Origin of the sequence: Streptomyces sp. P9-2 (genome assembly GCF_051903975.1) — a bacterium.
Classification (GTDB): domain Bacteria; phylum Actinomycetota; class Actinomycetes; order Streptomycetales; family Streptomycetaceae; genus Streptomyces; species Streptomyces cellulosae.
The window spans coordinates 2,489,814-2,602,008 of record NZ_CP192633.1 but is presented as its reverse complement, the minus strand read 5'-3'; the positions used below and the strand labels follow the sequence as shown (position 1 = coordinate 2,602,008).

Here is a 112,195-nt window from a genome sequence, read left to right as displayed (position 1 = left end):
CTCGGGCTGCCGAGGCTTCCCGTGCTGGACTGGCCGGAGGCCGACGAGCCGGGACTTCGCGGGCTGCACTGGAAGACCCGGCCCCTCGTCGAGTGGGCCGACGGGCGGCCGTTCGTCTGGGTCGACGACGAGATCGGCCCCGTCGACCGTCAGTGGGTCTTCGCCGCCCACCCCGGGCCGGCGCTCCTCCACCGCGTCGACCCCGCCACAGGCCTCCAGGACTCCGACTTCCGCACCCTCACCGACTGGCTCGCCGCCCTCGGCCGCCCGTCGTGAGGCGCCGCGGGGCACAAGCCCCGCGTCCGTCCTCCGTCAGCCGTTGTCGCCGGAGGCGCCCTGCCGCTGGCGGGTGATGACCAGGCCCGCGCCGCCGAGGACGACCAGGGCGATGGCGGTCCCGGTGATCCACGGAGTGGCACTGGACGCGCCGGTCTCGGCCAGGTTGGTGTCCGTGTCCGGGGTGGCCACCGGGGTCGGCGTCGGCCCCGTGAGGGTCTGCGTCGTCGTCCCCACCTCGGCGGCCCGCGTACGGCAGTCGAGCATCCCGGTGAAGCGCTGCTGGAAGCCGTCCGGCCCCTCGACGGTGAAGTCGTACGGCTGGTCCTCGTTCAGCGGGACCGTCACCGTGTGGGAGCTGCCCGCCTCCACCGTGTACTCGGCGCCCGCCAGCTTGAAGGCGAAGGCGGCGTCACCCTCGTTGGCGACCGTGACGTCCACCGCGCCCGCGGCGCAGTTCTCGCGGGCCGAGACCGCCGGTATCGCACCCGCCGCCGCCCAGCCGGCGCTCGCCGTCGCGGAGACCGTCGACTCGCTGGACCCGGCCAGGATCTGCGTCTGGCTGCGGCTCTCGGAGACGAAGGCACGGCCGACCGGCACGCTCGTGGCCGCCTGCACGGTCAGCTGGGCGGTGCCCGCCTCCGCGTCCTCGGGGACCTCGACGTACAGCGTGCTGCCGTTGCGGGCCGTGGTGACGGGCTCGCCCTTGGCGTCCACGATCCGTATGCCGGAGGTGGCCGCGTCCGCCGGCGGGGAGACCGTGACGCTCCGCGCGTCGGTGCGGACGGTGACCGGGCCGAGCCGCTCGCCCGGGCGGCCGGCGACGACCGGCGGGTCCAGGGTCAGCGACGCCTGCGGCTCCGCCGCCTTCTTCGCCTTCTTCTCCAGGTAGTCGGCGAGCTGCTCGGCCTGCGGGTCGAGCGCGTCGACGTCCACGCCGTCGGAGTGGCGCCAGATCGCCACCTGGGTGCCGGCCGCCGCGTCCTGCTCGGTGAGCTGGCCCCGCACGCCCGCCTTCTTCGCGAGCGCAGCGAGGTCGTTCACCTGCGGGTAGGAGTGCTCGAGTATCCAGAGGATCCGGCCGGCGTCCTTGTTGGTGCCGAGCGAGGTGCCGCTCCAGGCGGTCTCGTGGTACTTGGCGTCCTGCTGGGTGGGGGTGTGGATGTCGACGCAGTAGGTGTGCAGCATGCCGCCGCCCTCGACGGACATCTCGAACAGCCCCGCCGACACCTGGGTGTCGCCGGAGGCCCCGTGGATGACGGCCGCGCCGTACGTCTTGAGCCCGTCGATCGTCGCGGCCGCTCCGTTGTGCTGCGGCATCGTCCCGGGGTCGCCCGCGGAAGCCGTTCCGGCACCGGCGAGCACGGTGGTGGCGACGATCCCCGTCACCAGCGTCCCCGCCGCGAGACGGGCCGACCCACGTCCGCGCAGGCGCCGCGCGGAGAACGAAACAGACACCGAATTCCCTTCCGAGCAGGACCCGTTACGTGGGGGGCGGTCCCACCAGCAGAATCTCCGGCCCCGAGGACCCCCGGAGCCATGCCCGGCATCCTAAGGAGCCGTCGGACAGCGCTTGCCGGTGATCGCGTCGGAGCGATGATCCGAATCGGAATCGTTATCGCGAGGACATCGCTGAACAGGGCTTATCGACAAATCCATGCTGGACGGTTCCACACGGACCCGCCGATAAGCCTTGGTTCGGACAGCAGTCGCGGCGTGACACCGTGACCCCTGATTTCACGTCACCATGGCTGCTTCCGGCCGCAGTTGGGTCGCGTCGCCGTCGTCGGCGGCCGTCGCCCCCTCCGCGGCCGTCCCGTCGACCGGCGGCGACGGTGCAGGATCCGTCTCCCAGGCGGGTTCCGAGCGGTCCGCGGCCGGGTTCGACTCCGGGCGCGGCGTGCGGCGGAAGGCGGTCGTGCCGCGGGCGAGGTCGTGCCCGACGGACACCGCGTCGATGTCCGCCGACATCCAGTCGGGCTGGCCCTCCCGTGTCTCCGTCCGCACCTTCAGCCGGCCCTGCACGATCACCGGTTCACCCACGGACAGGGACGCCGCCGCGTTGGTGGCCAGCTGCCGGTTGGCCCATACCGTGAAGAAGTTGGTGTGCCCGTCGGCCCAGCTGTTCTTCTCCCGGTCCCAGTAGCGCGCGGTGACCGCGATCCGGAACCTCGCCGAAGGCCCGGAGACCGTCTCCCGGTACACGGGCCGTGTCGCCACGTTGCCCACCACGCACACCATCGTCTCGTTCATCGCGTTTCCCTCCCTGGCCCGGACCCGCCGGCTCCCTCACCGGCGGCCGGGCGGATACGCGTACGGGTCCGTCCCGTACGGCTGCCGTCTGGCGCGGCGGCCCCGGAACGCCTCGCGCTCCGTGGTCACCGCGCAGTCAGACTGCCTCCGCCGGGCCGGACCCCGCCGAGCCCTGTGGACCGCCCCCGCCCTGTGGAAAACTCCGCCACCCGGACGAGTGACCCCCACCCACACGCCCAAAAGGCCAAGCGCGTCTCAGCGCCCCACGCTCCCCTCCCCCGAACCGATGCGCGTCTCAGCGCCCCACGCTCCCCTCCCCCGAACCGAAGCGCGTCTCAGCGCCCCACGCTCCCCGTCCCCACCCCCGCCACACGCCCGTACTGCTCCCGCACCTCCCGGTACCGCAGCAGCTCCGCCGCCACCGGATCCAGCACACGGGCGCGCCCGCACCCCGCCGCCGCCTCCCGCAGCCGTCTCTCCGCCTCCAGCCCGTACCGCCGTGCCGGCCCCCGCGCCGCCATCCGGCAGCTCCACTCGACGAGCGGCCCGCCCACGATCCCGATGACCATCAGCAGCACCGGCACGCCCAGGTTCGGCGCCATGACGCCGATGATCTGCCCGAGCAGCCACAGCCCGCCCACGAACTGCAGGATCGTCATGGACGCCTGGGCGAGCACGGCCACGGGCCACCATCCCGGCCGCGGAGGGCGTCCCGGCGGCAGTCCGGCCCGTACGGCCAGTTCGTCGAGCGCCTCCGGCAGCCCCTGCGACCCGCGCACCGCGGCCTCGCGCACCGCCTGCGCCCAGGGCGCGGGCAGTCCGGCGGAGGCGCGGTCGGCGACCGTGCGGACCGCCTGTTCCACGCGCTGCCGCGCGGTGACCTCCTCGTCGGGCCGGCCGCCCAGCGGGACCCTGCCGGTGGTGGGCTCGCGCCGCGCCTGGCACCAGCGCCACAACCGCAGCCAGGGGGTGCCGCAGGCGCGGTTGGCGTTGCGCAGCCAGGCGCGTTCGGCCGCCTCGCCCGCCGCGGTGGCGCCCACGGCGTCCGCGAGCCGGTCGGAGAACTCCTCCCGCGCCTCCTCGCTCAGCCCGGTGCGCCGACGCGTCGTGTACGCGGGCCACAGGCGGGCGGCGGTGATGTCGACGTCGGCGGAGATCCGGCGGGCGGGCGCGCCGCGCTCGGCCACGAACCGGGCGAGCGCCTCGCGCAGGTCGCCCACGCCGTCCCCGGTGAGCGCCGACAGGGCGAGCACGGTCGTGCCGGGTTCGCCGTACTCGCCGAGCACGATGCCGTCCTCGTCGAGGAGCCGTCGCAGGTCGTCGAGGACCTGTTCGGCGGCCTCGCCGGGCAGCCGGTCGATCTGGTTGAGGACGACGAACATGACCTCGGCGTGGGCCGCCATGGGCCGCAGGTAGCGCTCGTGCAGCATGGCGTCGGCGTACTTCTCCGGGTCGACGACCCAGATCACCGCGTCGACGAGCCCCAGCACGCGGTCCACCTGCTCGCGGTGCTCGACGGCCGCCGAGTCGTGGTCGGGCAGGTCGACGAGGACGAGTCCGCGCAGCCGTTCGTCGGCGTCCGTCATGGCCTGGAGGGGGCGGCGGCGCAGCCGGGGCGGGATGCCGAGGCGTTCGATGAGGCTCGCCGCGCCGTCGCTCCAGCTGCAGGCGATGGGGGCGGCGGTGGTGGGACGCCGTACGCCGGTCTCGGAGATGGGCACCCCGGCCAGTGTGTTGAACAGCTGCGACTTGCCGCTGCCGGTGGCGCCCGCGATGGCGACGACGGTGTGCTGCCCGGAGAGCCGGCGCCGCGCGGAGGCCTCGTCGAGGACGCGTCCCGCCTGGGAGAGGGTGCGGCTGTCGAGGCGCGCGCGGCTCAGCCCCACCAGTTCGCGCAGCGCGTCCAGACGGGCGGCGAGCTGCGGGTCGTACGACAGGGGGACCACCTTCTGCGGTGTGGAGGCGCGGGGCTCCGCCACGACGGGCCGCTCGTCCGAGGGAGTCCCGGAGACGGCCCTGGAGACGGCCCCGGACGCGGTGCCGGGGGTGGTGCCGGGGGTGCCGGTGGTGCCGCTCACCCGGCGTGCGATCAGCCCGTCGTCCCAGGCGCCGGCGCCGTCCGCGGAGGCGGGGCGCTCGGGCCTCCCGGTGCTGTCGGAGGACTCGGGTCGCTCGGTGTGCTCGGGGTGCTCGGTGTGGTCCTGGTCAGTGACGGCGGTCACCGGTCACCTCTCCTTCTGCAGTACGGACAACGCGGCGATGAGTTCCGGCTGGGGCTCCGCGTGCACCTCGAGCGTGTCGACCGGGGCGAGCCGGCGTTCGCGTTCGGCGCGCATGATCTTGTCCACGTGGGCGACGAGGAGCCGTCCGCCGCGGTCGCGCAGCCGCAGCGCGCCGTGGGCGCCGATCCGCTCGGCGAGGGTCTCCCCGGCGGTCCGGGCGCGGCGGCCGCCGAGGAGGACCGTGGCGACGAGGGCGGTGACCGTCTCGGGCTCGGGCGCGACACCGCGTTCCAGCTCGCGCACCTCCTCCTCGGCGAGTTCCTCCAGCTCGCGCCGCCAGCGCCGTACGGCGAGGCCGATGCGGTGCTCGACGCTCTCCGGGCCGCTGTCGCGGGCGGCCAGCTCGGGCGCGTCGGCGGCGGGCTCGCGCCGCCAGGCCTCGTCGACGCGTTCGTCGGCGGCGGCGACGGCGCACAGCAGGAGCGCGCTGAGGCTCTCCACGAGCGTGTCGAGCAGCTCGCCGGGGGTGCAGTCGAGGGGGAAGGCGCGCCACCGCTTGAGGGCGTCCCCGGCGAGCACGGCCCCGGCCTGCAGCCGCCCCCTTACCCGCGAGTGCTCGCTGTCGTACGCGGTCTCCACGGCGGAGGTGAGGCGCAGCGCGGCGGCGTACTGGGCGGCGGCGGCGCCGGCCAGCTCGGGCAGCCGGGAGTTGAGCGAGTCGAGGATGCCGTACGCGGTGCGGGCCATGACGTGCTGGCGGGCGGCCGGGTCGAGCGTCTGGTGGACGAGCCAGGTGCGCAGCGCGGCGACGGCGGTGCCGGGCAGCAGCCCGCCGCCCCAGGCGGACTCGGGCAGCTCGGGCACGGTGAACCGGGGCACGTCGCCGAGCCCGGCCTTGGTGAGGAGGGCGCCGTACTGCCGTGACACCTCGGAGACGACCTGGTGCGGCACCCGGTCGAGCACCGTGACCAGGCTCACGTCGTACTCCTTGGCGGTGCGCAGCATGTGCCAGGGGACGGCGTCGGCGTAGCGGGCGGCGGTGGTGACCATGATCCAGATGTCGGCGGCGTTGATGAGCTCGGCGGCGAGGATCCGGTTGTCGGAGACCAGGGAGTCGATGTCGGGCGCGTCGAGGAGGGCGAGGCCGGGCGGCAGGGTGTCGGCGGTCTCGACGCGCAGGACGCGCGCGGGGTCCTCGCCGGGCAACAGCAGGTCGTCGGCGGGGTCCTGGTGGTGGGGCACCCAGACGCGGGTGAGGTCGGGCAGTACGCGCATCCCGCTGAACCAGTGGTGGTCCTCCGGATGGCAGACGAGCACCGGCGTCCGGGTCGTCGGCCGCAGCACCCCCGCCTCGCTGACGCGCCGGCCGACGAGCGAGTTCACCAGCGTGGACTTGCCGGCTCCGGTGGATCCCCCGACGACGGCCAGCAACGGCGCGCCGGGGTCTCTCAGCCGCGGCACCAGGTAGTCGTCCAGCTGGGCGAGCAGTTCGTCGCGGTTGGCACGCGCGCGGGCGGCCCCGGCGAGGGGCAGCGGGAAGCGTGCGGCGGCGACACGGTCGCGCAGGGCGGAGAGTGCGTCGAGCAGCTGAGGCCGTACGTCCAAGGTCACCACATGCGAAGAATGCCCAATTTCAGGGTAATTCTGAAGCATATGAGCACGTTCGCGCGCCGACAGGACACAAGCGGATGGAAGGGGCGTCTGCGGCGCGGGCACAGCCGAGGCATAACGAGTGCACAACACCCGATGCGCCAGAGGCCAAAACGAGTGCACGATTCGTACCTGCCTGCGATTATCAGGACCGCTTCACCGAACCTCCACATCGAGCCACGGAGGCGAGGCGACAGGGACAAGGATGCGGGAGCCCTATCCTTGTCTGCGGCAACGTCGAGGACAGGCCCCCACCAGGGCACCACGACGACCGGCCACCACACCCGGCCCCCGTAGCTCAGTGGATAGAGCAGGCGCCTTCTAAGCGCTTGGCCGCAGGTTCGAGTCCTGCCGGGGGCGCAACCCAAGCCTCACCAGCGGAAACGCGGGGAGGCTTCTTCGTGGCCACTTCGTGCAGGGCTTGGAGAGCAAGCGCCTGCCCAGCATTGGGCACAGGTTCGGCTTCTGCCGGGGGCGCCAGTGTCCGCCCTCCCGTCGGGAGGGCTTCGCGCTGCTCGGCGCGGTGCATGGGACGCCGGCAGGGTCGCCACGCTCCCGTCACGGGGCTCGATGTCACCGTGGTGATCGCCGACCGCTCATGGCTGACGCGGGTCCCGCCGCGGGAGCGACTGCCGCGGCTGCGGAACGCCTGGTCCACCTGGTCCACCTGGTACGCCGACGCGCCGGCGGGCGACGAGGGGTCGGCGTGGCCACAGGGAGACCGAGCACATCGATACGGCGTTCTTCGGCGAGGACGGGAACGGCGTGCTGCTCGCACGGTCGCCGGAGAGCGTGCGGCGTCCTGGGATGGGGCGCGGTTCACCTCGCGCGGATGCGAGCGCCCTTCGCGGAGCATGCCGGTGTCCCCGACGGCTGGGTCCCGGACTTCGACGCGTTCGCGGGCCTGCTGACGCAGCGGGGAGACGCCGAGAGGGAGGCGGCCCGGCGTGGGTAGGTGCGTCGTGGAGTTGAGCGAGTAGCCCGTCCGTGCCTGCAGTTGGAGTCGTGCGCGGTGATCGAATCGTTGCCGCGCCGCCTGCAACCCCCTGCCGGGTTCCCCTGTCCCCTAATCAGCCGCCGAAGACGTGCGGCACACAGGGGAAAGGGAGAGGCACTTGAGGACGAGAAGGGCCATGTGGAGCGCGTTGGTGGCCGGCGGGGCCACGCTCGCGTTCACGGCGGTCTCCGCGGTGCCGGCGGGGGCTGCCGAGGGAGGGGTCTCCTTCAGCAACGTCAAGGTGAACGGCGGGAAGCCGATCGTGATCGGGGTCAAGGAGGAGGTCGTGGTGCGCGCGACCTTCCGGATGACGACCAAACTCAGGCACGACCCGGGGGTGGCCGTGTTTCCCTACCGAGGCAGCCTCGAGTCCGGCGACCAGCTGTGGAACACGATCGAGACCTCCGACTGCAAGGTGGTGAACCGGGCGAAGGGCATCTGCGACTACGAGGAGCGGCTGTACATCGACCCGCGCCACTACGACTTCGGCAACGAGGACGCGGGCGCGTGGAAGACCGCCGGCCGGGTCTGGCTCGCCGGTGACAAGCACGACATCGACGACGTGAAGGTCCCGCTCCAGGTCAAGCGGGCCACCCGCGTCACCGTCAACGCCTCGCCGGAGCCGCTCCGTAAGGGCAGGACGCTCACCGTGACCGGGAAGGTCGCCCGGGCCAACTGGGACACGCACAAGTACCAGGGGTACGCGGGCCGCACCGTGAGCCTGCAGTTCAAGGCGGCGGGCGCCACCTCGTACACCACGGTGCGGAAGGTGAAGTCGAGCAGCACGGGCTCACTTCGGGCGACCGTGAAGGCAACGCGCTCCGGCACCTGGCGCTGGGTGTACTACGGCAACACCACCTCTGGCGCGAGGGCGTCGGCCGGGGACTACGTGATCGTCCGCTAGGTGCCGCCAGGGGGGCGCTCGCGCGCGGATGCGCTCCCCCACGCGGGCACTTACCGGCCGGTCCCGGCGGGCGAATACCCCTAGCGAGCTGGCACTTCAGGCAGGATCGCCCACAATTGGGTGGTTACGCCTGAATAGTGGGTTCATTGGTAAGGATGGAGAGGTTCGCCCTCTTTTTCGTTCCGCCTTTCCCGGAGCCGCTCATGCGCACTGCCGCCATCGCCGCCCAGGCCTCACCCCGTGCGGAGGGGTCCCGGCCCGTTCCCTCAGAGCCCGAGCGAGCGGAGGAGCGCGAGCTGGTGTTCGAGGGGTTCCGGTACACCTGCCGGATCGTCCACCAGGGCGCGCCGCAGACGGAGCCGTTGCTGCTGCTGGGCGGGTCGTCGCAGAACCGGTACTCGTGGCAGAGCCACGAGAGGTGGCTGGCGCCGCTGTGCACGCTGATCACGGTGGATCTTCCCGGGTACGGCAGCTCGGACTTCCTTCCGGCTTCGTACGACATCAGCTTCCTCGGGGACGCGGTGCGGCACATGCTGACGGAGATCGGCGTGTCCGAGGTGAATCTGTTCGGCGGCTGCTTCGGTGAGGTCGTGGGGCTGCGTTTCGCGCAGTGCCATCCGGAGTCGGTCAGGCGCATGGTCTTCGCGGCCGCGGCGAACCGACTGCCCGCGCTCTACAGCGAGGCCGTGCCGCGGCTGACTGAGACGCTGGAGCGGGGTGACATCGCGGGGGCCGCGGACGGGCTGGTGCGGCTGTTCATGTCGAACCCGGAGGCGGGTAAAGTGCGCCGGCACGCGGCCGTGGCGCGACTGCTCCAGCGGCAGTTCCTGAACCAGACGCAGGACGAGATCAGGAAGGCCGTCGAGCACAACATCCGGTTGGTGACGCACGGGTGCTACGAGCCGCTGCCGGCGCCGAGGGTGCCGACGCTGGTGTTCACGGGGGAGCACGACACCCTGTGCACTCCGGACATGGGGCGGGAGTTGGCTGCCACCATGCCGGGGGCGCTGTTCACCACCGTGAGGGAGGCGGACCATCTCGTCACGGTGGAGCGCAGGGAGGAGTCGGCGGATCTGATCGCCCGCTTCTGCACGGACCGTTCCGTTGAAGGACTCCCCTACTGCGCCGAGGTCGAGGCGCCTTCCCCCCGTCGCCCTCTCACCCAGGTGTGACCCCCGAAGGCTCCAAGCACTCACGGGCACCAGGAAGGGCCGGGACCTACAAGGGGTCCCGGCCCTTCCTGGTGCCTGGCGACGAACGTCAGACCTTCCGCCCGTCGACGGTGAGGCCGGTCTCGCAGGAAACGTCAGCCCTCTCACCGGAACAGGTCTGCTGCACGTCGTTGACGATGCGCACCTTCCCGTACGTCCCGCTGGTGAGCTCGTGCTCACTCTTGTCCGTGCACCGGATGTTGCCCCGGCCGTCATCGGAACACTTGCCCGGGCTCTCGGCCGCGACGGCCTGCCCGCCTCCGAAACCGAGGAGGACGACACCTCCGAGCACCGTGACCACCGCTGACAACTTCTTGGACTTGAACATCTGCCTATTCCTCACGCTCGGCGCCGCCTTGACCGACGGCGACGCCGCTTGCCGACGTCTTGAGCGCCTGGCTCACTCAACGAACCGGGCAGGCTCCGGAGCCCGCGCCGCCCGACGGGCGACAGGACTCCGGAGCCTGCCCGGATCAGCCTGCAGTGATCACTCGCCGCCGACGGCGAAGCTGCTGGCGCACTCGATGGAGTTCGTCTCGCTGTTCTCGGCGACACCCAGGCCGAGGATGCCGACGGCCAGGTTGATGTCATCGATCACGATGAGCCCCTTGGCCGAGTTGTCCTGGGGGCAGGCGGTCGCCTGCTCGCTGTTCAGCTCCACAGCCGGGTCGTCGCCGGCGTGGCTGACGCCCGCACCGAGGAAGCCGACGCTGCCGAGCATGGCCACAACGACCGCAGCCTTCTGGAACTTGCGCATTGCCTCTCCATTCTTCGATTGACACGGCCCGGACGGACCGCACCGGTCACTGACGGCCGCCAAATGTAGGACGGCCCTTGCGGCAATTGATAGCGAAACGCCGAACAGCGTTAAGTTTGCGAAAAATTCCCTCTGCGTCGCTGCCACCCGCTCAGAAAATCCGACCGCGGAATTATCGAACCGAGTACGACGCCACCGCACGGCCTTCTACGCCAGAAAATCAGCCGACGACAAGGTTGCTGGCGCAGGTGAGCTCGCCCTCGCCTGAGCAGCTCTGCGACGTCTTGTTGTCGATACGGACGCCCTTGTCCGTATCAGTCACACGGTGTTCGTTCACCTGGACGCAACGAACGTTTCCCTTGTCGTCCTTCGTGCACGTCCCCGGGTTTTCGGCGCTCACGGCCTGCACCGCCCCGAATGCGAGCAGGGCAAGGCTTCCCAGAACGCTCGCAGACGTCGTCACCATGTTCTTCGACCTCACCATGCACCTTTTCTTCGACGGTCCCGGATCAACACCCGGCCGGCCGGGCAGGCCCGGGTCTCGAACCACGAGAGGCGAGACTCCGGACCTGCCCTCAGCCACCCGACGGTGGTCAGTGACCGCCCAGAGCCACGCTGGAGGCGCACGCGATCGAGTTGGTCTCCTCGTTCTTCGCGATACCGAGGCCGAGGAGGGCGCCGACGCCGGCGTTGACGTCGTCGACCGCAATCAGACCCAGGGCCGAGTTGTCCTGCGGGCAGGCCGTCGTCTGCTTGTTGTTGAGCTCGAACTCCGGGCCCTCGCCGGCGTAGCTGACGCCGGAACCGGCGAGACCGACGGTGCCGAGCATGGCCACGACGACCGCGGCCTTCTGGAACTTACGCATTACCTCTCCGTTTCTCGTGTGGACACGGTCCGTGGCGGACCGGTCACCGAACGCTGTTAACGTAAGCGACGTTTGCGACTTTTGACAGTCGAAACGCCCAGATGCGCACATTTACTACAAAGTCGCAGGTCACAGACGTGCATTCCGACACCGGACGGGCGAACGACACGGCGAGGCGGACTCGCGATCAGGAACAAACACTCATCAAAGAGTGATCTCTGGACATTCCCCGTGACCCGGGCCGCGGTCCCGCGTTGAGCGGTGCGTGCGGCGCTCCACGTGCTGCCGCGCTTAACCAGTAAGTAAGGAGAACGTGATGTCTCGCATCGCGAAGGCGGCCACCCTGGCTCTCGGCACGGGCGCCATGGTGTTCAGCGGCGCCGGTATGGCCTCGGCCGACTCCGGCGCAGAGGGTGCGGCCGTCCACTCGCCCGGCGTCGTGTCGGGCAATGTGATCCAGGTTCCGGTCAACATCCCCGTCAACCTGTGCGGCAACACCGTGAACATCATCGGGGCCCTGAACCCCGCTTTCGGCAACCACTGCGTGAACAAGTAGCAGCCCGGCATCTACGACCACGGACATCCGTCGTAGAACCCGAGAAGCCCCGGTGGTCTCACGCCACCGGGGCTTCTTTCGTGTGCCGGCTCTCGGCAGGCGGTAAAGCGTGTGGCCCCCGGTTCTGCACCGGGGGCCACACGCTTGGGGGTGGGAAAGGTCAGGCATGCAGTCCCACGTCGCCGCGCACCGGCTTGACCTCGTTCACGACGCCCACCGCCTCCTTCGCGGTGCCCATCACCGATTCCTGGTCGGTCTCGAGCGTCTTCGAGTCCTGCAGCGGCATCAGTTCGAAGGGAACCGCGGTGCGCAGGCCCGTGTCGAGGCCGGTGGACGCCAGGTCGGTGGTGTCGGCGTACGCGGGCGCGGCGACACCGGCGACGATCAGGGACCCGGCAAGGACGGCGGCAGCCTTCAGGGACTTCATCGTGTTCCTTTCTTCGGCAACGCAAGTCGCCGGAGTGGTTCTGTCGCCGTGCACAACGATCCCCGGGCGGAGCGGAAACCGGGACATCGAAGATTGCCGAGTCCTCATACGAATTCTATGAACTGATGGGGCGTCCGAAGCTCCGGTCGTATCTCAGGAATTCGGTGTCAGGAGTGAGGTGAGCGCGGGCAGCAGGCCCGGCGCCGCGGCGGGTTCGGCGGGGGTCGCCGAACCCGAGGAGGCCGCCGGGTCCGCGGGAGCCGGCAGCGTCGTGGCGGTCTGCGTGTCCGTGCCGGCCAGCGCGGCGAGGAGCTCGTCCACCCGGGCCACCAGCGCCTCGGTCGACGTCAGCGCCGCGTCGGCGGCCGCGTCGGCCGCCGTCTCGCTCGCGTTCGCGGCCGCCGTGGCCTCGTCGACGATGTCCATCCCGACCGTCGGCTCCGTGGTGTCCGTGGACGCCGAGGTGTCGGTACCCGTGCCGTCCGTCTCCGTCGTCGACGTGCCGCTGGGCTCGGTGGCCGCGGTCGACGCGGCGGCCGGGTCGGACTTCGGGAGCAGGACGTCCAACAGTTTCTCCAACGCCTCCCGTACGGCGCCGAGTGCGTTGTCCGTGGCGGCAGTCGGGGTGGTGTCCTCCTCGGCCGTGGGCAGCAGCAGGCTCGGTGCCCGGTTCGGGACGCGGACGCCGGGAAGGGCCGGTGCGGCGAGGGCCGAGCCGTTGCCGACCACCGTGACCGACGTGGTCGCCGGGTCGTCCGCCCCCGCCCGTTCCACCGCCGACCGTGCCGCCGTCGCCAGCCGTCGCGCCTCCGTCAGGGGGAGTTGGCCGCCCGGGGCGGACAGGATGGCGCGGGCCAGGTCGGCGACCGGGGTCAGGTCCGCCTGGGCCGTGTCGGGCTGCGGCAGCTGTACGACGGGGGCGGGGTGGGAGTCGGCCGCGAGGGCGGACGGGCCGGTGATGGTGACCAGGAGGGCGGCGCACAGGGCGCCGAGTGCGATGCGCCGGGCCGGCAGAGCGCGCATGGAGAGTCCTTTCGCGGGGCTTTCGGATCTTGGACCCACCGTCGAAGCGTCCACGAACCCCCGCAACCGGACGTACGCCTTTCGGGCCGGGCCGGCGTCACCCTGATGCGCGTTCCGGCAGATGAGCCGGGGTGCGGGGATGGTCCCGCACCAAACCGGGCTTCACGATTCCAACACACTTGTCTCACTTAGGCGAATTTCGCCTTGTTTGTCCGTTTGGTGACTAGAGTTGCGGTGCTCCGACGCACCTTCACCGGGCGGACGCACCGCACTCGTCCCCGCTGCCGTGCCGCCGCCACCCTTTCCGAAAGGCTCCGAACGGTCATGCGCCAAACCCTGGGTCAGCTGCTTCGCCGTGCGACGGTGGGCGTTCTCGCCCTGACCGCGCTCTGGGCGCCCTGCGGCGCCGCCGTCGCCGCGACCGCCGCGACCTCCGCGCCGGCTCCGGAGGCGGAGGCACTCCCCTTCGGCGAGCGCTACCGGGCCCTCCAGCACGGCAACATCGTGCGCGCGGCCAACTCCTCCGCGACCTGCCGGGCCTCGGCGTCCTCCTGCCGTTCGGTGCAGAACGGCACGCGGCAGGGGGTGAACGGCGACTTCGACATGCACTACGTCGACGTCGACGACGACGAGAACACGTACAACTCCTCCCAGGGGGAGGTGCGGTTGCCCAAGGGGTCGCGGGTGACGTACGCGCGGCTGTACTGGGGCGGCAACCTGCTCGTCGGCGAGCAGAAGCCTGCCGAGGACAACGGGCGCGTGCTCATCGCCGAGCCGGGCGGCAACTACAAGGAGTTGCTCGCCGACACCCTCGTCGGGCACCGCGTATCGGGCGGCATGGACGCCTTCCAGGCCTCCGCCGACGTGACGCGGCTGGTGCGGGACAGCGGGTCCGGGCTCTACACGGTCGCGCAGATCAACGTGGCCGGCGGACGGTCGACGGCCGGCGCGTGGGGCGGCTGGACGCTGGTGGTGGCGTACGAGAACGCCGCCGAGCCGCTGCGGCACCTGTCGGTGTGGGACGGCTTCGCCCGGCTGAGCGGTGACTCCGGCGCGGCCTTCGCGCTGCGGAACCTGCCGTTCCCGGAGGCCGCCGGGGGCCGGGTGGGCATGGTGGCCTACAACGGCGACCGCGGCACCGCCGGCGACTCCCTCGTCCTGACCGCGGGCGACACGGCCACCGCGCTCGGCAACGGCGCCAACCCCGCCGACGACGTGCTCAACAGCACCATCTCCAACCCGGCGTCCGCGCCCTCCTCGCGCGTGCCCGCGTACGCCAACACCCTCGGCTACGACTCCGACGTGTTCGACCTCGACGGGCTTCTCACGCGCGCCGGCGACCGGGCGTCCTTCCGCCTCACCTCCGAGCGCGACGCCGCGTGGGCCGGCGTGCTCTTCGCCGCCGTCGACGCCCGGCCGTGACTCCGCCGCCCCACCCGTCCGACACCTGCCTGAGCGAGGAAGCCGTGCCCATGGACCTGACACCGCCCGGCCGCCGGCCGCGGGTCCTGCACCTCACGCAGCCCGTGGACGGAGGCGTCGCCCGGGTCGTGACCGACCTGGTGCGGGCGCAGCTGGCGGACGGCATGGACGTCGCCGCCGTCTGCCCGGACAGCCCCCTCGCCGCCCGGCTGCGCTCCCTCGGCGCCCATGTCCGCACTTGGGAGGCGACCCGCTCACCCGGGCCGTCGCTGGTGCGGGAGGTGCGGCAACTCGCCGACACCATCGGCTACTTGCGGCCGGATCTCGTGCACGCGCACAGCGCGAAGGCGGGGCTGGCCGGGCGGCTCGCCGTGCGCGGGCGCATCCCGACGGTGTTCCAGCCGCACGCCTGGTCGTTCGAGGCGGTCGGCGGGAGCACGGCCGCGCTCGCCCTGCGCTGGGAGCGGTGGGCGGCGCGCTGGGCCTCCCGCGTGATCTGCGTGAGCGAGGCGGAGCGGGACACCGGGGTGGACGCCGGGATCCGCGGGCGGTGGACCGTCGTGCCCAACGGCATCGACCCCGAGCGTTTCCGGCCCGTGGACGACACGGGCCCGGTCAGGGCCCAACTGGCCGCCCGCCACGGCATGGACGCGGAAGCTCCGCTCGTCGTGTGCGTGGGGCGGCTGTGCCGGCAGAAGGGGCAGGACGTCCTGCTGCGCGCCTGGGACGCCGTTCGGCGGCGGGTGCCCGCGGCGCGGCTCGTGCTGGTCGGCGACGGTCCCGACGGGGAGCGGCTGCGGGCCGCCGCGCCGCGCTCCGTGGTGTTCGCCGGGGCCGTGGCGGACGCGGCGCCCTGGTACCAGGCCGCCGACCTGGTCGTCCTGCCGTCCCGCTGGGAGGGGATGGCACTGGCGCCGCTGGAGGCGATGGCCTGCGCGCGGCCCGTGGTGGTCACGGACGTCGACGGGGCCCACGAGAGCCTGCCGCCGTCGCTGGCCGGCCGCTGCCTGGTGCCGCCGGAGGACCCGCGGGCGCTCGCCCGGACCGTGGCCGCGCTGCTGCTCGACCCGCCGCTGCGCGCCTCCCTCGGCGACCGGGCCCGCCGCCATGTGCTGTCCCTTCACGACGTGCGGCACACCGCGAGGGCGGTCGCCGGCGTCTACCGCGATCTGCTCGGCGCCCGGCCGGCCGACTCCGGGGCGCACCCGCCCCTGACGGCGGGCGGCGCCGAGGACGACCGGACGACACAGCGCGTCGAGCACTCAGAGGACAGGGAGTCCATCCACTCGTGACCGCCGAACGTACCGTGACCTCCCCCGGTGTCGCACCGCGGGAGCACGGATCCTCCCCCGTATCCGTCATGCCCCCACGCGGTTCCGGCGTCGTTTCCCGGCCGCCTGCCGCCCGGCCCCCCGAACGGCCCGCCTCCCCCGTCCCCCTGCTCCTCGCGGACGGCGCGGCGGCCCTGCTCGCCTGGTGGGCGGCCGCCGGGCACTCCTCGCTGCTTCTCGCCCTGCTGGCCGGGGCGTCGCTGCTGCCGCGCCCGCGCGGCGGGCGGACTCCGGTGCCGGCGCTGCTGGAGGAACTGCCCGCCGTGTGCGGGCGGGTGGCGGTGGTCTGGCTGGCCGCCGCCGCGCTGTGGGCGGCGCTGCATCCGCGGGACGTGCTGTCCGTGGCCACCGTGCTGACCGGGTTCGCCGTGCAGGTGACGGCGGCCGGCGCTCTGCGCGCGCTGGTGCACGGGCGGCGGCGCGCCGCGCTGCTGCGCCGCCCGCGCGCGGCCCTGGTGATCGGGCCCGCTGCGGCCGCTCAGCGTGTGGCCGCCGCCGTGCTGCGCCACCCCCGCAGCGGGGTGCGGCCGGTGGGGGTCGTCGCCACGCAGGGGGACGGCTCCGAGGGAGGCGTTCCCGTGCTGCGGACCGACCAGGAGGTCGACCGGGCGGTCATCCAGAACGGGGTGCGTGCGGTGCTCGCCGTCGGCCCGTCGGTGCGGACCGAACAGGCCGCCCTGCTGCGGTCGTTGGCCGCCTCGGGGTGCGTGGTGTGGGAGGTCGACGCGGACGCGGCTCCGTACTCGGCGCGGGAGCGGGTGGCCGGGTTCGCGTGCCGGCGGCTGGACCTGGCGCCGGTGCGGGGCGGCGGGGCGGGCAAGCGGCTGCTGGACATCCTGGTGTCGGGGACGCTGCTGCTGCTGGTCAGCCCGCTGCTGCTGGTGTGCGCGGTGACGCTGCGGCTCACCGACGGGCCCGGGGTGGTGTTCCGTCAGGAGCGCATCGGGCGGGACGGCCGGCCGTTCACGCTGCTGAAGTTCCGCACCCACCGGCCGGTCGACGAGCACGAGTCGGCGACCCGGTGGAGCGTGGCCAACGAGAACGAGATGCGCCGTTTCTGCCGGATGCTGCGCCGCACCTCGCTGGACGAGCTGCTCCAGCTGTGGAACGTGCTGCGCGGCGACATGAGCCTGGTCGGGCCGCGCCCCGAACGTCCCTTCTTCGTCGCCCAGTTCAGCGAGACGTACCCGGGTTACGCGGCCCGGCACCGGATGCGCACCGGCATCACCGGGCTCGCGCAGATCCACGGACTGCGCGGCGACACCTCGATCGAGGACCGCGCCCGCTTCGACAACGCGTACATCGACGACTGGTCGCTGTGGCAGGACGTCTGCATCCTGCTGCGCACGGCGGTCACGCTGGTCCGTCCGACGGGGAGCTGACGCCAGGTGAGTCACGTCCCCGTACTGCCTCTGCCGCGCCGGGCCGCCCGGTCGGCGCCGGTGCTGCCCCTGGTGGCGGTCGTGGCGCTGCTGGGCCTCCCGGTCGCGGGCGACGGCGCGCAGCCCTCCGACGCGGTGTCCGCGCTGGTGGTCGGGTACTGCGTGATCCTGCTGCTGCGGGAGCGGCGGCGTCCGCTGTCGCCGCGCGCGGCGGTGGTGCTGGGACTGCCCGTGGCGGGGCTCGCGGTCGCCGCCATGGGCGCGGCCTCGCCGGCGGCGGGGATCGGCGGGATGGCCCGCTATCTGCAGGTGTTCGTGCTGGTCCCGGCGGCCGTGCTGGTGCTGCTGCGCGGGCGGGCCGACTTCCGGCTGCTGGCCTGGTCGTTCGTGGGGCTCGCGCTGTGGCAGGGGGCCGTCGGCGTGCACCAGTACGTCACCGGGACCGGCGCCTCCTACCAGGGCGAGACCGTCCGCGCGGTGGGCACCTTCGGGGCGCAGGACGTGATGGGCATGGCCACGGCGGTGGCGCTCGGCGTGGTCTGCGCGACCGGGCTCGCGCTGGGCCGCACCCCGTCCTGGCAGCGGGCCGTGGCGGCCGGGTGCGCGGCGGTGCTGCTGGTGCCGCTGGCGGTGTCCTTCAGCCGGGGCGCCTGGATCGCGACCGCCCTGACCTGCGTGGTGCAGCTCGCGCTGGCGGGGCTGCGGCGGGCGCTGAAGGCGGGGGCGGCCGTGGTCGCGGCGGGGGTGATCCTCGTGGGCGGCTTCGGGGTGGGCTCGGCGATGCTGCAGGAGCGGATCGACAGCATCACGCAGGTCGCGGACGCGCCCGACCAGTCCGTGGTCGACCGGTACACGCTGTGGGCGTCCGCCGTCGGCATGTGGCGCGAACAGCCGCTGACCGGGGTGGGGTTGAAGAACTTCCCGGAGTACCGCGACGGGCACGCCACGCTCGCGCTGTCCTCCGGCAGCGACATCGAGGGCGCCGGGGAGGCGTTCCACAAGCAGGCGCTGCTCTCCCCGCACAGCATGTATCTGCTGGTGCTCAGCGAGCAGGGGCTGCTCGGCTTCTGCGCGCTCGTGGGGAGCTGGCTGGCGCTGCTGGTGTGCGCGGTGCGGGGGCTCGCGCGGGCGCGGCGGGACGGGGCCGGTCTCGACTGTGCGCTGATCGCCTGCGGGCTGCTGCTGTGGCAGCTCGTCGACTACGTGTACGGCGACATCGGCGGCCCGTCGACCCTCCTGACCGGCGTCGCGCTGGGCCTGACGGCGTGGTGGGGGCTGGCGGAACGGGCCTCCGCGGACACGGCTCACCGGGACACCCTGCCCGGCCGCGTCGAGGAGGCGGTGGCCCGATGACGACACCCCGCACCGACTGCGCCCCGCCCCGGACCGCCGACGCGCCCCCTCCCCCGGTCGAGACGTCCGGAACCGGGTCCGAAGGCCAGGGCGACCCCAACCTCTCCCGCCGCTTCCTCGCCCGTGCCGCCCTGCTCACCGCCGCGCTGTCCATCGCCGGGTCGCTGCTCGGGCTGGTCCGGGACCAGTCGCTTGCGCGGCTGTTCGGGGCGGGGAGCGACACCGACGCGTTCCTCGTGGCGTGGACCGTGCCGGAGATGGCGGCGACGCTGCTGATCGAGGACGGGCTGGCGATCGCGCTGATCCCGGCGTTCAGCATGGCGCTGGCCCGGCGCGCGCGGGGCGTCCCGGGCGACCCGGTGCGGGAACTGGTGCGGGCCACGCTGCCCCGGCTGTGCCTGGCGTTCGCCGCGGTGGCCGCGCTGGCCGCCGTCGGGGCGCCGTACCTGGTGGCCGTGCTGGCGCCCGGGCTGCCGGACCCGCGGCTCGCAGTGGACTGCACCCGGCTGACCGCGCTCAGCCTGCTGGCGTTCGGGCTCGCCGGGTACTGCAGCGCCGCGCTGCGGGCGCACCGCCGCTTCCTCGCCCCGGCGGCGATCTACGTCGCGTACAACACGGGGATCATCGCGACGATGTTCGCCTTCGGCGGCGCGTGGGGGGTGCGCGCGGCGGCGGCCGGGGTCGCGGTGGGCGGCTGTCTGATGGTGGCCGTGCAACTGCCGTCGCTGTGGCGGCAGCTCACCTCCCGTACACCCGCGCGGGCCGCCTCCGTCGACGGTCCGGCGGACGAGGAGCGGCCGGTGCGGCTGGCGCTGATCGCGGCCGTGCTGCTGTTCGCGCTGTGCCGTCAGTCGCAGGTGCTGGTCGAGCGGTTCCTGGCGTCGTCGCTGCCCGCGGGCGCGATCTCGCACCTCAACTACGCGCAGAAGGTCGCGCAGATCCCGATGACGCTGTCGCTGATGGTGTGCACGGTGACGTTCCCGGTGGTGGCGCGGGCGCTGGCCGACGGGGACTCCGCGCGGGCCCGGGCGCGGGTGCAGCGGGACCTGGTGCTGGCGTCCTGCGTGGTGCTGCTGGGCCTGTGCGCGGTGGTCGCCTGCGCCCCGCAGATGATCGAACTGCTCTTCCAGCGGGGGGCGTTCACCGCGTCCGACACCGCCGCGACGGCCGATGTGATGCGGGTGTACGCGCTCGGCCTGCTGGGCCAGACCCTGGTGGGCGCTCTGGTCCGCTGCTACTTCTCGGCGGGCCACGCCCGCTGGTACCCGCTGGGCGTGATGGGCGTGGGCATCGTCGCCACGTCCCTGATCGGCGCGCTGGCCGTGGGCCGTTGGGGCGTGGCGGGGATCGCCGCGGCCAACGCCGCCGGGATCACCGTCACCGCCGTGCTGCTGCTCACCGGCCTGCGCGCGACCCGCTCCGGGGACGCGCCGAGTGTCACCGTCGGCGTCCGCCGGGTCCTCGGCGACCTGGGCCGGCCGGTCCTCGCCTCCGTCCTGGCCGTCGCCGCCGGGGTGTTCGCCGCCGGCCGGTTCGCCTCGCCCGTGGCGGCGCTCGCGGCCGGCTGCCTCGCCGTCACCGCCGTCTTCGTCCCGATCGCCCTGTCCGCCCTGGGCGTGGGCGCCGCCACCGTGCGGCGCTCCGTCCGTACCGTCACACGAAGGCTCACACATGGCCGCACCCGTTGAATCCCCGCTCGCCGACCGGACCCCCGCGGCGCGCCGTCCGGCGCCCGTGCCCTGGGTGGCGATGTACCACTCGGTGGGCGACTGCTCCGACGACCCGTACCGCATCACCGTCACCCCGGACCGGCTCGAGCACCAGCTGACCTGGCTGCGCCGGCGCGGGCTGCGGGGCGTGTCCGTGGCGGAGCTGCTGGACGCGCGCGCCCGCGGCGAGGGCCGTGACCTGGTCGGCCTGACCTTCGACGACGGTTACACCGACTTCCTGACCGGCGCGCTGCCGCTGCTGCGTCGGTTCCGGTTCGGCGCGACCCTGTTCGTGCTGCCGGGGCGGCTCGGCGGCGACAACGCCTGGGACCCGCTGGGCCCGCGCAAGCCGCTGCTGGACGCGGACGGCATCCGGCGCGCCATCGGGGAGGGCGTGGAGATCGGCTCGCACGGGCTGACCCACGTCGACCTGACCCGCGCCGACGACACGCTCCTGGCCGCCGAGGTGACGAGGAGCCGCGCCCAACTCGCCGAGCTGACCGGCGCCCCCGTGGACGGCTTCTGCTACCCGTACGGCACGGTCGACGCGCGCGCCGTCGAGGCCGTGCGGAAGGCCGGTTACCGGTACGCCTGCGCCATCGACCCGGGCCCGCTGACCGGCCCGCACGCCCTGCCGCGGGCGCACGTCGGGCAGAACGACACGGCGTGGCGGCTGCACCTGAAGCTGCGGCTGCACCGCTGGCGCCGCCGTCCGGTGGAGGGCGTCTGAGATGAGGGCGCTGCACATCATCACCGGCCTCGGCGTGGGCGGCGCCGAACAGCAGCTGCGGCTGCTCCTGCGGCATCTGCCCGTCGACTGCGACGTGGTGACGCTCACCAACCCGGGCCCGGTCGCCGAGGGCCTGCGCGCCGACGGGGTGCGGGTGCTGCACCTGGGCATGGCGGGCAACCGCGACGTGGGCGTGCTGCCGCGCCTGGTCCGCGTGATCCGCTCCGGCGGCTACGACCTGGTCCACACCCACCTCTACCGGGCCTGCGTGTACGGCAGGCCGGCCGCCCGGATGGCGGGGGTGCGGGCGGTCGTGGCGACCGAGCACTCGCTGGGCGACTCCCAGATGGAGGGCCGCGCGCTCACGCAGGGCGTACGGGCGCTGTACCTGGCGAGCGAACGGCTCGGCTCGGCGACGGTCGCCGTCTCCCCGACGGTGGCGGACCGGCTGAAGCGGTGGGGGGTGCCCGCTCCGCGGATCGAGGTGGTGCCGAACGGCATCGAGCTGGACCGCTTCCGCTTCGACCTCGAGCGGCGGGAGCGCACCCGCAGGCGGCTCGGGCTGCCGGACGGCGCGTTCGTCGTCGGCGGGGTGGGCCGGCTCGCCCCCGGCAAGCGGTTCGACGTGCTGGTGCGGGCGCTGGCCCTGCTGCCGGAGGACTGCTGGCTGCTGCTGGTGGGCGGCGGCCCCGAGGAGCACGTGCTGCGCCGCACCGCCCACGAGGCCGGGGTGTCGGGGCGAGTGCTGTTCACCGGGGAGCGGCCCGCCGTGCCCGACGGCTCCCCCGGCCCCGACCTGCCCTCGCTCACCTCGGCGATGGACCTGTTCGCCTCCCCGTCCACGGAGGAGGCGTTCGGCCTGGCGGCCGTGGAGGCCCTGGCCGCCGGGCTGCCCGTGCTGCACGGGTCGTGCCCGGCGATCGAGGACCTGCCGCCGGACGCCTCGGCCGGCGCGCGGCGGGTGCGCGGCGGCCCGGAGGAGTACGCCCGGGCGATCGCCGAGGTCCGCGCGGCGGGCCCGGCCCCGCGCACGGCCGCCGAGGCCGCCCGGCACTACAGCATCACCCGCAGCTCGGCCCGCCTCATGGACGTGTACGCGGCCGCCGTGGCCGGCCCCTCCCCCTCCCTCCACGTCAAGGAAGCACCGTCCTCATGACCGACACTCCGACCCGTCTGCGTCTGCCGTCCCTGGACCGCGTCAGAAGGCTGCCTGCCTGGTCCGCGCTGGTGGCGGGCACGCTGCTCGGCGGTCTGTCCGGCGGCGTGTACGGCCTTGTCAGCCCGGCCGAGTACACGGCCACCAGTTACGTCGTGGCCGTCCCCACCGACCAGGCCACCCCGGAGTCCGCGCGCGGCTTCGCGCAGGCCTACGGGCGGGTGGCCACCCAGCTCGCGGTGCTCGGCGACGCGCAGGTGTGGGCCGGGGTCCCGGTGCGCACCCTGCGGGACGGCGTGCGCACGGCGACCTCGCCGGACGCGCCGATGGTGTCCGTCACCGCCACGTCGGAGAAGCCCGGGACGGCGGTCGACATGGCGAACGCGGTGGCGCGGGCGCTGACCCGGCACGCGGAGGACACCAAGGACAGCACCCGGGTGCGCCTGGTGCAGTTCTCCCGCGCGGTGAAGCCGTCCGCGCCCGCCTCCGCGTCGCCCGCGGTGACCGCCCTGGTCGGGGCGAGCGCGGGCGGGCTGCTCGGCGGTCTGGCGCTGCTGGCCCGGCCCCGCCGCGGCCGCGACGGGCAGCCCGCGCCCAGCGCCTCCGTGCCCGGCCCGGCCTCCGCCGCCGACGTGCCGCGGTGACGGCGGTGGGCCGGACGGTCCCGGCGTCACCCGGTGCGCGACCACCAGTCGAGCCGCAGGCACAGCTTCCCGCCGAGCCAGTGCTCCACCCAGCGTCCGAGGTCCAGCGGCATGCAGTGGTCCGGCAGCTGCGGTCCCGTGGGCGGCTCGGTGGGCGCCGGGGTCTGCGGGTCCTCGGGCGTGCGGCCGTAGAGGGCGTTGCGGAAGACGCGGGAGGCGTCCGGGTTGTCGTCGCACTGCCAGACGCCGTGCGGGCAGTAGTCGGTGACCGTGTGGTAGAGCGGCCGGTGCTGCTGCATCCAGTTGAGCATGCGGCGCATGTACTCGGGATTGTCGCCGTTGCGGAAAAGCCCCCACTCCGGATAGGCGATGGGCTTCTTGTGCGCCTTGGCGAAATCGACGTGCGCCTGGAGTCCGTACGGTTCCTTCACCTGTTCGTCGAAGGACATTCCGCGCGGCTGGTCGTAGGAGTCCATTCCGATGATGTCGACGGTGTCGTCGCCGGGATAGCACTGCGTCCACGGCACGGCGTCGCGGCCGCGGTTGGGCGTGAACTCGAACCGGAATTCCTGGCCGGGGACGGAACGCATCGTGGTGACGATGCGGTTCCAGTACTTCTTCCAGTTCTCCGGGTCGGGTCCGCAGCGGTGGGTGTAGGTGACGCCGTTCATCTCCCAGCCGAGCACCAGGATGGTGTCGGGGATCTCCAGCTCGACGAGGCGTTCGGCGAGGACGCGGAAGTGGTGGTCGAACTCGCCGGCCGCGCCCCGCCGCAGCAGCTCGCGGACCTCCCCGTCGGGCACGCCCGCCTCGTTGCGCTCCTGGAGCGGGACGTTGAGGACGAGCATCCGCTTGTCGTCGGCGTTGCGCCAGCGCGCCCAGTCCTCGAGGAAGCCGACGTCGCCCTCGATGTCCCGCCAGTGGTTGCCGGGCAGATAGGTGTGGCCCACGCGCAGTTCGGCGCCGCCGAGCCAGCGGCTGAGCTGTTCCATCCGCTCCACGCCGCGCGCGTCGGAGGCGAGGAACGCGCCGAACGGGGGCACGCCCTTCGCGGCGGGCACGGACGGCGGCCGCAGCTCCGCGACGGAGGGCAGCTCGGGCACGGACACGGCGGGGATGTCGACGTCGGGTGTGGGGAACGCCGACGCGGCGGGCTCGGCGCCCGGCGCGGGCGGGGCTCCGGCGGCCGGCGTGGGCGGGGCTCCGGCGGCCGGCGTGGGGCGCCCGGTGGGGCCCGGCAGCGCGGCCCCGGCGTCGTGCATGGGCGCCGCGCCGGCCGCCGGGCCCGCCGCCAGGGCCGCCGACACGGCGACCGCCGCCGCGCCCACGGCCAGGGCGCGGGCCCGGACCCGCCTGTGCTGTGGGGCCATTGGCTGCTCCTCTTCTCGCTCGCGTCCGCCTGCTGCCTGATGCCTCGCTGTTGACGAACAGTCATATGAAGTCAGCCATACGAAATACGACAGTGCCACTGTCGATGCGGCTTTCGAGTGCCGTTCTCGCCCGTGTGGGTGAGACGGCGCCAGGAGAAAGTGAGAATGCGTGTCCTTGCTTGACACCCGGGTCCCCGCGGTTGTTCTGCGGATCGACCGGAATCCCTTTCATCACGGCACCTTGGGCGCCGTCCGGTCGCTCGGCCGGGCAGGGGTGGACGTGCATGTCGTCGCCGACTGCACGGGAAGTCCCGTGGCGCGTTCGCGCTTTGTGCGCCGGCTCCATGCCCCGCCGCCCCCGGACGCGTCCGCCGACGAGATGCTCGCCGTGCTGCGCCGGGTCGCCGCCCAGGTGGGCCGTCCGGCCGTGCTGGTGCCGATGGACGACGCCACCGCGATCGCCACGGCCCGGCTGCGCGAGGAGCTCACCGGCTCCTACCTGCTGCCGGTGATGCCGTCCGCGCTGCCCGAACGCGTCGCGGACAAGGCCGGACTGGCCGTCGTGTGCGCCGCGGTGGGCGTGCCGCACCCGCGCACGGAGGTCCCGGACACCCCGGCGCAGGCCGCGGAGGACGCGCTGCGGCTCGGGCTGCCGGTGGTCGCCAAGTGGAGCCGCCCCTGGCTGCTCCCCGCGGGCTCCGGGCTGCGCAGCACCCAGGTGCTGCACACCGCCCGCGAGGCGCGGGAGCTTCACGCGCGCACCGCGGAGGCGGGCAGTCCGCTGCTGCTCCAGACGTACCTTCCGCCCGGCACCGACCGGGACTGGTTCTTCCACGGCTACGCCGACCGCACGGGTACCGTGCGCGCGGGCGGGCCGGGCAGCAAGCACCTGTCCTGGCCGCGCGGCGCGGGACTGACCGCGGTGGGCCGCTGGACGCCCAACTCGGAGGTGATCGCGCTCGCCGAGCGGATCACCGGCGAGCTGGGCTACCGCGGCATCTTCGACCTGGATTTCCGCCGCTGCGGCGCCACCGGCCGCTACCACCTCCTCGACTTCAACCCGCGCCCCGGCGCCCAGTTCCGGCTGTTCACCGACAGCGCCGGACTGGACGTCGTACGGGCGCTGCACGCGGACCTGACGGGGCGTGACCTGCCGGACGGCGATCCGGTGACCGGCAGGGCGTTCGTGGTGGAGAACTACGCGCCCCTCGCCGCGCTGCGTCCCGCGCCCGGCGGCCGCGAACTGGCCTGGTGGGCGGGCGACGACCGCGCCCCGGGCCTCGCGATGTGGGCCCTGTGGGCCCGTCATGTGTCCGGCCGGCTGCGCCGGCGGCTGGGCGCCGCGGCCGAGGTCCCGGCGCAGCGCCCGGCTCCCCGGGCGAACACGCCCTCCCTGACGACCGACAACGAGAAAGCGAGCAGCTGATGATGTACGACCTTCTGGTGGTGGGCGCGGGTCCGTACGGTCTGTCGATCGCGTCGCACGCGGCGGCCGCCGGACTGAACCTGCGTGTCTTCGGCCGGCCCATGGCGTCCTGGCGGGACCACATGCCGGCCGGGATGTTCCTGAAGTCGGAGCCGTGGGCGTCCAACCTGTCCGACCCCGCGGGACGCTGGCGGCTCGACGCGTACTGCGCGGAGCGGGGCCTGACCGCCCGTCACGCGCACCCCATCCCGGTGGAGGACTTCGCCTCGTACGGGCTGTGGTTCGCGCGCAACGCCGTGCCGGACGTGGACGAGCGGATGATCGCGCGGGTGTCGTCGGGACCCGAGGGCTTCTGCGCGGTCGCCGAGGACGGGGAGGTGCTGCACGCGCGGACGGTGGCGCTGGCGGTGGGCGTGATGCCGTTCATCGAGGTGCCGTCGGCGCTGCGCGGTCTGCACCCGACGCTGGTGACGCACAGCAGCCACCACAGCGACCTGGGCCCGTTCCAGGGCAAGGACGTCACGGTGATCGGCGGCGGGCAGGCGGCGCTGGAGACGGCGGCGCTTCTCGCCGAGCAGGGCACGCGGGTGCGGGTGCTGGCGCGGGCGGAGCGGCTGTGCTGGAACGACGTGCCGCCGCCGTGGGAGCGGCCGTGGTGGCAGTCGCTGCGCTCGCCGCACAGCGGTCTGGGTCCGGGCTGGCGGAACTGGTTCTACGCGGAGCGGCCTGGGCTGTACCGGCGGCTGCCGGAGGCGACGCGGGCGAGGATCGCGGCGACGGCGCTGGGTCCCGCGGGCGCCTGGTGGGTGCGGGAGAGGGTGGAGCGCGCGGTGGATCTGATGCCGGGGCACGAGGTGACGGCGGCGGCCGCGGTGCCGGGCGGGCTGCGGCTCGAGCTGGTGGACCTGTCGGGCGCGCGGCGCACGATGGAGACGGAGCACGTTATCGCCGCCACCGGGTTCAAGGCGCACCGTGACCGGCTGGGGCTGCTGTCGGCGGAGCTGCGGGGCGCGATGACGGCGCTGCCAGGCGGGTCGCCGGTGCTGGACCGGGGCTTCGAGTCGTCGTACCCGGGGCTGTTCCTGGCGGGTCTGGTGACGGCGTCCGGGTTCGGTCCTGCGATGCGGTTCGTGCACGGCGCGACGTTCACGGCGTCGACGCTGGTGCAGGGGGTGCGCAGGCGGCTGCGGGCGGCCCCGGTGCGCGGCTCGGTGCCGGTGCCCGCGGGTCCGGGCCGTGGCGGCACGCCGGCTCCGGTGCGCGGCTGACGGGCCGTACGACGAGGCGTCCCCCGGACCGGGTGGTCCGGGGGACGTTTCGTGCCGGGGCGCGGACGCCGGGTGGGGTGGGCCCGGCGTCCGCGGGGCCGTCAGCGGCGGGCGCCGACGCGGCCGCGGCGGTACAGCATGGCGCCGCCGGTGAGCAGCACGGCGCCGGCGGCGGAGGCGGCCATCAGACCGTCGGTGCCGGTCTCGGCGAGGTGCGGCGGGCCGTCGGGGGTGTGGGCCGGCGGCTCCTCGGGGGCCGGAGGCGTCTTCACCTTGACGGGCGGCTCGGGCTTGTCCTTCTCGGGCGTCTTCTCCGGCTCCTTCTCCTCGTGGTGGCCGGAGACGTTGACGCAGGTGTTGTCGCTCGCCTCGTTGAACAGGCCCACGAGGTTCAGGCTGTTGCCGCAGGCGTTCACCGGAACGTGGATGGGCGCCTGGATGAGGTTGCCGGACAGCACGCCGGGCGAGCCCTTGGCGGCACCGACCGCGTGGGCCCCGCCGCTCCCGGAGTGCGAGCCGCCCGAGGAGGCCTCGTGGTGGGGGTCCGCCGAGCGGTCGGAGGACTTCTTGTCGCCGTGCGAGCCGTGCGAGCCCTCGGAGACGTTGGCGCAGGTGTTGTCGGAGGCGCTGTTGAAGCCGCCGCCGATGGTGACGTCGTTGCCGCACGCGTTCACGGGGGCGTGGACGGGCGCCTGCACGTTGTTCCCGGACAGCACACCGGGCGAGCCCTTGGCCTCGCCGGACGCGTGCGCGCCGCCGGCCTTCTCACCGTGGTGGCCGCCGGACTCGTTGACGCACGTGTTGTCGGACGCGCTGTTGAATGCGCCCACGCCGGTGACGGTGTTGCCGCACGCGTTCACCGGCACGTGGACCGGCGCCTGCACGTTGTTCCCGGACAGCACACCGGGAGAATCCTCGGCACCGCCCCCCGCGAACGAGTCGGCGAGGGCGGGGGTTCCGTACAGGGACAGAATGCCCGTGGCGGCAGCGGCCGCCGTGAACACTCCCCTGCTCAGGGTCTGTCGCAATGTGGTTGTCTTCCTGCTTGAAGATCGGGAGGCCGGCCCCGGCATGGAGAGAGGCGGCCGAGGCCGCGCGTCACGGCCCCGGCTGCCCTGTGGCCTGTCTCCCTCTCCAACCCTGCCGCGCGGAATCGGTTGCGCAGGTTCACCCGGTCGGCCGCGTGGGCGTCACGCGGCCCTGGGCGGTCAGGACACCACGTCCTTGCGGGCGAACCCGCGGAACGCCAGTGCGAACAGCACGAGCGCGTACGTCACGGACACCGACGCGCCCTGGATCATGCCGGACCACTCCGGGACGGGCTGGACGGCGTCCGCCCAGGCGAACTGCCAGTGGGCGGGCAGGAAGTGCCGCCAGTCGCCGAGGGCGGTGACGGCGTCCAGGACGTTGCCGACGATGGTCAGGCCGACGGCGCCGCCGACCGCGCCCAGCGGGGCGTCGGTGCGGGTGGACAGCCAGAACGCGAGCGCGGCGGTGACCAGTTGCGACACGAACAGGTACGCGACGATCACCACGAGCCGCCCGGCGGCGGTGCCCGCGTCGAGCGTGCCGCCGGTGGGGATGTGCAGCGGGCCCCAGCCGTAGGCGACGGTGCCGACGGCGAGCGCGACCACCGGCAGCAGCACCATCGCGGCGAGGCTCAGCCCGAGTCCGACGACCAGCTTGGACCACAGCAGCCGCATCCGGGGGACGGGCGCGGCGAGCAGGTAGCGCAGGGAGGACCAGCCGGCCTCGGAGGCGACGGTGTCCCCGCAGAACAGGGCGACCGGGATGACCAGCAGGAAGCCCGCCGACACGAAGAGGCTGACGGCGGCGAAGTTCGCGCCGGACGCCGTGGCCGTGTCCATCAGGTTCACGCGGGAGTTGCGGCCCTCGGGCTCGCCGCCGATCGCGAAGGCGGTCACCAGCACGAACGGCAGCAGGGCGAGGACCGCGCCCATGACGAGGGTGCGCCGCCGCTTGAGCTGGCGGACCAGCTCGACGCGCAGCGGCAGGGTGCGGCCGGCGCGGTAGCCGGCCGCGGTCGCGGCGGGGGCGGGCGGCTGCCCGTGGGCCGTGGACTCCTCGGCCCGCTCGGTGAGCGCGCTCATGCGGATCCTCCGATCAGGGTGAGGAAGGCGTCCTCGAGGCGGCGGTGGGGGCCCACGGACGTCACGGGCACCTCCAGCCGGACCAGTTCCGCGATCAGCCGGGGGGCGGTGCCGTCGGCGCCGAGCCGGACCAGCAGCCCCTCGTCGGTGCGGACGGCGGACTCGACGCCGGGCAGCGCGGCGACCTTCCCGGCGAGGGGTTCCTCGACGGGCGTGACGGTGCCGACGAGGAGGGTGTCGCCGGAGCCGACGATGTCGTGCACCGGTCCGGCCTGGACGAGCCGGCCGCGGTCCATGACGACGAGGTGGGTGCAGGACTGCTCGACCTCCGCCAGCAGATGGCTGGAGACGATCACCGTGCGTCCGGCGGCCGCGTAACGGATCATCACCTCGCGCATCTCGCGGATCTGCGGCGGGTCGAGGCCGTTGGTCGGTTCGTCGAGGATCAGCAGGTCGGGCAGGCCGAGCATGGCCTGCGCGATGGCGAGGCGCTGGCGCATGCCCTGCGAGTAGGTGCGCACGGCACGGGCGAGCGCGTCGCCGAGGCCGGCGATCTCCAGGGCCTCGTCGAGACGGGCGTCCTCGGGCGGGCGGCCGGTGGCGGCCCAGTACAGCTCCAGGTTCTCCCGGCCGGACAGGTGCGGCAGGAAGCCCGCGCCCTCGACGAAGGCGCCGACCCGGGACAGCACGGGCGCGCCGGGCCGCACGGCGTGGCCGAAGACGCGGATCTCGCCGTCGTCGGGCTTGATGAGGCCCATCAGCATGCGCAGGGTGGTGGTCTTGCCGGCGCCGTTGGGTCCGAGCAGGCCGAGCACCTGGCCCTTCTCCACGCGGAACGACAGGTCCCGTACGGCGTACCGGTCGGCGGAGCGGGCGTACCGCTTGCTCAGGCCGGTGATCTGGAGGGGCACGTCGGCCAGGTCCGGGTCGGGGGCCGGGGCGGTGGTGCGGCGACGGGCGGTGAGGAGCAGCGCGAGGGCCACGAGCGCGCCCACGACCGGGAGCCACACCACCCAGGAGGGCAGCGGGGCCGCGGCGGTGGTGACGCCGGGCGCGGTGGGCACCGTCAGGTCGCCCTCGAGGGACACGGTGTACGTCGCCGGGGCGGCCGGGGAGGCGTAGGCGAGGTCGGTGGAGGCGAGGACCAGGCGGAGCCGGTGGCCCTTGCGGACCTCGTGGTCGACGGCCGGGAGGGTGAGCTCGACGTCCTTGCCGGCGCGGGCGCCCTCGACGCGGAAGGGGGTGACGAGCTGGGAGGGCAGCACCTGCTGGCGGCCGTCGGGGCCGACGTCGTAGAGCTTGGCGAAGAGGACGGCGTCGTCGCTGGTGGACGTCACGCGGACGGTGACGGTCGGGGAGCCGGTGACGCGCAGGTCGCGGGTGACGGGGGCGGACTCGAAGCGGGCGTGCTGGCCCGGGAAGTCGAGGGAGACGCCGATGCCGAGGGAGGAGAGCTGGGAGAGGCCGCCGGAGCCGCCGATGCCGGGCAGGGCGGACACGGCGGGCGGGTTGGCGCCGGCCGGGTTGGCGAAGCGCTGCTCACGGCCGGTCAGCTCCACCGTGCGCGTGCCGCCGTGCAGACCGGGGTAGGCGTCGGCGCTCGCGCCCCGCAGCTGGGCCTGGCCGTCGGTGGAGTCGACGCCTCCGGTGCGGGTGACGCGGAAGGCGGGGCCGGTGTCGGCGCCCTCGTCGTCCTTGAGGTAGCGGTCGAACCAGGCGCGGACGCGCTGCTGCAGGCGGTCGGTCTCGGGGTCGCCTCCGTCGTGGCCGCCGGCCAGCCAGTCGACCGTGACGGGGGCGCCGTTGGCGCGGATCGCCCGGGCGGCGGCGTCGGCCTGGCCGAGCGGGAACAGGGAGTCGGTCTGGCCCTGCATCAGCAGGGTGGGCACGTCGATGCGGTCGGCGACGGCGACCGGGGAACGGGCTTCGAGGAGCGCCCGTGCCCGGGCGTCGGGCACGCCGGACTCGGCGACGCGCTCGTACATGGCGCACAGCTCGGGCTCGAAGCGGGCGCAGCCGCCGCCGGAGGTGACGAAGGCGCCGGCCCACAGCTTCTTGAACACGCCGTTGGGGAACAGCGCTTCGGCCAGGTCGAAGTAGGTGATGGCCGGGGCGACGGCGTCGACGCGGTCGTCGTAGGCGGCGCCGAGGAGGGCGATGGCCCCGCCGTACGAGTTGCCGGCCATGCCCACGCGGGGGTCGCCGGCCTTGTCGAGGCGGACCTCGGGGCGGGTGGCCAGCCAGTCGACGAGCCGGGAGACGTCGGCGACCTCGCCCTGAGGGTCGTTCAGCCCGATCTTCCCGGTGGACCGGCCGAAGCCGCGCGCGGACCAGGTGAGGACGGCGTACCCGTCGCGGGCGAGGTCCTCGGCCTGGGCGCGGACGTCCTCCTTGCTGCCGCCGAATCCGTGCCCGAGCAGCACGGCGGGACGGCGGCCGTCGGAGCCCGCGGTGAAGAAGGAGGTGTCGATGCGCACCCCGTCGTCCGTGGCCATGACGCGGTCGGCGCGGCGCACCTGGGGCGCGTCGTCGGAGGCGACGGCGGTCCAGGTGCCGGCCCCGGCGAGCACGACGACGGCGGCCGCGGCGGCGAGGACACGCCGGGGCCGCGGCCGCCTGAGGCCGGACAGTCGAAGATCCATGCGTCAACCGTACGGGGTCCGCCTGTCGGTCCGATGTCGACCGGAGACCGAACCGGGGGACCTCCCGGGGGTGTACGCGCGTGTGGCCGCGTACCGCGTGCGCGGTACACGGCCACACGTCCCCTGAGCGGGCTCAGTGGTTGCGGGGGAAGCCCAGGTCGACGCCGGAGGGGGCGTCCGCCGGGTCGGGCCAGCGGGTGGTGACGACCTTTCCGCGGGTGTAGAAGTGCGTGCCGTCGTTGCCGTAGATGTGGTGGTCGCCGAAGAGGGAGTCCTTCCAGCCGCCGAAGGAGTGGTAGCCGACCGGGACCGGGATCGGGACGTTGACGCCGACCATGCCGGCCTCGACCTCGAGCTGGAAGCGGCGGGCGGCGCCGCCGTCGCGGGTGAAGATGGCGGTGCCGTTGCCGAACGGCGAGGCGTTGACGAGGTCCAGGGCCTCCTCGTACGTCTCGGCGCGCAGCACGCACAGGACCGGGCCGAAGATCTCGTCCTGGTAGGCCTTGGCGGTGGTCGGCACCTTGTCGAGCAGGGAGATGCCGATCCAGTGGCCGTTCTCGTAGCCGTCGACGGTGTGGCCGGTGCCGTCCAGGACGACCTCGGCGCCCTCGTCGGCCGCGCCGGCGACGTAGGAGGCGACCTTGTCGCGGTGGGTCGCGGTGATGAGCGGGCCCATCTCGGAGGTGGGGTCGTCGCCGGGGCCGATCTTGATCTTCTCGGCGCGCTCGCGGATCTTCTCCACCAGCTCGTCGCCGATCGCGCCGACGGCGACGACCGCGGAGATGGCCATGCAGCGCTCGCCGGCCGAGCCGTAGGCGGCGGACACGGCGGCGTCGGCGGCGGCGTCGAGGTCGGCGTCGGGCAGCACCAGCATGTGGTTCTTGGCGCCGCCGAGGGCCTGGACGCGCTTGCCGTTGGCGGAGGCGGTGGTGTGGATGTAGCGGGCGATGGGCGTGGAGCCGACGAAGGAGACGGCCTTGACGTCCGGGTGCTCCAGGAGACGGTCGACGGCCACCTTGTCGCCGTGCACGACGTTGAACACGCCCTCCGGCAGCCCGGCCTCGGCGAGCAGCTCGGCGAGGCGGACGGAGGCGGACGGGTCCTTCTCGCTGGGCTTCAGCACGAAGGTGTTGCCGCAGGCGATGGCGAGGGGGAACATCCACATCGGCACCATCGCCGGGAAGTTGAACGGGGTGATGCCGGCGACCACGCCGAGCGGCTGGCGGATGGACGCCACGTCCACGCGGCTGGTGACCTGGGTGGACAGCTCGCCCTTGAGCTGGACGTTGATGCCGCAGGCCAGGTCGACGATCTCCAGGCCGCGCGCGACCTCGCCGAGGGCGTCGGAGTGCACCTTGCCGTGCTCGGCGGTGATCAGCTCGGCGATCTCGTCGCGGTGGGCGTCGAGCAGCGCGCGGAACTTGAACAGGATCGAGGTGCGCTGGGCGAGGGAGGACTGGCCCCAGGTGCGGAACGCCTCCTTGGCGGCGGCGACCGCCGCGTCGACCTCCTCGACGGAGGCGAAGGCGACCTTGGTGGTGACCTCGCCGGTCGCCGGGTTCGTCACCGGGCCGTAGGTTCCCGAGGCGCCTTCGGCGGTCTTGCCGCCGATCCAGTGGTTGACGATCTTCGTCATGACCGAGAACTCCTTCGCAGATGGCGGCGTCGGGTGGAGACGTGCCGTTCGTACAGCTCGTGCGGTGGTGCCGCGGGCGGGCGCGCCGCGGCGGTGGCCACGGGTCCATCCCACCAGGGGCGGGGTGCCGGGCGGGCCCGACACTGTGTCGGCCGTTCGGGTCCACGAGTGGACACATGGGTCCCGGGGGCGGACGTACGGGACTGAACCTCCGGCGCGGGGCCGCGGCGGGCGGGGAGTCGTCGCTCGCACCTCGCTCCTGCCAAAGCGAGGCGGCCTCCCGCGCCGGAGGCGATCTGTGCGGGGGCGCCGCCGTGGGCGCCCCGACGACGGCCGGGGAGCGCCCGGCGACGGTGGAGGCTCGCCATGACGCTCCCTTCGAACGTCTCGTCCGCCCTGCGGGACCCGAGGGCTTCCCCCGGTTCTAGCCCCGCTCACGAAGCCCTGTCAATGTTTTGTCCGGACATTCGGACGAGATGCCGGACGTGAGGGTGGGAAGAGGGGTTTCGGTACGGGCCCGGAAGGGCGCCGGTACGCGTCCGAGGGCCGGGGAGTCAATGCGCCCCGCCGGTGTGCCGGGGTGCGCCCGTGTGGCACTCCTGTCACAAACACTCCCGTCGCGTCACGGCTGTCACACGCGCGCGGCCCTTCCGTCACACCCGCGCACGAGCCCTCTCCGAAAGCGGACCGGCTCGTTCTCCCGCACGACGCTTGTCGATCGCCAGCGCATGCCCGGCTCCCCCTGACGGCCGCCCCCGGCCGCCGCCGTGGTGTGCGCGGGGAGGTGCACACATGAGCGAGCTGTGGTCGTACAAGGACATCGCGGCCCACATCAAGGTGCAGCCGGACACCGTGCGTTCCTACCGCAAGCACGGCCTGCTGCCGCCGCCGGACCGGGTGGAGAGCGGGAGGCCGTACTGGTTCCCGGACACGGTCCGCCGCTGGGTCGCCGCCCGTCCCGGCAACCGCAACCGCCGGGACTGACCGCCGCGGCACGAGGACGCCGTGCCCCCGCGCCGACCACGCGGGGGCACGGCGTCCGTGCGTGCGCTCAGCGCCAGGGTTCGATCACCGTCACCCCGGCGGCGGGGGCGGTGTCCATCGCCGCCAGCGCCTCCGGCACCGCGTCCAGGCCGATCACGGAGGTCACCAGCAGGTCGGGGCGGAGCACCCCGGCGCGCACCAGGTCCAGCATCGGCGGGTAGGCGTGGGCGGCCATGCCGTGGCTGCCGAGGATCTCCAGCTCCAGGGCGACGGCGCGGGCCATGGGCACGGGCGTGGTGCCCGTCTCCGAGGGGAGCAGGCCCACCTGCACGTGCCGGCCCCGCCTGCGCAGGCCGTTGACCGAGGCGGCGCAGGTGACGGGCGCGCCCAGGGCGTCCAGAGAGAGGTGGGCGCCGCCGCCGGTCAGCTCGCGGACGGCTGCGGCGGGGTCGTCCACCGCGGAGGCGTCCACGGTCTCCGCCGCGCCGAACCGCCGGGCCAGGTCGAGCGCGCCCGGCGACACGTCGACCGCGACCACGCGCGCCCCGGACGCCGCCGCGATCATCACCGCGGACAGGCCGACGCCCCCGCAGCCGTGCACCGCCACCCACTCCCCCGCCGCGACCCGGCCCTGCCGCACCACGGCCCGGTAGGCGGTGGCGAACCGGCAGCCGAGGGAGGCGGCGGTGGCATGCGCCATGCCGTCGGGGACGGCGACCAGGTTCACGTCGGCGTGGTCGAGGGCGACGTACTGGGCGAAGGAGCCCCAGTGGGTGAAGCCGGGCTGGGTCTGGCGCTCGCACACCTGCTGGTCGCCGGCCACGCAGGCGGGGCAGGAGCCGCAGGCGCAGACGAACGGCACGGTGACCCGGTCCCCGGCGCGCCAGCGGGTGACCCGGGAGCCAACCGCCTCGACGACTCCGGCGAGTTCATGCCCGGGGACGTGCGGGAGGGTGACGTCCGGGTCGTGGCCCTGCCAGGCGTGCCAGTCGCTGCGGCACAGGCCGGTGGCCTCCACGCGGACCACGACCCCGTGCTCCGCCGGCTCCGGGTCCGCGACCTCGCGCACCTCGGCCGGTTCCCCGTACCGCTCGAACACCACCGCTCGCATGTCCGGTCCCGCCTTCCGGTGATCGCCGTCGTCGGCCGAACGCTATCCCCGGCCCGTCGCGCGCCGGCTCCCGGGCCGTCCCGTCCGCGCGCTCCCCATCCTGGATTCATACCCCCTAGGGGTATAGTGTGAGTGGTACGGGGTTCTCATGGGCCCCTGCGACCCCCTGCACACCCCACACGCCCCGACGAGGAGAACGACATGACGTCCCAGACCGACACCCAGGGTTCCGTCACCACCGTCTACAAGGTGACCGGGATGAGCTGCGGGCACTGCGAGGGCGCCGTCTCCGGCGAGATCTCCCAGCTCCCCGGCGTCAGCTCGGTGGCGGCCGTCGCCTCCTCCGGCGAGGTGACCGTGGTCTCCGCCGCGCCGCTCGACGAGGCCGCCGTGCGCGCGGCCGTCGACGAGGCCGGCTTCGAGCTCGCCGGCACGGTCTGAGCCGCACCCTCACGAAGGCACCCCGCGCGGCGTGAACCGGGCCGTACCGGCCACCCGGTACCCGGCCTCCCCGGACACCCGGCCGTCCCGGCCCTTACGGTCCTTTCGGCCCGGTCCGCCGCCGCGCCCGCATCCCGGACGTCCCAGGAGCACGGACATGACCAGCACCACCGCCCCCGAGGCGCCGGCCACCGCCGAGCGGCCGCCCCTCTCGGAGGTCGAGCTGCTCATCGGCGGGATGACCTGCGCCTCCTGCGCGGCCCGCGTCGAGAAGAAGCTCAACCGCATGGAGGGCGTCACCGCCACGGTGAACTACGCGACCGAGAAGGCCCGGATCACGTATCCGCCGGGCGTCGAGGTCGCCGATCTGATCACCACGGTGGTGAAGACCGGCTACACCGCCGAGGAACCGGCGCCTCCGCGGCAGGACGACGAGGAGACCGCCTCCGCGGCCGACCCGGAGACGGCGGCCCTGCGCACCCGACTGATCGTCTCCGCGCTGCTGGCCCTGCCGGTCGTCCTGCTGGCGATGATTCCGCCGCTCCAGTTCGACACCTGGCAGTGGCTCTCCCTCACCCTCGCCGCGCCGGTCGTGGTGTGGGGTGCGGCGCCCTTCCACAAGGCCGCCTGGACGAATCTGCGGCACGGCGCGGCCACCATGGACACCCTGGTGTCGGTGGGCACGCTGGCCGCGTTCGGCTGGTCGCTGTGGGCGCTGTTCCTGGGCGACGCGGGCGAGCCGGGCATGCGGCACCCTTTCGAGCTGACCGTGTCCCGCACCGACGGGGCCTCCATGATCTATCTGGAGGTCGCCGCGGGCGTCACCGCGTTCATCCTGCTCGGCCGCTATCTGGAGGCCCGCTCCAAGCGGCAGGCGGGCGCGGCGCTGCGGGCGCTGATGGAGCTGGGCGCCAAGGACGTCACCGTGCTGCGGGAAGGGCGCGAGGTGCGGGTGCCGGCCGAGCGGCTGGCGGTGGGCGACCGGTTCGTGGTGCGGCCCGGGGAGAAGATCGCCACCGACGGCACGGTCGTGGAGGGCGCCTCCGCCGTGGACGCGTCCATGCTGACCGGCGAGTCGGTGCCGGTGGACGTGACCGTCGGCGACACCGTCACCGGCGCGACCGTCAACGCCGGCGGCCGGCTGGTCGTCGAGGCGACCCGGATCGGCGCGGACACCCAGCTCGCGCGGATGGCGAAGCTGGTGGAGGACGCGCAGACCGGCAAGGCGCAGGTGCAGCGGCTCGCCGACCGGATCGCCGGGGTGTTCGTGCCGGTGGTGCTGCTGATCGCGGCCGCCACCTTCGGACTGTGGCTGGGCAACACCGGGGACGCGGTCGCCGCGTTCACCGCGGCCGTCGCCGTACTGATCATCGCCTGCCCCTGCGCGCTCGGCCTCGCCACGCCGACCGCGCTGATGGTCGGCACGGGGCGGGGCGCCCAGCTCGGCATCCTCATCAAGGGGCCCGAGGTGCTGGAGTCCACCCGGCGCGTGGACACGGTCGTCCTGGACAAGACGGGGACCGTCACCACCGGCCGGATGTCCCTGCGCGCGGTGCACACCGCCGAGGGCACCGACGAGCGGGAGCTGCTGCGGCTCGCGGGCGCCCTGGAGCACGCCTCCGAGCACCCGGTGGCCCGAGCGGTCGCCGCGGGCGCCGAGGAGCGCGCGGGCGCGCTGCCCGCCGCCGAGCACTTCGAGAACGTTCCCGGCCGGGGCGTGCGCGGGCGCGTGGAGGGCCGTGAGGTGGCCGTGGGGCGGCTGTCCGAGGTGTTCGGGGAGCTGCCGCCGGAGCTGGAGCGGGCCAAGGCGGACGCCGAGCGCGCCGGGCACACCGCGGTGGTGGCCGGCTGGGACGGGGTGGCACGCGGTGTCCTCGCCGTCGCCGACACGGTGAAGGAGACCAGCGCCGAGGCGGTCCGCGAACTGCGGGCGCTCGGTCTCACGCCGGTGCTACTGACCGGCGACAACCGGGCGGTGGCCGAGGCCGTCGCGCGCGCCGTCGGCATCGACGAGGACCGGGTGATCGCCGAGGTGCTGCCCGAGGACAAGGCCGACGTGGTGCGGCGGCTCCAGGAGGAGGGGCGCAGCGTCGCCATGGTCGGCGACGGCGTCAACGACGCGGCCGCGCTGGCCGTCGCCGATCTGGGTCTGTCCCTGGGCACCGGCACGGACGCGGCGATCGAGGCGGGCGACCTGACGCTGGTCCGCGGCGACCTGAGGGTGGCGGCGGACGCGATACGGCTGTCACGGCGCACCCTCGCCACGATCAAGGGCAACCTGGTGTGGGCCTTCGGCTACAACGTGGCCGCGCTGCCGCTGGCCGCGGCGGGGCTGCTGAACCCGATGATCGCCGGGGCCGCCATGGCCTTCTCGTCGGTCTTCGTCGTGACCAACAGTCTGCGGCTGCGGTCATTTCATTGAGGTCTCAAGTTGGGCGGTACCCCTGGAGTCCGGTAAGACCCTCACATAAGCTCTTCACAAGCCTCGCGCATCATCCTTACGCTTGGGTCCCGTGAGAGGTTTGCGGGCTCCTGCGCAGTGTGGGGACATATGCAAGAGACGCAGATCACAGTGATCTGAACGTAACCATCGAAGGGGTTCGAAGGTCTAAGTTGGCGATGTCGGGCAGCGTCTTGGGGGGCGCTACCTGGCATCTGGAGATGTCTTGGGGGACTTCTCCAGAGATTGCGTTGCCGGGGCACGCGCCCAGGGAAGCTTTGAGCGGCCCTCCCGACGTGCGTTGTCCCGGCAGACCGCACACCGACGAGTGCGGGCGGGTTCAGGTCCGTCCGTGCTCAACAGCGATTCAGGCGCTGTCCTCACAAGCGCCCGGCCGGATCCCGTGGGGGGAATCCGCACCGGGACATGGGAAGGCGCCCTGGTACGTCGGCCCGTGGGGGGACCGGCGACCGGGGCGCCTTTTCCATATGCGTGCGGAGAACGCCCGAAGGGGCGCGGTTCTGCGGGACGCCCTCTGAAGGGGCGCGGGCCACGCAACACGCCCGAAGGGGCGCGGGGAACTGCGCGACCAGCCACAGCCGGCCCGCAGCCGCCCACACCCCTTCGGCGACGAACTCTCAGGCGCTCACGCGCACAACACCCGCACCGGCAGGTGTCACCGCTCCTCGACCGGCACGAAGTCCCGCTCGACAACACCCGTGTAGATCTGCCGCGGACGCCCGATCCGGGACCCCGGCTCCTTGATCATCTCGTGCCACTGCGCGATCCACCCCGGCAGCCGCCCCAGAGCGAACAGCACGGTGAACATCTCGGTCGGGAAGCCCATGGCCCGGTAGATCAGACCGGTGTAGAAGTCCACGTTCGGGTAGAGGCTGCGCGAGACGAAGTAGTCGTCGGAGAGCGCGTGCTCCTCCAGCTTGAGCGCGATGTCCAGCAGCTCGTCGGACTTGCCGAGGGCGGACAGCACGTCGTGCGCGGCGGCCTTGATGATCTTGGCGCGCGGGTCGAAGTTCTTGTAGACCCGGTGGCCGAAGCCCATCAGGCGGACGCCGTCCTCCTTGTTCTTCACCTTGCGGATGAAGGCGTCGACGTCGCCGCCGTTGTCGCGGATGCCCTCGAGCATCTCCAGCACCGACTGGTTGGCGCCGCCGTGCAGCGGGCCCCACAGGGCGTTGATGCCGGCGGAGATCGAGGCGAACATGTTCGCCTGCGAGGAGCCCACCAGACGCACGGTCGACGTCGAGCAGTTCTGCTCGTGGTCCGCGTGCAGGATCAGCAGCTTGTCCAGGGCGGAGACGACGACCGGGTCGAGGTCGTACTCCTGCGCCGGGACGGAGAAGGTCATGCGCAGGAAGTTCTCGACGTAGCCGAGGTCGTTGCGCGGGTAGACGAACGGGTGACCGACCGACTTCTTGTAGGCGTAGGCCGCGATCGTCGGAAGCTTGGCGAGCAGGCGGATCGTGGAGAGGTTGCGCTGCTGCTCGTCGAACGGGTTGTGGCTGTCCTGGTAGAACGTGGACAGCGCGGAGACCACCGACGACAGCATCGCCATCGGGTGGGCGTCGCGCGGGAAGCCCCGGTAGAAGTTCTTGACGTCCTCGTGCAGCAGCGTGTGCTGCGTGATGTCGTCCTTGAAGGCGGCCAGCTCGTCGACGGTCGGCAGCTCGCCGTTGATCAGCAGGTAGGCCACCTCAAGGAAGGTGGAGCGCTCGGCCAGCTGCTCGATCGGGTAGCCGCGGTACCGGAGGATGCCGGCCTCGCCGTCGAGATAGGTGATCGCGGATTTGTAGGCGGCGGTGTTGCCGTAGCCGCTGTCCAGCGTCACCAGACCGGTCTGGGCGCGGAGCTTCCCGATGTCGAAGCCCTTGTCACCGACGGTGCTGTCGATCACCGGGTAGGTGTACTCGCTGCCGTCGTACCGCAGTACTACAGAGTTGTCGCTCACGTCTTCCCTCACCGACGTTGTGCCTCATCTTCGAGGTGCCCTGACTGTCTCTACCATCCCCCACTCGGCTCAGGAGAGTGCACTCGGGGTCGACCATCGGGCCTATCGGCGGCACTGAGTGCCGCCAACTTGCCCATCCTGCCCCCTGTGTTCCCCATCCGGAAGCCCTGTGTGACCTTCACGACTCATTTGATCGATCATTTTTTGGTGACGGAGCCCTCACAGTGGCGTCCGCCCCCGCCGAGAGGCGGTGGACTCCGGGTCCCCCGCGTGCCGACGCGGAATCGGCGAGCCGCATGTCGAGGGCCGTGCAGCGGCGGCCCGCCGACACCGTGCGCACGGCCTGTCCGATGGCCTTGCGGGAGCCGACCAGGACGACGAGTTTCCGGGCCCGGGTGACCGCCGTGTAGAGCAGGTTGCGCTGGAGCATCATCCACGCGCCGGTGGTGACGGGGATGACGACCGCCGGGTACTCGCTGCCCTGGGAGCGGTGGATGGTCACGGCGTAGGCGTGCGCCAGTTCGTCCAGTTCGTCGAAGTCGTACGGCACCTCCTCGTCCTCGTCGGTCAGCACGGTCAGGCGCTGGTCGACGGGGTCGAGGGAGGTGACGACGCCGACGGTGCCGTTGAAGACGCCGTTGGCGCCCTTCTCGTAGTTGTTGCGGATCTGGGTGACCTTGTCGCCGACGCGGAACACCCGGCCGCCGAACCGCTTCTCGGGCAGATCGGGGCGGGCCGGGGTGACCGCCTGCTGGAGCAGTCCGTTGAGCGTGCCCGCACCGGCCGGGCCGCGGTGCATGGGGGCGAGGACCTGCACGTCCCGGCGCGGATCGAGGCCGAACCTGGCGGGGATGCGCCGGGCGGCGACGTCGACCGTGAGCCGCCCGGCCTCCTCGGTGTCGTCCTCGACGAAGAGGAAGAAGTCCTTCATGCCCTCGGTGACGGGATGCTGTCCGGCGTTGACGCGGTGGGCGTTGGTGACCACGCCGGACTGCTGGGCCTGGCGGAAGACGCGGGTGAGGCGGACGGCGGGGACGGGGCTGCCGTCGGCGAGGAGGTCCCGCAGCACCTCGCCCGCGCCGACGCTGGGCAACTGGTCCACGTCGCCGACGAACAGCAGGTGTGCGCCCGGCGGAACGGCCTTGACCAGTTTGTTCGCCAGCAGCAGGTCCAGCATGGACGCCTCGTCGACCACCACCAGGTCGGCGTCCAGCGGGCGGTCCCGGTCGTACGCGGCGTCCCCGCCGGGCTTGAGCTCCAGCAGCCGGTGCACGGTGGACGCCTCGGCGCCGGTCAGCTCGGCGAGCCGCTTGGCGGCACGCCCGGTCGGCGCGGCGAGCACCACCTTCGCCTTCTTGGCGCGGGCCAGCTCGACGATCGACCGCACGGTGAAGGACTTGCCGCAGCCGGGTCCGCCGGTCAGCACGGCCACCTTCCGCGTCAACGCCAGCTTGACCGCGGCCTCCTGTTCGGGCGCCAGGTCCGTCCCCGTACGTCCGCGCAGCCAGCCGAGCGCCTTGTCCCACGCCACGTCCTGGAACGCGGGCATCCGGTCCTGGTCGGTGCGCAGCAGCCGCAGCAGCTGGGAGGCGAGGGCGACTTCGGCGCGGTGGAACGGCACCAGGTAGACGGCGGTGACGGGGTCGCCGCCCTCCGGGTCGGGCACCTTCTCCCGGACGACGCCGGGGTCCTCGCCCGGGTCCTCCGGCTCGGCGGCGAGCTCGGCGAGGCATTCGATGACCAGGCCGGTGTCGACCTGGAGGAGCTTCACCGCGTCGGCGATGAGCTTCTCCTCGGGGAGGTAGCAGTGGCCCTGGTCGGTGGCCTGCGACAGCGCGTACTGGAGGCCGGCCTTCACGCGGTCCGGGCTGTCGTGGGGGATGCCGACGGACTGGGCGATCCGGTCGGCGGTGAGGAAGCCGATGCCCCAGACGTCGGCGGCGAGCCGGTAGGGCTGGTTCTTCACCACGGAGATGGAGGCGTCGCCGTACTTCTTGTAGATGCGCACGGCGATGGAGGTGGAGACCTCGACGGTCTGGAGGAAGAGCATGACCTCCTTGATCGCCTTCTGCTCCTCCCAGGCGTCGGCGATCTTCTTGGTCCGCTTGGGGCCGAGCCCGGGGACCTCGACGAGCCGCTTCGGCTCCTCCTCGATGATCCGGAGGGTGTCCGTGCCGAAGTGCTGGGTGATCCGGTCGGCGAAGACGGGCCCGATGCCCTTCACCAGCCCCGAGCCGAGGTAGCGGCGGATGCCCTGGACGGTGGCGGGGAGGACGGTCGTGTAGTTCTCGACGTGGAACTGCTTGCCGTACTGCGGATGCGACCCCCAGCGCCCCTCCATCCGCAGCGACTCCCCCACCTGCGCGCCGAGCAGCGCGCCGACGACGGTGAGCAGGTCGTTGGCGCCGCGTCCGGTGTCGACGCGGGCGACGGTGTAGCCGTTCTCCTCGTTGGCGTAGGTGATGCGCTCCAACACGCCTTCGAGCACGGCGAGCCGGCGCTCGCCGGGAGGTGCGGGTGGTGGCTGGGTGGGCATGGGTCGACGGTACCGGTGGGATCTGACAGAAGGTCCGGGCTCCCGGGAGTCTCGCTCAGGACTGCTCGCCCGGTCCGGGATGGGCGGGCCCGTGGTGGTCGGCGAGGGCGGTGAGCAGGCGGGTGAGTGTGTCGCGCTCGGCCGGGCCGAGGGGGCGAGGAGTTCGTCCTGCGCCTCGCGGATGAGGGCGTCCAGGCGTTCGAGGCGGCGACGGCCCGCATGGGCGCCCCGCTCGGCCGGACGCGCTCGCGCTGATCCTCACCCACGGCCGGCCGGGCTCGTTCCTGGAGTTCCTCGACGTGGTGGAACCGCTGTTCCGGGACTTCCATCTGGTGATCCCGTCCATCCCCGGCTACGGCTTCTCCGGGCCGGCCCACGAGCGCGGCTGGGACGTCGTCCGCGTCGCCCGCGCATGGGCCGAGCTGATGCGCCGTCTCGGCTACGAGCGGTACGGGGCGCAGGGCGGCGACTTCGGCTCGGGCATCTCGCTGGCGCTGGGCGCGGTGGCGCCGGAGCAGGTGGCCGGCGTGCACGTGAACCACCTGCCCACCCGGCCGGACCCGGCCGCCGACGTCACCCTGAGCCCCTCGGACGAGGCCCGGCTGGACAAGGTGCGGCAGCTGATGGCGAACCGCCCGCCGTACCAGGCCCTGCAGGCCACGACCCCGCAGACGCTCGGCTACGCGCTGACCGACTCGCCGGTGGGCCATCTGGCGTGGATCGCGGAAGGTTCGCGCAGTGGACCGATCTCCGGACGCCGGTGAGCGACGAGCGGATCCTGACCGACGTCTCGCTGTACCGGCTGACCGCCACGGCGGCCTCGTCGGCACGGCTGCACCGCGAGTCGGCCCGGCGCGCCGAGGAATGCCCGGTGCCGGTGGGGGTGGCGGTGCTCCCCCACGACATCACCCAGTCGGTACGGCCGCTGGCGGAGCGGCTGTACGACATCCGGCACTGGTCGGAGTTCGACCGGGCGGTCACTTCGCGGCGATGGAGGTGCCAGGGCCGTTCGCGGAGGACGTACGGACGTTCTTCCTGGGACCGGTCGCCGGGGCGGGCGCGTCCGTCACTTCGCGCGCTGCCCGATGAGGGAGTTGAGCAGAGCCGCGCCGCGTTCGGCGTCGTCGACGCTGATCGCGAAGTCCTTGCCCTTGGCGGTGCGGATGACCAGGCATTCGCCGCCGCGGAGCATGACGGTGGTGCCGAGGCCGCTCAGGCGGTAGCCCCAGCCGCCGGCCTGCATGGCGGTGCGGTGCTCGGACCAGGCAGAGGCGATGGTGTCGGCGGGCCAGCGCCGGGCAGGCCATCCCAGCGGGCCGAAGGCGACCTCGAGCCCCTTCTCGGTCACCCGGGCCTGGACGGAGGCGCAGGCGAGCAGCGCGACGGTGGCGAGGGCGAAGGACGCGGCGCCCACGGTGCCTTCGAGCCCGCCGCCCAGGCCGGCCACCGCGCCCGCCGCCGCCGCGAGCGTGAGGATGCCGGTCACGGCCGCCAGGAGGTGGAGCCAGCGGTTGGAGGTGCGGGACAGCCAGACGAAGCGCTGTCCCTTCGGTATCTCCATCGCGGGGCCGGACGGGGGCGGCACCGTGAGGCGGGCCCGGCGACCGGCCCATTGGGCGGCGACGGCCACCACGGTGGCGCCGAGGAGGGTGGCGATCACCCAGCCGGTCACGGAGCCGGCGTCACGCCAGTCCGTCCGGTCGAGGTTGGCCCGGACGATCGACGCCTGCGCGCCGAGGAGGGTCACGCCGGTGAAGCCGAGCGTGATGCCGGCCCAGGCGGGTGCGGCGGCCAAGGCCGTACCGGTGCTGCGGCGAGCGCGCCACAGGGCCAGTACGGCAGCCGCCGCGATCAGCAGCCAGATCAGCGCCGGGACGAGCGTCGCGGCCCACAACGGCATCGAGTCGTCCGGCTCGCCGCTCGCACCCCAGTGGGTCGCCAGCCGGTCGGGCAGCCGGTCCCGGGCGGTGAGCGGGAAGACCACCAGGAGCACGAGCACTCCCACGACCCAGGCGGTGGCGCCCCATGTCGTGGCGTTCCCGCGCGCTGTCCGCTCGGTCACGTGACCTCCCTGATCATGTCGATGACGTCGTCCTTGCCGTACCCGAGGCGCGCCGCGTCGGCCAGGACCTTCCGGACCCGGTCCAGCAACGCCGAACGCCCGTCCGCCCCTTGAGCCACGGTCACCCCACGCCCGCGCCGGAACTCCAGCACACCTTCGTCCCGCAGGGCGCGCAGGCCGCGCAGCACGGTGTTGACGTTCACACCGAGCGCCTGGGAGAGGTCCCGGGCGGGCGGCAGCCGGTCACCCGGAGCGCACTCCCCCTCGGCGATGGCCCGCCGGATGGCCCCGGCCACCTGCTCGTGCAGGGGGCGGGTGTCGGCTACGTCGAGTCTCAACAGCATGGTGCTAATAACAATAGCATCATGCGGCTTTCCGGCGCCCTCAGACGACGTCGAACTCGTTGCCCTCCGGATCCTGCAGGGCCGCGGCGTAGAACCCCGCGTCCGGCTCGTCCTTGATCTTCAGCACGGTGGCGCCGGCGGCGACCAGCCGCTCGACGGCGGCGTCGACCCGCTCCCTGCGGAGGGCCGGCGGGACGTCACGGCCACCGCCGACCTTCAGGTCGAAGTGCCAGCGGTTCTTGAGGGTCTTCGGCTCGGGCACCTGCTGGAACCACACGCGCGGTCCGCGCCCCGTGGGGTCCACGATGGACTCCGCGAGATCGCCGGCCCCGGGCGGCAGCTCCTCCGCGGGCACGCCCATCGCCTCCCAGTAGGCACGCCAGGTGGGATGGCCGTCCGGGGCCGGCTCGGGGACGTATCCGAGGGCGGGGGCCCAGAAGGCAACCATCCGCTGCGGATCGGAGCAGTCGATCGTGAGCTGCAGTGTCATCTCCATGAGGGGAGGCTGCCAGAGGGGTCTGACAGCCACTCACCTCCACACAACTCGCGGGCACCCGGACACCTCTCGTGAGAAGGTGCCGTTCTGCCTGGCCGGAGGGGGAGCATGGGGTTGACCTACAGCTATGACATCTACCTGCGCCCCGAGAACGTCGCGCGTGCGCTGAAGGAAGCGACGAAGCCGGCGCCGCCCGAGCGGAGGGTCCCTCCGCTGACGGTCACGTTGCCGGGCGGCGAGCAGGTGGTGCTGCCGTTCACGTGCGGGTTCCGGAGCGAGCCGGTCGACTGCGCCGGGAGGGACAGGGTTTCGCTGGAGACGTCGCTCGTGTTCTCGGCGGACGAGGCGGTGCGGGCGTACGCGGAGGAGGGTGGTCTTCCCGTCGAGGACGGGCGTGTTCAGATCGGGTACGTGTACCTGGACATGTCCTTCCCGGCCTTGGGGGATCCGCGCTACGTGTGCCTGGACTTCTGGGCGGCGACGTCGCGGATGAGCAGGCTGTTCGAGGACTCGGCCGCGATCGGAAAGGTGTTCACCGACCTCGCAGAGGCGTCGGGTGCGGTGGGCTGTCTCTTCGACAAGGGGGACGGGGGACCCGAGCGGGTGCTTTGGGGCACGGCCCCCGACTGAGGCTTTTTACGGGGCGCGGCCCAATTTCCAAACGCTCAGGCGGGCGGGCCCTTGCGTTCCTTCAGCGCTTTGATGAACTCGTCGAAGGCCGAGCCGGAGACGGTGAGTACGGCCTGGCCAGGCGCCTTCGAGTCACGGACGGATACGCGAGCGGGGGAGGCCGCGACCTCTACACACTCGTTGCCGTCGCCCGGGCCTGAGTAGGACGACTTGCGCCAGCGGCCATCGGGCGTGTCAGTGTGGCTCATTCCTGATCGTCGCCTCCTTGAGGCTTGCGACGAAGGTGGTGAACGCCGCCGCGTGAAAGGTAAGGATTCCCCGATTCGGGGCCTTCGAGTCGCGAACGGCTGCGCGAGTGGGCGAGCCGGCGATCTCGACGCAGTAGTTGCCATAGCCTCCGCCGGAGGAGGACGACTTGCGCCAACCATCCGATGTAAGGGATACGCGCCTCATGCTCCAGCCGTTCCCTGCTTCAGGCCTGCGACGAAAGCGGCGAACGTGGAGTCGGGGAACGAGAGAGTGTCCCCGTCAGGCACCTTGGAGTCCCGTATCGCGACGCGGGCCGGCCTCAGCGCTATCTCTACGCAGGAATCGCCGTCGCCGGGGCCGGAATAGGACGACTTCCGCCAGATCTCAGGGGTGCCCACGACTCACAGCTCCTTCGTCAATCTGTGGATGAAGTCGCGTGACCGGCGCGGGGCCAGCGACACAGCCTTCACTTTACGGAAAAGCTCGCGATACGCAGTGAGTTGACCCTCGGCATCGATGAAGGAGGCGCCGTGCGGGCCGTCGCGTACGACGGTGTCCAGTTTCGGCACGGCGCCGCCCGCGTAGGTCATCGCGCTCGCGGCGCCTGCGAAGCCCTCCAGGTCGAAGGGGATGACGCGAATGCTGACGTGATCCGACGCGGATCGCTCCAGAAGGTGATCGAGTTGCGCCCGAGACGTGGCCCGGTCGCCGACCATGATCCGCAGTGCGGCTTCATGGATGATCGCTTCATAGGGCGTCGGCTCCGGGCCGTCGAGGACGCTCTTGCGCTGCATACGGTGCCGAACGCGCAGCTCCAATTCGTCGGCCGGAAGCTCGGGAACCCTGTAGGCGAAGACAGCCCGTGCGTAGTCCTCCGTCTGCAACGGCCCGGGGACGTAGAGGAACTGCGCTTCCCGCAGGAACGTGGCGTGATACTCCAGCTCCGCCAAGTCGAGGAAGGGTGTCGGGAGCCTGCCCCGGTAGTCCTCCCACCACCCCCGCACACGTCCGGTGGCCATCGCCACGAGCGCATCGACGAAGGACTCGTCAGTGCAGACATAGTGGGAGGCGAGGCGCCTCAGACGCTCTTCGCTCAAACCTGCCAGGCCGGACTCGATCTGGCTGATCTGCGGGGCGCTCACCCCCAGGAGGGCAGCCGCCTCACGGGCAGAAAGGCCTGACGACTCACGGAGGCGACGTAACTCGGTAGCCAGACGCACCTGACGCATCGTCGGCTCGCTCCTCAGCACCATCGCCCGCTCTCCCAACACGACGCTCGGAGCGACTCTTTCGGGCGTCAGGGTACGCGATCCACTTGCGGAACTTAAAGCTTTATCCCTACCGTCAGTGACGCGACGCACACCGTGCGATACCGGAACTCGGAAGCGCACCGCTCCGCCCTGCCATGGCGGCTGCGGCAACGACACCGGTCCCGGCCATCAACTCACCCACCTCTGAACGGACTTCCGCATGCCCGAAAGTGAGCCCTGGGAGTACTCCCTCCACATCCCCAACGACGTCCGCGCCGTCACTGTGAGTCGCCGCACCCTGCGGCTCATCCTCACCGTGCACGGCCTCATCAGCCTCGTCGACATCGCCGAACTGCTCGCCGCCGAGCTCGTCGCCAACGCTGTACGGCACACCAAGGGCCCCGCCGCCCTCCGCGTGCGATGGTCGCCCCCGGGGACGCTCCGCATCGGGGCGTGGGACGCCGACCCGTCCCCGCCCCAGCCGCCGCAGCCGCTCGCCGCCGTTCTGGAGGCGGAGGACGGTCGCGGGCTAGGGCTGGTGCGGGCGTGCGCCGACGTGTGGGGGTGGCAGCCCCTCGTGCGCGACGGCAGTCGGGGGAAGTTCGTGTGGTGCGAGGTGGGTGCCGCCTAGGCGTCCGGCGTGGCATGGCACGCCACGCCCCCTCCCCGCGCCCCGTACGGCACAGTGCACGTCCACGTCCGCACGACTGCGTGTGACCACCGCGGACGCCGGTCCCTTCACCCTGCCGAAGGCGGACCTTCTCCACCGCGCACAAGGGGACCGTCACCGTGCCGTCCACCGTGGCGGTCGTCGAGGACGCCACGCACGGCCCGATCCTCTTCTGCACCGGCGTCAACCACGACGTCGCCGACCCGGAGGCCGCCGAGGCCTACTGGGGCCCGGGGCTGCGGAAGGCGTGCGGCGCCCGGCACTTCATCCGTGAGCACGCGATCGACGCCCAGCTCCGGCCCCTCGGCACCGCCCCGAGGACGTCCGGTACGTCGCCCTCGCCCTGCGTGACGACCCGCGCACCGCCGTCGCGTACCGGGTGATCACGGAGCGCCGCATCGGCGACCCCGACGAGCGCCGCTGGAGCAGGATGTGGGACCGGCAGTACGCCAAGGAGCACCCCGGCAGCGGGTGAACCCGGCGCGGTGGCGCACGGTTCACCCGGTCACGATTCGATTGCGGCCACCCCCCACCCCCTTGCCCCCGCCGATGTAATCGTTTCCAATCCTCCGTGTAATCGATTCCACGAGGAGGTGGATCGGGCATGGCGGGTATCAAGGACGTCGCCGCCGAGGCGGGGCTGTCCGTCGCCACGGTGTCGCGGGTGCTCAACGGGCATCCGTCGGTCAGTGAGGACGCGCGGCGTCGGGTGACCGCCGCCGTCGAGCGGCTGGGGTACCGGCCGAACGCCGTCGCCCGGTCCCTGCGCACCGATCAGACCCACACCCTCGGGCTGGTCATCAGCGACGTGATGAACCCGTACTTCACGGAGCTGGCCCGCTCCGTCGAGGAGGAGGCCCGCGCGCTCGGGTACAGCGTGATCATCGGCAACGCCGACGAGCGGCCCGACCTCCAGGACCATCACGTCACCACCCTGCTGGACCGCCGTATCGACGGCCTGCTCGTGTCCCCCACCGACGGCGGCTCGCCCGGCATGCTCGGGGCCGCGCGGGCCGGGACGCCGATGGTGTTCGTCGACCGGTGGATCCCGGGCGTGGACGTGCCCGTGGTCCGGTCGGACGGGCGGGCCTCCGTACGGGATCTGGTCGCGCATCTGTACGGGCTCGGGCACCGGCGGCTCGCGATCATCGCCGGGCCCGCCGCCACCACGACCGGCCGGGAGCGCGTGGACGCCTTCCGCGAGGCCCTCGCCGCGTACGGGCTCGAACTGCCCGACGTCTACATCGGGCAGGGCGACTTCCAGGCCGGCAGCGGGCGGCGGGTGACCGAGGGGTTCCTCGATCTCCCCCAGCCCCCCGAGGTCGTCTTCGCCGCCGACAACCTGATGGCCCTCGGCGCCCTGGACGCCGTCCGCGCCCGCGGGCTGCGGGTACCGGACGACATCGGGCTCGCCGCCTTCGACGACATCCCCTGGTTCGTGCACACCGACCCCCCGGTCACCGCGGTCGCCCAGCCGGTCCGCGACCTGGGGCGGGCCGCCGTGCGCGCCCTGGTCGACCGGATCGAGGGCAGGTCCGGCGAGTCCGTCACCCTTCCCGCCCGGCTCGTCGTGCGCCGCTCCTGCGGCGAGGGCGGGTCCGGAAACGAGAGTTCCCCCTCCCCCGTACGAAGGAGTACGCCGTGAGCAGCCGCAGTCCTGACGAGTTGCTGCGCATCGAGGGCATCCGCAAGACCTTCCCCGGCGTGGTCGCGCTGGACGGCGTGGACTTCGATCTGCGCCGTGGCGAGGTGCACGTGCTGCTGGGCGAGAACGGCGCCGGCAAGAGCACGCTGATCAAGATGCTCTCCGGCGCCTACACGCCCGACGCCGGACGGATCACCGTCGGCGGCGAGGAGGTGCGCATCGGCGGTGCGCAGGACTCCGAGAAGCTCGGGATCGCCACCATCTACCAGGAGTTCAACCTGGTCCCCGATCTGACGGTCGCGGAGAACATCTTCCTGGGGCGGCAGCCGCGCCGGTTCGGGATGATCGACCGGAAGCGGATGGACGCGGACGCCGAGGTGCTGCTGCGGCGCGTCGGGGTGGACGTGTCCCCCCGGGCGCGGGTGCGTGAACTCGGTATCGCCCGGCTCCAGATGGTCGAGATCGCCAAGGCGCTCAGCCTGGACGCGCGCGTGCTGATCATGGACGAGCCGACCGCCGTGCTGACCTCCGAGGAGGTCGAGAAGCTGTTCGCGATCGTGCGGCGGCTGCGCGAGGACGGCGTCGGGATCGTCTTCATCACCCATCATCTGGAGGAGATCGCCGCGCTCGGTGACCGGGTCACGGTCATCCGGGACGGGCGCAGCGTCGGGCAGGTGCCCGCCTCCACGCCCGAGGACGAGCTCGTACGGCTCATGGTGGGGCGGTCCATCGACCAGCAGTACCCGCGTGAGCGCGCCGACGCCGGGGAGGCTCTCCTCAAGGTGGAGGGGCTGACGCGGGACGGTGTGTTCCACGACGTCAGTTTCGAGGTGCGGGCCGGTGAGGTCGTCGGCATCGCGGGGCTGGTCGGCGCCGGGCGGACCGAGGTGGCCCGCGCGGTGTTCGGGGCCGACCCGTACGACGCCGGGACCGTGCACGTCGCGGGGACGCCGCTGCGCCGCCACGACGTGAACGCCGCCATGGAGGCCGGGGTCGGGCTCGTGCCCGAGGACCGCAAGGGGCAGGGGCTCGTCCTCGACGCCTCCGTCGAGGAGAACCTCGGTCTCGTCACCCTGCGGTCGTCCTCCCGCGCCGGACTCGTCGACCTCAAGGGGCAGCACGAGGCCGCCGCCCGGATCGCCGGGCAGCTCGGCGTGCGGATGGCCGGGCTCGGCCAGCATGTGCGCACCCTCTCCGGCGGCAACCAGCAGAAGGTCGTCATCGGCAAGTGGCTGCTGGCCAACACCAAGGTGCTCATCCTCGACGAGCCGACGCGCGGCATCGACGTCGGCGCGAAGGTCGAGATCTACCAGCTGATCAACGAGCTGACGGCGGCCGGAGCCGCGGTGCTCATGATCTCCAGCGACCTGCCCGAGGTGCTCGGCATGAGCGACCGGGTCCTGGTCATGGCGCAGGGCCGGCTCGCGGGCGAGCTCGACGCCGCCGACGCCACCCAGGACGCCGTGATGGCCCTCGCCGTCTCCACCTCTTCCCCCGACTCCCCCAGCAACGGAACGGAGGCCCCCGGTGGCCACTGACACGCTCAAGAGCAAGCCGGGCGCGCAGGGCGGCGCCGGCGGCGGCCTGCGCCGGCTGCTCCTCGACAACGGCGCGCTGACCGCGCTGATCGTCCTCGTCATCGCCATGTCGGCGCTGTCCGGGGACTTCCTCACCGCCGACAACCTGCTCAACGTCGGCGTCCAGGCCGCCGTGACCGCGATCCTCGCGTTCGGCGTCACCTTCGTCATCGTCTCGGCGGGCATCGACCTGTCGGTCGGCTCGGTCGCCGCGCTCTCCGCGACCGTGCTGGCGTGGAGTGCGACAGAGGCCGGGATCCCGGTGGTGCTCGCGGTCGTCCTCGCCGTCGCGACCGGCATCGCCTGCGGCCTGGTCAACGGCTTCCTCGTCTCGTACGGCAAACTCCCGCCGTTCATCGCGACCTTGGCGATGCTGTCCGTGGCGCGCGGTCTGTCGCTGGTGATCTCGCAGGGCTCCCCCATCGCCTTCCCCGACTCCGTCTCCCACCTCGGTGACACGCTCGGCGGCTGGCTGCCGGTGCCGGTACTCGTGATGGTCGTCATGGGGCTGCTGACCGCGTTCGTCCTCGGCCGGACGTACATCGGCCGGTCCATGTACGCGATCGGCGGCAACGAGGAGGCCGCGCGGCTTTCCGGGCTGCGGGTGAAGAAGCAGAAGCTCGCCATCTACGCCTTCTCCGGCCTGTTCGCGGCCGTCGCGGGCATCGTGCTCGCCTCCCGTCTCGCGTCGGCGCAGCCGCAGGCCGCGCAGGGCTACGAGCTGGACGCGATCGCCGCGGTCGTCATCGGCGGCGCCTCCCTCGCGGGCGGCACCGGCAAGGCGTCCGGCACCCTGATCGGCGCGCTGATCCTCGCGGTGCTGCGCAACGGCCTCAATCTGCTGTCGGTGTCGGCGTTCTGGCAACAGGTCGTCATCGGCGTGGTCATCGCGCTGGCGGTGCTGTTCGACACGGTGCGCCGCAAGGCGGGCGTGACCGCCCCGGCGGCCGGCGCGTCCGGGGGCGGCAACAAGGGCAAGCAGGCGCTGACGTACGTGATCGCGGCCGTCGTGGCCGTCGCGGTCGTCGGCGCCACCTCCCTGCTGCACAACGGCTCGTCCGGGGCGGCCAAGCCGAAGATCGGGCTGTCGCTGTCGACGCTCAACAACCCGTTCTTCGTGCAGATCCGGGACGGCGCCGAGGAGGAGGCGGAGAAGCTGGGCGTCGACCTCACCGTCACCGACGCGCAGAACGACGCCTCCCAGCAGGCCAACCAGTTGCAGAACTTCACCAGCGGCTCGCTGTCCGCGGTCGTCGTCAACCCGGTGGACTCCGACGCGGCCGGCCCGTCCGTGCGCGGCGCGAACAAGGCGGGCATCCCGGTGATCGCGGTGGACCGCGGCGTCAACAAGGCGGACACGTCCGCGCTGGTCGCCTCCGACAACGTCGAGGGCGGCGCGCTCGGCGCCAAGGCGCTCGCGGAGAAGCTCGGCGGCAAGGGCACCATCGTGATCCTCCAGGGCCAGGCCGGCACCTCCGCGAGCCGGGAGCGCGGGGCGGGCTTCGCCGAGGGGCTGAAGGACTACCCGGGCATCAAGGTCGTCGCCAAGCAGCCCGCGGACTTCGACCGCACCAAGGGCCTGGACGTGATGACGAACCTGCTCCAGGCGCATCCCGACATCGACGGCGTCTTCGCCGAGAACGACGAGATGGCGCTCGGCGCGATCAAGGCGCTCGGCTCCAAGGCCGGCACGACCGTGCAGGTCGTCGGGTTCGACGGGACGCCGGACGGGCTGAAGGCGGTGCAGGCGGGCACGCTGTACGCCTCCGTCGCCCAGCAGCCCAGCGAACTCGGCCGGATCGCCGTGCGCAACGCGTTGCGGGCCGCCGAGGACGAAAAGGTGGAGAAGATGGTGAAGGTGCCGGTGAAGGTGGTCACGAAGGACAACGTGGCCGGCTTCGAAGGCTGACACCGGCACGGACGCCTTCAGGGGCACACGGGCGGGCGGTCACCGGACCGCCCGCCCTCCTCAGCGGATCGGGGAGCGAATTCATGTACGACTACGACCTCCTGGTCGTCGGATCGGCCAACGCCGACCTGGTGATCGGGGTGGAGCGCCGGCCGGGCGCCGGGGAGACGGTGCTCGGCTCCGACCTGGCCGTGCATCCGGGCGGCAAGGGCGCGAACCAGGCGGTCGCCGCCGCCCGGCTCGGCGCGCGCACCGCCCTCCTCGCGCGGGTCGGGGACGACGAGCACGGGCGGCTGCTGCTGGACTCGCTGCGCGCGGCCGGGGCGGACACGGTGGGCGTGCTGGTGGGCGGGGCGCCGACCGGGGTCGCGCTGATCACGGTGGACCCGTCGGGCGACAACAGCATCGTCGTCTCGCCGGGCGCCAACGGCCGGCTGGCCCCGGCGGACGTACGGGCCGCCGCGAGCCTCTTCCACGCCTCGCGGGTGGTGTCGACCCAGCTGGAGATCCCGCTGGAGACGGTGGTGGAGGTGGTGCGGAGCCTGGCGCCGGACAGCCGCTTCGTCCTCAACCCGTCGCCTCCGCGGCCGCTGCCGTCGGAGGTGCTGGCGGCCTGCGACCCGCTGATCGTCAACGAGCACGAGGCGAAGGTGATCCTCGGCGACAGCGCCGGAGTGAGCGACGAACCCGAGGACTGGGCGCGGCTGCTGCTGGCGAAGGGCCCCCGTTCGGTGGTCGTCACCCTCGGCGGGGAGGGCGCGCTCGTGGCGTCCTCGGCCGGGGTGACGCGGGTGCCGTCGGTGAAGGTGGAGGCCGTGGACACCACGGGCGCCGGTGACGCGTTCACCGCGGCGCTGGCGTGGCGGCTCGGGACGGGCGAACCGCTCGACGAGGCCGCCGCGTACGCGGCCCGGGTGGGCGCGGCGACGGTCACCAAGGAGGGCGCGCAGGTGTCGTTCCCGACGGCGGCGGAGGTCGCGGAGCTGTGAAGAAGCACGGGATCCTCAACCGCCACCTGTCCGGCGCTCTTGCCGAACTCGGCCACACCGACGGGGTGCTGGTGTGCGACGCGGGCATGCCGATCCCGGACGGGCCGCGCGTGGTGGACCTGGCCTTCCTGGCCGGGGTGCCGTCGTTCGCGCAGGTGCTCGAGGGGCTGCTCGGCGAGCTGGCCGTCGAGGGCGCCACGGCTGCGGAGGAGGTACGGGACGCGAATCCGGCGGCGGCGGCGCTGATGTCCGGTCACTTCCCGGACCTGGCGTACGTCCCGCACGAACGGCTGAAGGAGCTGACCTCCGGCGCCCGGCTCGTGGTGCGCACGGGCGAGGCCAGCCCCTACGCGAACGTGCTGCTGCGGTGCGGGGTCTTCTTCTGAGGACACCTGGACGAACTTCGAGGGGCCCGGTCCGTCGACCGGGCCCCTCGCTTCCCTCCCCCGCCAGAACTTCCCTGAAGTCCCCCCCGGGTCCCCACCCGGAAGTCCTGACGCTACGTACGACAGGCAAGGTGGGGAGAGGGTTGTACGGCCCCATGGAATATTTTTCCGGAGGGCAGGGACCCGGGCCTCAGACGTCGACGTTCTCCGCCCACCGGCGGGCCGTCTCCGCGAGGAGTTCGCGGCCGTCCCTCGCCCACAGCTCCTCGTTGAAGAGCTCCACCTCGATGGAACCGGTGTAGCCGGTCGCCTCCACGTACCCCTGCCACTCGCGCATGTCGATCGCGCCGTCGCCGATCTGGCCGCGGCCGTTGAGGACGCCCTCGGGCAGCGGGGTGATCCAGTCGGCGAGCTGGAAGGTGTGGATGCGGTTCTGCGCGCCGGCGCGGGCGATCGCCTCGGGGGCCGTGTCGTCCCACCAGATGTGGTACGTGTCCACGGTGACGCCGACCTGGTGCGCCGGGAAGCGTTCGGCGAGGTCCAGGGCCTGGGTGAGCGTGGAGACCACGCAGCGGTCGGAGGCGAACATGGGGTGCAGCGGCTCGATCGCCAGTTTCACCCCGTGGTCCTCGGCGTAGGGGGCGAGTTCGGTCAGCGCGTCCGCGATGCGTTCGCGGGCCGCCCGCAAGTCCTTGGTGCCGGGCGGGAGGCCTCCGGAGACGAGGACCAGGGTGTCCGTGCCGAGGGAGGCCGCCTCGTCGACGGCGCGGCGGTTGTCGGCGAGGGCGGCGGCCCGCTCGTCCGCGTCGACCGCGGTGAGGAAGCCTCCCCGGCACAGCGTCGTCACCGCCAGGCCCGCGTCGCGCACCAGCTTGGCGGCCGCCTCCACGCCGTACTCCTGGACGGGCTCGCGCCACAGGCCGACCGCCGGGATGCCGAAGTCCCGGCAGGCGGTGACCAGGTCGGGGAGCGTGAGCTGTTTGACGGTCATCTGGTTGATACTGAAGCGGGTCAGGTCGCTCACGGGGTCACTCCGTACAGGTGCAGCAGGGTCCTCATCCGGTCCTCGGCCAGCTTGGGGTCGGGGAACAGGGCGAGACGGTCGGCGAGTTCGTAGGCCCGGGCGAGGTGGGGCAGGGAGCGGGCGGACTGGAGGCCGCCGACCATCGTGAAGTGGCTCTGGTGGCCCGCGAGCCAGGCTAGGAAGACCACGCCGGTCTTGTAGAAGCGGGTGGGCGCCTGGAAGAGGTGGCGGGACAGCTCCACGGTCGGGTCGAGCAGGGCGCGGAAGCCGTCGGTGTCGCCGGTGTCGAGGACGCGGACCGCCTCCGCCGCGAGCGGGCCGAGCGGGTCGAAGATGCCGAGCAGGGCGTGGCTGAAGCCCTGCTCGTCGCCCGCGATGAGCTCGGGGTAGTTGAAGTCGTCGCCGGTGTAGCAGCGGACGCCCTTCGGGAGGCGGCGGCGCAGGTCGATCTCGCGCCGGGCGTCCAGCAGGGAGACCTTGATGCCGTCGACCTTGTCGGGGTGGGCGGCGATGACGTCGAGGAAGGTGTCCGTGGCCGCGTCGAGGTCGGACGAGCCCCAGTAGCCCTCCAAGGCCGGGTCGAACATGGGGCCGAGCCAGTGGAGGATCACCGGCTCCGCGGCCTGGCGGAGGAGGTGGCCGTAGACCTCCAGGTAGTCCTCGGGACTCTTGGCCGTGGCGGCGAGGACGCGGGACGCCATGAGGATGGCCTGCGCGCCCGACTCCTCGACGACCGCGAGCTGTTCCTCGTAGGCCGCGCGGACCTCGGCCAGGGTGGCCGGGCCGGCGGTGAGCTGGTCGGTGCCGACTCCGCAGGCGATCCGGCCGCCGGCCGCCTTCGCCTCGGCGGCGGAGCGGCGGATCAGCTCGGCCGCGCCCGCCCAGTCCAGGCCCATGCCGCGCTGCGCGGTGTCCATGGCCTCGGCGACGCCGAGCCCGTGCGCCCACAGGTGCCGGCGGAAGGCGAGGGTGGCGTCCCAGTCGACGGCCGCCGGCGCGTCGGGGGTGGTGTCGGCGTACGGGTCGGCGACGACGTGCGCGGCGGAGAAGACCGTGCGGGAGGTGAAGGGGGCGCCGGGGGTGAGGGCGAGGGGCTCGGTGCGGGGTTCGTAGGCGCGCAGGGCGCCGTGCGCGTCGGGGAGGTGGAGGGTCACAGGGCGATCTCCGGTACGTCGAGACGGCGGCCCTCGGCGGAGGACCTGAGGCCCAGTTCGGCGAGCTGGACGCCGCGGGCGCCGGCCAGCAGGTCCCAGTGGTAGGGGGCGTCGGCGTAGACGTGCTTGAGGAACAGCTCCCACTGGGCTTTGAAGCCGTTGTCGAACTCGCCGTTGTCCGGCACCTCCTGCCACTGGTCGCGGAACACCTCGGTGGCGGGGATGTCCGGGTTCCAGACGGGCTTGGGGGTGGCGGAGCGGTGCTGGACGCGGCAGGTGCGCAGGCCGGCGACGGCGGAGCCCTCGGTGCCGTCGACCTGGAACTCCACCAGTTCGTCGCGGTTGACGCGGACCGCCCAGGAGGAGTTGATCTGGGCGATCGCGCCGCCCTCCAGCTCGAAGACGCCGTACGCGGCGTCGTCGGCGGTGGCGTCGTAGGGCTTGCCGTTCTCGTCCCAGCGCTGTGGGATGTGGGTGGCGGTGAGCGCCTGCACGGACCTCACGCGGCCGAACAGCTCGTGGAGGACGTACTCCCAGTGCGGGAACATGTCGACGACGATGCCGCCGCCGTCCTCCGCGCGGTAGTTCCAGGACGGGCGCTGCGCCTCCTGCCAGTCGCCCTCGAACACCCAGTAGCCGAACTCGCCCCGCACGGACAGGATGCGCCCGAAGAAGCCGCCGTCGATGAGGCGCTTCAGCTTGAGCAGGCCGGGGAGGAAGAGCTTGTCCTGGACGACGCCGTGCCGGACGCCCTTCTCGGCGGCGAGGCGGGCGAGTTCGAGGGCGCCGTCAAGGCCGGTGGCGGTGGGCTTCTCGGTGTAGACGTGCTTGCCGGCGGCGATCGCCTTCCTGATCGCCTCCTCGCGGGCGGAGGTCACCTGGGCGTCGAAGTAGATGTCGACGCTGTCGTCGGCGAGGACCGCGTCCAGGTCGGTGGAGAGGTGTTCGAGGCCGTGGCGCTCGGCCAGCGCCCTCAGCGCGTGCTCGCGGCGGCCGACCAGCACCGGCTCGGGCCACAGCACGGTGCCGTCGCCCAGGTCGAGGCCGCCCTGCTCGCGCAGGGCCAGGATGGAGCGGACGAGGTGCTGGCGGTAGCCCATGCGTCCGGTCACACCGTTCATGGCGATACGCACCGTCTTGCGTGTCACGTCGTTCCCTTCGTACGCGGTCCGCGCGCCGCGTACGCCGCAGCCGCCCCACGCGCCCCAGGAGGAGGCGGGGGGACTGGTGGACGTCACAGCAAGCGCTTTCTATGTAGTCAGAAGCTAGCCTCTGGACCGCGTGTGGACAAGACCACTGCCGGTCCCGGCTTGTTCGAGGGGGCGAACAACGGGGCGGATGGCCTTAAGGTCTGGTCGACGGCTTTGGTCGGGAAGCTCCGGCCGGAACCACCGGTGCGGGCGCGGGTGTGTACGGCGGCGTACGGAACGGGCGGACGGACGCGGGCGGACGGACGCGGGTGGACGGGCACGGGCGGACCGGCGCGGCGGGCGAGGCGGAGGACGAGACATGACGGTGACCCTGGCGGACGTGGCGGCGCGGGCACAGGTGTCACCCGCGACGGTGTCGCGTGTGCTGAACGGGAACTATCCCGTGGCCGCGTCCACCCGCGAGCGGGTGCTCAAGGCCGTGGACGAGCTCGACTACGTCCTCAACGGCCCCGCCAGCGCCCTCGCCGCCGCCACCTCCGACCTGGTCGGCATCCTGGTGAACGACATCGCCGACCCGTTCTTCGGGATCATGGCGAGCGCGATCCAGTCGGAGATCGGTGGTCCGGGCGGGCGCGCGGGCGGGGAGAGACTCGCCGTCGTCTGCAACACAGGGGGCTCCCCCGAACGCGAACTGACCTACCTCACGCTGCTCCAGCGGCAGCGCGCCGCGGCGGTGGTGCTGACCGGCGGGGCGATCGAGGACGCGCAGCACAAGGCGGCGATGGACGCCAAGCTGAAGAAGCTGGCGGACGCCGGGACGCGGGTGGTGCTGTGCGGGCGCCCGCAGGCGCCGGACACCGGGGCAATCGCCCTGACCTTCGACAACCGGGGCGGCGGAAAGGAACTCACCGAGCACCTGATCCGCCTCGGCCACCGCCGCCTCGGCTACATCGCGGGCCCCGAGGAGCGCACCACGACCCGCGACCGCCTGGAGGGCCACCGGGACGCGCTGGCCGCGCACGGCATCGAGGAGGACCCGCGGTGGACGGTCCACGGCCGCTACGACCGTCGCTCGGGCTACGAGGCCACGCTGGAACTCCTCCGCCGCGACCCGTCGTTGACCGCCGTGGTCGCGGCGAACGACTCCGTCGCACTGGGCGCGTGCGCGGCGCTGCGGGACTCGGGACTGAGGATTCCCGACGACGTGTCGGTCGCCGGCTTCGACGACCTGCCGTTCAGCATCGACGCGGTGCCTTCGCTGACCACGGTCAGGCTCCCTCTCGCGGAGGCGGGGGCGCGGGCGGGTCGGATCGCGATGGGTCGGGAGGAGGCGCCGCCGGGCGGGATCGCTTCGGTGCGGGGGGAGTTGATGGTACGGGGGTCTACGGCGGGGCCGCGGGGGTGACGCGCCTCAGGGGCGCGGGGAACTGCGCGACCAGCCCCTCACGGGCCCGCGCGCACGGACAACGCGGCACCACCCCCTGAAGGGGCGCGGGGAACTGCGCGAGAAGCCCCCACCCACCCGCACGCACGGACGACGCGCAACCACCCCCTGAAGGGGCGCGGGAAACTGCGCGACCAGCCTCAACAGACCCGCACCCGGCGAACCGCCCAAGAACCTACGGCACCGGAGTGACGGGGAGGAGTCGCCCTCGCGCCTCGGGGGTAGTCCCGTATCCATGAAACTGGCGTTCTCCACCCTTGGTGTCCCCGGCCTCCCCCTCCCCGAGGTGACCGCCCTCGCGACCTCGCACGGCTACCACGGCGTGGAACTCCGCGCCCACCCCGAGGAGCCCGTCCACACGGGGCTCACCGCCGAGCAGCGCGCCGATGTCGCCGCCGCGTTCAAGGCGGCCGGGCTCGACATCCTGGGGGTCGCCGGGTACGCCCGCGTCGCCGCGCCCGGCGACGACGAGCCCGTCCTCACGGAGGTCCGCGCGCTGGTCGACCTCGCGCGGGACATCGGCGCGCCCTACGTACGGGTGTTCCCCGGCGGCGGTGACGAGCAGAGCGCGGAGGAGGCCGACGCGACGGCCGCGCGACGGCTGGGGACGGCGGCGGAGTACGCGGCGGACCGGGGCGTGCGGATCCTGCTGGAGACGCACGACTCCCATCGCACCGGTGCGGATGCCATGCGGGTGCTGGGGCTGGTCGGGCACCGGCAGGTGGGGGCGCTGTGGGACGTGATGCACACGTGGCTCGGTGGCGAGCAGCCGGTGGACAGTTTCGCGGCGTTGTCGCCGCACCTGGGGTACGTGCAGGTGAAGGACATCGCCTCGGCGGAGGACACGACGCCTGTCGCGCTGGGGGCGGGGGTGTTGCCGTTGACCGACGTGGTCGAGGTGTTGTCGCGGAACGGGTGGGACGGGTGGTTGTGCTGGGAGTACGAGGCGCGGTGGTACGAGGCGGCTGCGCCGCTGCCGTCTTTGTTGGGGGCGGGGAGGGAGCATTTGGCTCGGCTGCTGAACGAGTCGGCGTGAGTTTTGGGGACGCGGGCGGCTGGGGGTGGGGCTTGTGCGACGTGCGCGGGTGCCGGTGCGTTGTGGTTTCTCGCGCAGTTCCCCGCGCCCCTGAAGGGGTGGTCGCGCGCCGTCCCCACGTGCCGGTGCGTGGGGGGCTGAACGCGCAGTTCCCCGCGCCCCTGGGAGGGGGCGGTCACCCGCCCTTCGTTCGTGCGGGTTCGTCGTGGTTGCTCGCGCTGATCCCCGCGCCCCTGGGGGAACCGGGGGTCAGGGACGTCAGTGCCACCCCGCCCACCAGCAGCGCCGCCGCGCACCACCTCAATGGGGTGATCGACTCGCCCAGGAACAGGGCCGCCGATGTCATGCCGAAGACCGGGACCAGGAGGGAGAACGGGGCCACCGTGGACGCGGGGTGGCGGTGGAGGAGCCAGCCCCAGGCGCCGAAGCCGAAGACCGTCGCGCCCCAGGCGACGTAGAGGACCGTGCCCGCGCCCGACCAGTCGAGGGAGCGCAGGGCCGCCAGGTCCGCCGACCAGCCCTCCAGCAGCAGGGAGAGGGCGAGCAGCGGGAGCACCGGGACCGTGCTGACCCAGATCATGAAGTTGAGGGAGTCGGGCGGGGACGCCTTGCGGGTGAGGATGTTGGAGACGCCCCAGCAGGCCGCCGCCGCGACGACCAGGGCGAAGCCGGTCAGCGGGCCCGAGGCGCCCTCGTCGACCGCCGCCACGCCGATGCCGGCCAGCGCCACCGCCATGCCCGCCACCCGGACGCGGGTCGGACGCTCACCGAGGAGCACGACCGCGAACAGCGCCGTGAACACCGCCTGGACCTGGAGGACCAGGGACGACAGGCCACCCGGCATGCCGACGTCCATGCCGATGAAGAGCAGGCCGAACTTGGCGACTCCCAGGGCCAGTCCGACCCCCACGATCCACTTCCAGGCGACCTTCGGCGGGCCCACGAGGAACACCGCGGGCAGGGCCGCGACCAGGAAGCGCAGCGCGGAGAAGAGCAGCGGCGGGAAGTGGTCGAGGCCGACCTCGATGACCGTGAAGTTCACTCCCCACACGGCGGCGACGAGGACGGCGAGGAAGACGTGTGCAGGTCGCATGCGTCGAGCATCACCGGAGCCGACACTTCAGCACCAGCGACGATCCCTGCATGGTTGGATGAAGCATCGCTAATCAATCAAGCATCGCTGATCGATCAAGCATCGCTGATCGATCAAGCATCGCTGATCGATCAGGAGCGATCCGATCACGGGAGCGGTCATGCTCGACCTCCAGCGTCTGCGCGCCCTGCACGCCGTCTCCGTGCACGGCACCGTCGGCGCCGCCGCCTCCGCGCTCGGCTACACCTCGTCCGCCGTCTCCCAGCAGATCGCCAAGCTGGAGCGGGAGACGCGGACCGTGCTGCTGGAGCGCGAGGGCCGGGGCGTGCGGCTGACCGACGAGGCGCATCAACTGGTGCGCGCCGCGCGGGAGCTGATCGCCATCGTGGAGCGCGCGGAGACCGAGCTGGAGGAGCGGCGCGGGGTGCCGTCGGGGCGGCTGACCGTCGCCGCGTTCGCGTCGGCCGCGCGCGGGCTGATGCCGCCGGTGCTGGCCGACCTGGCCCGCCGGCATCCCGCGCTGGACACCCGGCTCACCGAGGTGGACCCGCATCTGTCGGTGGATCTCGTCGCCAAGGGGGCCGTCGACCTGGTGGTGGCGCACGACTGGGACATCGCGCCGCTGCCCGCCCCGGTGAACGTGGAGCAGACGGTGATCGGGGACGACCTGTGCGACCTGCTGGTGCCCGAGGGGCACCGGTTCGCGGGGCGGACGGGCGTGCGGCGGGAGGAGCTGGCCGGGGAGCGGTGGATCTGCCAGCCGCCGGGGCGGGTCTGTCACGAGTGGCTGGTGCGGACCCTGCGGGCGTCCGGGCACGAGCCGGAGATCGTGCACATGGCCGACGAGAACCCGACCCTGGTCGCCCTGGTCGCGGCCGGTCTGGGCATCGCGCTGATCCCCCGGCTCGGGCGCGGTCCGCTGCCGGCCGGGGTCGTCGAGGTGCCGCTCGACCCGATGCCCGTACGGCGGCTGTACGCGCTGTGGCGCACGGGGGCGGCGCGTCGTCCGGCGATCGCGGAGACCGTCCGCACCCTCGTCGCGCACTGGCCGGCCGTGTCGGCGCACGGGCCCCGCTGACACCGGGCACACGACAGGCACGAACAACGCCCTCGGAGAAGGGCGGAACCCGCCGCCGCCCCCGTACGTCCCAACGCCGGGCTGCCGGTCCGGCCCGGTGCACCACGCCGTGCCGGAACCCCGCCGCCCGGCCGCGGCCGCCGTCCCCCTCGGCGCCGCGCCCCGGCCGGCAGCCCGCCGTCGTCGGCGCCGCCCCCTCCCGCCGCGCCGACGACGGCCCCCTCGGTCCCTCTCAGCCCTCTCCGGATGCTGCACATGCCCTTGACTGGCAGAAACTTCCCGGATATTGGTGACCTCCTGGCAGTTTCCTTCAGCGGATCCCCGGTCCCCCGCGGATCACCTCCCAAAGGAGCGCACGTGCCCGACAGCAGCCCCGGATCCACGGCAAGCACCGCCCGTCCGTCCAGACGTACCGTCCTCGCCGCGACGGCGGGCGTCACCTCCGTCCTGGCGGCCGGCGGCACGGTCCACGCGGCCACCGGCGCGCACCGTCCCGACGACCGCAAGCTGCGCGCCCTCATCTCCCGTATGACGCTGGAGGAGAAGGTCGGCCAGCTGTTCGTGATGCGGGTCTACGGCCACTCCGCCACCGATCCCGACCAGGCGGACATCGACGCCAACCTGTCCGAGATCGGGGTGCGCACGGCCGCCGAGCTGGTCGCCAAGTACCGGGTCGGCGGCATCATCTACTTCGCGTGGGCGCACAACACCCGCGACCCGCACCAGATCGCCGACCTGTCCAACGGCATCCAGAAGGCGTCCCTCGGTCTGCCGCGCGGTCTGCCCGTGCTGATCTCGACCGACCAGGAGCACGGCATCGTGGCCCGCGTGGGCGAGCCCGCGACGCTGATGCCGGGCGCGATGAATGTCGGCGCGGGCGGCTCGCGTTCGGACGCGCGCAACCTGGGCCGGATCGCGGGCCGTGAGCTGCGCGCCCTGGGCATCCGTCAGAACTACTCCCCCGTCGCCGACGTGAACGTCAACCCGGCCAACCCGGTCATCGGCGTGCGCTCCTTCGGCGCCGACCCGGACGCGGTCGCCGAGCTGGTCGCGGCGGAGGTGCGGGGCTACGAGTCGTCGGGTGTGGCGGCCACCGCCAAGCACTTCCCGGGGCACGGCGACACGACCACGGACAGCCACGAGGACCTGCCGACGATCCATCACACGCGCGAGCAGTGGGAGGAGCTGGACGCGCCGCCGTTCCGGGCGGCGGTCGCCGCGGGCATCGACTCGATCATGACGGCGCACATCGTCGTCCCGGCGCTGGACGCCGCCGAGGACCCGGCCACGCTGTCCCACCCGATCCTCACCGGCATCCTGCGCGAGGAACTCGGCTACGACGGCGTCGTGGTGACCGACTCCCTCGGCATGGAGGGCGTGCGCACCAAGTACGGCGACGACCGGGTGCCGGTGCTGGCGCTGAAGGCGGGCGTGGACCAGCTGCTCAACCCGCCGTCCCTGGACCTCGCGTGGAACGCGGTGCTCCAGGCGGTGCGGGACGGCGAGCTGACGGAGGCGCGCCTCGACGAATCGATCCTGCGTGTGCTGCGCCTGAAGGCCCGTCTGGGCCTGTTCGACGACCCGTACGTCACCCACGCGGGCGTGGACCGTCTGGTCGGCGCCCGGTCGCACCTGGCCGCCGCCGACCGGATCGCCGAGCACGGCACGACCCTGCTGGTCAACGAGGGCGGACTGCTGCCGCTGTCCCGCCGCCGTACGCCCAAGCTGCTGGTGGTCGGCGCCGACCCGGCGTCCCCGTCCGGCACCACGGGTCCGCCCACGGGGGTGCTGGCGGACGCGCTGACCGAGCAGGGCTTCACGGCGACCGCCCTGTCCACGGGCACGGCGCCCTCGGCGGCGACCATCGCCAAGGCCGTGGCGGCCGCGCAGGACGCGGACGCGGTGGTCGTGGGGACGTACAACGTCACCGCGTCCAGCAGCCAGAAGAGGCTCGTCGAGGAGTTGCTGGCGACCGGGAAGCCGGTCGTCGCGGTGGCGATCCGCAATCCGTACGACGTGGCCCATCTGCCGGGCGTGCGCGCCTATCTGGCGTCGTACTCCTGGACCGACGTCGAACTGCGCGCGGCGGCCCGCGCGATCGCCGGCAGGGTCGGCCCGCGCGGCACCCTCCCGGTCCCGGTCCAGCGCGCCGACGACCCGACGACCGTGCTGTACCCGGTGGGGCACGGGCTGACGTACTGACGGCCGGGGACGCCCGTCCGGAGCGTGCCGCCGAGCCGGTCCGGACGAGGCGTCCTGGTCAGCCGTGATCACGGCGTCTCCCCGGCCGGGCGTAATCCCCTCTACGTCAGCCGCCCGGCCCACCACCCCCCATATGCGCAAACGACCCCACTTGTCTGGCGTGTCCCGGCATCGGGCGGTCAGGCTGGGGCGGGGGAATCCGGGGGGATGCCGATGCGTGTGCGCGACTGGGGGGTACGGGCCGTGGGGGCCCTGGCGGGGGTGGTGCTGCTCGCCGGGTGCCGTCAGGCGCCGCCGGACGCGGCGGACGGGACGGCGGCCGTGGCGTCGCCGGTGCGGCCCACGGGGTACGGGGCGGTGTTCCTCGACGTCGGCGAGTGCAGTTCCTTCGGGCGCACCAGCTTCACCGAGGTGTCCTGCGCGAGCGAGCGCGCGGCGGCCCGCGTCACGGCCCGGCACGACGGCACCGCGCGCGACGGCCCTCTGTGCCCGCCCACCACCGACTTCGTGCTGCACATCAGCGAGCAGTGGCCCGCCGCCGACGAGGACGGCGACGGCATGGTGCCGCGCGGCTACGCCTGCATGCGGCATCTCCAGCCGCCGCACCCGGGCGATCCGGGCGGCGGGGGCGGTCCGCGCACCGTCGTCGGCGACTGCGTGTACGCCCTCGACGGCGGCCGGGTGCGGGAGACCGCCTGCGACGGAAACGGGCCCGGGGAACCGGAGTTCAAGGTGACGAAGGCTGTGGACGCCCGGTCGAAGTGCCCGGCGTCCACGGCCCTCTACGTCGGGCTGGGCGGGGCCGCGCCGGTCGGCTGCGCCGTCCCGCTGTGACCCCGCCCCGGCCTCACGGACGCAGCGCGAACCGCGGTTCGGCGTCCCGCTTGTCGAGCTTGGCGTCGAACTTCGCCAGCGGCTTCGCGGCCGCCGGGTTCGCCTGCACGGCGTTCGGGGCGACGTCCGCCCACTCCAGGATCTTCGCGGTGGCCAGCGCCTTCTCCTTCTCGACCAGGCCGGCCACGTTCGCGCCGTGGTTCATGCCGGGCGCGGTGAAGACGTACGAGTCACGCGCGCCCTTGCCGAGGCGGAACGGCTCGGCGCCCCACGGGTCGTTCTCGCCGTACACGAACAGCATCTGCCGGGCGTTGTGGCGGACCCAGGTGTCGACGTCCCGCATGACGTGCGGCTGGAACTTCATGTCGATGGAGCGCGGCACGAAGTTGCGCGGCGGCTGGTAGCCGTAGCGGACGTACTTCTTCTCGATGTGCGGGAAGTGGATGGTCGGCGCGCCCAGCTGGGTGCCGGCCTGGTAGTAGTACGGCGTGTACGGGCTCAGGCCCTGGTCCGTGTAGAACGAGAAGCCGGAGATCGTGTCGACCGAGGTCCAGATCTCGTCGTCGGTGGCGTTCCTGGCGTCCGCCGGGATCTCCTCGCAGTCGGCGACGGTGCTGTACTGCCAGAAGCCCCACACGTAGTCCAGGACGACGGCCTCGAAGGCCCGGTCCAGGCTGCCGATGGTGTCGAACGTGTAGCCGTTCTCGGCGGCGTAGGCGGCGTACCTCTTCTCCAGCGGGGCCCGGCGCACCAGCGCCTCGCGCTGCACGCCGTTCAGCCGGTCGCGGCACTCCTTGGTGCCGACGGTGCGGAAGAACCGGTCGTAGGCCGAGTCCTCCTTGTTCACCACGTCGTTGGGGGCGACGTAGGCGACGACGCCGTCCATGTCCTCGGGGTAGAAGCGCTCGTAGTAGGTGGCGGTCATGCCGCCCTTGGAACCGCCCGTGGAGAGCCAGTTCTCGCTGTAGATCTTCTTCAGCGCGGTGAAGATGCGGTGCTGGTCGCTGGCGGCCTGCCAGATGTCCAGCTTGCTCCAGTCGGCCGGCTCGGGCCGGGACGGGGTGAAGAAGCGGTACTCCATGGAGACCTGGTTGCCGTCCACGATCTGGGTCGGCTCGGCGCGGCGGGGCGTCGTGGAGACGCTGTAGCCGCCGGTGTAGAAGACGGTGGGCCGCGCGGTGTCCTTGTGCAGCACGGTGATCCGCTGCTGGAACGTGCCCTTGGAGGGCCTGCGGTGGTCGACCGGCTGGGTGTAGTTCAGGACGAAGAAGCGGTACCCGGTGTACGGCTTCTCCTCGATGAGGCTCATGCCCGGGATCGCGAGCAGCCTCTCCTTGATGTCAGTGGTGCCGGTGGCGTCCGGCTCGGCGGCGGTGGCCGCCCCGGCCGTGCTCAGTGTGCCTATGAGCACCGTGAGCGCCAGCAGCCATCTGAGCGCCTTGCGCATGCGCACTCCCCTGTGAGACAGATGTGCGCCGGAAGCTACTCGACCAACTCCTCACCGCACCAGGGGACATAGGGAAAACCCTGTGCGTCTCCCGCAAGGAGGCGGGTCAGCAGAGGATCCAGCCGGAGCTGACGGAGTCCCCCGCGACCTGGCCGGTGACCCACACGCAGCGGCGTCCGGCGTGCACGGTCACCGGGCCCGCGTGGTACGCGAACTGGCCCTCGTCGACCACGGGCCGGCCCCCGCGCGCCCGTACGCTCACCGCCATCTTCCGTTTCACGCCCTGCTTCCTGGCGACGGTGACGGCGCAGACGTACCCGCCGCGCTTGTAGACGAGCACGGACCCGGTGGAGAACGGCAGAGTCCGCACCTTGCGCCCGGGGCACAGCGCGGCCGCCTCCGCCTCCTGGGCGGGTGCGGCCAGGGCGAGCAGCCCCGACGTGGTCAGCACCGCAAGGCCCGCCGCGATTCGGCGGTGTATCGCTCCACTGCGCACAGTCGTCCTCCCGTACCGCGCCCGCCGGAACCGACGGCGTACGCGTGTACGGACGCACGGCGTAGGCCGCACGGTTGCGCGAGCCGGCGTGCGCCGGTCGCGGGCGGCCGGATCAGGCCGGTGCGGGTACGTCCTCGCCGACGAACGTCCGCCACAGCGCGGCGTACCGGCCGCCCTTGCGCAGCAGTTCCTCGTGGGTGCCGTCCTCGGCGACGCGGCCGTGGTCCATGACGACGACCCGGTCGGCGCGGGCGGCGGTGGTCAGCCGGTGGGCGACGACGAGTGTGGTGCGGCGGCCGGCCAGGCGGTCGGTGGCCGCGTTGACCTGCGCCTCGGTGGCGAGGTCGAGGGCGGCGGTGGCCTCGTCGAGCAGCAGCACGTCGGGGTTCACCAGTTCGGCGCGGGCGAGCGCGATCAGCTGGCGCTGGCCCGCCGACAGGTTGCGGCCGCGCTCGGCGACCTCGTGCAGGTAGCCGCCCTCCAGGGTGGCGATCATCTCGTGCGCGCCGACCGCGCGAGCCGCGGCCTCCACCTCGGCGTCGGTGGCGTCGGGACGGCCGTAGGCGATGGCGTCGCGGACGGTGCCGGGGAAGAGGTACGCCTCCTGCGGTACGACGCCCAGCCGGTGCCGGTACGCCGTGAGGTCCAGGTCGCGCAGGTCGGTGCCGTCGACGGTGACCCGCCCGGAGGTGGGGTCGTAGAACCGGGCGACCAGCTTGACCAGGGTGGACTTGCCGGCGCCGGTCTCGCCGACGAATGCGACGGTCTGCCCGGCCGGGATGGTCAGGTCGACGGCGGTGAGGGCCTCCTCGCCGTCCCCGTAGGAGAAGTGCACGTCCTCGAAGGCGATGTCGCCGCGCAGGGACGTCACCGGCAGCGGCTTCGCCGGGGGCTGCGTGGACGTCGGCTCGCGCAGCAGGTCCTGGATGCGGCCGAGGGAGACGGACGCCTGCTGGTAGCCGTCGAAGACCTGGGAGAGCTGCTGCACGGGCGCGAAGAACAGGTCGATGTAGAGCAGGTACGCGACCAGCGAGCCGATGGCGAGCGTGCCGTCGTCCACCCGGCCGCCGCCGACCACCAGCACGGCCGCCGCGGCGATCGAGGACAGCAGCTGCACGAACGGGAAGTACACCGAGATCAGCCACTGGCCGCGGATACGGGCGCTGCGGTAGGCGGCGCTGCGCTCGGCGAACCGGCGGGCCCCGTCGCCCTCGCGGCGGAAGGCCTGCACGATCCGCAGCCCGGCCACGGATTCCTGGAGGTCGGCGTTGACCACCGACACCCGCTCCCGCGCCAGCTCGTACGCCTTCACGCTGGCCCGGCGGAAGAAGTACGTGGCGACGATCAGCAGCGGCAGGGTGGCGAAGACGACGAGGGCGAGGCCGACGTCGAGCGCCAGCAGGGCGACCATGATGCCGAAGAAGGTGACGACCGAGACGAACGCGGTGACCAGTCCGGTCTGCAGGAACGTGGACAGCGCGTCGACGTCCGTGGTCATCCGGGTCATGATCCGGCCGGTCAGCTCACGCTCGTAGAAGTCGAGGCCGAGCCGCTGGAGCTGGGCGAAGATCTTCAGCCGCAGGGTGTACAGCACGCGTTCGCCGGTGCGTCCGGTCATACGGATCTCGCCGGTCTGCGCCGCCCACTGGGTGAGCACGGTGAGCAGGCCGAGCAGGGCGGCCGCCCAGACGGCGCCCTGGGCGGCCTCGGTGACGCCCTCGTCGATGCCGTGCCGGATCAGGATCGGCAGCAGCAGGCCCATCCCGGCGTCGACAGCGACCAGGACGAGGCTGATCAGCAGGGGCGTGCGGAAGCCCTGCAGCAGGCGGCGCAGGCCGTAGGAGTCCTCGGCGCGGACGGCGCGGGCCTCGTCGACGTCGGGCACGTCGTCGGCCGGGGGCAGGGCGGCGACCTGTTCGAGGAGCTCCGGGGTGGCCGGGGCGCCGTCCAGGGCGGTGTCCCTGGGCTCGCGGTCGCCGGTCCACAGGCGGGGGGTGACGCCCCGCTCGGCGTCGAACTCGGCGTCCAGCTCGGCGCGGACGGAGGTGTCCTCCTCGCGTGGCCCGGCGGGCGGGGTGTGGCCCGGGGAGACGGCGCCCAGCTCGTCGGGGTCGGTGAGCAGCCTCCGGTACAGCGGGGAGGTCCGCTGGAGCTCGTCGTGGGTGCCGAGGGCGGCGAGGCGGCCGTTCTCGAGGACGGCGATGCGGTCGGCGAGGTTGAGGGTGGAGCGGCGGTGGGCGATCAGCAGGGTCGTGCGGCCCCGCATGACGCTCTTGAGCGCCTCGTGGATCTCGTGCTCGACGCGGGCGTCCACGGCGGACGTGGCGTCGTCCAGGACCAGCAGGCGCGGGTCGGTGAGGATCGCGCGGGCCAGGGCGATGCGCTGCCGCTGGCCGCCGGAAAGCGTGAGGCCGTGCTCGCCGACGGTGGTGTCGTAGCCGTCGGGCAGCTCGTCGATGAAGCGGTCGGCCTGGGCGGCGTGGGCGGCGGCCCTTATCTGCTCGTCGGTGGCGTCGGGGCGGCCGTAGGCGATGTTGTCGCGGACGGTGTCGGAGAACAGGAAGGAGTCCTCCGGGACCAGGCCGATGGCGGCGCGCAGCGAGGCGGTGGTCAGCTCGCGGACGTCGTGGCCGCCGACCAGGACGGCGCCCCGGGTGACGTCGTAGAAGCGCGGCAGCAGCAGGGAGACGGTGGACTTGCCGGAGCCGGAGGCGCCGACCACGGCGAGGGTCTCGCCGGGGCGGATCTCGAAGGACAGGCCGTCGAGGACGGGCCGCTCGGGGTCGTAGCCGAAGGCGACGTCGTCGAACTCGACGGTCGCGGGGGCGTCGGCGGGCAGTTCCTTGGTGCCGTCGGTGAGGGACGGCTCGGTGTCGATCAGGTCGAGGACGCGTTCGGTGCCGGCGCGGGCCTGCTGGGCGACGGTGAGGACGACGGCGAGCATCCGGACCGGGCCGACGAGCTGGGCGAGGTAGGTGGAGAACGCGACGAACGTGCCGAGCGTGATGTGGCCGCGCACCGCGAGGAAGCCGCCGAGGGCGAGCATCGCGACCTGGCCGAGGGCGGGCACGGACTGGAGGGCGGGGGTGTAGCGGGAGTTCAGCTTGATGGTGCGCAGGCGTCCCGCGAACAGCCGACGGCCGACCTCACGCAGCTTGCCGGTCTCCTGGTCCTCCTGGCCGAATCCCTTGACCACGCGGACGCCGCTGACCGCCCCGTCCACCACCCCGGCGACGGCGCCCGCCTGCGCCTGGGCGTACCAGGTGGAGGGGTGCAGCCGGGTGCGGCTGCGCTTGGCGATCCACCACAGGGCGGGGGCGACGGCGAGCGCGATGGCGGTGAGCGGCAGGGACAGCGACGCCATGATCACCAGGGAGATCACGAACAGCAGCAGGTTGCCGATGGTCATCGGCAGCATGAAGAGCAGGCCCTGGATGAGCTGGAGGTCGCTGGTGGCGCGGCCGACGACCTGCCCGGTGGACAGCTCGTCCTGGCGTCTGCCGTCGAGCCGGGCGATCGACCCGAACATCTCGGTGCGCAGGTCGTGCTGGACGTCCAGGGCGAGGCGTCCGCCGTAGTAGCGGCGGACGTACGTGAGGACGTAGACGGCGAGCGCGGCGGCGACGAGCAGGCCGGCCCAGGTGCCCATGTCCCGGGTCTTGTCGCCGATCACGTCGTCGATGATCACCTTGGTGACCAGCGGGACCAGGGCCATGACGGCCATGCCGGCGAGCGAGGAACCCAGGGCCAGGACGACGTTCCTGGGGTGCCGCCACGCGTAGGCGGCCAGTCGTCGTGCCCATCCCCGTTGCGCTGTCACGCGGTGTCCTCCGATCGTCCTGATCTACCGGAAGGCTGCAACGCCGCCGGAAGCGGATTTCATCCCTCCGCAACAATTCCGTGGGCGCACACCGCCTACGCGACGTCGGATTCTCGTCACGCAATCGACACGCTGCCTCCACGCGCTTGACTGCATGTCCATGCCAGTCTCTCGGGTATCTCCCTTGTGCAACCCGCGTAGATCGGACACCCCACATGCCTGTTGTGCGCATACGCCGCCGGAAGGCGGTGGCGCTGGCGAGCGCCGCCGTCCTCGCCGGACTCGCCGTCCCCGCCCTCACCCCCGCCACGGCCGGCGCCTCCGCGCCCGCCCCCGAGACCCGGGCCGCCGCGGTGGCCGACTACTACGAGGGCGCCGAGGGCAAGACCGGCGAGGCCCTCAAGTCCGCCCTCAACTCGATCATCAGCGACCAGACGAAGCTGTCGTACTCGGCCGTCTGGGACGCCCTCAAGGAGACCGACGAGGACCCGTCGAACAGCGGCAACGTGATCCTGCTGTACTCCGGCGTCTCCCGCAGCAAGTCACTCAACGGCGGTGACGTGGGCGACTGGAACCGCGAGCACGTCTGGGCCAAGTCCCACGGCGACTTCGGCACCTCCACCGGCCCCGGCACCGACATCCACCACCTGCGTCCGTCGGACGTCCAGGTCAACAGCGTCCGCGGCAACAAGGACTTCGACAACGGCGGCAGCGCCGTCGCGAACGGCGGGGGCAGCCTCACCGACTCCGACTCCTTCGAGCCGCGCGACGCGGTCAAGGGCGACGTGGCCCGCATGATCTTCTACATGGCGGTCCGCTACGAGGGCACCGACGGCTGGCCCGACCTGGAGCCGAACAACAGCGTGAGCAACGGCTCCGCGCCGTACATCGGCAAGCTCTCGGTACTCAAGGAGTGGAACGAACAGGACCCGCCGGACGCCTTCGAGCAGCACCGCAACGACGTGATCTACGAGTCGTACCAGCACAACCGGAACCCGTTCATCGACCACCCGGAGTGGGTCGAGTCGATCTGGTAGGCCTCACCTCGGCCGGCCTCCCTCTGACGAAGAGGGCGGCCGGCCCGCCCCAGCGGTGGGTCAGGTGCCCGGGCCCCCTTCCGGGACGGCGTCGGCGTCCTCCTCGTCACCGTCGGACACGTGGAGACGCGCTCCCCTGCTACGGGCGATGCGGTGGACGTCGTGAAGCGCCTCGGCCAGGCAGGCGGCGAGGTGACGGAGCTGGGGCGCGGTGGCCCTGGTGTCGCCCAGGAGATCGACGGCGTGGCCGAGAAGGTCGTCCGCCATGCCGAGCTGGACGGCTTCGATCTCGTCGGCGAGGCGCGAGAGACGGCCGGTTCCGGTGTCGTCGGTGACGAGGTAGCAGGGGTTGCCGTCGAGGTTGGACCAGGGGAGGAGGCGGGGCCGGGCGGCTGTGGTGGCGGCGACGTCTCGGCTCTCGTAGATCACGCGGCGGTCACCTCGTTGCCCCGCATCCGGCGGGAGCCGACGTCGACACCGTGGATACGCCGTGGCCCTACGTCGATGCCGTGCACGGCGAGCCAGAGGGTCCGGCGCCGGGCGCGCTGCCGCCTGGCCTGCGCGCGTCGTTCGTGGGCGAGGAGGTAGGGGCGGACGAGCCGGGAGTCCTCGCCGCGGAGGAGTGCCTCGTACGGGGAGGGGCGGCGGCCGGGTGCGAGGGGGGCGTCCGGCGCAGGGGTGGACGCCGCTCCCTGGGCGCGGTGGCGGTTCTCGTGCCGGTGGCGCCCGGAGGCGGGCCACAGGAGCCGCAGCAGCGGCTCCAGGAGACAGGCGATACGGTGCAACACGTCTTCAACTCCGTTGCGGTTGAGGGCCATGCCCCCGGGCCGTCGGTAGCGGTCGCGGGGGTCTTCCGTGCCCGAGGGCAGGTCGAGGTGCATGGACATCGCTGCGTAGCGATCCACTCACAGAGTGAGACGGGCCGGGCTAGGCTCGCCAGAGGGTCGGATGTGACAACGCATCTGTCACACGGGAGTTGACGTTGAGCAACATCTATGGGGAGTGGCTGAAGACGCAGCGCGAGGCGGCGGGGCTGACACAGCAGGAGCTGGCGACGGCCGCCGTCATGACGCGTTCGCACATCGCGCACATCGAGGCGGGCCGGCGCACCCCGTCCAAGGAGGACGCGCGACGCCTCGACAGGGCGCTGAACACGGGAGATGTGCTCAGCAGCTTCCTTCCGGACGACGACACCGCTGTCGCGGGGTACTTCGAGGCGGCCCTTCAGCTCGAACAGCAGGCGACGATGATCAGGGAGTTCGCCCTGTCGTTCGTTCCCGGCATCCTCCAGACGGAAAGGTACGCACGTGCGGTTCTGAGCATGCCATTCCCTCCGGCGAGTGAACAGGAACGTGACAGGCGCCTTGTCACCCGCCTGGAACGCGCGAAAATCCTTGCCGACCCAGTGACACCCGTAGTGTGGGCGCTCCTGGATGAAGCGGTGCTACGACGCCGGATCGGCGGCCCGGACGTCATGGCGGAGCAGATCAACCACCTCATCGGACTCGCCGAGGCCGAGCGGATCCAGCTTCACCTTCTGCCCTTCACATTGGGCATGCATCCCCTCCTGAGCAACATGCTCACGCTGATGTGGTTTGAGGATCAGCCGCCCGTGGCCTACGGGGAGGGCCTGTACATGGGGAAGATCCACGACAGCCCATCAGTCGTTCAGGAGCTGCAGCATCGCTACGATTTCGCACTGGGCAACGCGCTGCCGCTCAAGGAATCACTGGCTCTGCTCAGCGCAACAGCAAGGGACTACGAACATCATGGCTGACCGAGCGATACCGAACGCTGGGGCACTGAAGGGCTGGCGGAAGTCCTCCTACAGCAACGACCAGGGTGGCAGCTGCCTGGAGGTCCTGGACGACCACCCCGTAGGTGTCCCTGTCCGCGACTCCAAGGTTCCTGACGGGCCCGCGCTGGTCTTCCGGTCGGCCGGCTGGACGCCGTTCGTGACCGCGGTCAAGGACGGAAGCTTCCCGGCTTGATCGCCCCCCAGAAGGCCGGCCCGCGCCGAGGTCGGTAGCTGTCGATGTGCAGCGTCTTCTCCACGAACTCGTGCACGTCCGTGTGAGGGTCCTTGTCCCACTTGCCCACGGGGGGCGGGTGCAGACTGTTCATCCGCTCGGCCTTCTTCCGGGCCGTCTTGCAGCGGCCCAGGATCTGGTGCGGCAGGACGACCTCGGGGGGCCTGGCGTCCTGGGAGCTCGGCTGGAACGGGAGCCCTGTTCGTCGCCGGGCGTGACGAAGGACAGCTCCTGCTCGTCTCGCAAGGACCGTACTACGCGACGCGGAACCTCAGCAGCACGCTGTCCTCCTCTCCGGGCTCAGGTCGACGGCCGCGTCTGACATCGTCCTGGCCGGGACGCCCGCGACCTCAGGGAACCTGTCGCTTCCGCGGCCGATCGTGTGGTCGACGTCGTGCACGAACCGCACCGGAATCCCAGGTGTTGCTGGTCCTCCTCCCCGACGACGAGGCGACGTCGGAGGCGTCGACCCGCCTCGGCGAGCGGAGGAGGCGCGGGCGCCTGCGGGCGATCTCACAGGGGCGCTCAGGGGCCGAGCCGGTCGCCGCCCCCGGGTCCGCGGCTCAGGTCGACGACGCAGAAGATGTTGTCGTCCGGGTCGGCGAGCACGACGAAGTCGGGGTCGGGCGGGTAGAGGTCCCAGTCGACGGACCGCGCGCCGAGACCGACCAGCCGTTGGACCTCGGCCCGCTGTTCCTCCGCCGAATCGGTGAAGAGGTCCAGGTGCAGACGTGGGTACGGCTCGGCGGGCGACGCGCTGCGCAGCAGACCGAGAGCCTGGCCGGAGCCGTCGGCGTACTCGAGCGTCCGCCACGTCTCGCTCGACCATTCCTCTGCGACCACGAGGGGCAAAGCCTGCGTCCAGAACGCCACCGCGCGGGGGATGTCCGTGACACCGACGACAGGGATTCCGATCCTCAGCATCCGGGCAGCCTACGGCCCGCCCGGCACGGCGGCCCTCAGCCCAGGTGCGTCGGCGCGAACATCCTCAGGACCGCCGGGAGCACGACCACCGAGGGGCCAGGGGTGGAGAGGGACTTCGTGAGGTCCTCCTCCAGGGTTTCCGGGGTGGTGCGGACGCCCGGGACGCCGAAGGACTCGGCCAGGGACACGTAGTCCGGGCGGGTCAGCTCGGTCGCCGTGGGCTCGCCGAAGGCGTCCGTCATGTACTCGCGCAGGATGCCGTAGCCGCCGTCGTCGACGATCAGCCAGGTGACGTCCAGGTCGTACTGGCGGGCCGTGGCCAGCTCGGCGATCGAGTACAGCGCTCCGCCGTCGCCGGAGACCGCGAGGACCGGGCGGGTGGGGTCGGCGACCGCCGCGCCGAGGGCGGCGGGGAAGCCGTAACCGAGTCCGCCGGCGCCCTGTGCCGAGTGCAGATGGTTGGGGCCCATCGCGTCGAACGCGGACCACGCCCAGTAGGCGAGGATCGTCATGTCCCAGAAGGACGGCGACCCGGTCGGCAGGGCGCGCCGCACGGCCGTCAGCACCTGCTGCTCCAGCGCCAGGTCCTGCCCGTCGATGCGGGCCCGCACCCGTTCCAGCAGGTCCCGCACCCGCGCCGGGGCGGTGTCGTCCTCACGCTCCTCGACCGTCTCCAGGAGCGCCTGGAGGGCGAGGCGGGCGTCGGCGTGGATGCCGATGCCGGGGTGGTTGGACTCCAGCTTGCCGAGGTCGGCCTCGACCTGGATCACCCGGCCGCGCGGCTTGAACGTGTGGTAGTTCGAGGAGAGTTCGCCGAGTCCGGAGCCGACGACGAGGAGGACGTCCGCGTCCTCCAGGAAGTCGGTGGTGTGGCGGTCCTCGATCCAGGACTGGAGGGACAGCGGGTGCGTCCACGGGAAGGCGCCCTTGCCGCCCGGGGTGGTCACCACGGGCGCCTGGATGCGCTCGGCGAGCTGCCGCAGCTTCCCGGAGGCGTCCGAGCGGACCACTCCGCCGCCCGCGATGATCGCGGGGCGTTCCGCGCCGGACAGCAGGTGCGCGGCCAGCGCGGTGAGTTCGGGGCGCGGGGGCAGCTCGTCCGGGGTGGCGTCCATCGCCGTCACCACCGGCAGGACCGTCTCGGCGAGCAGCACGTCCTGCGGGATCTCCACCCACACGGGCCCGTGCGGGACGGTGAGCGCCGACTTCCAGGCCGCCGCGATCGCGGACGGGATCTGGGAGGCCGTACGGACCGTGTGCACGGACTTGACGACGCCCCGGAACGAGGCGGACTGGTCCGGGAGTTCGTGCAGATAGCCGTGGCGTCCGCCGCCGAGGCCCGGGGTCGGCACCTGGCTGCTGATGGCGAGCACCGGCGCGGACGCGGCCGCCGCCTCCTGGAGCGCGGCCAGCGAGGTGAGCGCGCCGGGGCCGGTGGACAGCAGCAGCGGGGCGGCCTCGCCGGTGATGCGGCCGTACGCGTCGGCCGCGAAGCCCGCGTTGTTCTCCACGCGCAGGCCGATGTAGCGCAGGTCGGAGCGGCGCAGCGCGTCGAACATGCCGAGCGCGTGCTGGCCGGGCAGGCCGAAGACGGTGGTCGCGCCGAGCCCGGCCAGGGTCTCCACGACCAGGTCTCCGCCGTTGCGGCCGGGCGGGGGGTTCAGGGCCGCCTCCGTCTGCGCGGCGGTCGGGCGGAGCTCCAGGTCGTGGTCGTGCGTCACTTGGCGCGGGCCTCCGCAATCTGACGGGACATGATCGTGGTCAGTTCGTACGCCGTGTGCGACGCGGCGACCGAGGTGATCTCGGCGTGGTCGTACGCGGGCGCCACCTCGACGACGTCGGCCGAGACCAGGTTGCAGGAGGCGAGGCCGCGCAGGATCTCCAGCAGCTCGCGGGAGGTCATGCCGCCCGCCTCGGGCGTGCCGGTGCCGGGGGCGTGCGCCGGGTCGAGGCAGTCGATGTCGATGGAGATGTACAGCGGGCGGTCGCCGATGCGCTGCCGGAGCTGGTCGGCGACCTCGTCGGCGCCGCGGCGGTAGACGTCCGCGGAGGTGACGATGCCGAAGCCCATCTTCTCGTCGTCGGTGAGGTCCTGCTTGCCGTAGAGCGGGCCGCGGGTGCCGACGTGGGAGAGCGCCTCGGTGTCGAGGATGCCCTCCTCGACGGCCCGGCGGAACGGCGTGCCGTGGGTGTACTCGGCGCCGAAGTACGTGTCCCAGGTGTCGAGGTGCGCGTCGAAGTGCAGCAGCGCGACCGGGCCGTGCTTCTTGGCTACCGACCGCAGCAGCGGCAGGGCGATGGTGTGGTCGCCGCCCAGGGTCATCAGTCGGGCGCCGGTGCCGAGGAGGTCGTCGGCGGCGGCCTCTATGGTCTCGACTGCCTCGTTGATGTGGAACGGGTTGACGGCGATGTCGCCGCCGTCCGCGACCTGCGCGAGGGCGAACGGGGAGGCGTCCTGCGCGGGGTTGTAGGGGCGCAGCAGCCGGGACGCCTCACGGATGGCGTTGCCGCCGAAGCGGGCGCCCGGCCGGTACGAGACGCCCGAGTCGAACGGCACGCCCACGACGGCGACGTCGGCGCGGCCGACCTCGTCGAGCCGGGGCAGCCGGGCGAAGGTCGCGGGGCCGGCGTACCGCGGGACGCGGGAGGAGTCGACGGGGCCGCGGGGCGTCTCGTTGCTACTCATGGAGGACTGCTCTCTTTCCTACGCTTCGTCGCGTATGTGCTGACTGCCCACGATGCTACTGGGCGGCCGGGACCTGTTCGGACACGGTTTCGGACGCGTTCTCCGGCTCGGCGCCGCGTCCGGCGAGGCGCTCGCGCCAGGCGGCGAGGACGGCCGCGTCGGTCGGGCGGGTGGCGAGGGAGACGACCACGTAGGCGGCGAGGGAGGCGAGGAGGCCGTAGTAGACGGGCTCGTTGGCGAGGATGCCGTAGGTGGCCATCAGGCCGATCACGGCGAGGCCGCCGACGGCGACGGACGCGAGGGCGCCCTGCGCGGTGCCCCGCTTCCACAGCAGCCCGCCCAGAATCGGCACGAGCAGCCCGCCGACCAGCAGGTTGTACGCGACGGTCAGCGCCTGGACGACGTCGTTGAGGGCGATGGCGGTGGCGATCACGGCGAGGCCCATCAGCAGGATGAAGGCGCGGTTGCCCTTGACCTCGTCGTGCTGCTCGCCCTCCGGGCGGACGATGCCGCGCAGCCGGGACCAGATGTCGTTGTTGGCGACGGTGGCGCAGGCGATCAGCGCGCCGGAGGACGTGGACATCACGGCGGCGAGGGCGGCGGCCAGCACGAGGCCGCGCACGCCCATCGGCAGCTCGTCCTTGACGATGGTGGCGAACGCGTCGTCGGCGCTGGCCAGGTTCGGGTAGAGCACCTTGGCGGCGGTGCCGATGACCGCGCCGGCGACGGCGTAGGCGAGGCAGTAGGTGCCGGCGACGGTGCCGCCCCAGCGGGCCGTGCGGTCGCTGCGCGCGGTGAACACGCGCTGCCAGATGTCCTGCCCGATGAGCATGCCGAAGGTGTAGATCAGCACGTAGGTGAAGATCGTCTCGCCGCCGATGCCCAGCGGGTCGAAGTACTCGGTGGGCAGCTGCGCCTTCATCTCGGCGAACCCGCCCGCCTTGACCACGGCGATGGGCAGCAGCAGGAGCAGCACGCCGATCGTCTTCACCACGAACTGCACCATGTCGGTGAGCGTGATCGACCACATGCCGCCGAGCGTGGAGTACGCGACGACGATGGAGCCGCCGAGGACGATGGCGAGGGTGCGGTTCATGTCGAAGAGGACGTCGAAGATCGTGGCGTAGGCGATCGTCGAGGTCACCGCGAGCATGAGGGTGTACGCCCACATGACGAGGCCGGAGATGACGCCGGCCCGGCCGCCGTAGCGCAGGTCGAGCATCTCGGAGACGGTGTAGACCTTCAGCCGGGCGATGCGGGCGGAGAAGAAGACGGACAGGGCGAGCAGGCCGAGGCCGATGGTGAACACCATCCACGCGCCGGACAGTCCGTACTGGTAGCCGAGGCCCACGCCGCCGATGGTGGACGCGCCGCCGAGGACGATGGCGGCCATGGTGCCGGAGTACATGGCGGGGCCCAGGCGGCGGCCCGCCACCAGGAACTCGCTCTTGGACTTGGCGCGGCGCATGCCCCACCAGCCCATGGCCAGCATGCCGGCCAGATAAACGACGATGACCAGGTAGTCCACGGCCATGCGGGGGCCTCCTTCGCGCACTGTCGGTGGCGTGTCGTGCAGACGGATCGCGCTCACCGGCGCCGCGCGGGGACATCCGCCCGTACCCGCGGGTTGCCGGTGACCCGACCTTAGGTGGCCGAAAAGCGACTGCGAAGTGTACGTTTCATCCAGATCGGCAGCCTGGGATGGAGGAAACGTCCACCGTGCCGGACCCCACTGTTCCGCCCACACCCCCCGTGCCCCTGGACGCGCTGCTGGCCCGCGCGGACCTGGGCCTGCGCCGGATCGCGGGCCCCGCGGACCCGGCCGTCGTCGTGCACTGGGCGCACACCTCGGAGATGGCCGACCCGTACCCGTACCTGCTGGGCGGCGAACTGCTGCTGTCGGCGGGCGTGCACATCCCGGACGGCGCCGGCGCGGGCTATTTCGACGCCTACGTGTCGCGGATCGTCGCGGCGGGCGGGGCGGCGCTCGGCTTCGGCGTCGCGCCGGTGCACGACACCGTGCCCGGGGCGCTGGTGGAGGCGTGCGAGATGCACGGGCTGCCACTGCTGGAGGTGCCGCCGCGGACCACGTTCTCGGCGGTGGCGCGGGCGCTGTGGCAGCTGATGGCGCAGGCCCGCACGGCCGAGCTGCGGAGGGTCACGGAGGCCCAGCAGAGCCTGGCCGCCGCCGCGGCCCGCCCCAACCCGGTCCCCTCCGTCCTCCAGCAGCTCGCCCGCCGCCTGGGCGGCCGCGCGGTGCTGTACGGCCCCGAGGGCACGCGGATCGCGGCCGCGGGGCCGGACCCGGGCGAGGCTGTGCGGACGGCGCTGGCGAAACTCGCGGAGGTCGTACGCCCGTCGGGGCAGGAGCCCTCGGACGCCCGTCCCTCCTCCGCGTCGGACACGGTGGCAGGGCTGCGGCTGGTCGCCCACGCGCTGGGCAGCGGCGAGGGGTTCGTGCTCGGGACGGCCGCCCCGCAGCGGGACGCGGGCGACCACACCATCGCGTCGGTCGCGGCCGTGCTGCTGTCCTTGCTCACCGGCGAACGCCACAGCGGCTCGGGCGCGGGCCGCTCCTCCGCGCTGGTACGGCTGCTGCTGGGCGCGGCGCCCGCGGAGGTGGCGCCGCTGCTCGGCGGGGACCGGTGGCGGGTGGTGCACGGCAGGCCGGACGGGAGGGTGGCGCCGGACCCGGTGGCCGCGTCCGCGCTGGGCGCGGCCCTCGGTTCGTCGCTGGTGGACGTGGCGGGCGAGGTCGTGCGGGTGCTGGTGCCCGACGGGCGGACGGTGGAGCGGGTGCAGGGCTGGACGCTCGGCGTCAGCGCGGCGGCGGCCTCGCGGGACTGGTCGGCCGCCGACACCCAGGCGGCCCGCGCCCTAGCCCGCGCCCGCGCCACCCGCACCCCGCTCCTCCGCCACGGCGACCGCCCGACGCCCCTCACGGACCTGGTCCCCCCAACGGAGGCGGCCGCCCACGCCCGCGCGCTCCTCGCCCCCATAGAGCAATCCCCGGCCCTGGTCGACACACTCCGCACCTGGCTCTCCCTCCACGGCAGCTGGGACCGCACGGCGGTAGCCCTGAACGTCCACCGCAACACGGTCCGCCAGCGCATCGCCCGCTGCGCGTCCCTCCTGAACGCGGACCTGGACGACCCGGACGTCCGCATGGACCTGTGGTTCGCGCTCCGAACGCGGTAGCACAACGCCCCAAAGGGGCGCGGGGAACCGCGCGCCCAGCCCCCGACCGGGCCCGCAGCCGGATCCACACACCGGGCACCACGGCCACCGTGAAGGCCACGTGACACCAACACCCCCAAAGGGGCGCGGGGAACTGCGCGACCAGCCCCCACCGGGCCCGCAGCCGCCCGCCGGCCGCCCCACCCCATAAGTAGCCGTACGCATCCACCTGAGTACGTGACGCACGTCCCAGCGCGCGATACACCAGGGACGGCCCCTGTTCCCTGCCTCACAATGGACGCATGCCGATACCCGGGACCCCCAGCCGCGCCGAACTCGTCGAACACCTGGTCGCCACCCGCATCGCGGGCGAGGTCGCCACGCCCCGCGAGAACAACCTCTCCCACTACCGGAAGCTGGCGAACGGCGACCGGCACTACTGGCTCGGCCTGGAGCTCGGCGAGCGCTGGACCGACGAGCAGGACGTGCTCGCGGTGATGGCGGAGCGCGTCGGTGTGAACGACGACCCCGAGCACCGGTACGGGCAGGACACCATCGACCCCGAGCTGACGGTCGACGGCCTGGAGCGGATGGCGGGGCGGCTGCGCAAGGCCGCGGAGGGACGGCAGCGGGTGCTGCTGGCGACCGGCCACCCGGGCGGCCTGCTGGACGTGCACCGGGCGACGGCCGCCGCACTGCGGGCGGCGGGCTGCGACATCCTGGTGATCCCGGACGGGCTGACCACGGAGGAGGGCTACGTCATGCAGTTCGCGGACGTGGCGGTGCTGGAGCACGGGGCGACGCTGTGGCACACCCACTCGGGCTCGCCGATGAAGACGATCCTCACGGCGCTGGAGCGCGAGGGGAGACCGCTGCCCGACCTGGTGGTCGCCGACCACGGCTGGGCGGGCGCGGCGGGACAGTACGGCGTGGACTCCGTCGGGTACGCCGACTGCAACGACCCCGCGCTGTTCCTCGCCGAGGCCGAGGGCACCGTCCAGGTGACGGTCCCCCTGGACGACCATGTGACGAGCCCCCGCCACTACGACCCGATGACGGCGTACCTGCTGGATCAGGCCGGCCTGAGCTGAGGCGGACGCCCCTCGGGCGCGCCTCCGGGCCGCGGCCGGCCCGAAGAGGCGCCGCGGCCTCACCCCCGGGCGTCAGTCCTCGTCGCGCGGGACGCGGACCACGCCCTCCTGGATGACCGACACCGCGAGGCGCCCGTCCTGGGTGTAGATGCGGCCCTGGCCGAGACCCCGGCCGCCGTGCGCCGACGGCGACTGCTGGTCGTACAGCAGCCACTCGTCCGCGCGGAACGGGCGGTGGAACCACATCGCGTGGTCCAGGGACGCCCCGACCACGTCGCCGACGGCCCAGCCGCCGCGCCCGTGGGCGAGCAGGATCGAGTCCAGCAGCGTCATGTCGGAGACGTACGTGGCGAGCACGACGTGCAGCAGCGGGTCGTCGCCCTCGACCTTGCCGTTGGTGCGGAACCACACCTGGCTGTGCGGGTCGCGCGGCTCGCCGAAACGGCCGTACGGCGGGTCGTCGACGTAGCGCAGGTCGACGGCGGCGCGGGCGCCGAGGTAGCGGTGCACCACCTCCGACGACAGGTGCGGATAGCCCCGCAGCCGCTCCTCCGAGGTGGGGAGCGTCTCCGGGTCCGGGGAGTCCGGCATCGGCGCCTGGTGGTCCAGGCCCTCCTCGTGCGTCTGGAAGGACGCGGAGAGGTGGAAGATCGGCTTGCCGTGCTGGACCGCCACCACCCGCCGGGTGGTGAAGGACCGGCCGTCGCGGATCCGGTCGACGGTGTAGACGATCGGCGCGCCCGGGTCGCCGATGCGCAGGAAGTACGCGTGCAGCGAGTGCGGGGGCCGGTCGGCGGGGACGGTGCGCCCCGCGGCGACCAGGGCCTGCGCCGCCACCTGCCCGCCGAAGACGCGGGGGACGGCGGAGGCGCGGGACCGGCCGCGGAAGATGTCCTCCTCGATCTGCTCGAGGTCGAGCAGATCGAGGAGTTCCTGAAGAGCCTGACTCATGGAATCAGTTGTATACGGCAGGGATTTCCGGGACCTTACAGGCCCATGTCCTTGGCGATGATCGTCTTCATGATCTCGCTGGTGCCGCCGTAGATGCGGTTGACCCGGTTGTCCGCGTACAGGCGGGCGATCGGGTACTCGTTCATGTAGCCGTAGCCGCCGTGCAGCTGGAGGCAGCGGTCGATGACGCGGTGGGCGACCTCGGTGCAGAACAGCTTGGCGCTGGCGGCCTCGGCGGGCGTGAGCTCGCCGGCGTCCAGGGCCTCGGTGGCGCGGTCGGCGACGGCCTCGGCGGCGTCCACCTCGGCCTGGCAGGCGGCCAGCTCGAACTTGGTGTTCTGGAAGTGCGCGACGGGCTTGCCGAAGACGGTGCGCTCCTGCACGTACTGCTTGGCGAACCGGACCGCGGCCTTGGCCTGGGCGTAGGCGCCGTAGGCGATGCCCCAGCGCTCGGAGGCCAGGTTGTGGCCGAGGTAGTAGAAGCCCTTGTTCTCCTCGCCGAGCAGGTCCTCCGCGGCGACCTTCACGTCGACGAACGCCAGCTCGGCGGTGTCGGAGGTGCGCAGGCCGAGCTTGTCGAGCTTGCGGCCGACGGAGTAGCCCTCGGACTTGGTGTCCACGACGAAGAGGGAGATGCCGTGACGGCGGTCCTCGGCGGTGGGGGCCGCGGTGCGGGCGCAGACGATCACCTTGTCGGCGTGCACGCCGCCGGTGATGAAGGTCTTGGCGCCGTTGAGGACGTAGTGGGTGCCGTCCTCGCTCAGCTTGGCGGTGGTCTTCATGCCCGCGAGGTCGGAGCCGGTGCCCGGCTCCGTCATCGCGATGGCCCACATCTCCTCGCCGGTGACGAACTTCGGGAGGTACCGCTTCTTCTGCTCGTCGGTGCCGAGCATCTTGATGTAAGGAAGGGCGAGCAGCACGTGCACGCCGGAGCCGCCGAACTGGACGCCCGCGCGGGCGGTCTCCTCGTAGAGGACGGCCTCGAACTTGTGGGTGTCCATGCCCGCGCCACCGAACTCCTCCGGCACGCTGATGCCGAAGATGCCCAGCTCACCGAGCTTGTAGTAGAAGTCGCGGGGCGCCTGTCCGGCCGCGAACCACTCGTCGTAGACGGGGACGACCTCGGCCTCGATGAAGGCGCGGATGGTCTCCCGGAACGCCTCGTGATCCTCGTTGAAAATCGTACGGCGCACTGCCGCCACCTCCGCAGCCTGGGCATGTCTAAGCGCTTGCTCAGAGAAAGGTACCGGCGAGTATCCACAGTCGTCCAGACCGGACGCCCCGTAACGCTCGTCACTCCGCGCGGGCGGGCGCGCCCCTCAGGACTCCGCCGCCGCCGCGAACGCCCCCCGCGCCATCCGGTGCAGCAGCTCCGCCGTGCCCGCGCGGTCCGGGAGGGAGCCCGGGCGGGTGAGGTGGGGGGTGGAGTTGAGGAGGCCGAAGACCGAGTGGACCGCCGAGCGGGCGGCAGGCTCGGTGAGGCCCGGGTAGAGGCGGCGTACGGCTCCCACCCACAGCTCGACGTACTGCCGCTGGAGCTGGCGCACCAGCTTGCGGTCGGCGTCCCGGAGGCGGTCCAGCTCACGGTCGTGCAGGGTGATGAGCGGGCGGTCGTCGAGCGCGAAGTCGATGTGCCCCTCGATCAGCGAGTCGAGGACCGCCTCGGGAGCCACTCCGGCCGCTTCCGCCTCGGAGAGCCGCCGCTTCGCCCCGGTCAGGAGCGACTCGCTGATGCCGACCAGCAGCTCCGCCAGCATCGCGTCCTTGCCCGCGAAGTGCCGGTAGAGCCCCGGCCCGCTGATGCCGACGGCGGCGCCTATCTCGTCGACGCCGACCCCGTGGAAGCCCCGCTCGGCGAAGAGCCGCGCGGCCTCCTTGAGGATCTGCTCGCGGCGGGTGGGGGCATCGGTTCTGGTGGCCATGAAGACGATTCTAGACAGGGAGGTTAGCGGTCGTTAACCTGAAGGAAACGCGTTAACGCTCATTAACACGTGAGGGGACCCGCAGGATGCATGAGGCACCGGAGCTTCACAGCGCGGCAGATCCCGCGTCGGAGGCCTTTCGGGCCAACGAGGAGGCGCACCGAGCCCTCGTCGAGGAGCTGCGCGGCAAGCTGGCCGCGGCGGCGCTCGGCGGCGGCGAGCGGGCGCGCGCCCGTCACACCGCGCGCGGGAAGCTGCTCCCGCGCGACCGGGTGGACACCCTCCTGGACCCCGGCTCGCCCTTCCTGGAGCTGGCCCCGCTGGCCGCCGACGGGATGTACGACGGGCAGGCGCCGGCGGCCGGGGTGATCGCCGGGATCGGCCGGGTCGCGGGCCGCGAGTGCGTGGTCGTCGCCAACGACGCCACCGTCAAGGGCGGCACGTACTACCCGATGACCGTGAAGAAGCACCTGCGCGCGCAGGAGGTGGCCCTGGACAACCGGCTGCCCTGCGTCTACCTGGTGGACTCCGGCGGCGCCTTCCTGCCGATGCAGGACGAGGTCTTCCCGGACCGGGACCACTTCGGCCGCATCTTCTACAACCAGGCCCGCATGTCCGGCGCCGGCATCCCGCAGATCGCGGCGGTGCTCGGCTCCTGCACGGCCGGCGGGGCGTACGTGCCCGCGATGAGCGACGAGGCGGTGATCGTCCGCAACCAGGGCACGATCTTCCTCGGCGGCCCGCCGCTGGTGAAGGCGGCCACCGGTGAGGTGGTCACGGCGGAGGAGCTGGGCGGCGGCGAGGTCCACTCGCGGGTGTCCGGGGTGACCGACCACCTCGCCGAGGACGACGCGCACGCGCTGAGGATCGTCCGCCAGATCGTCTCCACGCTGCCCGGACGCGGTCGGCTGCCGTGGCGGGTGGAGCCGGTCGCCGAGCCGAAGGTGGACCCGGCGGGGCTGTACGGCGCGGTGCCGGTGGACTCCCGCACGCCCTACGACGTCCGCGAGATCATCGCGCGCGTCGTGGACGGCTCGCGGTTCGCGGAGTTCAAGTCGGAGTACGGGCAGACCCTGGTCACCGGCTTCGCGCACATCCACGGCCACCCGGTGGGGATCGTCGCCAACAACGGCATCCTGTTTTCCGAGTCGGCCCAGAAGGGCGCGCACTTCATCGAGCTGTGCGACCAGCGCGGCATCCCGCTGGTGTTCCTGCAGAACATCTCGGGCTTCATGGTCGGCCGGGACTACGAGGCGGGCGGCATCGCCAAGCACGGCGCCAAGATGGTCACGGCGGTGGCCTGCACGCGCGTGCCGAAGCTGACCGTCGTGGTCGGCGGCTCCTACGGCGCGGGCAACTACTCGATGTGCGGCCGGGCCTACTCCCCCCGCTTCCTGTGGATGTGGCCGAACGCCAAGATCTCGGTGATGGGCGGCGAGCAGGCCGCCTCGGTGCTCGCGACCGTCAAGCGGGACCAGCTGGAGGCGCGGGGCGAGGAGTGGCCGGCGGACGAGGAGGAGGCGTTCAAGTCCCCGATCCGCGCCCAGTACGAGCGCCAGGGGAACGCCTACTACGCGACCGCCCGCCTCTGGGACGACGGCGTGATCGACCCGATGGACACCCGCCAGGTGCTGGGGCTGGCCCTGACCGCGTGCGCCAACGCGCCCCTGGGTGACCCCCAGTTCGGCGTCTTCCGGATGTGAGGGGACCCCTGACGATGACTGATCAGATGTTCGACACGGTGCTGGTGGCGAACCGGGGCGAGATCGCCGTGCGTGTCGTGCGCACGCTGCGGTCGCTGGGCGTGCGCTCGGTGGCGGTGTACTCGGACGCGGACGCGGACGCCCGGCACGTCCGGGAGGCCGACACGGCGGTGCGGATCGGCCCGGCGCCGGCCGCCGAGAGCTATCTGTCGGCGGAGCGGCTGCTGGAAGCGGCCGCCCGCACCGGCGCGCGGGCGGTGCACCCGGGGTACGGCTTCCTCGCGGAGAACGCGGAGTTCGCGCGGGCCTGCGAGGCGGCGGGGCTCGCCTTCATCGGGCCGCCGGCGGACGCCATCGCCCTGATGGGCGACAAGATCCGCGCCAAGGAGACGGTGCAGGCGGCCGGTGTGCCGGTGGTGCCCGGCTCCAGCGGCAGCGGGCTGACGGACGCGCAGCTCGTCGACGCGGCCCGGGAGATCGGCATGCCGGTGCTGCTGAAGCCCTCGGCGGGCGGCGGCGGCAAGGGCATGCGCCTGGTGCGGGACGAGACACGCCTCGCGGACGAGATCGCGGCGGCCCGGCGCGAGGCCCGCGCCTCCTTCGGCGACGACACGCTGCTGGTGGAGCGGTGGATCGACCGGCCCCGGCACATCGAGATCCAGGTGCTGGCCGACGGCCACGGCACCGTGGTGCACCTCGGCGAGCGCGAGTGCTCGCTCCAGCGCCGGCACCAGAAGATCGTCGAGGAGGCGCCCAGTGTGCTCCTCGACGAGAAGGTCCGGGCGGCGATGGGCGAGGCGGCCGTGCAGGCGGCCCGCTCCTGCGGCTACCGGGGCGCGGGCACGGTGGAGTTCATCGTCCCGGGCGACGACCCGTCGGCGTACTACTTCATGGAGATGAACACCCGGCTCCAGGTGGAGCACCCGGTCACGGAGCTCGTCACCGGGCTCGACCTGGTGGAGTGGCAGCTGCGGGTCGCGGCGGGCGAGCGGCTGGCGTTCGGGCAGGACGACGTACGGCTCACCGGGCACGCGGTCGAGGCGCGGCTGTGCGCCGAGGACCCGGCGCGCGGCTTCCTGCCCTCCGGCGGCACGGTGCTGCGGCTGCGCGAGCCGCAGGGCGACGGCGTGCGCACGGACTCCGGGCTGAGCGAGGGCACGGAGGTCGGCAGCCTGTACGACCCGATGCTGTCCAAGGTGATCGCGTACGGCCCCGACCGGGCGACCGCGCTGCGCAGGCTGCGGGCGGCGCTCGCGGAGACGGTGACGCTGGGCGTGCAGACCAACGCGGGCTTCCTGCGGCGGCTGCTGGCGCACCCGGCGGTCGTGTCGGGCGAGCTGGACACCGGTCTGGTGGAACGGGAGGCGGACTCCCTGGTCGGCGGCGAGGTCCCGGCCGAGGTGTACGCGGCGGCGGCGCTGCTGCGCCAGGCCGCCCTCGAACCCGACACGGGCCCCGGCTGGCGTGACCCGTTCGACGCCGCCGACGGCTGGCGGATGGGCGGTGGCCGGGCCTGGACGGCGCACCCTCTGCGGGTGGCGGGCCACGACCCGGTGACCGTGCGGGTGCGGGCCACGGCCGACGGCGGCACGGAGCTGCTGCTGCCCGGCGCGGACACCCCGCTGCGGGCGTCCGCGGGGCCGTTGGAGGGACACCGGTTCACCTGCGCGCTGGACGGCGTCGCGCACACCTTCGCCGCCCTGCCCGACGGCTCCTGGCTGGGCCGGGACGGCGACGCCTGGCAGGTGCGGGACCACGACCCGGTCGCCGCGTCCCTCAGCCGGGCGGGTCAGGCGGGCGCCGACTCGCTGACCGCGCCGATGCCGGGCACGGTGACGGTGGTGAAGGTCGCCGTCGGCGACGAGGTGGACGCGGGCCAGAGCCTGCTGGTGGTGGAGGCGATGAAGATGGAGCACGTCATCTCGGCCCCGCACGCCGGCACGGTCACGGAGCTGGACGTGTCCCCGGGCACGACGGTCGCCATGGACCAGGTGCTCGCGGTCATCGCGCCCGTGGAGACCGCGGAACCGGCGGAAGGGGAGACGGCATGAACGTGAGCGAGCTGGGCCTGCCCATGGCCGTACCGGCCGAGGGGCTGCCCGCGCGGGTGCGGATCCACGAGGTGGGCGCCCGCGACGGCCTGCAGAACGAGAAGCAGATCGTGCCGACGGCGGTGAAGGCGGAGTTCGTCCGCCGGCTGGCCGGCACGGGCCTGACCACCATCGAGGCGACGAGCTTCGTGCACCCCAAGTGGGTGCCGCAGCTCGCGGACGCCGAGGACCTGTACCCGGCGGTGTCCGGCCTGCCGGTCGAGCTGCCGGTGCTGGTGCCCAACGAGCGCGGCCTGGACCGCGCGCTGGCGCTGGGCGCCCGCCGGGTGGCGGTGTTCGCCAGCGCCACGGAGTCCTTCGCCAAGGCCAACCTCAACCGCACGGTGGACGAGTCGCTGGCCATGTTCGAGCCGGTGGTGGCCCGCGCCAAGGAGCAGGGCGTCCACGTGCGCGGGTATCTCTCGATGTGCTTCGGCGACCCCTGGGAGGGCGCGGTCCCGGTCTCCCAGGTGGTGAAGGTGTGCCGGGCGCTGCTCGACCTGGGCTGCGACGAGCTGAGCCTCGGGGACACCATCGGGGTGGCGACCCCGGGCCATGTGACGGCCCTGATCCGCGCGCTCGCGGAGGCGGGCGTGCCCGTCCCGGCGCTGGGCGTGCACTTCCACGACACCTACGGCCAGGCGCTGTCCAACACCCTGGCCGCGCTCCAGCAGGGCGTCGCCACGGTCGACGCCTCGGCGGGCGGACTGGGCGGCTGCCCGTACGCGAAGTCCGCCACCGGCAATCTCGCCACCGAAGACCTCGTGTGGATGCTGCGCGGCCTCGGCATCGACACCGGGGTCGACCTCGGCCGTCTCGTCGCCACAAGCGTCTGGATGGCCGCCCACCTGGGGCGGCCCAGCCCGTCCCGCACCGTACGAGCCCTCTCCCACCAGGAGCAGTGACGACATGGACCACAAGCTTTCCCCCGAACTCGACGAACTCCGCCGCACGGTCGAGGAGTTCGCGCACGACGTGGTGGCGCCGAAGATCGGCGACTTCTACGAGCGGCACGAGTTCCCGTACGAGATCGTGCGCGAGATGGGCCGCATGGGGCTGTTCGGGCTGCCGTTCCCGGAGGAGTACGGCGGCATGGGCGGCGACTACTTCGCGCTGGGCGTGGCCCTGGAGGAACTGGCCCGCGTGGACTCCTCGGTGGCCATCACCCTGGAGGCGGGCGTCTCGCTGGGCGCCATGCCGCTGCACCTGTTCGGCACCGAGGAGCAGAAGCGCGAGTGGCTGCCCCGGCTGTGCTCGGGCGAGATACTCGGCGCGTTCGGCCTGACCGAGCCGGACGGCGGCAGCGACGCGGGCGCGACCCGCACGACGGCCCGCCTGGACGAGGCGACCGGCGAGTGGGTCATCAACGGCACCAAGTGCTTCATCACCAACTCCGGCACGGACATCACGGGTCTGGTCACCGTCACCGCCGTCACCGGCCGCAAGCCCGACGGGAAGCCGCAGATCTCGTCGATCATCGTTCCGTCCGGCACCCCGGGCTTCACGGTGGCGGCTCCGTACTCGAAGGTCGGCTGGAACGCCTCGGACACCCGCGAGCTGTCCTTCCAGGACGTGCGCGTCCCGGCGGCCAACCTGCTGGGCCAGGAGGGCCGCGGCTACGCCCAGTTCCTGCGCATCCTCGACGAGGGCCGCATCGCCATCGCCGCGCTCGCCACGGGTCTCGCGCAGGGCTGTGTGGACGAGTCGGTGAAGTACGCCAGGGAACGGCACGCGTTCGGGCGTCCGATCGGCGCCAACCAGGCGATCCAGTTCAAGATCGCCGACATGGAGATGAAGGCGCACACGGCGCGTCTGGCGTGGCGGGACGCGGCGAGCCGGCTGGTGGCGGGCGAGCCGTTCAAGAAGGAGGCGGCGCTGGCCAAGCTGTACTCCTCCACGGTGGCCGTGGACAACGCGCGCGACGCGACGCAGATCCACGGCGGCTACGGCTTCATGAACGAGTACCCGGTGGCCCGCATGTGGCGCGACTCCAAGATCCTGGAGATCGGCGAGGGCACGAGCGAGGTCCAGCGGATGCTCATCGCCCGGGAGTTGGGGCTGGCGGGCTGAGCCACCGCTCCCCATGAGTGAACGGCCCGCGCCACCCCGGCGCGGGCCGTCGTCGTGCGGCCGGGTGATCCGAATCACGGTGGCGAACCGGCGCATGCCGGACATGGAGCCCCGTAGGCCCTCTGGACAGATCGTTTGGTTAGGCTAACCTAACGCTGTTTGCACATCGGTCCCGTACGCACGAAAGCAGACCCTTCCATGTCGAACGCCAGAACCGCCCGTTTCTCCCGTCGTGGACTGCTCGCCGCCGGCGGCGCGCTGGGGCTCGGCGCCGTGCTCACCGCCTGCGGGGACGACGACGCGAAGGACGGCGGCGCGGACACGAAGGGCTCCGCGAAGTCCGGTCCCTGGACCTTCAAGGACGACCGCGGCACCACGGTGAAGCTCGACGAGGCGCCCAGGAACATCGTCGCGTTCACGGGTGTGGCCGCCGCGCTGTACGACTACGGCATCGAGGTCAAGGGCGTGTTCGGCCCGACCACCACCAAGGACGGCAAGGCGGACGTCCAGGCGGGCGACATGGACGTCACCAAGGTGACGGTCCTGGGCAACGTCTGGGACCAGTTCAACGTCGAGAAGTACGCGGCCCTCGCGCCCGACGTCCTGATCTCCACGATGTTCGACGACGCCGGCACCCTCTGGTACGTCCCCGAGGCGTCCAAGGACAAGATCGCCAAGCTCGCGCCCAGCGTCGGCATCTCCGTGTTCGACCGTCAGCTCACCGGCCCGCTCCAGCGGATGTGGGAGCTGGCCGAGTCGCTCGGCGCCGACATGACGGCCGCGAAGGTCACCGACGCCAAGAAGCGGTTCGAGGCGGCCTCGGAGCGGCTGCGCAAGGCCGCCAAGGCCAAGCCCGAGATCAAGGTGCTGGTCGGCTCCGCGAGCCCCGAGCTGTTCTACGTCTCCGGCAGCAACCTCTCCATCGACCTGGAGTACTTCAAGGCCCTCGGCGTGAACTTCGTGGAGCCGACGGAGGAGGCCAAGAAGGCCACCGGCGGCTGGTTCGAGAGCCTGAGCTGGGAGAACGTCGACAAGCACAAGGCCGACGTGATCCTGATGGACGACCGCTCCTCGGCCATCCAGCCCGCCGACATCACCGAGGCGACCTGGAAGCAGCTGCCGGCCGTCAAGGCCGGCCAGGTCATCGCCCGTTCCACCGAGCCGATCCTGTCCTACGACAAGTGCGTGGCGCCCGTGGAGGCGCTCGCCGAGGCCATCGAGAAGGCCAAGAAGGTCAGCTGACCCTCGCAAGGTCCCCGCGCCGGCCCCCCGTGAGGGCCGGCCGCCCCCGACTCGCAGGAGTACGCCGTGACGACTGCCGTGGCCGCCCCGTTCCGTTTCTTCGCCCTTCAGGTCGCCGGGACGCGGCGGCTCGGCCCGTCGCTGGTCCGGGTCACCTTCACCGGGCCGGAGCTGCGCGACTTCCGCTCCGACGGACGCGACCAGTCCCTGTCGCTGTTCCTGCCTCACCCGGGGCAGGACGCGCCGGTGGTGCCGCTGGAGCTGGGCGACGGGTGGTGGCAGGGCTGGCGCGAACTGCCCGACGACGTACGGGCGGTGATGCGCTCGTACACGCTGCGGGCGCTGCGCGCGGACGCCCTCGGACGGACCACCGAGATCGACGTCGACTTCGTGCTGCACGGCGTCGGCGCGGAGGCGGGCCCGTCCGCCGAGGCCGGTCCGGCGTCCCGCTGGGCCGCCCGTGCCACGGCGGGCGACCGGGTGCTGCTGCTCGGCCCCGCGATCGCCGACAACCGCGCGATCCGCTTCCGCCCGCCCGAGGACGCCTCGACGGTGCTGCTGTGGGCGGACGAGACCGCCCTGCCCGCCGCGGCCGCCGTCCTGGAGACCCTCCCGCCCGGCGTCCGCGCCCGGGTGTGGCTGGAGGTGCCGCACGCCGGGGACGTCCAGGAGCTGCCGACCGCGGCGGACGCGGAGATCGCCTGGTTCGTGCGGGAGGGCACTGCCTCCCCGGAGACCCCGCTGGCCCTGGACGCCGTCCGGCAGACCGCCCTCCCCTTCCCCGAGCACGCCTACGTGTGGATCGCCGGGGAGTCCGGCCATGTGAAGCAGCTGCGCCGGCACTTCGTCCGGGAGCGCGGTGTCGACCGCCGCCGGGTGACGTTCGTGGGCTACTGGCGGCGCGGTCTGACGGAGGAGCAGATCCGCGAACAGGCTTGAGCCGTAAGCGAGTTGAGGCTTCGTGGCGTCCCGTTGAGGACGTGACGACGGTCACGGCGGAAACGGGATTACCTCCGGAAAAGTTTGGTTAGGCTAACCTAAGTTCTGCCGCACCGGCCCTCTCCCCGCACGGACCGTCCCCACCGGAGGACCCCCACATGCGCTCTCACCTGCTCAACGACACCACCACGGAGCACTACCGCCGCTCCGTGACCGAAGGAGTCGAGCGGGTGGCCGCCAAACTCGCCGCCACCGACCGACCGTTCACCGGCGTCACGGTCGACGACCTCGCCCCGCGCATCGACGCGATCGACCTCGACCAGCCGCTGCGCGACACCACCGCGGTGCTGGACGAACTGGAGGACGTCTACCTCAGGGACGCGGTCTACTTCCACCACCCCCGCTACCTCGCCCACCTCAACTGCCCGGTCGTCATCCCGGCCGTGCTCGGCGAGGCGGTGCTCTCCGCCGTCAACTCCTCCCTGGACACCTGGGACCAGTCGGCCGGCGGCACCCTGATCGAGCGGAAACTCATCGACTGGACGGCCGCCCGCATCGGCCTCGGCCCCGCCGCCGACGGCGTGTTCACCTCCGGCGGCACCCAGTCCAACCTCCAGGCGCTGCTGCTGGCCCGCGAGGAGGCCAAGTCCCCGGACCTGGCGAAGCTGCGCGTCTTCGCCTCCGAGGTCAGCCACTTCAGTGTGCAGAAGTCGGCGAAGCTCCTCGGCCTCGGGTCGGACGCCGTGGTGGCCGTCCCCCTCGACCACGACAAGCGGATGCGGACCGTCGCCCTCGCCCGCGAGCTGGAGCGCTGTGCCGAGGCGGGGCTTGTCCCGATGGCGGTCGTCGCCACCGCAGGCACCACCGACTTCGGCTCCATCGACCCGCTGCCGGAGATCGCGGGCCTGTGCGAGCAGTACGGCGCCTGGATGCACGTGGACGCCGCCTACGGCTGCGGACTGCTCGCCTCCCTGAAGTACCGGCACCGCATCGACGGCATCGAGCGCGCCGACTCGGTCACCGTCGACTACCACAAGTCCTTCTTCCAGCCGGTCAGTTCCTCGGCCGTGCTGGTGCGCGACGCGGCCACGCTGCGGCACGCCACCTACCACGCGGAGTACCTCAACCCGCGCCGCATGGTGACCGAGCGCATCCCCAACCAGGTCGACAAGTCCCTCCAGACCACCCGCCGCTTCGACGCGCTGAAGCTGTGGATGACGCTGCGCGTGATGGGCGCCGACGGCATCGGCGCGCTCTTCGACGAGGTGTGCGACCTCGCCGCCGAGGGCTGGAAGCTGCTGGCCGCCGACCCCCGCTTCGACGTGGTGGTCGAGCCGAGCCTGTCCACCCTGGTCTTCCGCTACGTCCCGGCCGCCGTCACCGACCCCGCCGAGACCGACCGCGCCAACCTGTACGCCCGCAAGGCCCTGTTCGCCTCCGGCGACGCGGTGGTCGCGGGCACCAAGGTGTCCGGGCGCCACTACCTGAAGTTCACCCTGCTCAACCCCGAGACCACGACGGCCGACATCACGGCCGTCCTCGACCTGATCGCCGGCCACGCCGAGCAGTACCTGGGAGAGTCCCTTGACCGCGCTTGCTGACACCACGGAACCCACCTACGACTTCGTGGGCATCGGGCTCGGCCCGTTCAACCTGGGGCTGGCCTGCCTGACCGAGCCCGTCGACGAGCTCGCGGGCGTCTTCCTGGAGTCCAAGCCGGACTTCGAGTGGCACGCGGGGATGTTCCTCGACGGCGCGCACCTGCAGACGCCGTTCATGTCGGACCTGGTCACCCTGGCCGACCCGACCTCCCCGTACTCCTTCCTCAACTACCTGAAGGAGAAGGGCCGGCTGTACTCGTTCTACATCCGGGAGAACTTCTACCCGCTGCGCGTCGAGTACGACGACTACTGCCGCTGGGCCGCCGCGCAGCTCAGCAGCATCCGGTTCGGCACCACGGTCACCGAGGTCACCTGGGACGACACCGCCGAGGTGTACGTCGTGGCCACCGACTCCGGTACGACGTACCGCGGCCGGCACCTGGTGCTCGGCACCGGCACCGTGCCGTTCGTGCCCGAGGCGTGCCGCGGCCTGGACGGTGACCTCTTCCACAACGCGCAGTACATGCACCGCAAGGCGGAACTGCTGGAGAAGAAATCGGTCACGATCGTGGGCAGCGGGCAGTCCGCCGCCGAGATCTACTACGAGCTGCTGTCCGAGATCGACGCCCACGGCTACCAGCTCAACTGGGTCACCCGTTCCCCGCGGTTCTTCCCGCTGGAGTACACCAAGCTGACCCTGGAGATGACGTCCCCGGACTACATCGACTACTTCCGCGCGCTGCCCGAGGACACCCGCTACCGGCTGGAGAAGCAGCAGAAGGGCCTGTTCAAGGGCATCAACTCGGACCTGATCGACGCGATCTTCGACCTGCTGTACCAGAAGAACGTGGAGAGCGGCGGCCGCGGCGTGCCCACCCGGCTGCTCACCAACTCCTCGCTCACCACCGCGCGGTACCAGGACGGCACGTACACGCTGGGCTTCCGCCAGGACGAGCAGGGCAAGGACTTCGAGATCGCCACCGAGGGCCTGGTGCTGGCCACCGGCTACCACTACGAGCAGCCCGCGTTCCTGGACCCGGTGCGCGACCGGCTGCGCTTCGACGGCCACGGACGGTTCGACGTCGCCCGCAACTACGCGATCGACGTGACCGGGCGCGGTGTGTTCCTGCAGAACGCGGGCGTGCACACGCACAGCATCACCAGCCCCGACCTGGGCATGGGCGCCTACCGCAACGCCTCGATCATCCGCGAGCTGCTGGGCACCGAGTACTACCCGGTCGAGAAGAGCATCGCCTTCCAGGAGTTCGCCGTATGAGCACCATCGGTACGTTCACCGTCCGCCCGCTCGACCCGGAGAAGGACGCGGAGCTGCTGCACCGCTGGGTGACGCACCCCAAGGCGTCGTTCTGGATGATGCAGGACGCGACCCTCCAGGACGTCGAGCAGGAGTACGCGCGGATCGCCGCCCACGAGCACCACCACGCGTATCTGGGCCTGCACGACGGCGAACCCGCCTTCCTGATGGAGAAGTACGACCCCCGGTACGTCGAACTCGTCGGGCTCTACGAGCCCGAGCCCGGTGACGTCGGCATGCACTTCCTGGTCGCCCCCACCGACCGCCCCGTCCACGGCTTCACCCGCGCCGTCATCACCGCCGTGATGGAGGAGCTGTTCGCCGACCCGGCCGTCCGCCGTGTCGTGGTGGAGCCGGACGTCGGCAACAAGGCCGTGCACGCCCTCAACGAGGCCGTGGGCTTTGTGCCCGAGCGCGAGATCGACAAGCCGGAGAAGCGCGCGCTGCTGAGTTTCTGCACGCGTGAACAGTTCGAGGCCGCCCGAGGAGCCGCTGCATGAACCTGTCCGACGCCGTGGCGCATCTGTCCCCCCACCGCTGGGCGCGGGCCAACCGTCTGCTGATCCGCAAGGCGCTCGCCGAGTTCGCGCACGAGCGGCTCGTCACGCCCGAGCCGGCCGGTGACGGCCGGTACGTCGTCCGCAGCGACGACGGCGGGACCCGCTACACGTTCACCGCGCGGCTGCGCGGCCTCGACCACTGGCAGGTCGACGCCGACTCGATCACCCGCCACCGCGGCGACACGGAACTCGAGCTCGCCGCGCTGGACTTCTTCATCGAGCTGCAGAAGTCCCTGGGGCTGAGCGAGGAGATCCTGCCGGTGTACCTGGAGGAGATCTCCTCCACCCTCTCCGGCACCTGCTACAAGCTGACCAAGCCGCCGGTCACCTCCGCCGAGCTGGTCGACGCCGGCTTCCAGGCGATCGAGTCCGGCATGACCGAGGGCCACCCCTGCTTCGTCGCCAACAACGGCCGGCTCGGCTTCGGCGTGCACGAGTACCGGCAGTACGCCCCGGAGGCCGCGAACCCGGTGAGGCTGGTGTGGCTGGCCGCCCACCGCTCCCGGGCCGCGTTCACGGCGGGCGTGGGCATCGAGTACGAGTCGTTCGTCCGCGAGGAGCTGGGCGAGGAGACCGTCGAGCGCTTCCACGACGTCCTGCGCGCGCAGGACCTGGACCCCGCCGACTACCTCCTCATACCGGTCCACCCCTGGCAGTGGTGGAACAAGCTGTCCGTCACCTTCGCCGCCGAGGTGGCCCGCCGGAACCTGGTGTGCCTGGGCGAGGGCGACGACGAGTACCTGGCGCAGCAGTCCATCCGCACCTTCTTCAACCGCACGCACCCGGAGAAGCACTACGTGAAGACGGCCCTGTCCGTCCTCAACATGGGTTTCATGCGGGGCCTGTCCGCCGCCTACATGGAGGCCACCCCGGCCATCAACGACTGGCTGGCCCGCCTGATCGACAACGACCCGGTGCTGCGGTCCACGGGCCTGTCGGTCATCCGCGAGCGCGCCGCCGTCGGCTACCGGCATCTGGAGTACGAGCAGGCCACCGACCGCTACTCGCCGTACCGCAAGATGCTGGCGGCGCTGTGGCGGGAGAGCCCGGTGGCGTCTCTCCAGGACGGCGAGTCGCTCGCCACCATGGCGTCCCTGGTCCACGTCGACCACGAGGGCCGGTCCTTCGCGGCCGCCCTGATCGAGCGCTCCGGGCTCGCCCCGGAGGAGTGGCTGCGGCGCTATCTGCGGGCCTACTACGTCCCGCTGCTGCACAGTTTCTACGCCTACGACCTGGTGTACATGCCGCACGGCGAGAACGTCGTCCTGGTCCTGGAGGACGGCGCCGTGAAGCGCGCGGTCTACAAGGACATCGCCGAGGAGATCGCGGTGATGGACCCGGACGCGGTGCTGCCGCCGGAGGTGTCCCGGATCCGCGTCGAGGTCCCGGACGACACCAAGCTGCTGTCGATCTTCACGGATGTCTTCGACTGCTTCTTCCGTTTCCTCGCGGCGAACCTCGCCGAGGAGGGCGTCCTCGACGAGGACGGCTTCTGGCGGACGGTCGCGGAGGTCACCCGCGAGTACCAGGCGTCGGTGCCGGAGCTGGCCGACAAGTTCGCCCGTTACGACATGTTCGCCCCGGAGTTCGCCCTGTCCTGCCTGAACCGCCTCCAGCTGCGCAACAACAGGCAGATGGTCGACCTGGCGGACCCGTCGGGCGCGCTCCAGCTGATAGGCACCCTGAAGAACCCGCTGGCCGCCTTCTGACCCACGGAACGGACGAGGCCCCCGGAGTACGGTCCTCCGGGGGCCTCGTCGTTCAGCGCCCGTCAGGGACGCGGGGAACCGCGCGCCCAGCCCCCACCACGGGTCAGCCGCCCGACGGTCATTGCCACGAAACCTGGGGCGACCGGTAGAAGTTCACCCCCAACGCCTCCCACCGGGGCCCCTGCGCGGCGAGCCGCGACCGATACGACTCCCAGTCGTGCGTGGCCCGCGGGGACCACCCCAACTCGGCGATCCCGGGCAGCCGGGGGAACGCCATGAACTCCAGCTCTCCCACCTCGTCCAGCGTCTCCGTCCACAGCGGCGCCTCGACGCCCCGCACGGCGGACTCGGGCACGCCCTCCAGATAGGCCCCCGGGTCCCAGTCGTAGGACCGCCGGACCTCGACGTACCCGGCCCAGGACAGCCCCAGCGGGGTGTTCGCGTCGTACTTCATGTCCATGTACGCCCGGTCGGCCGGCGAGAGGATCAGCCCGGTGCCGTTCCGCGCGGCCTCCGCGACCTGCGCCTTCTCGCCCGCACCGGTGCCGTCGAGCCCCCAGTACTGGGCGATCGCCCCCTTCGCCGGAGTCGCCCCGGTCAGCTGGTGCCAGCCCACCACCGTCTTGCCGTACCGGGCGACGACCGGCTGGACCCGCTCCATGAACGCCACGTACTCCTCGTGCGGCGTGGAGTGCGCCTCGTCGCCGCCGATGTGGAGATGGCGGCCGGGCGTGAGCGCGGCGATCTCCCGCACCACGTCCTCGACGAAGTCGTACGTGATCTCCTTGCCGACGCACAGCGAGCTGAAGCCGACCTGGGTGCCGGTGTAGAGCGGCGGGGCGACGCCGTCGCAGTTCAGCTCGGCGTAGGAGGCGAGGGCCGCGTTGGTGTGGCCCGGCATGTCGATCTCGGGGACGACCTCCAGGTACCGGGAGGCCGCGTACCGCACGATCTCGCGGTAGTCGTCCTTCGTGTAGAACCCGCCGGGTCCGCCGCCGACCTCGGTGGAGCCGCCGTACGTGGCGAGCCGCGGCCAGGAGTCGATCGCGATGCGCCAGCCCTGGTCGTCGCTGAGGTGCAGATGGAGCTTGTTGATCTTGTAGAGGGAGATCCGGTCGATGTAGCGCTTGACCTCGTCGACGGAGAAGAAGTGCCGGGAGACGTCGAGCATGGCGCCGCGCCAGCCGAAGCGTGGGCTGTCGGTGACGGTGCCGCCCGCGACGAGCCACGGTCCCGGCCGGCGGGTCCGCTGCTCCACGTCCGCCGGGAGCAGCTGCCGCAGCGTCTGCACGCCGTGGAAGAGCCCGGCGGGCTTCGCGGCGGTCAGGGTGATCCCGGAGGGGCCGCTGCGCAGCCGGTAGCCCTCGCTGCCGTAGGGGCCGTCGGCGATGCGCAGCCGTATGCCTCCCGTGCCGCGGTCGGTGACGGGCAGTGGATAGCCCGTGGAGGGCCGCAGCACGCCGGCGAGGTACTCGCCGACCGTGCGGGCCTCGCGGGGGCCGTCGACGCGGATGCGGGTCTTCTCCGTGATGCGGTACGGGCGTCCGCCGGGGTCCACGGACGCGGGGGCGGGGATCACCCGGTCCAGCGGGACGGGCGACCGTCCCTGCGCGCTGTCCGGGGCCGGGCCCCGGGCCGGGGCCGCCGCGACCGTGGCGGCGCCCACCGCCACGACGAGCAGCAGGGACCCGAGCAGGCGGGTGGTGCGGGGAGTCGTACCGTGGTGCCGTCGTTGCCGTCTCACACGTGCTCCCTTCTCAACTCCTGTTCCCTGTAAGGGAACCCGGAATGGGTATAGACCACTCTCCCGCAGATCCGGTGAAACAATCACCCCATGGCGGAAATCATCCAGAAGGACGGGACGTGGACGTTCGACGGAAAGACCCTGCGCCTCACCCCCGGCCGGGACAAGAACGTCGGCCTGCTGCGCCGCACGCTGGGTGAACTGGCCGTGCCCCTGGAGGCGTTGGCGGGCATCTCGCTGGAGCAGGGCAAGAAGGCGGGGCGGCTCAGGCTGCGGCTGCGCGACGGCGCCGACCCGCTGCTGCACGCGACCGGCGGCCGCCTCACCGAGCCGCACGACCCGTACCAGCTGGTCGTGGAGTCCGACCGCTACGGCGTCGCCGAGTACTTCACGGAGGAGGTCCGCACCGCGCTGCTCCTGGAGCAGACCCCGTCAGGGCCGGTGACCGCCTATCTGCTGCCCGGCCCGCCGCTCCCGCTGTCCGTGTCCGCCGGGGACGGCACGGTGAGCTTCGACGGGGAGCGGGTCCGGCTGGAGTGGAACTGGAAGACGGAGGACGCCAAGGCCGCCGCGGGCCCCCGCACCCTGGCGGTGGCGGACCTGGAGGGCGTGGAGTGGCAGCCGGCCGCCGGTCTGGAGAACGGCCACCTCCGCTTCCTCGTGCGGCACGCCCCCACGAAGGCCCCCGCCAAGTACGACCCGAACGCGGTGGAGCTGTGGGGGTTCAAGAAGGACCCGCTGATGGCGCTGGTGGCCGCCGCGGTGCAGGCCCGCCTGCCGCACCCGTCCGCCCCCGCCGCCCCGGCCCTGGAGGGCCCGCGCGCCCCCGAGACGGACAGGACCGCACCGCCCGACCGCGCCGAGGACGACCACGACGCGCTGCTGCGCCGGCTGCGGGAGCTGGGCGAGCTGCACCGGTCCGGGGTGCTCACGGACGAGGAGTTCACCCTCGCCAAGCAGGCCATCCTGAAGCGCATGTAGAGGCCACCCGGCATGGCCTGCCCGAAATCGGGCACGTTTCTTGCGAAACGGCCGCCGGTACTTCAGGATCATCGGGTGCACGACGAACTTGTCGATCATCTGACGCGGTCCACGCCCCTCAGCCGGGGCGAGGCGCTGCGGGTGATCCAGGACGTGCTCGCGTACTTCGACGAGACGACCGAGGAGTACGTCCGGCGCCGCCACCGCGAGCTCCAGGCCCAGGGCCTGGTGAACGCGGAGATCTTCCAGCGGATCGAGGCGGACCTGAGATACCGCGCGGTGGCGCCGCCCGAGCTCTCGCTCCGGCAGCTGCGCCGCATCGTCTACGGCTAGGAACATACCTGTATGTGCGGAATCGTCGGTTACATCGGCAGGCGTGAGGTCGCCCCCCTGCTGCTCGAGGGGCTCCAGCGCCTGGAGTACCGCGGCTACGACTCGGCGGGCATCGCCGTGACCTCCCCGAAGACGGGGACCCTGAAGACGGTCAAGGCCAAGGGCCGGGTGCGCGACCTGGAGGCCAAGGTCCCGGCGCGCTTCAAGGGCACCACCGGCATCGCCCACACCCGCTGGGCCACCCACGGCGCCCCGTCCGACGTGAACGCCCACCCGCACCTGGACGCCGAGGGCAAGGTCGCCGTCGTCCACAACGGCATCATCGACAACGCCGGCGACCTGCGCCGCAAGCTGGAGGCGGACGGCGTCGAGTTCCTCTCCGAGACCGACACCGAGGTCCTCGTCCACCTCATCGCCCGCTCGACGGCGGAGAAGCTCGAGGACAAGGTCCGCGAGACCGTCCGCCTCATCGAGGGCACCTACGGCATCGCCGTGCTGCACGCCGACTTCCCGGACCGCATCGTCGTCGCCCGCAACGGCTCCCCTGTCGTCCTCGGCATCGGCGAGAAGGAGATGTTCGTCGCCTCGGACATCGCCGCGCTGGTCGCCCACACCCGCCAGATAGTCACGCTCGACGACGGCGAGATGGCCACCCTCAAGGCCGACGACTTCCGCACCTACACCACGGAGGGCACGCGCACCACCGCCGAGCCCACCACCGTGGAGTGGGAGGCCGCCTCCTACGACATGGGCGGCCACGACACGTACATGCACAAGGAGATCCACGAGCAGGCCGAGGCCGTGGACCGCGTGCTGCGCGGCCGGATCGACGACCGCTTCTCCACCGTCCACCTGGGCGGCCTCAACCTGGACGCCCGCGAGGCCCGCCGCATCCGCCGCGTGAAGATCCTCGGCTGCGGCACCTCGTACCACGCCGGCATGATCGGCGCGCAGATGATCGAGGAGCTCGCGCGCATCCCCGCCGACGCCGAGCCGGCCTCCGAGTTCCGCTACCGCAACGCGGTCGTGGACCCCGACACCCTGTACGTCGCGGTCTCCCAGTCCGGCGAGACGTACGACGTGCTGGCCGCCGTGCAGGAGCTGAAGCGCAAGGGCGCCCGCGTCCTCGGCGTGGTCAACGTGGTGGGCTCCGCGATCGCCCGCGAGGCCGACGGCGGCGTCTACGTGCACGCCGGCCCTGAGGTCTGCGTCGTCTCCACCAAGTGCTTCACCAACACCACGGTCGCCTTCGCGCTGCTCGCCCTGCACCTGGGCCGCACCCGTGACCTCTCCGTCCGCGACGGCAAGCGGATCATCGAGGGCCTGCGCCGCCTCCCCGCCCAGATCGCCGAGATGCTGGAGCAGGAGGAGGAGATCAAGAAGCTGGCCCTGGAGTACGCCGAGGCCCGCTCGATGCTCTTCATCGGCCGCGTCCGGGGCTACCCGGTGGCCCGCGAGGCCTCCCTGAAGCTCAAGGAGGTCTCGTACATCCACGCCGAGGCCTACCCGGCCTCCGAGCTGAAGCACGGCCCGCTGGCCCTGATCGAGCCGGCCCTGCCGACGGTCGCGATCGTCCCGGACGACGACCTGCTGGAGAAGAACCGCGCGGCCATGGAGGAGATCAAGGCCCGCAGCGGCCGGATCGTCGCCGTCGCGCACCAGGACCAGGAGAAGGCGGACCACACGATCGTGGTCCCCAAGAACGAGGACGAACTGGACCCCATCCTCATGGGCATCCCCCTCCAGCTCCTCGCCTACCACACGGCCCTGGCCCTCGGCCGAGACATCGACAAGCCCCGCAACCTGGCGAAGTCGGTCACGGTCGAGTAGGACGCCTGTAAGGGGCGCGGGGCTGTGCCGATATGCGGCTCCGCCGCGCGGGCGCGAGCAACCCCCACCGGCCGTCAGAGGCCAACAAACAGAAACGGGCCCCCCAGGTGACGCCACCTGGGGGCCCGCCTCACATCACGTCATGGAATGACGACAACGGGCCGCTGCGCCCGCTTGGCCAACCTCCCCGCAACCGACCCGAAAAGCCGCCCAACGAGCCCGTGGGTAGAACCCACGACAATCGCATCGGCGGCGTACTCCCGCCCCACCTCTTCGAGTTCGTGGCAGATGTCCCCACCCCGCTCGACGAGGATCCACGGCACCTCGGCCAGATAGTCGGCGCAGGCCAGCTCCAGCCCCAGCACCTCCGTCCGGTGGTCCGGGACGTCGACGAAGACCGGCGGCTCGCAGCCCGCCCACACCGTGGTGGGCAGCCGGTTGGCGACATGGACGATGATCAGCCCGGAACCGGAGCGCCGTGCCATGCCGATGGCGTACGCGAGGGCCCGTTCGCTGGAGGTGGACCCGTCGAAGCCGACGACCACCCCGTGCCGGAAGGCGGGGTCGCACGCATGGCGCGATTCCTCCGCCGCCAGGGGTTCGGACGCCGTCGGATCGGCGACCGGCCGCTTGCGGTCCGCAGGTTCGAAGAATTCGTGACCGGCCATGGCTGTCTCGGGGTTGTGATCCTTTTATGGGGGACGACAGTGTGCGGCGGAGCTGTGTCCGGGAAGTATCTTCCCAACCCCATACCCCCAAGGGTACGGCGGCACGCCTCCTTGGCCCAGATCCCGCGCGAACCGGGAGGCGGGTTCCCCGGAGCATGCACGAGGGTCCGGCCAGGACGCAACGGTTGCTGGCCTGTACAGGCGGTTTGCGGGGTATTCGCTTGACACCTGAACCATCCGCCGCAGGCGCCCCGCCCGGCGGGCCACGGTGACCAACAGCCGACCCGCCCGTTGGGATGGTGGACCCCCGCCGACACAGGAAGCACCCCGCACCCCGATGCCCCGCCCCGCCCGCCCCGCCGGCCGCACGGCCACGCGCAGGGCCGCCCGCCACCCGGAGGACGACCTCCTCCCCTGGGCCGCGCTCGCCTGCCTGCTGGCCCCCGCGGCCCTGCTGTGGCGCGGCGCGCCGTTCCTCACGGCGGTCGGCGTGGCATGTGGCCTGGCGGCCGTCACGACCGCCTCCCGCCTCCTGATCCGCCGCTCCCGCCGTCCGGGCGCCCCTGCCCCCTCCCGCCGCCCGGGCGCTCCTGCCCCCTCCCGCCGTCCGGGCGTCACCGCCCATTCCCTCCGCCCCGCCCCCCGCACCCGGCGCGCCGGCGCACTTCCCCACGCGCGGGCACACGCCCCGCGTGACGCCGGAAGCACACCGGCCGGTTGACCGGTTTCCACACCCCCGCCCGTCTCTTTTCAGCCAACTTCCGGTTCTGGCGCACCCGGTGCCGCGACCACCCCGCAACCGCCGTTCCACCTGCACGGAAAGCACCTCGCGGGCCCCGCGCACCCTACGTGCTTTGGCCACCGCGACGAGGCGTACTTCCCTGTACGGCGCGCGAGTGCAACGCTTCGTGATCGAATGCTTCACGCCAAGTTGCCAAGTCGACAATGCACCGAGTGCCGAACTGGCCAACGGTGCGCGACGGGACACAGTAGATTCGATCTTGACTGTCTTACGGCGGGGGACTCGTGCAGGACCGAGGGGAAACGTGCAGGAGCGACACAACCGAGGAGCCGCGACCACCGAGGGGGGCTTAGCAGGATGAGCCACGACTCCACTGCCGCGCCGGAAAACGCGGCCCGGAAACTCTCCGGGCGCCGCCGCAAGGAGATCGTCGCGGTGCTGCTGTTCAGCGGCGGCCCCATTTTCGAGAGTTCCATACCGCTGTCGGTGTTCGGGGTTGACCGCCAGGACGCCGGCGTGCCGCGTTACCGCCTGCTGGTGTGCGGCGGCGAGGAAGGCCCGCTGCGGACCACGGGGGGCCTGGAACTCACCGCGCCACACGGCCTGGAGGCGATATCCCGGGCGGGCACCGTCGTGGTGCCGGCCTGGCGATCGATCACCTCCCCGCCACCGGACGACGCCCTGGACGCGCTGCGCCGGGCCCACGAGGAGGGCGCCCGCATCGTCGGGCTGTGCACCGGCGCCTTCGTCCTCGCGGCGGCGGGCCTGCTGGACGGCCGGCCGGCGACCACCCACTGGATGTACGCGCCGACGCTGGCCAAGCGCTATCCGTCGGTGCACGTCGATCCACGCGAGCTGTTCGTGGACGACGGCGACGTGCTGACGTCCGCGGGCACCGCGGCCGGCATCGACCTGTGTCTGCACATCGTGCGCACGGACCACGGCAACGAGGCGGCCGGCGCGCTCGCCCGCCGGCTGGTGGTCCCACCGCGCCGCAGCGGCGGTCAGGAGCGCTACCTCGACAGGTCTTTACCGGAGGAGATCGGCGCCGACCCGCTCGCCGAGGTCGTCGCCTGGGCGCTGGAGCACCTCCACGAGCAGTTCGACGTGGAGACGCTCGCCGCCCGCGCGTACATGAGCCGCCGCACCTTCGACCGCCGGTTCCGCTCGCTGACCGGCAGCGCGCCGCTGCAGTGGCTGATCACGCAGCGGGTGCTCCAGGCGCAGCGCCTGCTGGAGACGTCGGACTACTCGGTCGACGAGGTGGCCGGACGCTGCGGCTTCCGCTCGCCGGTCGCGCTGCGCGGCCACTTCCGGCGCCAGCTCGGCTCGTCCCCGGCCGCCTACCGGGCCGCGTACCGGGCACGGCGTCCGCAGGCCGAGCGGGGCCAGGACGGCGGGAGCCCTCAGGGCGCCCCGACGGGCCGGCCGGAGCCCGCGGGGCACCACGTGACGCAGCTGCACCCGGACGGCGCGGTGCCGCACCAGTCGCGCAGGACGGCGGCGGCCGGCGCGCTGGGGTCGCCGCTGACCGCGTCGGCGCCGGGCGTCCCGGGGCAGCGCAGCGCGCCCTGAGGTGACCGCCGGTGAGGGCCGGAGGCCGTGTGCCTCCGGCCCTCACCGCTGTCCGGGACGACGTCACCGCCGCGCGGCGAGATCGCGGGAAACCGGCGCTTCACCACCCGGTCACGCCCGGCGTCACGCACCGTAGGGTTAGACACATGAACGATCGTATGGTGTGGATCGACTGCGAGATGACCGGCCTCTCGCTGTCGGACGACGCGCTCATCGAGGTGGCCGCCCTCGTCACCGACTCCGAGCTGAACGTGCTCGGCGAGGGGGTCGACATCGTCATCCGCCCGCCGGAGCGGGCCCTGGAGACGATGCCGGAGGTGGTGCGCGCGATGCACACCGCGTCGGGGCTGCTGAACGAACTGCCGAACGGCACGACGCTGGAGGACGCCGAGGAGCGGGTCCTCGCGTACATCAAGGAGCACGTCAAGGAGCCCGGCAAGGCGCCCCTGTGCGGGAACTCCGTCGGCACCGACCGCGGCTTCCTGCTGCGCGACATGCCGGCCCTGGAGAGCTACCTGCACTACCGGATCGTCGACGTGTCCAGCATCAAGGAGCTGGCCCGCCGCTGGTACCCGAGGGCGTACTTCAACAGCCCCGAGAAGAACGGCAACCACCGGGCGCTCGCCGACATCCGGGAGTCCATCGCGGAGCTGCGCTACTACCGCGAGGCCGTTTTCGTGCCGCAGCCGGGACCCGACTCCGACACCGCGAAGAAGATCGCGGCGAAGCACGTCCTGCCTGCTCAGTAGGTTGTCGAAGGGGCTCAGGGGGGCCGCGCGGAAAGGCGTGCGCGAGCACCCCTTCGGACCCTGTACACTTTTTCTCGGCCGGTCGGGAAGTCACTGATCTCCCGGAAACAGGCCGTGGTGGGTGTAGCTCAGCTGGTAGAGCACCTGGTTGTGGTCCAGGATGTCGCGGGTTCAAGTCCCGTCACTCACCCTCACCGCAGAAGCCGGTGACCTCGTCGAGGTCACCGGCTTCCGGCGTTCCCGGGGACAAGGGCAGGGTGCGGACGCCCCCGCCCGCACCCGTCGCGCCCTCAGGACGACGCCCGCTCCACCAGCTCCGTGGCCAGCACCATCTGACGCCGCTCCAGCTCCCGCGTCGCGGACGGGCGGCGGTCGGCGACCTCCCTGAGCAGCAGGTCGGTCATCGCCCGGCCCATCTCCTCGATCGGCTGGCGCACGCTGGTCAGCGGCGGCTCCATGTGGCGGGCGATCGCGGAGTCGTCGTACCCGACCAGCGCCACGTCGTCCGGGATGCGGCGGCCCGCCTCGCGCAGCACCTGGCGGGCGCCGGCCGCGGTGACGTCGGAGGCGGCGAAGACCGCGTCCAGGCCGGGGCGGCGCTCGAGGAGGGCCTCCATGGCGCGGCGGCCGCCGCCCTCGGAGAAGTCGCCCGGCTCGATCAGCAGTTCGTCCACCTCGTGCCCCGCCTCGCGCAGGGCGTCCCGGTAGCCGTCGACGCGGCGCTGGGCGCCGTAGACGTCGAGGCGGCCGGTGATGTGCGCGATGGTCCGCCGGCCGCGGCCGATGAGGTGCTCGACGGCCTGCCGGGCGCCGCCGTAGTTGTCGGAGTCCACCGAGGTGAGCGTCTCGTCCGCGGAGCGCGGGCCGCTGATCACGGCGGGGATCTCCAGCTGGGACAGCATGTCGGGCAGCGGGTCGTCGGCGTGCACCGAGACCAGCAGCACGCCGTCCACGCGGTGCGCCGCCAGGTACTGGGCGAGCCGCTGCCGCTCCCGGTCGCTGCCCGCGAAGATCAGCAGGAGCTGCATCTCGGTGTCGGACAGCGCGGCGCCGACGCCGCGGAGCATGTCGGAGAAGTACGGCTCGGTGAAGAACCGGGTCTCCGGCTCGGGCACCACGAGCGCTATCGCGTCGGTGCGGTTGGCCGCGAGGGCGCGGGCCGCGGTGTTGGGGACGTAGCCCAGCTCGGCGACGGCCGCCTCGACGGCGGCGCGGGTCGCCTCGCTCACCCGCGGCGAGCCGTTGATCACGCGCGACACGGTGCCGCGGCCCACCCCGGCGCGCGCTGCCACCTCTTCGAGGGTGGGGCGGCCACCGCTCCGGCCCCGCACTCCGTGGCTTGCCATCCGCCCCCGCCTTCCTTTGTGTGTCACCCTGGCCTGGAATGTAACAGCCCCGGCAGTGACGGTGACCACCCGCGAGGGCGTCCGTGCGGACCCCGGCGTTCCGAAGGTGTGGCGCCCCGGGTCAAGTTAACGGGCAGATAACTGAACGCACTTTGCCGCGTCTGTTCCCTTGACACCCCCGCCCGGACCCGCGACTCTTCAACACATCACTTGTGGGAGCGCTCCCACAGTACCTGACACATACACAACCCGCACGTTCCCCGCCCGAGCCGCAACGCGCAGAATACGGGTCAACAACGCCGTTGGCCGGGGGGTCGGCACGTCAGGGCAACAGGAGGACGCAATGCGAGCACGTACCCTGCCCCTCACCAGGCAGCGGTCGGGCGGGGGGAAGCCCTTCGCCCGCAAGGCGCTGGCCGTCGCGGCCGTCGTGTCGCTGGGCACCGGGCTGCTGGCCGGCTGCGCCGACGACGGCGGAGACGACAGTTCCGGTGGTTCCTCGTCCGGCGAGGGCAAGACCACGATCACCCTGGGCCTGTTCGGCACCATGGGCTTCAAGGAGGCCGGCCTCTACGCCGAGTACGAGAAGCTCAACCCGGACATCAAGATCGAAGAGAACGTGGTCGAGCGGAACGAGAACTACTACCCCGCTCTCGTCAACCACCTGACCACCAACAGCGGGCTGATGGACGTGCAGGCCGTCGAGGTCGCCAACATCGCCGAGGTCGTGGGCACCCAGGCGGACAAGTTCACGGACATGTCCAAGGTCGAGGGTGTGAAGAAGGACGGCTGGCTGCCCTGGAAGTGGGAGCAGGCCACCACCAAGGACGGCCAGACCATCGGTCTCGGCACGGACGTCGGCCCGATGGCCATCTGCTACCGCAAGGACCTCTTCGAGAAGGCCGGTCTGCCCAGCGACCGCGAGCAGGTCGGCAAGCTGTGGGCGGGCGACTGGAACAAGTTCATCGCGACCGGCGAGAAGTACAAGAAGGCGGCCGGCGAGGACACCTTCTTCATGGACTCCCCGGGCGGCCTGCTGAACGCGGTGCTCTCCAGTGAGAAGGAGAAGTTCTACGACGCCTCCGGCGAGGTCGTCTACAAGACCAACCCCGCCGTGAAGGCCGCCTTCGACCTGACCGCCGAGGCCGCCGAGAAGGGCCTGGTCCAGTCGCAGACGCAGTTCCAGCCGGCCTGGGACACCACGATCGCCAACAGCAAGTTCGCCACCGTGGCCTGCCCGCCGTGGATGCTCGGCTACATCAAGGGCAAGTCGAAGCCCGAGTCGGCCGGCAAGTGGGACGTCGCCGTGGCCCCGAAGTCCGGCAACTGGGGCGGCTCCTTCCTGGGCGTGCCGAAGAGCGGCAAGAACGTCGAGGAGGCGCAGAAGCTGGTCGCGTGGCTGACCGCGCCCGAGCAGCAGGCCAAGCTGTTCAAGGTCCAGGGCTCCTTCCCGAGCGCCCCGGCCGCGTACACCAGCCCGGAGGTGACCGGCGCCACCAACGAGATGACCGGTGACGCCCCGATCGGTGAGATCTTCTCCGAGGCCGCCAAGCAGATCCCCGTCCAGGTGATCGGCCCGAAGGACCAGATCATCCAGCAGGGTCTGACCGACAACGGCGTCATCCTCGTCACCAAGGGCAAGTCGGCCAAGGAGGCCTGGGAGACGGCCACCAAGACCATCGACAACAACCTGGACCAGTGACCCGCATGGCCACCCGCTCCGACATCGCCGCGTCCCCCGTCAAGGGGGGCGCGGCCCCGGGCCGTACGCCCGGGAGCCGCTCCGTGGACAAGGAAGACCGGCGCCGGACCAAGCTGTCCCGCCGCTGGCAGCGCGACGCCCGCTGGAGCCCGTACGCGTTCGTCGCGCCGTTCTTCCTGCTGTTCGCGGCCTTCGGGCTGTTCCCGCTGATCTACACCGGCTGGGCCTCGCTGCACCAGGTCGAGCTGACCGCGCCGACCGACATGAACTGGGTCGGGCTGAAGAACTACACGCGGATCTTCGACGACGACTTCTTCTGGAACGCGGCGCGGAACACCCTGACCATCGGCATCATCTCCACCGTTCCGCAGCTGATGATCGCCATGGGCATCGCCCACATCCTCAACTACAAGCTGAGGGCGTCCACGTTCTGGCGGGTCGCGATGCTCGCGCCGTACGCCACCTCGATCGCCGCCGCGACCCTGGTGTTCGTGCTGCTCTTCGGCCGTGACTACGGCATGATCAACTGGGCGCTCGGCGCGGTGGGGATCGACCCGATCGGCTGGCAGGACGACAAGTGGCCCGGCCAGATAGCGGTCTCGACGATCATCATCTGGCGCTGGACCGGCTACAACGCGCTGATCTACCTGGCCGCGATGCAGGCGATCCCGCAAGACCTGTACGAGTCGGCGGCGCTGGACGGCGCCAGCCGCTGGCGGCAGTTCCTGCACGTGACGCTGCCCTCGCTGCGTCCGACGATCCTGTTCACCGTGGTCGTCTCGACGATCGGCGCCAGCCAGGTCTTCGGCGAGCCGCTGCTGTTCGACCCCAACAAGGGCGCGTCGGGCGGCGCGGAGCACCAGTTCCAGACGCTCGGCCTGTACCTGTACGAGCAGGGCTGGGTCAACCAGCATCTGGGCCGTGCCTCGGCGATCGCCTGGGCGATGTTCGCGATCCTGATCGTCATCGGCATCATCAACCAGCTCATCTCGCGCCGGCTGCGCGCCAGCAGTTAAGGAGTGTGGCCGTGACGACAACCGTGACGCCCCCCGAGGCACCGATCGTCAAGGAACAGAAGCGCTCGCGCCTGCCGAAGTCGGCGCGGGCCGGCGGCACCCTGCACGGCGGACCGCTCGCGTACGTGATCCTCGCCGTGTTCACGCTCGTGTCGCTGTTCCCGCTGGTGTGGACCGCGATCGCCGCGTCCCGTGACAACCAGCGCCTGGCGGAGAACCCGCCGCCGCTCTGGTTCGGCTCCAACCTGATGAAGAACCTGGAGATCGCCTGGAAGGACGCCAACCTCGGCGAGGCCTTCCTCAACACCACCATCGTGGCGGGCATCTCCGCCGTCACCATCGTGGTGCTGTCGACGGTCGCCGGGTTCGCCTTCGCCAAGCTGCGCTTCAAGGGCCGCAACGCCCTGATGCTGCTGGTGATCGGCACGATGATGGTCCCGCCGCAGCTCAGCATCATCCCGCTGTACATGATGGTCGCCAAGCTCGACTGGACCGACCAGCTCCAGGCGGTCATCTTCCCGTCGCTGGTGAGCGCGTTCGGCGTGTTCTTCATGCGCCAGTACCTGCTCCAGGCGCTGCCCGACGAGGTCATCGAGGCCGCGCGGGTGGACGGCGCGAGCAGCTGGCGCGTGGTGTGGCACGTGGTGTTCCCCGCCGCGCGGCCGGCCATGGCCGT

100 protein-coding genes, 2 tRNA genes and 1 pseudogene (2 of these 103 only partly in view) are annotated in these 112,195 nt (G+C 72.3%); 57 read left to right on the top strand and 46 right to left on the bottom strand.

All coding sequences use genetic code 11. The features are described 5' to 3' along the window. Positions 1-276 carry the 3' portion of an HAD domain-containing protein gene (locus ACQY0Z_RS12105; protein ID WP_439812240.1) on the top strand. 225 nt of this gene lie to the left of the window's left edge, so 276 of the gene's 501 nt are visible here — the last part of the coding sequence; its start codon lies off the left edge, out of view; it ends in the stop codon at positions 274-276. 36 nt (positions 277-312) lie between these two features. Here the strand turns inward: ACQY0Z_RS12105 and ACQY0Z_RS12100 are convergent, their stop codons facing one another. The 4 genes from ACQY0Z_RS12100 to ACQY0Z_RS12085 form a co-directional block, all read right to left on the bottom strand. Next, on the bottom strand, positions 313-1,734 hold the full coding sequence (locus tag ACQY0Z_RS12100; RefSeq protein WP_381730692.1) for a Cys-Gln thioester bond-forming surface protein: 1,422 nt from the start codon (positions 1,732-1,734) through the stop codon (positions 313-315). Positions 1,735-2,013: 279 nt separating this feature from the next. Further along, positions 2,014-2,529 (bottom strand): single-stranded DNA-binding protein, encoded by a 516-nt coding sequence (locus ACQY0Z_RS12095; RefSeq protein WP_189898107.1) that lies wholly within the window; start codon positions 2,527-2,529, stop codon positions 2,014-2,016. Positions 2,530-2,864: 335 nt separating this feature from the next. Beyond that, complete coding sequence (locus tag ACQY0Z_RS12090; protein WP_381726952.1) at positions 2,865-4,751, bottom strand: GTP-binding protein; 1,887 nt, start codon at positions 4,749-4,751, stop codon at positions 2,865-2,867. Between the two features lie 3 nt (positions 4,752-4,754). After that, the gene (locus tag ACQY0Z_RS12085; protein WP_189898103.1) at positions 4,755-6,365 is read right to left on the bottom strand and encodes a dynamin family protein; all 1,611 of its coding nucleotides are present in this window, start codon (positions 6,363-6,365) and stop codon (positions 4,755-4,757) included. Between the two features lie 323 nt (positions 6,366-6,688). Here ACQY0Z_RS12085 and ACQY0Z_RS12080 point away from each other — a divergent pair. The 3 genes from ACQY0Z_RS12080 (at position 6,689) to ACQY0Z_RS12070 (ending at position 9,474) form a co-directional block, all read left to right on the top strand. Next, positions 6,689-6,761: transfer RNA gene (locus ACQY0Z_RS12080), tRNA-Arg, on the top strand. A gap of 773 nt (positions 6,762-7,534) precedes the next feature. Further along, a complete protein-coding gene (locus tag ACQY0Z_RS12075; RefSeq protein ID WP_254588159.1) occupies positions 7,535-8,302 on the top strand; it encodes a hypothetical protein in 768 nt (255 codons plus the stop codon). A gap of 203 nt (positions 8,303-8,505) precedes the next feature. After that, entirely contained in the window at positions 8,506-9,474 is a 969-nt protein-coding gene (locus ACQY0Z_RS12070) for an alpha/beta fold hydrolase (protein ID WP_254588156.1), read from the top strand. An 88-nt stretch (positions 9,475-9,562) separates the two neighbouring features. Here the strand turns inward: ACQY0Z_RS12070 and ACQY0Z_RS12065 are convergent, their stop codons facing one another. The 4 genes from ACQY0Z_RS12065 to ACQY0Z_RS12050 form a co-directional block, all read right to left on the bottom strand. After that, complete coding sequence (locus ACQY0Z_RS12065; RefSeq protein ID WP_189898100.1) at positions 9,563-9,841, bottom strand: hypothetical protein; 279 nt, start codon at positions 9,839-9,841, stop codon at positions 9,563-9,565. Positions 9,842-10,000: 159 nt separating this feature from the next. Further along, the gene (locus tag ACQY0Z_RS12060) at positions 10,001-10,270 is read right to left on the bottom strand and encodes a hypothetical protein (protein WP_189898098.1); all 270 of its coding nucleotides are present in this window, start codon (positions 10,268-10,270) and stop codon (positions 10,001-10,003) included. A gap of 220 nt (positions 10,271-10,490) precedes the next feature. Next, positions 10,491-10,754, bottom strand: a complete 264-nt coding sequence (locus ACQY0Z_RS12055) for a hypothetical protein (RefSeq protein WP_439812239.1) — start codon at positions 10,752-10,754, stop codon at positions 10,491-10,493. Positions 10,755-10,863: 109 nt separating this feature from the next. After that, on the bottom strand, positions 10,864-11,136 hold the full coding sequence (locus ACQY0Z_RS12050) for a hypothetical protein (RefSeq protein ID WP_189898095.1): 273 nt from the start codon (positions 11,134-11,136) through the stop codon (positions 10,864-10,866). A gap of 316 nt (positions 11,137-11,452) precedes the next feature. On the opposite strand from ACQY0Z_RS12050, the gene ACQY0Z_RS12045 reads away from it, so the two are divergent. Beyond that, entirely contained in the window at positions 11,453-11,692 is a 240-nt protein-coding gene (locus tag ACQY0Z_RS12045; RefSeq protein ID WP_189898093.1) for a chaplin, read from the top strand. 160 nt (positions 11,693-11,852) lie between these two features. Here the strand turns inward: ACQY0Z_RS12045 and ACQY0Z_RS12040 are convergent, their stop codons facing one another. Beyond that, positions 11,853-12,119: a hypothetical protein gene (locus tag ACQY0Z_RS12040; RefSeq protein ID WP_189898090.1), complete on the bottom strand. Its 267-nt coding sequence runs from the start codon at positions 12,117-12,119 to the stop codon at positions 11,853-11,855. 153 nt (positions 12,120-12,272) lie between these two features. Beyond that, positions 12,273-13,142, bottom strand: coding sequence for a hypothetical protein (locus tag ACQY0Z_RS12035; protein ID WP_189898089.1), 870 nt, complete (start codon positions 13,140-13,142; stop codon positions 12,273-12,275). Between the two features lie 324 nt (positions 13,143-13,466). Here ACQY0Z_RS12035 and ACQY0Z_RS12030 point away from each other — a divergent pair, with 324 nt between their 5' ends. Genes ACQY0Z_RS12030 through ACQY0Z_RS11995 form a run of 8 tightly spaced genes read left to right on the top strand, consistent with a single transcriptional unit; the run spans position 13,467 to position 22,869 of the window. Next, the gene (locus tag ACQY0Z_RS12030; protein ID WP_189898087.1) at positions 13,467-14,564 is read left to right on the top strand and encodes a DUF3344 domain-containing protein; all 1,098 of its coding nucleotides are present in this window, start codon (positions 13,467-13,469) and stop codon (positions 14,562-14,564) included. A gap of 50 nt (positions 14,565-14,614) precedes the next feature. Continuing rightward, a complete protein-coding gene (locus ACQY0Z_RS12025) occupies positions 14,615-15,856 on the top strand; it encodes a glycosyltransferase family 4 protein (protein ID WP_439812238.1) in 1,242 nt (413 codons plus the stop codon). Next, a complete protein-coding gene (locus ACQY0Z_RS12020) occupies positions 15,853-17,277 on the top strand; it encodes an exopolysaccharide biosynthesis polyprenyl glycosylphosphotransferase (RefSeq protein ID WP_347226723.1) in 1,425 nt (474 codons plus the stop codon). The genes ACQY0Z_RS12025 and ACQY0Z_RS12020 overlap by 4 nt, the downstream gene beginning before the upstream one ends. A 6-nt stretch (positions 17,278-17,283) precedes the next feature. Then, positions 17,284-18,630 (top strand): O-antigen ligase family protein, encoded by a 1,347-nt coding sequence (locus ACQY0Z_RS12015; protein ID WP_439812237.1) that lies wholly within the window; start codon positions 17,284-17,286, stop codon positions 18,628-18,630. Further along, positions 18,627-20,318: a lipid II flippase MurJ gene (locus ACQY0Z_RS12010; RefSeq protein WP_347226725.1), complete on the top strand. Its 1,692-nt coding sequence runs from the start codon at positions 18,627-18,629 to the stop codon at positions 20,316-20,318. Before ACQY0Z_RS12015 ends, ACQY0Z_RS12010 begins: the two co-directional genes overlap by 4 nt. Further along, entirely contained in the window at positions 20,302-21,069 is a 768-nt protein-coding gene (locus ACQY0Z_RS12005; protein WP_189898080.1) for a polysaccharide deacetylase family protein, read from the top strand. Before ACQY0Z_RS12010 ends, ACQY0Z_RS12005 begins: the two co-directional genes overlap by 17 nt. A 1-nt stretch (position 21,070) precedes the next feature. Continuing rightward, positions 21,071-22,225, top strand: a complete 1,155-nt coding sequence (locus ACQY0Z_RS12000) for a glycosyltransferase (protein ID WP_189898079.1) — start codon at positions 21,071-21,073, stop codon at positions 22,223-22,225. After that, positions 22,222-22,869: a lipopolysaccharide biosynthesis protein gene (locus ACQY0Z_RS11995; protein WP_189898077.1), complete on the top strand. Its 648-nt coding sequence runs from the start codon at positions 22,222-22,224 to the stop codon at positions 22,867-22,869. Before ACQY0Z_RS12000 ends, ACQY0Z_RS11995 begins: the two co-directional genes overlap by 4 nt. Positions 22,870-22,895: 26 nt before the next feature. On the opposite strand, the gene ACQY0Z_RS11990 is transcribed toward ACQY0Z_RS11995, so the two are convergent. Beyond that, positions 22,896-24,239 (bottom strand): glycoside hydrolase family 26 protein, encoded by a 1,344-nt coding sequence (locus ACQY0Z_RS11990; RefSeq protein WP_439812236.1) that lies wholly within the window; start codon positions 24,237-24,239, stop codon positions 22,896-22,898. A gap of 169 nt (positions 24,240-24,408) precedes the next feature. On the opposite strand from ACQY0Z_RS11990, the gene ACQY0Z_RS11985 reads away from it, so the two are divergent. Continuing rightward, the gene (locus tag ACQY0Z_RS11985) at positions 24,409-25,665 is read left to right on the top strand and encodes a carboxylate--amine ligase (protein WP_439812235.1); all 1,257 of its coding nucleotides are present in this window, start codon (positions 24,409-24,411) and stop codon (positions 25,663-25,665) included. A gap of 2 nt (positions 25,666-25,667) precedes the next feature. Then, entirely contained in the window at positions 25,668-26,933 is a 1,266-nt protein-coding gene (locus ACQY0Z_RS11980; protein WP_439813357.1) for an NAD(P)-binding domain-containing protein, read from the top strand. A 101-nt stretch (positions 26,934-27,034) separates the two neighbouring features. Here the strand turns inward: ACQY0Z_RS11980 and ACQY0Z_RS11975 are convergent, their stop codons facing one another. The 5 genes and pseudogenes from ACQY0Z_RS11975 to ACQY0Z_RS11955 all read right to left on the bottom strand — a co-directional run. Beyond that, the gene (locus ACQY0Z_RS11975) at positions 27,035-27,961 is read right to left on the bottom strand and encodes a chaplin (RefSeq protein WP_254586687.1); all 927 of its coding nucleotides are present in this window, start codon (positions 27,959-27,961) and stop codon (positions 27,035-27,037) included. A 180-nt stretch (positions 27,962-28,141) separates the two neighbouring features. Then, positions 28,142-29,044: an ABC transporter permease gene (locus ACQY0Z_RS11970; RefSeq protein ID WP_189898071.1), complete on the bottom strand. Its 903-nt coding sequence runs from the start codon at positions 29,042-29,044 to the stop codon at positions 28,142-28,144. After that, positions 29,041-31,686 (bottom strand): alpha/beta fold hydrolase, encoded by a 2,646-nt coding sequence (locus ACQY0Z_RS11965; RefSeq protein WP_254586686.1) that lies wholly within the window; start codon positions 31,684-31,686, stop codon positions 29,041-29,043. Before ACQY0Z_RS11965 ends, ACQY0Z_RS11970 begins: the two co-directional genes overlap by 4 nt. Before the next feature lie 133 nt (positions 31,687-31,819). Beyond that, complete coding sequence (gene mmsA / locus ACQY0Z_RS11960) at positions 31,820-33,322, bottom strand: CoA-acylating methylmalonate-semialdehyde dehydrogenase (protein WP_439812234.1); 1,503 nt, start codon at positions 33,320-33,322, stop codon at positions 31,820-31,822. 179 nt (positions 33,323-33,501) lie between these two features. Continuing rightward, positions 33,502-33,630 (bottom strand): annotated as a pseudogene (locus ACQY0Z_RS11955) (5-deoxy-glucuronate isomerase); the annotation flags it as partial. Between the two features lie 484 nt (positions 33,631-34,114). Here ACQY0Z_RS11955 and ACQY0Z_RS11950 point away from each other — a divergent pair. Then, positions 34,115-34,306 (top strand): helix-turn-helix transcriptional regulator, encoded by a 192-nt coding sequence (locus tag ACQY0Z_RS11950; RefSeq protein ID WP_189898066.1) that lies wholly within the window; start codon positions 34,115-34,117, stop codon positions 34,304-34,306. Positions 34,307-34,373: 67 nt separating this feature from the next. Here ACQY0Z_RS11950 and ACQY0Z_RS11945 read toward each other — a convergent pair whose 3' ends face one another. Continuing rightward, the gene (locus ACQY0Z_RS11945; RefSeq protein ID WP_381730659.1) at positions 34,374-35,417 is read right to left on the bottom strand and encodes a zinc-dependent alcohol dehydrogenase family protein; all 1,044 of its coding nucleotides are present in this window, start codon (positions 35,415-35,417) and stop codon (positions 34,374-34,376) included. Positions 35,418-35,618: 201 nt separating this feature from the next. Here ACQY0Z_RS11945 and ACQY0Z_RS11940 point away from each other — a divergent pair, with 201 nt between their 5' ends. Together ACQY0Z_RS11940 and ACQY0Z_RS11935 are read left to right on the top strand one after the other, a co-directional pair. Further along, on the top strand, positions 35,619-35,858 hold the full coding sequence (locus tag ACQY0Z_RS11940) for a heavy-metal-associated domain-containing protein (protein WP_254586684.1): 240 nt from the start codon (positions 35,619-35,621) through the stop codon (positions 35,856-35,858). Between the two features lie 157 nt (positions 35,859-36,015). Beyond that, a complete protein-coding gene (locus ACQY0Z_RS11935; protein WP_254586683.1) occupies positions 36,016-38,280 on the top strand; it encodes a heavy metal translocating P-type ATPase in 2,265 nt (754 codons plus the stop codon). A gap of 694 nt (positions 38,281-38,974) precedes the next feature. Here ACQY0Z_RS11935 and ACQY0Z_RS11930 read toward each other — a convergent pair. Both ACQY0Z_RS11930 and recD2 read right to left on the bottom strand, forming a co-directional pair. Continuing rightward, a complete protein-coding gene (locus ACQY0Z_RS11930) occupies positions 38,975-40,264 on the bottom strand; it encodes a citrate synthase (RefSeq protein ID WP_019527547.1) in 1,290 nt (429 codons plus the stop codon). 178 nt (positions 40,265-40,442) lie between these two features. Beyond that, entirely contained in the window at positions 40,443-42,800 is a 2,358-nt protein-coding gene (gene recD2 / locus ACQY0Z_RS11925) for an SF1B family DNA helicase RecD2 (RefSeq protein ID WP_189898059.1), read from the bottom strand. 299 nt (positions 42,801-43,099) lie between these two features. On the opposite strand from recD2, the gene ACQY0Z_RS11920 reads away from it, so the two are divergent. Beyond that, a complete protein-coding gene (locus ACQY0Z_RS11920; RefSeq protein ID WP_439812233.1) occupies positions 43,100-43,564 on the top strand; it encodes an alpha/beta fold hydrolase in 465 nt (154 codons plus the stop codon). Positions 43,565-43,866: 302 nt separating this feature from the next. Here the strand turns inward: ACQY0Z_RS11920 and ACQY0Z_RS11915 are convergent, their stop codons facing one another. The 3 genes from ACQY0Z_RS11915 to ACQY0Z_RS11905 are packed head-to-tail and all read right to left on the bottom strand — an operon-like array spanning position 43,867 to position 45,702. Next, entirely contained in the window at positions 43,867-44,862 is a 996-nt protein-coding gene (locus ACQY0Z_RS11915) for a DUF1648 domain-containing protein (protein ID WP_439812232.1), read from the bottom strand. Then, positions 44,859-45,206 (bottom strand): GntR family transcriptional regulator, encoded by a 348-nt coding sequence (locus ACQY0Z_RS11910; RefSeq protein WP_189898057.1) that lies wholly within the window; start codon positions 45,204-45,206, stop codon positions 44,859-44,861. The genes ACQY0Z_RS11915 and ACQY0Z_RS11910 overlap by 4 nt, the downstream gene beginning before the upstream one ends. 40 nt (positions 45,207-45,246) lie before the next feature. Next, the gene (locus ACQY0Z_RS11905) at positions 45,247-45,702 is read right to left on the bottom strand and encodes a VOC family protein (protein ID WP_189898055.1); all 456 of its coding nucleotides are present in this window, start codon (positions 45,700-45,702) and stop codon (positions 45,247-45,249) included. Positions 45,703-45,810: 108 nt separating this feature from the next. Between ACQY0Z_RS11905 and ACQY0Z_RS11900 the strand changes: the two genes are divergently transcribed. Beyond that, entirely contained in the window at positions 45,811-46,332 is a 522-nt protein-coding gene (locus tag ACQY0Z_RS11900) for a hypothetical protein (protein WP_439812231.1), read from the top strand. Between the two features lie 35 nt (positions 46,333-46,367). Here the strand turns inward: ACQY0Z_RS11900 and ACQY0Z_RS11895 are convergent, their stop codons facing one another. From ACQY0Z_RS11895 to ACQY0Z_RS11880, 4 genes are read right to left on the bottom strand one after another with little or no spacing between them, the layout of a single operon-like run. Then, positions 46,368-46,580 (bottom strand): DUF397 domain-containing protein, encoded by a 213-nt coding sequence (locus tag ACQY0Z_RS11895; protein WP_439812230.1) that lies wholly within the window; start codon positions 46,578-46,580, stop codon positions 46,368-46,370. Further along, a complete protein-coding gene (locus ACQY0Z_RS11890; RefSeq protein WP_189898051.1) occupies positions 46,567-46,785 on the bottom strand; it encodes a DUF397 domain-containing protein in 219 nt (72 codons plus the stop codon). The genes ACQY0Z_RS11895 and ACQY0Z_RS11890 overlap by 14 nt, the downstream gene beginning before the upstream one ends. After that, positions 46,782-46,979 carry a DUF397 domain-containing protein gene (locus ACQY0Z_RS11885; RefSeq protein ID WP_189898049.1) on the bottom strand — a complete coding sequence of 66 codons (198 nt, stop codon included), beginning with the start codon at positions 46,977-46,979 and terminating at the stop codon, positions 46,782-46,784. Before ACQY0Z_RS11885 ends, ACQY0Z_RS11890 begins: the two co-directional genes overlap by 4 nt. Before the next feature lie 3 nt (positions 46,980-46,982). Continuing rightward, entirely contained in the window at positions 46,983-47,834 is an 852-nt protein-coding gene (locus ACQY0Z_RS11880) for a helix-turn-helix domain-containing protein (protein ID WP_381727844.1), read from the bottom strand. Positions 47,835-48,051: 217 nt separating this feature from the next. Between ACQY0Z_RS11880 and ACQY0Z_RS11875 the strand changes: the two genes are divergently transcribed. The 7 genes from ACQY0Z_RS11875 to rbsD all read left to right on the top strand — a co-directional run bounded on the left by ACQY0Z_RS11875 (position 48,052) and on the right by rbsD (position 55,007). Further along, positions 48,052-48,462 carry an ATP-binding protein gene (locus ACQY0Z_RS11875; RefSeq protein WP_381727845.1) on the top strand — a complete coding sequence of 137 codons (411 nt, stop codon included), beginning with the start codon at positions 48,052-48,054 and terminating at the stop codon, positions 48,460-48,462. Positions 48,463-48,620: 158 nt separating this feature from the next. After that, positions 48,621-48,884 carry a hypothetical protein gene (locus tag ACQY0Z_RS11870; protein ID WP_254586676.1) on the top strand — a complete coding sequence of 88 codons (264 nt, stop codon included), beginning with the start codon at positions 48,621-48,623 and terminating at the stop codon, positions 48,882-48,884. Positions 48,885-49,105: 221 nt separating this feature from the next. Next, the gene (locus tag ACQY0Z_RS11865; protein WP_439812229.1) at positions 49,106-50,146 is read left to right on the top strand and encodes a LacI family DNA-binding transcriptional regulator; all 1,041 of its coding nucleotides are present in this window, start codon (positions 49,106-49,108) and stop codon (positions 50,144-50,146) included. Beyond that, positions 50,143-51,684, top strand: coding sequence for a sugar ABC transporter ATP-binding protein (locus tag ACQY0Z_RS11860; RefSeq protein WP_347225367.1), 1,542 nt, complete (start codon positions 50,143-50,145; stop codon positions 51,682-51,684). Before ACQY0Z_RS11865 ends, ACQY0Z_RS11860 begins: the two co-directional genes overlap by 4 nt. Continuing rightward, positions 51,674-53,632 (top strand): ABC transporter permease/substrate-binding protein, encoded by a 1,959-nt coding sequence (locus ACQY0Z_RS11855; protein WP_439812228.1) that lies wholly within the window; start codon positions 51,674-51,676, stop codon positions 53,630-53,632. The genes ACQY0Z_RS11860 and ACQY0Z_RS11855 overlap by 11 nt, the downstream gene beginning before the upstream one ends. Positions 53,633-53,715: 83 nt before the next feature. Further along, entirely contained in the window at positions 53,716-54,621 is a 906-nt protein-coding gene (locus ACQY0Z_RS11850; protein WP_189898040.1) for a ribokinase, read from the top strand. Further along, positions 54,618-55,007, top strand: coding sequence for a D-ribose pyranase (rbsD, locus tag ACQY0Z_RS11845; RefSeq protein ID WP_189898038.1), 390 nt, complete (start codon positions 54,618-54,620; stop codon positions 55,005-55,007). Before ACQY0Z_RS11850 ends, rbsD begins: the two co-directional genes overlap by 4 nt. Before the next feature lie 190 nt (positions 55,008-55,197). Here the strand turns inward: rbsD and ACQY0Z_RS11840 are convergent, their stop codons facing one another. Genes ACQY0Z_RS11840 through ACQY0Z_RS11830 form a run of 3 tightly spaced genes read right to left on the bottom strand, consistent with a single transcriptional unit; the run spans position 55,198 to position 58,333 of the window. Continuing rightward, complete coding sequence (locus ACQY0Z_RS11840) at positions 55,198-56,031, bottom strand: sugar phosphate isomerase/epimerase family protein (RefSeq protein ID WP_439812227.1); 834 nt, start codon at positions 56,029-56,031, stop codon at positions 55,198-55,200. After that, positions 56,028-57,185, bottom strand: a complete 1,158-nt coding sequence (locus tag ACQY0Z_RS11835) for a dihydrodipicolinate synthase family protein (protein WP_347225370.1) — start codon at positions 57,183-57,185, stop codon at positions 56,028-56,030. Before ACQY0Z_RS11835 ends, ACQY0Z_RS11840 begins: the two co-directional genes overlap by 4 nt. Beyond that, entirely contained in the window at positions 57,182-58,333 is a 1,152-nt protein-coding gene (locus ACQY0Z_RS11830) for a Gfo/Idh/MocA family protein (RefSeq protein WP_189898034.1), read from the bottom strand. The genes ACQY0Z_RS11835 and ACQY0Z_RS11830 overlap by 4 nt, the downstream gene beginning before the upstream one ends. 361 nt (positions 58,334-58,694) lie before the next feature. On the opposite strand from ACQY0Z_RS11830, the gene ACQY0Z_RS11825 reads away from it, so the two are divergent. Continuing rightward, positions 58,695-59,741 (top strand): LacI family DNA-binding transcriptional regulator, encoded by a 1,047-nt coding sequence (locus tag ACQY0Z_RS11825; RefSeq protein ID WP_189898032.1) that lies wholly within the window; start codon positions 58,695-58,697, stop codon positions 59,739-59,741. Positions 59,742-60,015: 274 nt separating this feature from the next. Continuing rightward, complete coding sequence (locus tag ACQY0Z_RS11820) at positions 60,016-60,816, top strand: sugar phosphate isomerase/epimerase family protein (RefSeq protein WP_254588608.1); 801 nt, start codon at positions 60,016-60,018, stop codon at positions 60,814-60,816. A 175-nt stretch (positions 60,817-60,991) separates the two neighbouring features. Here the strand turns inward: ACQY0Z_RS11820 and ACQY0Z_RS11815 are convergent, their stop codons facing one another. Further along, the gene (locus ACQY0Z_RS11815) at positions 60,992-61,909 is read right to left on the bottom strand and encodes an EamA family transporter (protein ID WP_347225372.1); all 918 of its coding nucleotides are present in this window, start codon (positions 61,907-61,909) and stop codon (positions 60,992-60,994) included. 160 nt (positions 61,910-62,069) lie between these two features. Between ACQY0Z_RS11815 and ACQY0Z_RS11810 the strand changes: the two genes are divergently transcribed. The 3 genes from ACQY0Z_RS11810 to ACQY0Z_RS11800 all read left to right on the top strand — a co-directional run bounded on the left by ACQY0Z_RS11810 (position 62,070) and on the right by ACQY0Z_RS11800 (position 66,023). Further along, positions 62,070-62,987 (top strand): LysR family transcriptional regulator, encoded by a 918-nt coding sequence (locus tag ACQY0Z_RS11810; RefSeq protein ID WP_189898027.1) that lies wholly within the window; start codon positions 62,070-62,072, stop codon positions 62,985-62,987. Positions 62,988-63,344: 357 nt separating this feature from the next. Next, positions 63,345-65,189 (top strand): glycoside hydrolase family 3 protein, encoded by a 1,845-nt coding sequence (locus ACQY0Z_RS11805; protein WP_189898025.1) that lies wholly within the window; start codon positions 63,345-63,347, stop codon positions 65,187-65,189. Between the two features lie 207 nt (positions 65,190-65,396). Then, positions 65,397-66,023: a hypothetical protein gene (locus ACQY0Z_RS11800; protein WP_381730649.1), complete on the top strand. Its 627-nt coding sequence runs from the start codon at positions 65,397-65,399 to the stop codon at positions 66,021-66,023. A gap of 13 nt (positions 66,024-66,036) precedes the next feature. Here the strand turns inward: ACQY0Z_RS11800 and ACQY0Z_RS11795 are convergent, their stop codons facing one another. The 3 genes from ACQY0Z_RS11795 to ACQY0Z_RS11785 all read right to left on the bottom strand — a co-directional run bounded on the left by ACQY0Z_RS11795 (position 66,037) and on the right by ACQY0Z_RS11785 (position 71,786). Further along, positions 66,037-67,470 carry a S28 family serine protease gene (locus ACQY0Z_RS11795; protein ID WP_189898024.1) on the bottom strand — a complete coding sequence of 478 codons (1,434 nt, stop codon included), beginning with the start codon at positions 67,468-67,470 and terminating at the stop codon, positions 66,037-66,039. A 106-nt stretch (positions 67,471-67,576) separates the two neighbouring features. Further along, complete coding sequence (locus ACQY0Z_RS11790; RefSeq protein ID WP_189898022.1) at positions 67,577-67,966, bottom strand: hypothetical protein; 390 nt, start codon at positions 67,964-67,966, stop codon at positions 67,577-67,579. Between the two features lie 112 nt (positions 67,967-68,078). Further along, a complete protein-coding gene (locus ACQY0Z_RS11785; RefSeq protein ID WP_439812226.1) occupies positions 68,079-71,786 on the bottom strand; it encodes an ABC transporter ATP-binding protein in 3,708 nt (1,235 codons plus the stop codon). Positions 71,787-72,001: 215 nt separating this feature from the next. Between ACQY0Z_RS11785 and ACQY0Z_RS11780 the strand changes: the two genes are divergently transcribed. Then, positions 72,002-72,823 carry an endonuclease I family protein gene (locus ACQY0Z_RS11780; protein ID WP_189898019.1) on the top strand — a complete coding sequence of 274 codons (822 nt, stop codon included), beginning with the start codon at positions 72,002-72,004 and terminating at the stop codon, positions 72,821-72,823. 60 nt (positions 72,824-72,883) lie between these two features. Here the strand turns inward: ACQY0Z_RS11780 and ACQY0Z_RS11775 are convergent, their stop codons facing one another. Both ACQY0Z_RS11775 and ACQY0Z_RS11770 read right to left on the bottom strand, forming a co-directional pair. Then, on the bottom strand, positions 72,884-73,252 hold the full coding sequence (locus ACQY0Z_RS11775) for a hypothetical protein (protein ID WP_189898017.1): 369 nt from the start codon (positions 73,250-73,252) through the stop codon (positions 72,884-72,886). Next, entirely contained in the window at positions 73,249-73,728 is a 480-nt protein-coding gene (locus ACQY0Z_RS11770; RefSeq protein ID WP_439812225.1) for a hypothetical protein, read from the bottom strand. Before ACQY0Z_RS11770 ends, ACQY0Z_RS11775 begins: the two co-directional genes overlap by 4 nt. 77 nt (positions 73,729-73,805) lie before the next feature. Between ACQY0Z_RS11770 and ACQY0Z_RS11765 the strand changes: the two genes are divergently transcribed. Together ACQY0Z_RS11765 and ACQY0Z_RS11760 are read left to right on the top strand one after the other, a co-directional pair. Then, on the top strand, positions 73,806-74,600 hold the full coding sequence (locus tag ACQY0Z_RS11765; protein ID WP_189898015.1) for a helix-turn-helix domain-containing protein: 795 nt from the start codon (positions 73,806-73,808) through the stop codon (positions 74,598-74,600). Next, the gene (locus tag ACQY0Z_RS11760; RefSeq protein ID WP_439812224.1) at positions 74,593-74,814 is read left to right on the top strand and encodes a DUF397 domain-containing protein; all 222 of its coding nucleotides are present in this window, start codon (positions 74,593-74,595) and stop codon (positions 74,812-74,814) included. Before ACQY0Z_RS11765 ends, ACQY0Z_RS11760 begins: the two co-directional genes overlap by 8 nt. Here the strand turns inward: ACQY0Z_RS11760 and ACQY0Z_RS11755 are convergent. From ACQY0Z_RS11755 to ACQY0Z_RS11735, 5 genes are all read right to left on the bottom strand, one after another. Further along, positions 74,789-74,947 (bottom strand): hypothetical protein, encoded by a 159-nt coding sequence (locus tag ACQY0Z_RS11755; RefSeq protein ID WP_439812223.1) that lies wholly within the window; start codon positions 74,945-74,947, stop codon positions 74,789-74,791. The two genes, ACQY0Z_RS11760 and ACQY0Z_RS11755, sit on opposite strands and share 26 nt — an antisense overlap. 431 nt (positions 74,948-75,378) lie before the next feature. After that, positions 75,379-75,777: a VOC family protein gene (locus ACQY0Z_RS11750; protein ID WP_381726679.1), complete on the bottom strand. Its 399-nt coding sequence runs from the start codon at positions 75,775-75,777 to the stop codon at positions 75,379-75,381. Positions 75,778-75,812: 35 nt separating this feature from the next. Beyond that, complete coding sequence (locus ACQY0Z_RS11745) at positions 75,813-77,498, bottom strand: thiamine pyrophosphate-binding protein (protein ID WP_381726680.1); 1,686 nt, start codon at positions 77,496-77,498, stop codon at positions 75,813-75,815. Then, the gene (gene speB / locus ACQY0Z_RS11740) at positions 77,495-78,463 is read right to left on the bottom strand and encodes an agmatinase (protein WP_019527511.1); all 969 of its coding nucleotides are present in this window, start codon (positions 78,461-78,463) and stop codon (positions 77,495-77,497) included. Before speB ends, ACQY0Z_RS11745 begins: the two co-directional genes overlap by 4 nt. 55 nt (positions 78,464-78,518) lie before the next feature. Continuing rightward, complete coding sequence (locus ACQY0Z_RS11735; protein WP_381726681.1) at positions 78,519-79,997, bottom strand: sodium:solute symporter; 1,479 nt, start codon at positions 79,995-79,997, stop codon at positions 78,519-78,521. A gap of 167 nt (positions 79,998-80,164) precedes the next feature. Here ACQY0Z_RS11735 and ACQY0Z_RS11730 point away from each other — a divergent pair, with 167 nt between their 5' ends. Both ACQY0Z_RS11730 and ACQY0Z_RS11725 read left to right on the top strand, forming a co-directional pair. Continuing rightward, the gene (locus tag ACQY0Z_RS11730; protein WP_439812222.1) at positions 80,165-81,661 is read left to right on the top strand and encodes a helix-turn-helix domain-containing protein; all 1,497 of its coding nucleotides are present in this window, start codon (positions 80,165-80,167) and stop codon (positions 81,659-81,661) included. 281 nt (positions 81,662-81,942) lie between these two features. Beyond that, positions 81,943-82,731, top strand: a complete 789-nt coding sequence (locus ACQY0Z_RS11725) for a phosphatase (RefSeq protein WP_189898002.1) — start codon at positions 81,943-81,945, stop codon at positions 82,729-82,731. Positions 82,732-82,803: 72 nt separating this feature from the next. Here the strand turns inward: ACQY0Z_RS11725 and tesB are convergent, their stop codons facing one another. The 3 genes from tesB to ACQY0Z_RS11710 form a co-directional block, all read right to left on the bottom strand. After that, positions 82,804-83,682 (bottom strand): acyl-CoA thioesterase II, encoded by an 879-nt coding sequence (tesB, locus tag ACQY0Z_RS11720; RefSeq protein WP_189898000.1) that lies wholly within the window; start codon positions 83,680-83,682, stop codon positions 82,804-82,806. 35 nt (positions 83,683-83,717) lie between these two features. Continuing rightward, entirely contained in the window at positions 83,718-84,875 is a 1,158-nt protein-coding gene (locus tag ACQY0Z_RS11715) for an acyl-CoA dehydrogenase family protein (RefSeq protein ID WP_019525193.1), read from the bottom strand. Between the two features lie 126 nt (positions 84,876-85,001). Further along, a complete protein-coding gene (locus tag ACQY0Z_RS11710) occupies positions 85,002-85,604 on the bottom strand; it encodes an SACE_7040 family transcriptional regulator (protein WP_189897999.1) in 603 nt (200 codons plus the stop codon). Positions 85,605-85,690: 86 nt separating this feature from the next. On the opposite strand from ACQY0Z_RS11710, the gene ACQY0Z_RS11705 reads away from it, so the two are divergent. From ACQY0Z_RS11705 to ACQY0Z_RS11660, 10 genes are all read left to right on the top strand, one after another. Further along, a complete protein-coding gene (locus ACQY0Z_RS11705; RefSeq protein ID WP_381726684.1) occupies positions 85,691-87,307 on the top strand; it encodes a carboxyl transferase domain-containing protein in 1,617 nt (538 codons plus the stop codon). Between the two features lie 26 nt (positions 87,308-87,333). Continuing rightward, the gene (locus ACQY0Z_RS11700; protein WP_189898150.1) at positions 87,334-89,358 is read left to right on the top strand and encodes an acetyl-CoA carboxylase biotin carboxylase subunit; all 2,025 of its coding nucleotides are present in this window, start codon (positions 87,334-87,336) and stop codon (positions 89,356-89,358) included. Continuing rightward, positions 89,355-90,302 (top strand): hydroxymethylglutaryl-CoA lyase, encoded by a 948-nt coding sequence (locus ACQY0Z_RS11695; protein ID WP_347225381.1) that lies wholly within the window; start codon positions 89,355-89,357, stop codon positions 90,300-90,302. Before ACQY0Z_RS11700 ends, ACQY0Z_RS11695 begins: the two co-directional genes overlap by 4 nt. A 4-nt stretch (positions 90,303-90,306) precedes the next feature. Beyond that, positions 90,307-91,467 (top strand): acyl-CoA dehydrogenase family protein, encoded by a 1,161-nt coding sequence (locus ACQY0Z_RS11690; RefSeq protein WP_347225382.1) that lies wholly within the window; start codon positions 90,307-90,309, stop codon positions 91,465-91,467. A gap of 198 nt (positions 91,468-91,665) precedes the next feature. After that, positions 91,666-92,709: an ABC transporter substrate-binding protein gene (locus tag ACQY0Z_RS11685; RefSeq protein WP_439812221.1), complete on the top strand. Its 1,044-nt coding sequence runs from the start codon at positions 91,666-91,668 to the stop codon at positions 92,707-92,709. A 66-nt stretch (positions 92,710-92,775) separates the two neighbouring features. Next, positions 92,776-93,648, top strand: coding sequence for a siderophore-interacting protein (locus tag ACQY0Z_RS11680; RefSeq protein WP_439812220.1), 873 nt, complete (start codon positions 92,776-92,778; stop codon positions 93,646-93,648). Positions 93,649-93,806: 158 nt separating this feature from the next. Continuing rightward, positions 93,807-95,249 carry a lysine decarboxylase DesA gene (gene desA / locus ACQY0Z_RS11675; RefSeq protein WP_439812219.1) on the top strand — a complete coding sequence of 481 codons (1,443 nt, stop codon included), beginning with the start codon at positions 93,807-93,809 and terminating at the stop codon, positions 95,247-95,249. Next, complete coding sequence (locus ACQY0Z_RS11670) at positions 95,233-96,525, top strand: lysine N(6)-hydroxylase/L-ornithine N(5)-oxygenase family protein (protein WP_439812218.1); 1,293 nt, start codon at positions 95,233-95,235, stop codon at positions 96,523-96,525. The genes desA and ACQY0Z_RS11670 overlap by 17 nt, the downstream gene beginning before the upstream one ends. Continuing rightward, positions 96,522-97,064: a GNAT family N-acetyltransferase gene (locus ACQY0Z_RS11665; RefSeq protein WP_347225387.1), complete on the top strand. Its 543-nt coding sequence runs from the start codon at positions 96,522-96,524 to the stop codon at positions 97,062-97,064. The genes ACQY0Z_RS11670 and ACQY0Z_RS11665 overlap by 4 nt, the downstream gene beginning before the upstream one ends. Continuing rightward, positions 97,061-98,833 carry an IucA/IucC family protein gene (locus tag ACQY0Z_RS11660; RefSeq protein ID WP_439812217.1) on the top strand — a complete coding sequence of 591 codons (1,773 nt, stop codon included), beginning with the start codon at positions 97,061-97,063 and terminating at the stop codon, positions 98,831-98,833. Before ACQY0Z_RS11665 ends, ACQY0Z_RS11660 begins: the two co-directional genes overlap by 4 nt. A 118-nt stretch (positions 98,834-98,951) precedes the next feature. Here the strand turns inward: ACQY0Z_RS11660 and ACQY0Z_RS11655 are convergent, their stop codons facing one another. After that, complete coding sequence (locus ACQY0Z_RS11655) at positions 98,952-100,577, bottom strand: beta-N-acetylhexosaminidase (protein ID WP_439812216.1); 1,626 nt, start codon at positions 100,575-100,577, stop codon at positions 98,952-98,954. A gap of 90 nt (positions 100,578-100,667) precedes the next feature. On the opposite strand from ACQY0Z_RS11655, the gene ACQY0Z_RS11650 reads away from it, so the two are divergent. The 3 genes from ACQY0Z_RS11650 (at position 100,668) to glmS (ending at position 103,721) form a co-directional block, all read left to right on the top strand. Continuing rightward, positions 100,668-101,558 carry a DUF4429 domain-containing protein gene (locus ACQY0Z_RS11650; RefSeq protein WP_439812215.1) on the top strand — a complete coding sequence of 297 codons (891 nt, stop codon included), beginning with the start codon at positions 100,668-100,670 and terminating at the stop codon, positions 101,556-101,558. 75 nt (positions 101,559-101,633) lie between these two features. Then, entirely contained in the window at positions 101,634-101,891 is a 258-nt protein-coding gene (locus ACQY0Z_RS11645) for a hypothetical protein (protein WP_019525179.1), read from the top strand. Positions 101,892-101,903: 12 nt separating this feature from the next. After that, positions 101,904-103,721 (top strand): glutamine--fructose-6-phosphate transaminase (isomerizing), encoded by a 1,818-nt coding sequence (gene glmS / locus ACQY0Z_RS11640; RefSeq protein ID WP_189897978.1) that lies wholly within the window; start codon positions 101,904-101,906, stop codon positions 103,719-103,721. A gap of 140 nt (positions 103,722-103,861) precedes the next feature. Here the strand turns inward: glmS and ACQY0Z_RS11635 are convergent, their stop codons facing one another. After that, positions 103,862-104,389 carry a universal stress protein gene (locus tag ACQY0Z_RS11635; RefSeq protein WP_019525177.1) on the bottom strand — a complete coding sequence of 176 codons (528 nt, stop codon included), beginning with the start codon at positions 104,387-104,389 and terminating at the stop codon, positions 103,862-103,864. Positions 104,390-104,726: 337 nt separating this feature from the next. Between ACQY0Z_RS11635 and ACQY0Z_RS11630 the strand changes: the two genes are divergently transcribed. The 4 genes from ACQY0Z_RS11630 to ACQY0Z_RS11615 all read left to right on the top strand — a co-directional run bounded on the left by ACQY0Z_RS11630 (position 104,727) and on the right by ACQY0Z_RS11615 (position 107,645). Continuing rightward, a complete protein-coding gene (locus tag ACQY0Z_RS11630; RefSeq protein ID WP_439812214.1) occupies positions 104,727-105,110 on the top strand; it encodes a hypothetical protein in 384 nt (127 codons plus the stop codon). Between the two features lie 378 nt (positions 105,111-105,488). Then, positions 105,489-106,706 (top strand): helix-turn-helix domain-containing protein, encoded by a 1,218-nt coding sequence (locus tag ACQY0Z_RS11625; RefSeq protein WP_439812213.1) that lies wholly within the window; start codon positions 105,489-105,491, stop codon positions 106,704-106,706. 146 nt (positions 106,707-106,852) lie between these two features. Further along, complete coding sequence (gene orn, locus ACQY0Z_RS11620; RefSeq protein ID WP_189897973.1) at positions 106,853-107,455, top strand: oligoribonuclease; 603 nt, start codon at positions 106,853-106,855, stop codon at positions 107,453-107,455. A 117-nt stretch (positions 107,456-107,572) separates the two neighbouring features. Beyond that, positions 107,573-107,645 (top strand) — tRNA-His (locus tag ACQY0Z_RS11615). A gap of 100 nt (positions 107,646-107,745) precedes the next feature. On the opposite strand, the gene ACQY0Z_RS11610 is transcribed toward ACQY0Z_RS11615, so the two are convergent. Continuing rightward, entirely contained in the window at positions 107,746-108,801 is a 1,056-nt protein-coding gene (locus ACQY0Z_RS11610) for a LacI family DNA-binding transcriptional regulator (protein WP_189897971.1), read from the bottom strand. Positions 108,802-109,144: 343 nt separating this feature from the next. On the opposite strand from ACQY0Z_RS11610, the gene ACQY0Z_RS11605 reads away from it, so the two are divergent. The 3 genes in view from ACQY0Z_RS11605 to ACQY0Z_RS11595 are tightly spaced (at most 11 nt apart) and all read left to right on the top strand, a layout consistent with a single transcriptional unit that may run on beyond the window. Next, positions 109,145-110,503 carry an ABC transporter substrate-binding protein gene (locus tag ACQY0Z_RS11605; RefSeq protein WP_189897969.1) on the top strand — a complete coding sequence of 453 codons (1,359 nt, stop codon included), beginning with the start codon at positions 109,145-109,147 and terminating at the stop codon, positions 110,501-110,503. A 5-nt stretch (positions 110,504-110,508) separates the two neighbouring features. Then, positions 110,509-111,519, top strand: coding sequence for an ABC transporter permease subunit (locus ACQY0Z_RS11600; RefSeq protein ID WP_189898148.1), 1,011 nt, complete (start codon positions 110,509-110,511; stop codon positions 111,517-111,519). Between the two features lie 11 nt (positions 111,520-111,530). Next, positions 111,531-112,195 carry the 5' portion of a carbohydrate ABC transporter permease gene (locus tag ACQY0Z_RS11595; RefSeq protein WP_347225390.1) on the top strand. Its footprint extends 241 nt past the window's final position, so the window shows 665 of its 906 coding nt (coding positions 1-665); it begins with the start codon at positions 111,531-111,533; the stop codon falls past the right edge of the window.

Excerpts from the sequence above, each read along its gene's own strand:
- ACQY0Z_RS12070 (WP_254588156.1), top strand. The coding sequence starts at position 8,506 with ATGCGCACTGCCGCCATCGCCGCCCAGGCCTCACCCCGTGCGGAGGGG.
- ACQY0Z_RS11700 (WP_189898150.1), top strand. The coding sequence starts at position 87,334 with ATGTTCGACACGGTGCTGGTGGCGAACCGGGGCGAGATCGCCGTGCGT.
- ACQY0Z_RS11945 (WP_381730659.1), bottom strand. The coding sequence starts at position 35,417 with ATGCGAGCGGTGGTGTTCGAGCGGTACGGGGAACCGGCCGAGGTGCGC.
- ACQY0Z_RS11710 (WP_189897999.1), bottom strand. The coding sequence starts at position 85,604 with ATGGCCACCAGAACCGATGCCCCCACCCGCCGCGAGCAGATCCTCAAG.
- ACQY0Z_RS11780 (WP_189898019.1), top strand. The coding sequence starts at position 72,002 with ATGCCTGTTGTGCGCATACGCCGCCGGAAGGCGGTGGCGCTGGCGAGC.
- ACQY0Z_RS11980 (WP_439813357.1), top strand. The coding sequence starts at position 25,668 with ATGTACGACCTTCTGGTGGTGGGCGCGGGTCCGTACGGTCTGTCGATC.
- ACQY0Z_RS12000 (WP_189898079.1), top strand. The coding sequence starts at position 21,071 with ATGAGGGCGCTGCACATCATCACCGGCCTCGGCGTGGGCGGCGCCGAA.
- ACQY0Z_RS11940 (WP_254586684.1), top strand. The coding sequence starts at position 35,619 with ATGACGTCCCAGACCGACACCCAGGGTTCCGTCACCACCGTCTACAAG.
- ACQY0Z_RS11850 (WP_189898040.1), top strand. The coding sequence starts at position 53,716 with ATGTACGACTACGACCTCCTGGTCGTCGGATCGGCCAACGCCGACCTG.
- ACQY0Z_RS11610 (WP_189897971.1), bottom strand. The coding sequence starts at position 108,801 with ATGGCAAGCCACGGAGTGCGGGGCCGGAGCGGTGGCCGCCCCACCCTC.
- ACQY0Z_RS11685 (WP_439812221.1), top strand. The coding sequence starts at position 91,666 with ATGTCGAACGCCAGAACCGCCCGTTTCTCCCGTCGTGGACTGCTCGCC.
- ACQY0Z_RS11750 (WP_381726679.1), bottom strand. The coding sequence starts at position 75,777 with ATGCTGAGGATCGGAATCCCTGTCGTCGGTGTCACGGACATCCCCCGC.
- ACQY0Z_RS11970 (WP_189898071.1), bottom strand. The coding sequence starts at position 29,044 with ATGAGCGCGCTCACCGAGCGGGCCGAGGAGTCCACGGCCCACGGGCAG.
- ACQY0Z_RS11705 (WP_381726684.1), top strand. The coding sequence starts at position 85,691 with ATGCATGAGGCACCGGAGCTTCACAGCGCGGCAGATCCCGCGTCGGAG.
- ACQY0Z_RS11695 (WP_347225381.1), top strand. The coding sequence starts at position 89,355 with ATGAACGTGAGCGAGCTGGGCCTGCCCATGGCCGTACCGGCCGAGGGG.
- ACQY0Z_RS11825 (WP_189898032.1), top strand. The coding sequence starts at position 58,695 with ATGACGGTGACCCTGGCGGACGTGGCGGCGCGGGCACAGGTGTCACCC.
- orn (WP_189897973.1), top strand. The coding sequence starts at position 106,853 with ATGAACGATCGTATGGTGTGGATCGACTGCGAGATGACCGGCCTCTCG.
- ACQY0Z_RS12030 (WP_189898087.1), top strand. The coding sequence starts at position 13,467 with ATGCGCCAAACCCTGGGTCAGCTGCTTCGCCGTGCGACGGTGGGCGTT.
- ACQY0Z_RS11650 (WP_439812215.1), top strand. The coding sequence starts at position 100,668 with ATGGCGGAAATCATCCAGAAGGACGGGACGTGGACGTTCGACGGAAAG.
- tesB (WP_189898000.1), bottom strand. The coding sequence starts at position 83,682 with ATGAGTCAGGCTCTTCAGGAACTCCTCGATCTGCTCGACCTCGAGCAG.
- ACQY0Z_RS11990 (WP_439812236.1), bottom strand. The coding sequence starts at position 24,239 with ATGGCCCCACAGCACAGGCGGGTCCGGGCCCGCGCCCTGGCCGTGGGC.
- recD2 (WP_189898059.1), bottom strand. The coding sequence starts at position 42,800 with ATGCCCACCCAGCCACCACCCGCACCTCCCGGCGAGCGCCGGCTCGCC.
- ACQY0Z_RS11820 (WP_254588608.1), top strand. The coding sequence starts at position 60,016 with ATGAAACTGGCGTTCTCCACCCTTGGTGTCCCCGGCCTCCCCCTCCCC.
- ACQY0Z_RS11665 (WP_347225387.1), top strand. The coding sequence starts at position 96,522 with ATGAGCACCATCGGTACGTTCACCGTCCGCCCGCTCGACCCGGAGAAG.
- ACQY0Z_RS11760 (WP_439812224.1), top strand. The coding sequence starts at position 74,593 with ATGGCTGACCGAGCGATACCGAACGCTGGGGCACTGAAGGGCTGGCGG.
- ACQY0Z_RS12045 (WP_189898093.1), top strand. The coding sequence starts at position 11,453 with ATGTCTCGCATCGCGAAGGCGGCCACCCTGGCTCTCGGCACGGGCGCC.
- ACQY0Z_RS12075 (WP_254588159.1), top strand. The coding sequence starts at position 7,535 with ATGTGGAGCGCGTTGGTGGCCGGCGGGGCCACGCTCGCGTTCACGGCG.
- ACQY0Z_RS12055 (WP_439812239.1), bottom strand. The coding sequence starts at position 10,754 with ATGGTGAGGTCGAAGAACATGGTGACGACGTCTGCGAGCGTTCTGGGA.
- ACQY0Z_RS11600 (WP_189898148.1), top strand. The coding sequence starts at position 110,509 with ATGGCCACCCGCTCCGACATCGCCGCGTCCCCCGTCAAGGGGGGCGCG.
- desA (WP_439812219.1), top strand. The coding sequence starts at position 93,807 with ATGCGCTCTCACCTGCTCAACGACACCACCACGGAGCACTACCGCCGC.
- ACQY0Z_RS12065 (WP_189898100.1), bottom strand. The coding sequence starts at position 9,841 with ATGTTCAAGTCCAAGAAGTTGTCAGCGGTGGTCACGGTGCTCGGAGGT.
- ACQY0Z_RS11810 (WP_189898027.1), top strand. The coding sequence starts at position 62,070 with ATGCTCGACCTCCAGCGTCTGCGCGCCCTGCACGCCGTCTCCGTGCAC.
- ACQY0Z_RS11910 (WP_189898057.1), bottom strand. The coding sequence starts at position 45,206 with ATGCTGTTGAGACTCGACGTAGCCGACACCCGCCCCCTGCACGAGCAG.
- ACQY0Z_RS11725 (WP_189898002.1), top strand. The coding sequence starts at position 81,943 with ATGCCGATACCCGGGACCCCCAGCCGCGCCGAACTCGTCGAACACCTG.
- mmsA (WP_439812234.1), bottom strand. The coding sequence starts at position 33,322 with ATGACGAAGATCGTCAACCACTGGATCGGCGGCAAGACCGCCGAAGGC.
- speB (WP_019527511.1), bottom strand. The coding sequence starts at position 78,463 with ATGAGTAGCAACGAGACGCCCCGCGGCCCCGTCGACTCCTCCCGCGTC.
- ACQY0Z_RS11995 (WP_189898077.1), top strand. The coding sequence starts at position 22,222 with ATGACCGACACTCCGACCCGTCTGCGTCTGCCGTCCCTGGACCGCGTC.
- ACQY0Z_RS11630 (WP_439812214.1), top strand. The coding sequence starts at position 104,727 with ATGCCCCGCCCCGCCCGCCCCGCCGGCCGCACGGCCACGCGCAGGGCC.
- ACQY0Z_RS11900 (WP_439812231.1), top strand. The coding sequence starts at position 45,811 with ATGGGGTTGACCTACAGCTATGACATCTACCTGCGCCCCGAGAACGTC.
- ACQY0Z_RS12050 (WP_189898095.1), bottom strand. The coding sequence starts at position 11,136 with ATGCGTAAGTTCCAGAAGGCCGCGGTCGTCGTGGCCATGCTCGGCACC.
- ACQY0Z_RS11815 (WP_347225372.1), bottom strand. The coding sequence starts at position 61,909 with ATGCGACCTGCACACGTCTTCCTCGCCGTCCTCGTCGCCGCCGTGTGG.
- ACQY0Z_RS12025 (WP_439812238.1), top strand. The coding sequence starts at position 14,615 with ATGGACCTGACACCGCCCGGCCGCCGGCCGCGGGTCCTGCACCTCACG.
- ACQY0Z_RS11605 (WP_189897969.1), top strand. The coding sequence starts at position 109,145 with ATGCGAGCACGTACCCTGCCCCTCACCAGGCAGCGGTCGGGCGGGGGG.
- ACQY0Z_RS11625 (WP_439812213.1), top strand. The coding sequence starts at position 105,489 with ATGAGCCACGACTCCACTGCCGCGCCGGAAAACGCGGCCCGGAAACTC.
- glmS (WP_189897978.1), top strand. The coding sequence starts at position 101,904 with ATGTGCGGAATCGTCGGTTACATCGGCAGGCGTGAGGTCGCCCCCCTG.
- ACQY0Z_RS11635 (WP_019525177.1), bottom strand. The coding sequence starts at position 104,389 with ATGGCCGGTCACGAATTCTTCGAACCTGCGGACCGCAAGCGGCCGGTC.
- ACQY0Z_RS11795 (WP_189898024.1), bottom strand. The coding sequence starts at position 67,470 with ATGCGCAAGGCGCTCAGATGGCTGCTGGCGCTCACGGTGCTCATAGGC.
- ACQY0Z_RS11735 (WP_381726681.1), bottom strand. The coding sequence starts at position 79,997 with ATGGCCGTGGACTACCTGGTCATCGTCGTTTATCTGGCCGGCATGCTG.
- ACQY0Z_RS11890 (WP_189898051.1), bottom strand. The coding sequence starts at position 46,785 with ATGAGGCGCGTATCCCTTACATCGGATGGTTGGCGCAAGTCGTCCTCC.
- ACQY0Z_RS12005 (WP_189898080.1), top strand. The coding sequence starts at position 20,302 with ATGGCCGCACCCGTTGAATCCCCGCTCGCCGACCGGACCCCCGCGGCG.
- ACQY0Z_RS11660 (WP_439812217.1), top strand. The coding sequence starts at position 97,061 with ATGAACCTGTCCGACGCCGTGGCGCATCTGTCCCCCCACCGCTGGGCG.
- ACQY0Z_RS12060 (WP_189898098.1), bottom strand. The coding sequence starts at position 10,270 with ATGCGCAAGTTCCAGAAGGCTGCGGTCGTTGTGGCCATGCTCGGCAGC.
- ACQY0Z_RS12035 (WP_189898089.1), bottom strand. The coding sequence starts at position 13,142 with ATGCGCGCTCTGCCGGCCCGGCGCATCGCACTCGGCGCCCTGTGCGCC.
- ACQY0Z_RS11865 (WP_439812229.1), top strand. The coding sequence starts at position 49,106 with ATGGCGGGTATCAAGGACGTCGCCGCCGAGGCGGGGCTGTCCGTCGCC.
- ACQY0Z_RS11880 (WP_381727844.1), bottom strand. The coding sequence starts at position 47,834 with ATGGTGCTGAGGAGCGAGCCGACGATGCGTCAGGTGCGTCTGGCTACC.
- ACQY0Z_RS11935 (WP_254586683.1), top strand. The coding sequence starts at position 36,016 with ATGACCAGCACCACCGCCCCCGAGGCGCCGGCCACCGCCGAGCGGCCG.
- ACQY0Z_RS11730 (WP_439812222.1), top strand. The coding sequence starts at position 80,165 with ATGGAGGAAACGTCCACCGTGCCGGACCCCACTGTTCCGCCCACACCC.
- ACQY0Z_RS11690 (WP_347225382.1), top strand. The coding sequence starts at position 90,307 with ATGGACCACAAGCTTTCCCCCGAACTCGACGAACTCCGCCGCACGGTC.
- ACQY0Z_RS11755 (WP_439812223.1), bottom strand. The coding sequence starts at position 74,947 with ATGAACAGTCTGCACCCGCCCCCCGTGGGCAAGTGGGACAAGGACCCT.
- ACQY0Z_RS11875 (WP_381727845.1), top strand. The coding sequence starts at position 48,052 with ATGCCCGAAAGTGAGCCCTGGGAGTACTCCCTCCACATCCCCAACGAC.
- ACQY0Z_RS12095 (WP_189898107.1), bottom strand. The coding sequence starts at position 2,529 with ATGAACGAGACGATGGTGTGCGTGGTGGGCAACGTGGCGACACGGCCC.
- ACQY0Z_RS11905 (WP_189898055.1), bottom strand. The coding sequence starts at position 45,702 with ATGGAGATGACACTGCAGCTCACGATCGACTGCTCCGATCCGCAGCGG.
- ACQY0Z_RS11950 (WP_189898066.1), top strand. The coding sequence starts at position 34,115 with ATGAGCGAGCTGTGGTCGTACAAGGACATCGCGGCCCACATCAAGGTG.
- ACQY0Z_RS12010 (WP_347226725.1), top strand. The coding sequence starts at position 18,627 with ATGACGACACCCCGCACCGACTGCGCCCCGCCCCGGACCGCCGACGCG.
- ACQY0Z_RS11895 (WP_439812230.1), bottom strand. The coding sequence starts at position 46,580 with ATGAGCCACACTGACACGCCCGATGGCCGCTGGCGCAAGTCGTCCTAC.
- ACQY0Z_RS11800 (WP_381730649.1), top strand. The coding sequence starts at position 65,397 with ATGCCGATGCGTGTGCGCGACTGGGGGGTACGGGCCGTGGGGGCCCTG.
- ACQY0Z_RS12040 (WP_189898090.1), bottom strand. The coding sequence starts at position 12,119 with ATGAAGTCCCTGAAGGCTGCCGCCGTCCTTGCCGGGTCCCTGATCGTC.
- ACQY0Z_RS11965 (WP_254586686.1), bottom strand. The coding sequence starts at position 31,686 with ATGGATCTTCGACTGTCCGGCCTCAGGCGGCCGCGGCCCCGGCGTGTC.